This window comes from Mesorhizobium sp. Pch-S (genome assembly GCF_004136315.1).
GTDB lineage: Bacteria > Pseudomonadota > Alphaproteobacteria > Rhizobiales > Rhizobiaceae > Mesorhizobium.
Genome location: NZ_CP029562.1, coordinates 2,826,511 through 2,937,568 on the forward strand (window position 1 = coordinate 2,826,511; position 111,058 = coordinate 2,937,568).

Annotated in this window: 113 protein-coding genes, 2 pseudogenes and 1 riboswitch (1 of these 116 cut by a window edge); of the genes and pseudogenes, 72 read left to right on the forward strand and 43 right to left on the reverse strand. The window is 61.8% G+C overall.

Annotation, left to right across the window (positions count from 1 at the left end):
* The first annotated feature begins 157 nt into the window (after nucleotides 1-157).
* From C1M53_RS13090 to C1M53_RS13125, 8 genes are all read left to right on the forward strand, one after another.
* Complete coding sequence (locus tag C1M53_RS13090; protein ID WP_245488538.1) at nucleotides 158-1,438, forward strand: murein hydrolase activator EnvC; 1,281 nt, start codon at nucleotides 158-160, stop codon at nucleotides 1,436-1,438.
* Between the two features lies 1 nt (nucleotide 1,439).
* Entirely contained in the window at nucleotides 1,440-2,771 is a 1,332-nt protein-coding gene (locus C1M53_RS13095; protein WP_165358134.1) for a S41 family peptidase, read from the forward strand.
* 125 nt (nucleotides 2,772-2,896) lie between these two features.
* Nucleotides 2,897-4,069: a divergent polysaccharide deacetylase family protein gene (locus C1M53_RS13100; RefSeq protein ID WP_129412641.1), complete on the forward strand. Its 1,173-nt coding sequence runs from the start codon at nucleotides 2,897-2,899 to the stop codon at nucleotides 4,067-4,069.
* A gap of 2 nt (nucleotides 4,070-4,071) precedes the next feature.
* Entirely contained in the window at nucleotides 4,072-4,593 is a 522-nt protein-coding gene (locus C1M53_RS13105; RefSeq protein ID WP_129412642.1) for an RNA pyrophosphohydrolase, read from the forward strand.
* Between the two features lie 40 nt (nucleotides 4,594-4,633).
* Entirely contained in the window at nucleotides 4,634-5,803 is a 1,170-nt protein-coding gene (gene alr / locus C1M53_RS13110) for an alanine racemase (RefSeq protein WP_129412643.1), read from the forward strand.
* 282 nt (nucleotides 5,804-6,085) lie between these two features.
* Entirely contained in the window at nucleotides 6,086-6,514 is a 429-nt protein-coding gene (gene rnk, locus C1M53_RS13115; RefSeq protein ID WP_129412644.1) for a nucleoside diphosphate kinase regulator, read from the forward strand.
* The gene (locus C1M53_RS13120) at nucleotides 6,511-7,041 is read left to right on the forward strand and encodes a nucleoside-diphosphate kinase (protein WP_129412645.1); all 531 of its coding nucleotides are present in this window, start codon (nucleotides 6,511-6,513) and stop codon (nucleotides 7,039-7,041) included. The genes rnk and C1M53_RS13120 overlap by 4 nt, the downstream gene beginning before the upstream one ends.
* 195 nt (nucleotides 7,042-7,236) lie before the next feature.
* Nucleotides 7,237-8,490, forward strand: a complete 1,254-nt coding sequence (locus C1M53_RS13125; protein ID WP_129412646.1) for a D-amino acid dehydrogenase — start codon at nucleotides 7,237-7,239, stop codon at nucleotides 8,488-8,490.
* Nucleotides 8,491-8,559: 69 nt separating this feature from the next.
* Here C1M53_RS13125 and C1M53_RS13130 read toward each other — a convergent pair whose 3' ends face one another.
* Genes C1M53_RS13130 through C1M53_RS13140 form a run of 3 tightly spaced genes read right to left on the reverse strand, consistent with a single transcriptional unit; the run spans nucleotide 8,560 to nucleotide 10,499 of the window.
* Nucleotides 8,560-8,952, reverse strand: coding sequence for a VOC family protein (locus tag C1M53_RS13130; RefSeq protein WP_129412647.1), 393 nt, complete (start codon nucleotides 8,950-8,952; stop codon nucleotides 8,560-8,562).
* A gap of 5 nt (nucleotides 8,953-8,957) precedes the next feature.
* Nucleotides 8,958-9,590: a transcriptional regulator gene (locus C1M53_RS13135; protein ID WP_129412648.1), complete on the reverse strand. Its 633-nt coding sequence runs from the start codon at nucleotides 9,588-9,590 to the stop codon at nucleotides 8,958-8,960.
* A gap of 27 nt (nucleotides 9,591-9,617) precedes the next feature.
* Entirely contained in the window at nucleotides 9,618-10,499 is an 882-nt protein-coding gene (locus C1M53_RS13140; RefSeq protein ID WP_129412649.1) for a LysR family transcriptional regulator, read from the reverse strand.
* A 187-nt stretch (nucleotides 10,500-10,686) separates the two neighbouring features.
* Here C1M53_RS13140 and C1M53_RS13145 point away from each other — a divergent pair, with 187 nt between their 5' ends.
* The gene (locus C1M53_RS13145; protein ID WP_129412650.1) at nucleotides 10,687-12,183 is read left to right on the forward strand and encodes a CoA-acylating methylmalonate-semialdehyde dehydrogenase; all 1,497 of its coding nucleotides are present in this window, start codon (nucleotides 10,687-10,689) and stop codon (nucleotides 12,181-12,183) included.
* A gap of 55 nt (nucleotides 12,184-12,238) precedes the next feature.
* On the opposite strand, the gene C1M53_RS13150 is transcribed toward C1M53_RS13145, so the two are convergent.
* On the reverse strand, nucleotides 12,239-12,466 hold the full coding sequence (locus tag C1M53_RS13150) for a helix-turn-helix transcriptional regulator (RefSeq protein ID WP_121449809.1): 228 nt from the start codon (nucleotides 12,464-12,466) through the stop codon (nucleotides 12,239-12,241).
* The gene (locus tag C1M53_RS13155; protein WP_129412651.1) at nucleotides 12,466-13,011 is read right to left on the reverse strand and encodes a hypothetical protein; all 546 of its coding nucleotides are present in this window, start codon (nucleotides 13,009-13,011) and stop codon (nucleotides 12,466-12,468) included. Before C1M53_RS13155 ends, C1M53_RS13150 begins: the two co-directional genes overlap by 1 nt.
* 77 nt (nucleotides 13,012-13,088) lie before the next feature.
* Between C1M53_RS13155 and C1M53_RS13160 the strand changes: the two genes are divergently transcribed.
* Together C1M53_RS13160 and C1M53_RS13165 are read left to right on the forward strand one after the other, a co-directional pair.
* Nucleotides 13,089-13,679 carry a hypothetical protein gene (locus C1M53_RS13160; protein ID WP_129412652.1) on the forward strand — a complete coding sequence of 197 codons (591 nt, stop codon included), beginning with the start codon at nucleotides 13,089-13,091 and terminating at the stop codon, nucleotides 13,677-13,679.
* Nucleotides 13,680-13,867: 188 nt separating this feature from the next.
* Complete coding sequence (locus C1M53_RS13165) at nucleotides 13,868-14,185, forward strand: hypothetical protein (RefSeq protein ID WP_245488539.1); 318 nt, start codon at nucleotides 13,868-13,870, stop codon at nucleotides 14,183-14,185.
* A 12-nt stretch (nucleotides 14,186-14,197) separates the two neighbouring features.
* Here the strand turns inward: C1M53_RS13165 and C1M53_RS13170 are convergent, their stop codons facing one another.
* Nucleotides 14,198-14,857, reverse strand: a complete 660-nt coding sequence (locus C1M53_RS13170) for a GntR family transcriptional regulator (RefSeq protein ID WP_281040934.1) — start codon at nucleotides 14,855-14,857, stop codon at nucleotides 14,198-14,200.
* Between the two features lie 897 nt (nucleotides 14,858-15,754).
* Between C1M53_RS13170 and C1M53_RS13175 the strand changes: the two genes are divergently transcribed.
* The 8 genes and pseudogenes from C1M53_RS13175 (at nucleotide 15,755) to C1M53_RS13210 (ending at nucleotide 26,263) form a co-directional block, all read left to right on the forward strand.
* Nucleotides 15,755-16,657 carry a branched-chain amino acid ABC transporter permease LivH gene (locus tag C1M53_RS13175; RefSeq protein ID WP_129412653.1) on the forward strand — a complete coding sequence of 301 codons (903 nt, stop codon included), beginning with the start codon at nucleotides 15,755-15,757 and terminating at the stop codon, nucleotides 16,655-16,657.
* 4 nt (nucleotides 16,658-16,661) lie between these two features.
* Nucleotides 16,662-18,056, forward strand: a complete 1,395-nt coding sequence (gene livM, locus C1M53_RS13180; RefSeq protein ID WP_129412654.1) for a high-affinity branched-chain amino acid ABC transporter permease LivM — start codon at nucleotides 16,662-16,664, stop codon at nucleotides 18,054-18,056.
* Nucleotides 18,056-19,672, forward strand: a complete 1,617-nt coding sequence (locus C1M53_RS13185) for an ATP-binding cassette domain-containing protein (RefSeq protein ID WP_129412655.1) — start codon at nucleotides 18,056-18,058, stop codon at nucleotides 19,670-19,672. The genes livM and C1M53_RS13185 overlap by 1 nt, the downstream gene beginning before the upstream one ends.
* Nucleotides 19,672-20,400, forward strand: a complete 729-nt coding sequence (locus tag C1M53_RS13190; RefSeq protein ID WP_129412656.1) for an ABC transporter ATP-binding protein — start codon at nucleotides 19,672-19,674, stop codon at nucleotides 20,398-20,400. Before C1M53_RS13185 ends, C1M53_RS13190 begins: the two co-directional genes overlap by 1 nt.
* Nucleotides 20,401-20,414: 14 nt before the next feature.
* On the forward strand, nucleotides 20,415-20,762 hold the full coding sequence (locus tag C1M53_RS13195) for a DUF6867 family protein (RefSeq protein WP_129412657.1): 348 nt from the start codon (nucleotides 20,415-20,417) through the stop codon (nucleotides 20,760-20,762).
* Nucleotides 20,763-20,898: 136 nt separating this feature from the next.
* Entirely contained in the window at nucleotides 20,899-22,020 is a 1,122-nt protein-coding gene (locus C1M53_RS13200) for a branched-chain amino acid ABC transporter substrate-binding protein (protein WP_129412658.1), read from the forward strand.
* Between the two features lie 300 nt (nucleotides 22,021-22,320).
* A pseudogene (gene pyc / locus C1M53_RS13205) lies at nucleotides 22,321-25,778 on the forward strand (pyruvate carboxylase).
* Between the two features lie 224 nt (nucleotides 25,779-26,002).
* Nucleotides 26,003-26,263 (forward strand): DUF2312 domain-containing protein, encoded by a 261-nt coding sequence (locus C1M53_RS13210; RefSeq protein ID WP_129412659.1) that lies wholly within the window; start codon nucleotides 26,003-26,005, stop codon nucleotides 26,261-26,263.
* Between the two features lie 124 nt (nucleotides 26,264-26,387).
* On the opposite strand, the gene C1M53_RS13215 is transcribed toward C1M53_RS13210, so the two are convergent.
* The gene (locus tag C1M53_RS13215) at nucleotides 26,388-27,119 is read right to left on the reverse strand and encodes an SDR family oxidoreductase (protein WP_129412660.1); all 732 of its coding nucleotides are present in this window, start codon (nucleotides 27,117-27,119) and stop codon (nucleotides 26,388-26,390) included.
* Between the two features lie 73 nt (nucleotides 27,120-27,192).
* On the opposite strand from C1M53_RS13215, the gene C1M53_RS13220 reads away from it, so the two are divergent.
* Nucleotides 27,193-27,849, forward strand: a complete 657-nt coding sequence (locus C1M53_RS13220) for a TetR/AcrR family transcriptional regulator (RefSeq protein WP_129412661.1) — start codon at nucleotides 27,193-27,195, stop codon at nucleotides 27,847-27,849.
* Between the two features lie 306 nt (nucleotides 27,850-28,155).
* On the opposite strand, the gene dtd is transcribed toward C1M53_RS13220, so the two are convergent.
* Nucleotides 28,156-28,599 (reverse strand): D-aminoacyl-tRNA deacylase, encoded by a 444-nt coding sequence (gene dtd, locus C1M53_RS13225; RefSeq protein ID WP_129412662.1) that lies wholly within the window; start codon nucleotides 28,597-28,599, stop codon nucleotides 28,156-28,158.
* Nucleotides 28,600-28,794: 195 nt separating this feature from the next.
* A complete protein-coding gene (locus C1M53_RS13230; protein ID WP_245488540.1) occupies nucleotides 28,795-29,757 on the reverse strand; it encodes a cell wall hydrolase in 963 nt (320 codons plus the stop codon).
* A gap of 621 nt (nucleotides 29,758-30,378) precedes the next feature.
* Here C1M53_RS13230 and C1M53_RS13240 point away from each other — a divergent pair.
* The 3 genes from C1M53_RS13240 to C1M53_RS13250 are packed head-to-tail and all read left to right on the forward strand — an operon-like array spanning nucleotide 30,379 to nucleotide 32,336.
* Nucleotides 30,379-30,888, forward strand: a complete 510-nt coding sequence (locus tag C1M53_RS13240) for a DsbA family protein (protein WP_348630052.1) — start codon at nucleotides 30,379-30,381, stop codon at nucleotides 30,886-30,888.
* Between the two features lie 9 nt (nucleotides 30,889-30,897).
* Nucleotides 30,898-31,755, forward strand: coding sequence for a peptidylprolyl isomerase (locus tag C1M53_RS13245; protein WP_129412666.1), 858 nt, complete (start codon nucleotides 30,898-30,900; stop codon nucleotides 31,753-31,755).
* Nucleotides 31,756-31,766: 11 nt separating this feature from the next.
* Nucleotides 31,767-32,336, forward strand: a complete 570-nt coding sequence (locus tag C1M53_RS13250; RefSeq protein WP_129412667.1) for a L,D-transpeptidase — start codon at nucleotides 31,767-31,769, stop codon at nucleotides 32,334-32,336.
* Nucleotides 32,337-32,453: 117 nt separating this feature from the next.
* Here the strand turns inward: C1M53_RS13250 and C1M53_RS13255 are convergent, their stop codons facing one another.
* Nucleotides 32,454-32,870, reverse strand: coding sequence for a helix-turn-helix domain-containing protein (locus tag C1M53_RS13255; protein ID WP_129416160.1), 417 nt, complete (start codon nucleotides 32,868-32,870; stop codon nucleotides 32,454-32,456).
* Between the two features lie 216 nt (nucleotides 32,871-33,086).
* On the opposite strand from C1M53_RS13255, the gene C1M53_RS13260 reads away from it, so the two are divergent.
* From C1M53_RS13260 to C1M53_RS13280, 5 genes are all read left to right on the forward strand, one after another.
* Nucleotides 33,087-34,055 carry a DUF808 domain-containing protein gene (locus tag C1M53_RS13260; protein WP_129412668.1) on the forward strand — a complete coding sequence of 323 codons (969 nt, stop codon included), beginning with the start codon at nucleotides 33,087-33,089 and terminating at the stop codon, nucleotides 34,053-34,055.
* A gap of 237 nt (nucleotides 34,056-34,292) precedes the next feature.
* Entirely contained in the window at nucleotides 34,293-34,613 is a 321-nt protein-coding gene (locus C1M53_RS13265; RefSeq protein ID WP_129412669.1) for a multidrug efflux SMR transporter, read from the forward strand.
* A gap of 48 nt (nucleotides 34,614-34,661) precedes the next feature.
* Nucleotides 34,662-35,036 (forward strand): SMR family transporter, encoded by a 375-nt coding sequence (locus tag C1M53_RS13270; protein ID WP_129412670.1) that lies wholly within the window; start codon nucleotides 34,662-34,664, stop codon nucleotides 35,034-35,036.
* Nucleotides 35,036-35,512, forward strand: coding sequence for a nucleoside deaminase (locus C1M53_RS13275; RefSeq protein ID WP_207213105.1), 477 nt, complete (start codon nucleotides 35,036-35,038; stop codon nucleotides 35,510-35,512). Before C1M53_RS13270 ends, C1M53_RS13275 begins: the two co-directional genes overlap by 1 nt.
* 78 nt (nucleotides 35,513-35,590) lie before the next feature.
* Entirely contained in the window at nucleotides 35,591-36,001 is a 411-nt protein-coding gene (locus C1M53_RS13280) for a MarR family transcriptional regulator (RefSeq protein ID WP_186306943.1), read from the forward strand.
* Nucleotides 36,002-36,003: 2 nt separating this feature from the next.
* Here the strand turns inward: C1M53_RS13280 and C1M53_RS13285 are convergent, their stop codons facing one another.
* Complete coding sequence (locus C1M53_RS13285; protein ID WP_129412671.1) at nucleotides 36,004-36,750, reverse strand: DUF899 family protein; 747 nt, start codon at nucleotides 36,748-36,750, stop codon at nucleotides 36,004-36,006.
* 154 nt (nucleotides 36,751-36,904) lie between these two features.
* Here C1M53_RS13285 and C1M53_RS13290 point away from each other — a divergent pair, with 154 nt between their 5' ends.
* A complete protein-coding gene (locus tag C1M53_RS13290; RefSeq protein WP_129412672.1) occupies nucleotides 36,905-37,348 on the forward strand; it encodes a hypothetical protein in 444 nt (147 codons plus the stop codon).
* Between the two features lie 350 nt (nucleotides 37,349-37,698).
* Nucleotides 37,699-38,313, forward strand: coding sequence for an XRE family transcriptional regulator (locus C1M53_RS13300; protein ID WP_129412674.1), 615 nt, complete (start codon nucleotides 37,699-37,701; stop codon nucleotides 38,311-38,313).
* 54 nt (nucleotides 38,314-38,367) lie between these two features.
* On the opposite strand, the gene C1M53_RS31695 is transcribed toward C1M53_RS13300, so the two are convergent.
* From C1M53_RS31695 to C1M53_RS13330, 6 genes are all read right to left on the reverse strand, one after another.
* A complete protein-coding gene (locus tag C1M53_RS31695; protein ID WP_207213106.1) occupies nucleotides 38,368-38,709 on the reverse strand; it encodes a hypothetical protein in 342 nt (113 codons plus the stop codon).
* A 312-nt stretch (nucleotides 38,710-39,021) separates the two neighbouring features.
* On the reverse strand, nucleotides 39,022-39,819 hold the full coding sequence (locus C1M53_RS13310) for an MBL fold metallo-hydrolase (protein ID WP_129412675.1): 798 nt from the start codon (nucleotides 39,817-39,819) through the stop codon (nucleotides 39,022-39,024).
* A 73-nt stretch (nucleotides 39,820-39,892) separates the two neighbouring features.
* Entirely contained in the window at nucleotides 39,893-40,294 is a 402-nt protein-coding gene (gene msrB, locus C1M53_RS13315; RefSeq protein WP_129412676.1) for a peptide-methionine (R)-S-oxide reductase MsrB, read from the reverse strand.
* A gap of 105 nt (nucleotides 40,295-40,399) precedes the next feature.
* On the reverse strand, nucleotides 40,400-41,170 hold the full coding sequence (locus tag C1M53_RS13320; protein ID WP_129412677.1) for an amino acid ABC transporter ATP-binding protein: 771 nt from the start codon (nucleotides 41,168-41,170) through the stop codon (nucleotides 40,400-40,402).
* Complete coding sequence (locus tag C1M53_RS13325; protein WP_129412678.1) at nucleotides 41,167-41,847, reverse strand: ABC transporter permease subunit; 681 nt, start codon at nucleotides 41,845-41,847, stop codon at nucleotides 41,167-41,169. The genes C1M53_RS13320 and C1M53_RS13325 overlap by 4 nt, the downstream gene beginning before the upstream one ends.
* 134 nt (nucleotides 41,848-41,981) lie before the next feature.
* A complete protein-coding gene (locus C1M53_RS13330; RefSeq protein WP_129412679.1) occupies nucleotides 41,982-42,755 on the reverse strand; it encodes an amino acid ABC transporter substrate-binding protein in 774 nt (257 codons plus the stop codon).
* A 299-nt stretch (nucleotides 42,756-43,054) separates the two neighbouring features.
* Between C1M53_RS13330 and C1M53_RS13335 the strand changes: the two genes are divergently transcribed.
* Nucleotides 43,055-43,912 (forward strand): RNA polymerase factor sigma-32, encoded by an 858-nt coding sequence (locus C1M53_RS13335; RefSeq protein WP_129412680.1) that lies wholly within the window; start codon nucleotides 43,055-43,057, stop codon nucleotides 43,910-43,912.
* Between the two features lie 12 nt (nucleotides 43,913-43,924).
* On the opposite strand, the gene C1M53_RS13340 is transcribed toward C1M53_RS13335, so the two are convergent.
* Complete coding sequence (locus C1M53_RS13340) at nucleotides 43,925-44,326, reverse strand: hypothetical protein (protein ID WP_129412681.1); 402 nt, start codon at nucleotides 44,324-44,326, stop codon at nucleotides 43,925-43,927.
* Nucleotides 44,327-44,433: 107 nt separating this feature from the next.
* On the opposite strand from C1M53_RS13340, the gene C1M53_RS13345 reads away from it, so the two are divergent.
* The gene (locus C1M53_RS13345; RefSeq protein ID WP_129412682.1) at nucleotides 44,434-44,901 is read left to right on the forward strand and encodes a MarR family transcriptional regulator; all 468 of its coding nucleotides are present in this window, start codon (nucleotides 44,434-44,436) and stop codon (nucleotides 44,899-44,901) included.
* A gap of 36 nt (nucleotides 44,902-44,937) precedes the next feature.
* Here C1M53_RS13345 and C1M53_RS13350 read toward each other — a convergent pair whose 3' ends face one another.
* The 4 genes from C1M53_RS13350 to thiB form a co-directional block, all read right to left on the reverse strand.
* Nucleotides 44,938-46,416: a M48 family metalloprotease gene (locus C1M53_RS13350; protein ID WP_129412683.1), complete on the reverse strand. Its 1,479-nt coding sequence runs from the start codon at nucleotides 46,414-46,416 to the stop codon at nucleotides 44,938-44,940.
* Nucleotides 46,417-46,674: 258 nt separating this feature from the next.
* Nucleotides 46,675-47,418 carry a thiamine ABC transporter ATP-binding protein gene (gene thiQ / locus C1M53_RS13355; protein ID WP_129412684.1) on the reverse strand — a complete coding sequence of 248 codons (744 nt, stop codon included), beginning with the start codon at nucleotides 47,416-47,418 and terminating at the stop codon, nucleotides 46,675-46,677.
* On the reverse strand, nucleotides 47,415-49,049 hold the full coding sequence (thiP, locus tag C1M53_RS13360; protein WP_129412685.1) for a thiamine/thiamine pyrophosphate ABC transporter permease: 1,635 nt from the start codon (nucleotides 49,047-49,049) through the stop codon (nucleotides 47,415-47,417). The genes thiQ and thiP overlap by 4 nt, the downstream gene beginning before the upstream one ends.
* An 18-nt stretch (nucleotides 49,050-49,067) precedes the next feature.
* Complete coding sequence (thiB, locus tag C1M53_RS13365; protein WP_129412686.1) at nucleotides 49,068-50,069, reverse strand: thiamine ABC transporter substrate binding subunit; 1,002 nt, start codon at nucleotides 50,067-50,069, stop codon at nucleotides 49,068-49,070.
* 37 nt (nucleotides 50,070-50,106) lie between these two features.
* Nucleotides 50,107-50,220, reverse strand: a riboswitch (TPP riboswitch).
* Between the two features lie 121 nt (nucleotides 50,221-50,341).
* Between thiB and C1M53_RS13370 the strand changes: the two genes are divergently transcribed.
* The 5 genes from C1M53_RS13370 (at nucleotide 50,342) to C1M53_RS13390 (ending at nucleotide 54,241) form a co-directional block, all read left to right on the forward strand.
* Nucleotides 50,342-50,989, forward strand: coding sequence for a thiamine diphosphokinase (locus C1M53_RS13370; protein WP_129412687.1), 648 nt, complete (start codon nucleotides 50,342-50,344; stop codon nucleotides 50,987-50,989).
* A 1-nt stretch (nucleotide 50,990) separates the two neighbouring features.
* Nucleotides 50,991-52,805, forward strand: coding sequence for an ABC-F family ATP-binding cassette domain-containing protein (locus C1M53_RS13375; RefSeq protein ID WP_129412688.1), 1,815 nt, complete (start codon nucleotides 50,991-50,993; stop codon nucleotides 52,803-52,805).
* Between the two features lie 119 nt (nucleotides 52,806-52,924).
* Complete coding sequence (locus C1M53_RS13380) at nucleotides 52,925-53,236, forward strand: hypothetical protein (protein ID WP_129412689.1); 312 nt, start codon at nucleotides 52,925-52,927, stop codon at nucleotides 53,234-53,236.
* A 230-nt stretch (nucleotides 53,237-53,466) separates the two neighbouring features.
* Complete coding sequence (locus C1M53_RS13385; RefSeq protein WP_129412690.1) at nucleotides 53,467-53,895, forward strand: MerR family transcriptional regulator; 429 nt, start codon at nucleotides 53,467-53,469, stop codon at nucleotides 53,893-53,895.
* Nucleotides 53,831-54,241, forward strand: coding sequence for a carboxymuconolactone decarboxylase family protein (locus C1M53_RS13390; RefSeq protein ID WP_129412691.1), 411 nt, complete (start codon nucleotides 53,831-53,833; stop codon nucleotides 54,239-54,241). Before C1M53_RS13385 ends, C1M53_RS13390 begins: the two co-directional genes overlap by 65 nt.
* A gap of 51 nt (nucleotides 54,242-54,292) precedes the next feature.
* Here C1M53_RS13390 and C1M53_RS31700 read toward each other — a convergent pair whose 3' ends face one another.
* Complete coding sequence (locus tag C1M53_RS31700; protein WP_165357997.1) at nucleotides 54,293-54,526, reverse strand: hypothetical protein; 234 nt, start codon at nucleotides 54,524-54,526, stop codon at nucleotides 54,293-54,295.
* Between the two features lie 34 nt (nucleotides 54,527-54,560).
* Here C1M53_RS31700 and C1M53_RS13395 point away from each other — a divergent pair, with 34 nt between their 5' ends.
* The 3 genes from C1M53_RS13395 (at nucleotide 54,561) to C1M53_RS32115 (ending at nucleotide 56,596) form a co-directional block, all read left to right on the forward strand.
* Nucleotides 54,561-55,367, forward strand: a complete 807-nt coding sequence (locus C1M53_RS13395) for a DUF2865 domain-containing protein (protein WP_245488542.1) — start codon at nucleotides 54,561-54,563, stop codon at nucleotides 55,365-55,367.
* Nucleotides 55,368-55,505: 138 nt separating this feature from the next.
* Nucleotides 55,506-56,471: a hypothetical protein gene (locus tag C1M53_RS13400; RefSeq protein ID WP_245488664.1), complete on the forward strand. Its 966-nt coding sequence runs from the start codon at nucleotides 55,506-55,508 to the stop codon at nucleotides 56,469-56,471.
* Complete coding sequence (locus C1M53_RS32115) at nucleotides 56,384-56,596, forward strand: DUF930 domain-containing protein (RefSeq protein ID WP_245488596.1); 213 nt, start codon at nucleotides 56,384-56,386, stop codon at nucleotides 56,594-56,596. The genes C1M53_RS13400 and C1M53_RS32115 overlap by 88 nt, the downstream gene beginning before the upstream one ends.
* Nucleotides 56,597-56,638: 42 nt before the next feature.
* Here C1M53_RS32115 and C1M53_RS13405 read toward each other — a convergent pair whose 3' ends face one another.
* Together C1M53_RS13405 and C1M53_RS13410 are read right to left on the reverse strand one after the other, a co-directional pair.
* Nucleotides 56,639-58,372, reverse strand: coding sequence for a hypothetical protein (locus C1M53_RS13405; RefSeq protein WP_129412693.1), 1,734 nt, complete (start codon nucleotides 58,370-58,372; stop codon nucleotides 56,639-56,641).
* 73 nt (nucleotides 58,373-58,445) lie between these two features.
* A complete protein-coding gene (locus C1M53_RS13410) occupies nucleotides 58,446-59,735 on the reverse strand; it encodes an adenylosuccinate synthase (RefSeq protein WP_129412694.1) in 1,290 nt (429 codons plus the stop codon).
* A 263-nt stretch (nucleotides 59,736-59,998) separates the two neighbouring features.
* On the opposite strand from C1M53_RS13410, the gene C1M53_RS13415 reads away from it, so the two are divergent.
* The 4 genes and pseudogenes from C1M53_RS13415 (at nucleotide 59,999) to C1M53_RS13425 (ending at nucleotide 63,451) form a co-directional block, all read left to right on the forward strand.
* On the forward strand, nucleotides 59,999-60,889 hold the full coding sequence (locus C1M53_RS13415; RefSeq protein WP_129412695.1) for a DMT family transporter: 891 nt from the start codon (nucleotides 59,999-60,001) through the stop codon (nucleotides 60,887-60,889).
* 128 nt (nucleotides 60,890-61,017) lie between these two features.
* Nucleotides 61,018-62,114 (forward strand): annotated as a pseudogene (locus C1M53_RS32505) (solute carrier family 23 protein); the annotation flags it as partial.
* Nucleotides 62,115-62,255: 141 nt separating this feature from the next.
* Nucleotides 62,256-62,717 (forward strand): sodium-independent anion transporter, encoded by a 462-nt coding sequence (locus tag C1M53_RS32510; protein ID WP_348630053.1) that lies wholly within the window; start codon nucleotides 62,256-62,258, stop codon nucleotides 62,715-62,717.
* A gap of 116 nt (nucleotides 62,718-62,833) precedes the next feature.
* A complete protein-coding gene (locus C1M53_RS13425) occupies nucleotides 62,834-63,451 on the forward strand; it encodes a ParB-like protein (protein ID WP_129412696.1) in 618 nt (205 codons plus the stop codon).
* Nucleotides 63,452-63,620: 169 nt separating this feature from the next.
* On the opposite strand, the gene serA is transcribed toward C1M53_RS13425, so the two are convergent.
* From serA to C1M53_RS13480, 11 genes are all read right to left on the reverse strand, one after another.
* Nucleotides 63,621-65,222, reverse strand: coding sequence for a phosphoglycerate dehydrogenase (gene serA, locus C1M53_RS13430; RefSeq protein WP_129412697.1), 1,602 nt, complete (start codon nucleotides 65,220-65,222; stop codon nucleotides 63,621-63,623).
* A gap of 125 nt (nucleotides 65,223-65,347) precedes the next feature.
* Nucleotides 65,348-66,523 carry a phosphoserine transaminase gene (locus tag C1M53_RS13435; RefSeq protein ID WP_129412698.1) on the reverse strand — a complete coding sequence of 392 codons (1,176 nt, stop codon included), beginning with the start codon at nucleotides 66,521-66,523 and terminating at the stop codon, nucleotides 65,348-65,350.
* 198 nt (nucleotides 66,524-66,721) lie between these two features.
* The gene (locus C1M53_RS13440) at nucleotides 66,722-67,606 is read right to left on the reverse strand and encodes an outer membrane beta-barrel protein (RefSeq protein WP_129412699.1); all 885 of its coding nucleotides are present in this window, start codon (nucleotides 67,604-67,606) and stop codon (nucleotides 66,722-66,724) included.
* A gap of 151 nt (nucleotides 67,607-67,757) precedes the next feature.
* On the reverse strand, nucleotides 67,758-68,789 hold the full coding sequence (locus C1M53_RS13445) for a peptidoglycan -binding protein (RefSeq protein ID WP_129412700.1): 1,032 nt from the start codon (nucleotides 68,787-68,789) through the stop codon (nucleotides 67,758-67,760).
* Nucleotides 68,790-69,812, reverse strand: a complete 1,023-nt coding sequence (locus tag C1M53_RS13450; RefSeq protein ID WP_129412701.1) for a MotA/TolQ/ExbB proton channel family protein — start codon at nucleotides 69,810-69,812, stop codon at nucleotides 68,790-68,792.
* Between the two features lie 90 nt (nucleotides 69,813-69,902).
* Nucleotides 69,903-70,595 carry a hemolysin III family protein gene (locus C1M53_RS13455; RefSeq protein WP_129412702.1) on the reverse strand — a complete coding sequence of 231 codons (693 nt, stop codon included), beginning with the start codon at nucleotides 70,593-70,595 and terminating at the stop codon, nucleotides 69,903-69,905.
* 179 nt (nucleotides 70,596-70,774) lie between these two features.
* Nucleotides 70,775-71,575 carry an inositol monophosphatase family protein gene (locus C1M53_RS13460; protein WP_129412703.1) on the reverse strand — a complete coding sequence of 267 codons (801 nt, stop codon included), beginning with the start codon at nucleotides 71,573-71,575 and terminating at the stop codon, nucleotides 70,775-70,777.
* 89 nt (nucleotides 71,576-71,664) lie between these two features.
* Entirely contained in the window at nucleotides 71,665-72,231 is a 567-nt protein-coding gene (gene efp / locus C1M53_RS13465) for an elongation factor P (protein ID WP_129412704.1), read from the reverse strand.
* 117 nt (nucleotides 72,232-72,348) lie between these two features.
* Nucleotides 72,349-73,311: a tetratricopeptide repeat protein gene (locus tag C1M53_RS13470; protein ID WP_245488597.1), complete on the reverse strand. Its 963-nt coding sequence runs from the start codon at nucleotides 73,309-73,311 to the stop codon at nucleotides 72,349-72,351.
* 404 nt (nucleotides 73,312-73,715) lie between these two features.
* Nucleotides 73,716-74,363 (reverse strand): thiamine phosphate synthase, encoded by a 648-nt coding sequence (locus C1M53_RS13475; RefSeq protein ID WP_129412705.1) that lies wholly within the window; start codon nucleotides 74,361-74,363, stop codon nucleotides 73,716-73,718.
* Between the two features lie 99 nt (nucleotides 74,364-74,462).
* Nucleotides 74,463-74,921: a GNAT family N-acetyltransferase gene (locus C1M53_RS13480; RefSeq protein ID WP_129412706.1), complete on the reverse strand. Its 459-nt coding sequence runs from the start codon at nucleotides 74,919-74,921 to the stop codon at nucleotides 74,463-74,465.
* A gap of 129 nt (nucleotides 74,922-75,050) precedes the next feature.
* Between C1M53_RS13480 and C1M53_RS13485 the strand changes: the two genes are divergently transcribed.
* From C1M53_RS13485 to C1M53_RS13495, 3 genes are all read left to right on the forward strand, one after another.
* Entirely contained in the window at nucleotides 75,051-75,776 is a 726-nt protein-coding gene (locus tag C1M53_RS13485) for a class I SAM-dependent methyltransferase (RefSeq protein WP_129412707.1), read from the forward strand.
* An 88-nt stretch (nucleotides 75,777-75,864) separates the two neighbouring features.
* Nucleotides 75,865-76,632: a sulfite exporter TauE/SafE family protein gene (locus tag C1M53_RS13490; RefSeq protein WP_129412708.1), complete on the forward strand. Its 768-nt coding sequence runs from the start codon at nucleotides 75,865-75,867 to the stop codon at nucleotides 76,630-76,632.
* A gap of 58 nt (nucleotides 76,633-76,690) precedes the next feature.
* Nucleotides 76,691-78,331 (forward strand): acyl-CoA synthetase, encoded by a 1,641-nt coding sequence (locus C1M53_RS13495; RefSeq protein WP_129412709.1) that lies wholly within the window; start codon nucleotides 76,691-76,693, stop codon nucleotides 78,329-78,331.
* Between the two features lie 128 nt (nucleotides 78,332-78,459).
* Here C1M53_RS13495 and C1M53_RS13500 read toward each other — a convergent pair whose 3' ends face one another.
* Nucleotides 78,460-78,837, reverse strand: coding sequence for a hypothetical protein (locus C1M53_RS13500; RefSeq protein ID WP_129412710.1), 378 nt, complete (start codon nucleotides 78,835-78,837; stop codon nucleotides 78,460-78,462).
* 545 nt (nucleotides 78,838-79,382) lie between these two features.
* Here C1M53_RS13500 and C1M53_RS13505 point away from each other — a divergent pair.
* The 14 genes from C1M53_RS13505 (at nucleotide 79,383) to C1M53_RS13570 (ending at nucleotide 94,050) form a co-directional block, all read left to right on the forward strand.
* Nucleotides 79,383-79,916: a DUF1465 family protein gene (locus C1M53_RS13505; RefSeq protein WP_129412711.1), complete on the forward strand. Its 534-nt coding sequence runs from the start codon at nucleotides 79,383-79,385 to the stop codon at nucleotides 79,914-79,916.
* A gap of 95 nt (nucleotides 79,917-80,011) precedes the next feature.
* Nucleotides 80,012-80,518: a crossover junction endodeoxyribonuclease RuvC gene (ruvC, locus tag C1M53_RS13510; RefSeq protein ID WP_129412712.1), complete on the forward strand. Its 507-nt coding sequence runs from the start codon at nucleotides 80,012-80,014 to the stop codon at nucleotides 80,516-80,518.
* Between the two features lie 13 nt (nucleotides 80,519-80,531).
* Nucleotides 80,532-81,152, forward strand: coding sequence for a Holliday junction branch migration protein RuvA (gene ruvA, locus C1M53_RS13515; RefSeq protein WP_129412713.1), 621 nt, complete (start codon nucleotides 80,532-80,534; stop codon nucleotides 81,150-81,152).
* 43 nt (nucleotides 81,153-81,195) lie between these two features.
* Nucleotides 81,196-82,236, forward strand: a complete 1,041-nt coding sequence (ruvB, locus tag C1M53_RS13520) for a Holliday junction branch migration DNA helicase RuvB (protein ID WP_129412714.1) — start codon at nucleotides 81,196-81,198, stop codon at nucleotides 82,234-82,236.
* Between the two features lie 3 nt (nucleotides 82,237-82,239).
* The gene (gene ybgC, locus C1M53_RS13525) at nucleotides 82,240-82,701 is read left to right on the forward strand and encodes a tol-pal system-associated acyl-CoA thioesterase (RefSeq protein ID WP_129412715.1); all 462 of its coding nucleotides are present in this window, start codon (nucleotides 82,240-82,242) and stop codon (nucleotides 82,699-82,701) included.
* Nucleotides 82,702-83,047: 346 nt separating this feature from the next.
* Nucleotides 83,048-83,761, forward strand: coding sequence for a protein TolQ (gene tolQ, locus C1M53_RS13530; RefSeq protein WP_129412716.1), 714 nt, complete (start codon nucleotides 83,048-83,050; stop codon nucleotides 83,759-83,761).
* Between the two features lie 12 nt (nucleotides 83,762-83,773).
* On the forward strand, nucleotides 83,774-84,232 hold the full coding sequence (gene tolR, locus C1M53_RS13535) for a protein TolR (RefSeq protein ID WP_054313860.1): 459 nt from the start codon (nucleotides 83,774-83,776) through the stop codon (nucleotides 84,230-84,232).
* Between the two features lie 2 nt (nucleotides 84,233-84,234).
* Nucleotides 84,235-85,386 (forward strand): cell envelope integrity protein TolA, encoded by a 1,152-nt coding sequence (locus C1M53_RS13540; protein ID WP_129412717.1) that lies wholly within the window; start codon nucleotides 84,235-84,237, stop codon nucleotides 85,384-85,386.
* A gap of 73 nt (nucleotides 85,387-85,459) precedes the next feature.
* Nucleotides 85,460-86,740 (forward strand): Tol-Pal system beta propeller repeat protein TolB, encoded by a 1,281-nt coding sequence (gene tolB / locus C1M53_RS13545; protein ID WP_245488598.1) that lies wholly within the window; start codon nucleotides 85,460-85,462, stop codon nucleotides 86,738-86,740.
* Nucleotides 86,741-87,063: 323 nt separating this feature from the next.
* Complete coding sequence (pal, locus tag C1M53_RS13550) at nucleotides 87,064-87,567, forward strand: peptidoglycan-associated lipoprotein Pal (RefSeq protein WP_129412719.1); 504 nt, start codon at nucleotides 87,064-87,066, stop codon at nucleotides 87,565-87,567.
* Nucleotides 87,568-87,786: 219 nt separating this feature from the next.
* Nucleotides 87,787-88,884 carry a tol-pal system protein YbgF gene (gene ybgF, locus C1M53_RS13555; protein ID WP_129412720.1) on the forward strand — a complete coding sequence of 366 codons (1,098 nt, stop codon included), beginning with the start codon at nucleotides 87,787-87,789 and terminating at the stop codon, nucleotides 88,882-88,884.
* A gap of 160 nt (nucleotides 88,885-89,044) precedes the next feature.
* Nucleotides 89,045-90,250, forward strand: coding sequence for a tRNA lysidine(34) synthetase TilS (gene tilS, locus C1M53_RS13560; protein WP_348630045.1), 1,206 nt, complete (start codon nucleotides 89,045-89,047; stop codon nucleotides 90,248-90,250).
* 102 nt (nucleotides 90,251-90,352) lie between these two features.
* The gene (gene ftsH / locus C1M53_RS13565; protein ID WP_129412721.1) at nucleotides 90,353-92,287 is read left to right on the forward strand and encodes an ATP-dependent zinc metalloprotease FtsH; all 1,935 of its coding nucleotides are present in this window, start codon (nucleotides 90,353-90,355) and stop codon (nucleotides 92,285-92,287) included.
* Between the two features lie 191 nt (nucleotides 92,288-92,478).
* The gene (locus C1M53_RS13570; RefSeq protein ID WP_129412722.1) at nucleotides 92,479-94,050 is read left to right on the forward strand and encodes a sodium:proton antiporter; all 1,572 of its coding nucleotides are present in this window, start codon (nucleotides 92,479-92,481) and stop codon (nucleotides 94,048-94,050) included.
* On the opposite strand, the gene C1M53_RS13575 is transcribed toward C1M53_RS13570, so the two are convergent.
* On the reverse strand, nucleotides 94,051-94,689 hold the full coding sequence (locus C1M53_RS13575; protein WP_165358136.1) for a TetR/AcrR family transcriptional regulator: 639 nt from the start codon (nucleotides 94,687-94,689) through the stop codon (nucleotides 94,051-94,053). It abuts the gene before it with no gap.
* An 85-nt stretch (nucleotides 94,690-94,774) separates the two neighbouring features.
* Between C1M53_RS13575 and C1M53_RS13580 the strand changes: the two genes are divergently transcribed.
* Together C1M53_RS13580 and C1M53_RS13585 are read left to right on the forward strand one after the other, a co-directional pair.
* Nucleotides 94,775-96,013, forward strand: coding sequence for a parallel beta-helix domain-containing protein (locus tag C1M53_RS13580; RefSeq protein WP_129412724.1), 1,239 nt, complete (start codon nucleotides 94,775-94,777; stop codon nucleotides 96,011-96,013).
* Nucleotides 96,014-96,054: 41 nt separating this feature from the next.
* Nucleotides 96,055-97,071 (forward strand): SO2930 family diheme c-type cytochrome, encoded by a 1,017-nt coding sequence (locus C1M53_RS13585; protein ID WP_129412725.1) that lies wholly within the window; start codon nucleotides 96,055-96,057, stop codon nucleotides 97,069-97,071.
* 73 nt (nucleotides 97,072-97,144) lie between these two features.
* On the opposite strand, the gene C1M53_RS13590 is transcribed toward C1M53_RS13585, so the two are convergent.
* The gene (locus C1M53_RS13590) at nucleotides 97,145-97,735 is read right to left on the reverse strand and encodes an antifreeze protein (RefSeq protein ID WP_245488543.1); all 591 of its coding nucleotides are present in this window, start codon (nucleotides 97,733-97,735) and stop codon (nucleotides 97,145-97,147) included.
* Nucleotides 97,736-97,895: 160 nt separating this feature from the next.
* A complete protein-coding gene (locus C1M53_RS13595) occupies nucleotides 97,896-98,750 on the reverse strand; it encodes a hypothetical protein (RefSeq protein WP_129412726.1) in 855 nt (284 codons plus the stop codon).
* Nucleotides 98,751-99,000: 250 nt separating this feature from the next.
* Between C1M53_RS13595 and glmM the strand changes: the two genes are divergently transcribed.
* The gene (gene glmM, locus C1M53_RS13600) at nucleotides 99,001-100,353 is read left to right on the forward strand and encodes a phosphoglucosamine mutase (protein WP_129412727.1); all 1,353 of its coding nucleotides are present in this window, start codon (nucleotides 99,001-99,003) and stop codon (nucleotides 100,351-100,353) included.
* Nucleotides 100,354-100,577: 224 nt separating this feature from the next.
* Nucleotides 100,578-101,411 carry an outer membrane protein gene (locus C1M53_RS13605; protein WP_129412728.1) on the forward strand — a complete coding sequence of 278 codons (834 nt, stop codon included), beginning with the start codon at nucleotides 100,578-100,580 and terminating at the stop codon, nucleotides 101,409-101,411.
* A gap of 171 nt (nucleotides 101,412-101,582) precedes the next feature.
* Here C1M53_RS13605 and C1M53_RS13610 read toward each other — a convergent pair whose 3' ends face one another.
* A complete protein-coding gene (locus tag C1M53_RS13610) occupies nucleotides 101,583-101,936 on the reverse strand; it encodes a DUF1304 domain-containing protein (protein WP_129412729.1) in 354 nt (117 codons plus the stop codon).
* A 134-nt stretch (nucleotides 101,937-102,070) separates the two neighbouring features.
* Here C1M53_RS13610 and C1M53_RS13615 point away from each other — a divergent pair, with 134 nt between their 5' ends.
* The 4 genes from C1M53_RS13615 to C1M53_RS13630 all read left to right on the forward strand — a co-directional run bounded on the left by C1M53_RS13615 (nucleotide 102,071) and on the right by C1M53_RS13630 (nucleotide 106,495).
* The gene (locus C1M53_RS13615) at nucleotides 102,071-103,558 is read left to right on the forward strand and encodes a carboxypeptidase M32 (protein WP_129412730.1); all 1,488 of its coding nucleotides are present in this window, start codon (nucleotides 102,071-102,073) and stop codon (nucleotides 103,556-103,558) included.
* A gap of 133 nt (nucleotides 103,559-103,691) precedes the next feature.
* Nucleotides 103,692-104,363 (forward strand): GntR family transcriptional regulator, encoded by a 672-nt coding sequence (locus tag C1M53_RS13620; protein WP_129412731.1) that lies wholly within the window; start codon nucleotides 103,692-103,694, stop codon nucleotides 104,361-104,363.
* Nucleotides 104,364-104,441: 78 nt separating this feature from the next.
* Nucleotides 104,442-105,125, forward strand: a complete 684-nt coding sequence (locus C1M53_RS13625; RefSeq protein WP_129412732.1) for a nitroreductase family protein — start codon at nucleotides 104,442-104,444, stop codon at nucleotides 105,123-105,125.
* Between the two features lie 221 nt (nucleotides 105,126-105,346).
* Complete coding sequence (locus C1M53_RS13630; RefSeq protein ID WP_129416166.1) at nucleotides 105,347-106,495, forward strand: amidohydrolase; 1,149 nt, start codon at nucleotides 105,347-105,349, stop codon at nucleotides 106,493-106,495.
* 3 nt (nucleotides 106,496-106,498) lie between these two features.
* On the opposite strand, the gene C1M53_RS13635 is transcribed toward C1M53_RS13630, so the two are convergent.
* Nucleotides 106,499-108,298, reverse strand: a complete 1,800-nt coding sequence (locus tag C1M53_RS13635) for an ABC transporter transmembrane domain-containing protein (protein ID WP_129412733.1) — start codon at nucleotides 108,296-108,298, stop codon at nucleotides 106,499-106,501.
* A 174-nt stretch (nucleotides 108,299-108,472) separates the two neighbouring features.
* Between C1M53_RS13635 and rpmE the strand changes: the two genes are divergently transcribed.
* Nucleotides 108,473-108,694: a 50S ribosomal protein L31 gene (gene rpmE / locus C1M53_RS13640; protein WP_024922908.1), complete on the forward strand. Its 222-nt coding sequence runs from the start codon at nucleotides 108,473-108,475 to the stop codon at nucleotides 108,692-108,694.
* 120 nt (nucleotides 108,695-108,814) lie between these two features.
* Nucleotides 108,815-110,131, forward strand: coding sequence for an MFS transporter (locus C1M53_RS13645; RefSeq protein ID WP_129412734.1), 1,317 nt, complete (start codon nucleotides 108,815-108,817; stop codon nucleotides 110,129-110,131).
* Here the strand turns inward: C1M53_RS13645 and C1M53_RS13650 are convergent.
* A complete protein-coding gene (locus C1M53_RS13650) occupies nucleotides 110,117-110,749 on the reverse strand; it encodes a TetR/AcrR family transcriptional regulator (protein WP_129412735.1) in 633 nt (210 codons plus the stop codon). The genes C1M53_RS13645 and C1M53_RS13650 overlap by 15 nt on opposite strands.
* Nucleotides 110,750-110,871: 122 nt before the next feature.
* On the opposite strand from C1M53_RS13650, the gene C1M53_RS13655 reads away from it, so the two are divergent.
* Nucleotides 110,872-111,058, forward strand: partial view of an NAD(P)H-binding protein gene (locus C1M53_RS13655; RefSeq protein ID WP_165358137.1) — the 5' portion only. 653 nt of this gene lie beyond the right edge of the window; only the first 187 of its 840 coding nucleotides appear in the window; the start codon lies at nucleotides 110,872-110,874; its stop codon lies off the right edge, out of view.

Below are 111,058 nucleotides of genomic sequence, written 5' to 3' on the forward strand. Positions count from 1 at the left end.
ACGCCATTGCTTGCCGCCGACCGATTTTCGCCCCAATGCGGTTCAAGAAGCCGTGCAGGGTAGAGAGAGCGAACATTTATGGTTGATGGTTCGTTAACGAAGCCGGAAATACAGTCGGGCTTCCATGTTTGAGCGTGCGAAATCGAAACCCTGCTTCATGCGCGGCTGCCTGGTTGCTGCCGCGCTTGTCGTGTCGTTTTCGGCGCGGGCGGAAAACACGCTGGATACCACGACCGGTGCGGAAGAAAGCCGCGTCGAATATGAGCGGGTTTCCAAGGAGATCACACTTTCCGCCGAACGCCTGAGCAAACTGGCGGCCGATATCGCGACGGTGAAGAAGGATTCGGCCTCGATCACGGCGGCGCTGATCCAGTCGGCCAAGACCGAGCAGAAGCTCGGCCAGGATATCGAAGACATCAGCGGCAAACTCGGCGGCCTGAAGGAGCAGGAAAAGAAGCTGCGCGAATCGCTCGCCGCCCGTCGTGACGTGCTGGCGGAGGTGCTTGGCGCGCTGCAGCGCATGGGGCTCAACCCGCCTCCGGCCATTCTGGTCAAGCCGGAAGATGCGCTGTCTTCGGTACGCAGTGCCATTCTTCTCGGCGCGGTGGTGCCCGAACTGCGGCACCGTGCCGACATCGTCATGACCGAGTTGAAGGAGTTGTCGCGGGTGACGGTCTCGATCGAAGCGGAGCGCACGCGGCTGGCTGGAGCGGTAACCGACCAACTGGCCGAGAAACAGAGGCTCAATCTGCTGCTTCAGGCCAAGGGAAGGTTGCAGACCGAAACCGAGACTGCTCTGGCCGACGAGCAGAAAAAGGCTCACGATCTCGCGGCAAAGGCCTCAAGCCTGAAAGATCTGATCGCTTCCCTGGACGCGGAAGCGGAAAAGACGCGCAAGGCGGACGAAAAAGCCAGGCAGAATGCGGCCTCCCAGGCCGACGCGGATGCCAGGGATGCGGCCGCCGCTGTCCCGGAAGCCAATCGCCTCGCATCGTCCGTGCCGTTCTCGGCCATGCAGGGGCAGGTCTCGTTGCCCGTGACCGGCAAGGTGCGCCGTCGTTTCGGCGGCGAGGACGGCAGCGGCGGCACCATGCAGGGTGACATGGTTGCGACACAATCGGGCGCCATCGTCACGGCGCCGGCGGATGGAAGTGTCCTCTATGCAGGACCGTTTCGTTCCTATGGACAACTCTTGATCCTGAATGCTGGCGACGGTTATCATGTCGTTCTGGCGGGAATGAGCAAATTGAACGTAGCGGCTGGCCAGGCCGTGCTCGCGGGCGAGCCGATCGGAACCATGGGCGAGGCCCGCGTAGCGAGCACATCGGCAACGCAGAATGGAAATACGACGCTGGAGCTCTACATCGAGTTCCGCAAGGATGGAAAACCCGTCGATCCTAACCCATGGTGGGCGGAGCGATTTTCTGGAAGGACGTAAGATGATGCGGAAACTGTCGCTCTTGGTTGCCGGCGCGCTGATGGGCGCGTCTGCCATGAGCCTGGTTTATGGGGTTCCAAGCTCGGCGGCGAACGCGGCAGGCTCCGACACCTATAAGCAACTCGCCATTTTCGGCGATATCTTCGAGCGCGTGCGCGCGCAGTATGTGACGCCGCCGGACGACAAGTCGCTGGTGGAAAATGCCATCAATGGCATGCTGTCGTCGCTCGACCCGCATTCGTCCTACATGAACTCCGAGCAGGCGCAGGACATGCGCGTGCAGACCAAGGGCGAGTTCGGCGGCCTCGGCATCGAGGTCACGATGGAGAACGATCTCGTCAAGGTCATCACCCCGATCGACGATACGCCGGCAGCCAAGGCCGGTGTCCTGGCCGGCGACTACATCGCCAAGATCGATGGCGACGAAGTGCGCGGCTTGACGCTGAATGACGCCGTCGACAAGATGCGCGGCGCCGTCAACACGCCCATCAAGCTGACCATCCTGCGCCAGGGTGCCGACAAGCCGATCGAGCTGACGGTGGTTCGCGACATCATCAAGGTCAAGGCGGTGAAATTCCGGGTCGAGAACGACATCGGCTACATGAAGATCACGTCTTTCACCGAGAAGACCTATGACGATATGCAGAACGCTATCGCCGAGATCAAGAAACAGATCCCGAAGGACAAGCTGAAGGGTTATGTGCTTGACCTGCGGCTCAATCCAGGTGGTCTGCTTGACCAGGCAGTGTCGGTTTCCGACGCCTTCCTGAAGCGCGGCGAGATCGTTTCGACACGTGGCCGTGATCCGAAGGACGTGACCCGTTTCGACGCCAAGTCCAAGACGACCGACGAGATCGACGGCAAGCCGCTGGTGGTGCTCGTCAACGGCGGCTCCGCAAGCGCCTCGGAAATCGTTGCCGGCGCGCTGCAGGACCTGAAGCGTGCGACGGTCGTGGGCACCCAGTCCTTCGGCAAGGGGTCGGTGCAGACCATCATCCCGCTCGGCGAGAACGGCGCGCTCCGCCTGACCACGGCGCTGTACTACACGCCGTCCGGCAAATCGATCCAGGGCAAGGGCATCACGCCCGACATCAAGGTCGATCAGCCGGTACCAGCGGAACTGCAGGGTCGCGACCTGACCCGTGGCGAGTCCGATCTCAAGGGTCACATCAAGGGCGTCGAGGAAAGCTCGCAGGGCTCCGGCTCCGCTGCCTATGTGCCGCCGGATCCGAAGAACGACCTGCAGCTGATCTTCGCCGAACAGCTGCTGCGTGGCGAAAAGACCGATGCGGCCTTCCCGCCGAACCCCGACAAGGCGGTGATGAACCAGTAAGACTGGCGCTTCGCGGCGGTTCTTTCAAAGGATACTGGCCGCTCGAACCAAGCAATGCGATGCTGCCGGGACCGCAAGGTTCCGGCAGTTTGATTCGGGGACTTGCCTACGCAGGGGTTGGCGGCTTGGCTGATTTCACCAAGGAGATCGAACGCCCGCTCGGACAATCTGTCCGGGCGCCGACGCCGCGTCCTGCGCGACGGTTGGGTCGCGGACAGGTGCTGGCTACCCTGGGCGTTCTGGTGGCGGTCGGCGCTTCCGCCGTGATTGCCTTTGGAGAAAAACCGTTCCGCAAGCCGGTGGTCGTCGCAACGCCGGCGCCGCAGGAAACGAAGCCAGCCGAGACAGTGGCTCAGGCGCCGGCGGCCCCACCGAAAACCGCAACGCAGCCGAAGAAGAACGACGGGCCACAGATCATCCGCGTCCAGCCTACCGATACCGGTGGGCAGGCCGGTATCGTCATCCAGGACGCTTCCGCTGTGGGCCAGAACCTGTCTGTCGCGCACCTGCCTGACAAGGCGCTGATCGAAGATGGCGAAGGCGGCCCCCTGCCGATCCGCTCGGCGGACGGGCAGCGGCCGTTCGATGTCTACGCCCGGCCCTGGTCCGGTGCTCGCGGCGCCCGCGTTGCCATCGTCATCGGCGGGCTCGCCGTGTCACAGACCGGGACCCAGTCGGCGATTGCCAAGCTGCCGGGCGAGGTGACACTCGCCTTTGCCTCGCAAGGCAACAGCATCGGCCGCTGGATGCAGGAGGCTCGCCGGCGTGGCCATGAGATCGTCATGCAATTGCCACTGGAACCATTCGATTATCCCAATGTGAATCCTGGGCGCAGCACACTGACCGTCGATGCCAGTGAAGAAGAAAACCTGAAGAACCTGCGCTGGGTGTTGTCGCGCACCACGAACTATACAGCGGTGATGAACTATATGGGCGCACGTTTCTCGGGGGACGCCGAGGCCTTCGCGCCGGTCATGGCGGAACTCGCCAGGCGAGGCATCGGATATCTGGACGACGGTTCCTCGGCCCGCAGCGTCGCGCCGGACCTTGCCAGGAAGGACGGTGTACCGCTGGCGATTGCCGACACCGCGATCGACGGCGTGCAGGAGCGTGGCGCCATCCTGAAGAAGCTCGATGAGCTGGAAGCGACGGCGCGCGCCAAGGGTTATGCCGTCGGTACCGGTTCGGCCTTCAACGTCACCGTAGATGCCGTCGTGTCATGGGTGAACGAGGCCAAGAAACGCGGCATCGAGATCGTGCCGATCTCGGCGGTGGCGATCGATCCGGAACGGAAGTGAGCATGACAAAGAACAAGCTGGTCGACCCTGAAACCTTGCCCTATCGCCCCTGCGTCGGCGTCATGGTGCTGAACAGCGAAGGGCTGGTATGGGTGGGGCATCGCATCGCAGAACCGGATAGCGAGTTTTCCGGCACGACGCAGCTCTGGCAGATGCCGCAGGGTGGCATCGACAAGGGCGAAGAGCCGCTGGTCGCGGCCCGGCGAGAGATCTACGAGGAGACCGGGATGAAAAGTCTCGATCTTCTGGCCGAGGCTCCCGACTGGATCAACTATGACCTGCCGCGCGATCTGGTCGGCATCGCCTTCAAGGGACGCTATCGTGGCCAGACGCAGAAATGGTTCGCATTCCGCTTCCACGGCGACGAAAGCGAAATCAAAATCAACCCGCCTCCCGGCGGCCATGACGCGGAGTTCGACGACTGGGGATGGAAGCCGATGAGTGACCTGCCCGATCTCATCGTGCCGTTCAAGCGCAAGGTCTACGAAGAGGTCGTTGCTGCCTTCCGACATCTGGTGGCATAACCGTTGCAGAAGCCAATCGTATTGCCGCACGGGGTCGAAGATGGTCGATGCCGTCAGGATTTCCGGAGCTAGACGACCCGAATTGACTGAAAAGACGATCCATACGCCCGCGCAGCCCGATGAGGCTGCGGCCGGTGCCATCCTCACCATCGATCTTGGTGCCATTCGCGAAAATTACCGACGGCTGAAGGCGCGCCTCGCTGGCGTCGCCTGTGCCGGCGTCGTCAAGGCCGACGGTTACGGGCTTGGGGCCGTGCAGGTGGCGAATGCCTTGCGCAAGGAGGGATGCGACACCTTCTTCGTTGCCCATCTGTGGGAAGGCGTTGTGCTGCGCGATGCCCTGGGGACTGTACCGACCATTTTCGTTCTGCACGGGTTTCTGCCGGGATCGGAAGCGCAGGGAGAGGCGGCAGGGCTGATTCCGGTCGTCAACAGCACCGGGCAGCTTGCAGCATGGAGCGATCTTGGCCGCCGGCTTGGCAGGAGGTTGCCGGCGGCGATCCAGGTCGACAGCGGCATGTCGCGCATTGGCCTGGCTCCGGTCGAAGTCGAAGTGCTGGCAGCCGACCCGTCAGCTTTCGACGGCATCGAACTCAGGCTGGTGATGAGCCATCTGGCCTGCGCTGATGAACCGGATCACGGCGCCAACGAATCCGAACGGCTGGAGTTCGAACGGTTGCGACGGATGTTGCCGCAGGCGCCGCTTTCCTTCGCCAATTCCTCCGGCATCTTTCTCGGCAAGCCCTACCATCACGACCTGGCCCGACCGGGTGCGGCACTTTACGGCATCAACCCGACACCGGGTCACAAGAACCCGATGCAGCCGGTGATCAAGCTGGAAGCCAAGGTGCTCCAGACCCGGCAGATCGATGCAGGGGCAGGGGTTGGCTACGGCCACACCTTTCATGCCACGGGGCCACTCCGGACAGCAACGATCACCCTGGGTTATGCCGACGGCTGGCATCGCCGTACCTCGGCGGCCGCCTTTTTCGAAGGCGCCGAATTGCCGTTCATCGGTCGGGTGTCGATGGATTCGATCATTCTCGACATTTCCGCGCTGCCCGAAGGACGGCTGAAGGAAGGCGATTTGGTCGAGCTTATTGGCCCGTCGCACCCGCTCGACACCGTGGCCGATGTCGCGGGCACGATCGGCTATGAGGTGCTGACCAGCCTTGGCCATCGCTTCCACCGGCGCTACGTCGGCGGCTGAACGATCCCGTCATGCTTGACAAGCCGTGCCGGGTCGGCAAGGCTCGTGACATGAGCAATCTTGCCCATATCCAGACCTGCTTCAGGATCTGCCCCATCGCGGGAGCGTAGCCCCGGCGCGGACGCCTTCGTGCGTCCGTCCGTACCGGGGCTTTTTTCAAAAAACAGAACTGAATTTCGAGCCGAAGGCGGCGTGAACGCGCGTCGGTTCGATTGAAGGGCCGCCACGCGTGTGGCCGGCCACGCATCGTTCCGATGCATCATCAACCCGAAGGATTCCACCATGCAAAGATCAATCAAGGTTCGTCCGCCCGACACCATCCTGGTGACCGCCAATGACCATGGCCGCTTGACCGGCCTGGCGCGGGCATCACTCGACCGGCTGCCCGATACCGCCGAAGAACTGCTTTCCGAGATGGATCGCGCCACCGTGGCCGCTCCCGGAACCCTGCCGGACACCGTCGTGCGGATGGGATCCACGATCGTTGCCCGCAATGGCGGTGGCGCCGAGCAGCGGATGACGCTGGTGTATCCAGCCGAAGCCGACATTGCCACCCAACGCATTTCCATACTTACGCCGCTGGGAACCGCCCTGATCGGCGCCGCGGTTGGCGACCGCGTTCGCTGGATCACGCGCGACGGTCGCGAAATGACACTCGACATTATTGCCGTCGAGCCGCCGCATGCGGATCGCGTCGAGGCTCGGGCATGAACAGGACCTGCCGCCTCACCACCAAGGATTTCGCCATTCTCGAAACGATGCTGGAGCGTCGGCGCGCCTTGGATGATCCGCTTGCACAGCTGCTCGAAAAGAAGCTCGCCAATGCCAGCGTGGTTTTGCTCGATTCCATCGACGCCGATGTCGTGACCATGAACAGTCGCGTCACATTTCGTATCGGTGCCAATCCGGCGGAGACACGCACCGTGATCCAGAACGAGGTGCGCGGCGTCGTTGGTGCCAGCCTGCCGGTGACGACCCCATGGGGGCTTTCGCTGCTGGGTATGGGCGAGGGCGAAGCCGGTTTCGTCGAACGGTCGGGTGGCGAGATCGAGCCGATCCGGGTGGTCAAGGTGTTGTTCCAGCCGGAAGCGGCACGCCGCGCGACTATCGCCCGACAGGCACGGCCGGCGCTCCGACTGGTCTACAGTGCCAATAGCATTGTGCCACCACTTGGCGCGGTGGAGAAAATCCGGCAGACAGGGGCCGATGACGACCCGGGTGGCCCAACGGCCGCGTGACCAGGGTGGAGCGCCATTCGTCCGTCCGGATGCCAGGGCGTTTCGAGTTTGAGGTTGCGTATCGCGCCTGCCGAAGATCATTCTGATTTCGGGCGCCGATGCGCTGGAGCCGGATGCCGCCAAGGCATTCCGCTCCATTTGGTTGTTTTGTCGTGATCCGGCAACTTGCGGGATCATGTTCTAGGAGCGGGGCGTATGAGAATTCTGGTGCTTGGAAGCGGCGTGATCGGGGTAACCGCCGCCTACTATCTGGCGGAGGCCGGCCATGAGGTGACGGTGGTGGACCGCCAGGGTGGTCCGGCCCTGGAAACCAGTTTCGGCAATGCCGGCGAGGTTTCGCCCGGTTACTCCTCGCCTTGGGCTGGCCCCGGCGTTCCGGTCAAGGCGATCAAGTGGCTGCTGATGCATTTCGGGCCGCTGGTGATCCGTCCCAAGGTCGATCCCGCCATGGTGTCGTGGGTGCTGAAGATGCTGCGCAACTGCACCGAGGCGCGTTATGCCGTGAACAAGGCGCGCATGGTACCGATCGCCGAATACAGCCGCGATTGCCTGAAGGCGCTGCGTGGCGAAATCGGCATCGCGTATGACGATCGCGCCAGGGGTACCCTGCAACTGTTCCGCAACCAGAAGCAGCTTGACGGCACTGCCGGCGACATCGAGGTGCTGAAGCAGTTCGGTGTGCCCTACGAGGTGCTTGATCCAGCCGGCTGCATCGGCGCGGAACCGGCTTTGGCCAATGTGAAAGGCAAGTTCGTTGGTGGCCTGCGCCTGCCGGGCGACGAAACAGGCGACTGCAAGATTTTCACGGAACGGCTTGCCGAACATGCGGCAAAGCGCGGCGTGAGCTTCCGCTTCAACACAGTGATCAAGGGCATTGCCACCGAAGGCGGCCGCATCGCCGGTGTGGACACCAGTGAAGGGCTGCTGACGGCGGACGCCTATGTCTGCGCGCTCGGCAGCTATTCCCCGATCATGTTGAAGCCGCTCGGCCTTTCGATTCCGGTCTACCCGATCAAGGGATATTCGATCACGGTGCCGATCTCCGATGCCGCCGGCGCGCCGGAATCGACCGTCATGGACGAGACCTACAAGGTGGCGATCACGCGACTGGGCGATCGTATCCGCGTCGGTGGTACGGCCGAGATTTCGGGCTACGATCTTGCCCTGCGTCCCGCACGGCGCGCGACGCTCGAACATTCGGTCACCGATCTGTTTCCGCGCGGTGGCGATGTGTCGAAGGCCAGTTTCTGGTGCGGGCTCAGGCCGATGACGCCGGACGGCCCGCCGATCATCGGCAAGACGCGCTATGACAACCTCTTCCTCTCCACCGGCCATGGCACGCTGGGCTGGACCATGGCCTGCGGATCGGGGCGGGTGCTGGCCGACATCGTGTCGGGCAGGAAGCCGGACATCGACGTCAGCGAACTCGGCATGTCCCGCTACGCCTGATCCTGTTTTTCCAACACGCCGAAATCCTGAAGTTTCGGCGTGTTGAATGCCTGCGTCGTCTGTCGGAGGCTAAGTCCTCAGCGAACGCGGCTGCTCCTCCGACTGATACATCGAGATCTGATGGCCGTCTGGGTCGGCGATCTCGGCCGACCACCCCCCGGGGGCATGGCTGACCGGCGTGACGATGGTAGCGCCTTTTTCGGCGAGCCCTGCCACCACGTCGTCGATGCCACCCTCGGCGATCTCGAAGACGATGATGGGCGAATTGCCCGGTCGCGATTCCTGCTGGAAGAAAATCAGTTCGATGTTGTTGGCGGTCTTCGCCATCAGCCAGTCATGGCCATCGCCGGCATCGCCCATGTTCTCGATTTCGAGACCGAGAACGTCGCGATAGAAGGTTTCGGTGCGGCCGATGTCGGTGACGAAATAGCAGATGGTGCCAAGCTTTCTGTTGCGGAACACGGTGTCTACTCCTGGTTCGAGGGTTTGCGTTGGCTCTGTTGCCGCGCCATGCCGATTTGTGAGGGGATGCTCACCAAAAAAAGATGACCGTCGGGATCATGGCTGGCGAGCAGTACGCCGTCGCGTCGCGACGGCCCAAGCAAGGCGCGCCGGATGCTGCCAAAATGCAGCAGGCCGTCGAGGCCGGGAATTTCCTCGAGCCGGTCTCCACCGATGTCGCGCCATCGTCGCCTGATTTCGGCGATGCGTTGCCGCAAGGCCGGATCTGACAGGCGCAGCAGCCAGGCTATCTCTCGGCGCGTGTGGCCGGTCAGCGCCAACAGCGCTGTGGTCCTGAGTGCCGCAGGCAGCGTGGCCACAAAAGTATTGGGCATATCCCCGCGCGTGGCAGACGCCTCCGGCTCAGCTTGCCAGCGGGTCTCGCGCTGGCGTCGCCGGATGGCGGAGCGGGCCTCGAATGCGGCCCGCTTGCGGATGGCGCCCTGCAACCATCGGCGGTTGTCCGGGCAGGAAAGGTCGGAGCGGCCGGCCTCGATGGCCGAAAGCAGAACCGCCTGCAAAAGGTCTTCCGCTTCGTCGGCACGTCTCGACACGCGTTGAGCTTGGCGTAGCAGTTCGACATAGGGTCGCGACAGCAAGGTTTCCTCCCGAGCAGCTCGGTCGGTTCAAAGAAACAGGGCGCGATCCTTTTCGACAAGCCCGGCTATGAAGGATGCCACCACCTGGATGCGCCTGAGCTGGCGCACGCTCTCATGGTAGACCAGCCAATAGGCACGGCGGATCGGCGGAGCTGCTTCCACCGGCACCAGTTCCGGCATCGAGCGGGCGACAAAGGTGTGCAGGATGCCGACCCCTGCGCCGGAGCGCACGGCCTCGGCCTGGCCCATGGCCGAGGATATGGCGAATGTGGAATGCCAGTCGTGGCTGAATTCGGCGGCATAGTCGAGCGACTGGCTGACGATCAGGTCGGGCACGTAGCCGATCAGCGTATGGTCCTTCAACTCCTCTCGACTTCGGGGCAAACCATGCTTGTCGGCATAGGCGCGCGAGGCATAGAGGCCAAGCGTGTAGTCGACGAGCTTGCCGGCGACGAGCCTGCCTTCCGTCGGTCGTTCGACGGTGATGGCGATATCCGCCTCGCGTCGCGACAATGAGAAAGAACGGGGCACCGGCACCAGCTGCACGGTGAGTTCCCGGTGCATGGCAGTCAGCGCGCCGAGCCGTGGTGCGAGATAGGCAACGCCGAAGCCGTCAGGCGCGCCGATGCGCACGGTGCCCGAGATGTCGTCGCCTTCGCCGGCGACCGTCGAGCGGGCGGCGATCATTTCGGCTTCCATGCGCTCGGCAATATCGAGGAACCGTTCGCCGGCCGGCGTCAGTTCGGAGCCTGTGGTCAGCCGCCGGAACAGTTTGGTGCGCAGCGCCTCTTCCAGGGTGGCAATGCGCCGGGAGACCGTGGCGTGGTTTAGTTCCAGGCGCCTGGCCGCACCCAGTATCTGGCCGGTGCGGGCGACGGCAAGGAAGATGCGCACGTCATCCCAGTTCATGATATCTCCATGGTGGTCGCGATATCCCGATGGCGAGGAAGGGAAAAGTCGATCGCATCTTTGCGTCGTTTGATGCTTGTGTCCAGATCGATATACGATTTTTGCACAACGGCTGCGATTTCCCTCGCGTTGCGTTCCGGTCTTTAAAGACCGACAATGGTTTCAATCAAAATCCAGGGAGAGAACCATGATCGACTACGGTCATTTCATCGGTGGCAAGCGTGTCGCCGGCACCAGCGGGCGCAAGCAGGATGTGATGCAGCCGATGGACGGCTCGGTGCGTGGCACCGTGGCGCTGGCTTCGAAGTCGGAACTGCGCGCCGCCGTCGAGAACGCCAAGGAAGCTCAGGTGAAATGGGCCGCGGTCAACCCGCAACGCCGCGTGCGCGTGCTGATGAAGTTCCTGGAACTTGCCAATCGCGAGTATGACTCGCTCGCCGATATCCTTGCCCGTGAGCACGGCAAGACCATCGCCGACGCCAAGGGCGATATCCAGCGTGGCCTGGAAGTGGTCGAGGTCTGCATCGGTGCGCCGCACATGATGAAGGGCGAATTCACCGACGGTGCTGGCCCGGGCATCGACGTCTATTCGATGCGCCAGCCGCTCGGTGTCGTTGCCGGCATCACCCCGTTCAACTTCCCTGCCATGATCCCGCTGTGGAAGATCGCCCCGGCGATTGCCTGCGGCAACGCCTTCATCCTGAAGCCGTCCGAGCGCGATCCCGGCGTGCCGCTGCGGATTGCCGAGCTTTTCATCGAAGCTGGCTTGCCGGAAGGCGTCCTCAATGTCGTCAACGGCGACAAGGAAGTGGTCGATGCCATCCTCGACGATCCGGACATCAAGGCCATCGGCTTTGTCGGCTCGACGCCGATCGCGCAATACATCTATTCGCGCGGTTGTGCGGCCGGCAAGCGCGTGCAGTGCTTCGGCGGCGCCAAGAATCACATGATCATCATGCCCGACGCCGATATGGACCAGACTGTCGACGCCCTGATCGGTGCCGGTTACGGCTCGGCCGGCGAGCGCTGCATGGCGATCTCCGTCGCGGTTCCGGTCGGCAACGATACCGCCAACCGGCTGATGGAAAAGCTGATCCCGCGTGTCGAGAGCCTGAAGGTCGGCCCCTCGACCGATTCCGCCGCCGATTTCGGCCCGGTCGTGACTAGGCAAGCGCTGGAGCGCATCAAGGGTTACGTCGATCTCGGCGTGAAGGAAGGCGCGAAGCTGGTTGTCGATGGCCGCGGTTTCAAGATGCAGGGCTATGAGAATGGCTACTACATGGGCGGTTGCCTGTTCGATGACGTGACGCCCGACATGACGATCTACAAGGAAGAGATCTTCGGCCCAGTGCTGTCGGTGGTGCGTGCGCCGCGCTACGAGGACGCGATCAAGCTCGCCAACGACCACGAGATGGGCAATGGCGTTGCTATCTTCACCCGCGACGGCGATGCGGCGCGCGATTTCGCCAGCCGTGTGCAGGTCGGCATGGTCGGCGTGAACGTGCCGATCCCGGTTCCGATCGCCTACTACACGTTCGGTGGCTGGAAGGCGTCGTCCTTCGGCGATCTCAACCAGCACGGTCCGGACGCGTTCCGCTTCTACACCAAGACCAAGACGGTCACCTCGCGCTGGCCGTCGGGCGTCAAGGATGGTGCAGAATTCGTCATCCCGACGATGAACTAGGCTAGTCTTTGATCTGTTTTGAAGTTGAAACGGGCGCCCTGGCGCCCGTTTTCTTTTATCCCTCGTCTTCTTCCTCGGCTCCCGGCTGGTATTCGAGCAGGTCTCCTGGCTGGCAGTCGAGCTCGGCGCATATTCGCGACAATGTCGAGAAGCGCACGCCTTTCACCTTGCCGGATTTGAGCAGCGAAAGGTTCTGCTCGGTGATGCCGACCTTGCCGGCAAGCTCCTTGGACCGCACCTTACGGCGCGCCAGCATGACATCGAGATTGACGATGATCGGCATCAGATGAACCGCTTGTTTTCGTCTTCGATCCGGGCGGCGACGGTCATCAGATGACCGAACATCACCAGCACGCCGGAGACCAGCAACGTAAGTAATTCAGGCGTGCCGAAACCGATCGAGAGGAAGCGTTGGCCGGACGGCATGTCGATGGACAGGATCAACGAGACGAGAGGCCGTGAAAGCAGCATGACCAGCGCGTTGACAAAGAAGGCGATGCCAGAGCGGCGCAGCCAGCGTGCGGCACCAGCCCCGATCGTCTCATGTCGCGCAATCTCGCGAAAAGCCATGCGCAGGCTCAACAGCCCGGCAATCATGGGCGCGGTCTGGGCCAGGAACACCACCACAAGCAGGAATGCCGCGATGGTGGAGCTCTGACCAGGAGTGGGGAAGCCGTACTGTTGTGCGGCGAAGGACCCGGCCGTGTCCGGTTGGGCAAGCGCCCAGGCCAGCCCGATTCCAACCACCATGAGGATCACCACGACAATCGCGGTGATCAGCAATTCCAACCGTCGGCTCAGCCGGCGGGCACGCTCACGTTCTGCCATGACGCGATCCTTAATTTCTTGGTTGCATTTATTATCGTAAAACAATAATTATTGGTTGTCAAATTTGGATCGATCTCATGTTCAAGCAAATCTCGCATGGCTGCATATTGGTTGCGGCCCTGGCCGTTGCCGGCTGTGCCTCCGTAGCGCCTTCGGCACTTTTCAAACTTGCCGCCCTTGATCCATTGTCAGCTGATCCGGAGGTTCTCGCCATCGCGGCGGTAATGCCTGCAGCGCTTAAGCTGCGTACCGGTGATGTCGTGCTGGATTTTTCGCTGCAGGTGTCCGCGCCCGCTGGATCCGTTCACGAAGTGGTGCCGCTCGAAATCGTCGATGGCGGCAAAACACCAGGCGTCGTGGCCAGTCCGAGTTTCGAACACATCCAGCAGGCCAGGGTGGCAGCGAAGGACGTGGATCGGCTGGCCGCCGGACTGGCAAAAGCCCGTGCCTATCGGGAGACAGGCCGGCGCGACGGAAAAGGCAGCATTTCCGTAACCATAAAAGGTGGTTGCCGTGCCGGAGCCACCCGTGACGGGTCATTGACCGCGGCGATTTACATGCGCGTCAAGCCGGGCGAAAAGTTCTTTCCGCTCACAACGGCGATCAATTTGCGCGAACTTCTCGGCAACGATGCCATCGCAAGGCTTCCGGCGTGTCAGAACTCGTGAGGTCGACGCTTGTTTTGCTCAGGGCAGCCACCACATCTTCTTCAGGGCCCCGCAATAAGCCGGGGCTGAACGCGAAACCGGAAGGAGCGACGCGATGAGGTCGCCGCATCCAGCCCTGAGCGTGCCGGTATACTGAGGCTGCCCATGTGCCTCCCTTTGCCGACGCGTATGGGCGAAGGAGGTGCCAGATGGCACGCTATCCTGCTTTTCGACGGGTGACGCTGGCGGCGGTTGCCGTGGTGATGGCGTTTCTGCCGCGGCAAGCGGAGGCGCAAATCGGTTGCGGCATGCGCGATGTCATCGTTGCCAGACTTGATCAGCTCTTCCATGAGCATCGGATCGGCTACGGCCTCGTTGGCCAGGTCGCCGTTGTCGAGCTCTATGTTTCCACGGCCGGTACCTGGACGGTGCTGATGACCGATGTGAGCGGTCGGACCTGTATCGTGGGCGCAGGTGAGGGGTGGGAAAATACACCGATGGCCGATGTGAGGGAGCGCGACAGTTGAGGGCGTTTCGTGTCACCGCATCGCGGCGGCCTGGGCATGCAGGCACAGCAGCGCCATCAACCTGTCGGCTTCTGCCGCGGCCGAATCCTGATCTCGTTCCAGGATGGCGCGGATCAGTGTGACGTGATTGCCGGCCACTTCGGCGAGGCCGGTGCCGCTTTGGAAACGGAACCAGAAACGGCGGCTGTGTATCTGCAGGGGCACAATGAGCCGGGCGGCGAATTGATTGTCTGCGGCGAGCGCTATCGAGTCATCGAGTGATTTTTCCGCTTCGAGGTATCCGACGACATCGCTGCTGACGACCGCGCTGTGAATGGCGAGCGCAGTTGCTTGCAGGCGGGCTACGATTTCCGGTGTGGCGAAACGGGCGGCCGAGCGTGCGAGAATGATTTCGGTGCCTCGGCGTGCATCGAGCACCTTCAGCCAGTCGCCTGCATGGAGTGGGGCGATTTCGAGACCGGCGCGGGAACGGATCGCAACAAGCCCCTCCCAGGCGAGGCGCTGGATCGCCTCTCGGACAGGGGTGCGACCGAGCGACGTTTTTTCGATCAGGGCTCTTTCAGTGGTCACACTGCCGGGAGCGAGTTCGAGCGTGACGATCATTTTTTCGAGCACACGATAGGCTTTGGCGCTCGCCGATTCAGCGGTTTCGCCGCGTTCCGTTACAGGCACGTTTGTGTTCAAGATGCGTCGTCCGAATAAGATATACTCTTGATATATCAAGCCGGCAAAGCCAGCTGACACAAGGCATTCATAAGAGATATATCAGTGATATATCAAGACAAAGTGCCTGCGCGACAGGCTCGGATTTCGGACTGTCCTCAGCAAAATTCATGGCGGACAAGGTGCGTGATCCTGTTTGACCGTAGAGCGCCCGAGGGCACTCTGGTGCTTGGCTTGCTTTCTCACCTGGCGCGCAAATCGAACCGGCGAAGACTGTCGATAAAAGCCGTTCCTGCCCGCAGAGGAAGGCGGGTGTCCGCCTTAGCCGGGACGGCGGGGCGCGGGCACAGGCAACTCGGTGCCATGGTGTGGTTCGCCCAAGGGTGTGCTGAAGACCGACGATGGTTTCGTCCGCGAATCAAGCGCCGGAGCATTGCTCAGGGGCGCAGATGGCGAAGGCGGTATTGGCCGGCGGGTCCGCTTCCAGTGGAAGTCGGGCGCTCATCAGGGGGTCGAATATGACTTTCGTCGATGACCGCGATGCGCTCGCGTGCCGCTTCATCGCCAACTAAGGTTTCCCAAATGGATTTGTCGGCGAACAAGGAGGAAAAGTGAGGGCTCTAAAACACGCAAGGATTCGTCTTCTCAACCGATTTTGAAGACCGAAACTTCGAAAATCGGTGCAAACTAATTCGGAATCGGCAAAGACATTGCTTTGTGCCAATGATACGGTCCGCCGTAGTCCACGAACCGGGCAACGATAATAAGGCAGTCGCGAGGCGCGCTGGAACACGCGCCAGACGATAGAAAAATGCCGTTGCAATCTGGGTTTGAGACCTTACGACTAGGGGAAATTACGAGAGAGGCGCGCCAGGGCAGGCGACGTCTCAGGGGAGCCTCGGGAATATGCAGTATTTCGTTCAGCAGCTTGTGAACGGGCTGACGCTCGGGTCCATTTATGGGCTCATCGCGATCGGCTACACGATGGTCTACGGCATCATCGGCATGATCAACTTCGCCCATGGCGATATCTTCATGGTCGGGGCGTTCACCGCGCTGATCGTGTTCCTGATCCTTGGCGCCATGTTCGCCTCGGTGCCGGTGGTCATCGCGCTCCTGATCATGATGATCGTCGCGATGCTGCTGACCAGTCTCTACAACTGGACGATCGAGAAGGTCGCCTATCGCCCGTTGCGCGGTTCCTTCCGCCTTGCCCCGCTGATCACTGCCATTGGCATGTCGATCGCCCTCTCCAATTTCGTGCAGGTCACGCAGGGGCCGCGCAACAAGCCGATCCCGCCGATGGTCAGCCAGGTCTATAACGTCGGCGGCATCTCCATTTCGCTGAAGCAGATCATCATCGTGGTGGTCACGGCGGTGCTGCTGGCGCTGTTCTGGTATCTCGTCAACAAGACCGCACTTGGCCGCGCCCAGCGCGCCTGCGAGCAGGACCGCAAGATGGCGGCGCTGCTCGGCATCGATGTCGATCGCACCATCTCCATCACCTTCATCATGGGTGCTGCGCTTGCCGCCGTCGCCGGCACGCTGTTCCTGATGTATTACGGCGTCGTCTCCTTCTCCGATGGTTTCGTGCCTGGCGTGAAAGCCTTCACGGCGGCCGTGCTCGGTGGCATCGGCTCGTTGCCGGGTGCAGTGCTCGGTGGTCTGCTGATCGGCTTCATCGAGAGCATGTGGTCGGCCTATTTCTCCATCGACTACAAGGACGTCGCCGCCTTCTCGATCCTGGCGATCGTGCTGATCTTCCTGCCTTCCGGCATCCTCGGCCGGCCAGAAGTCGAAAAGGTCTGACCCCATGGCCGTTACCGTTTCCAACAACACGGGCGATACAGTCGCCAATCCGATGGCTCGTGCTTTCCGCGAGGCAATCTATGCCGGCCTCGTCGCATTTGGGCTTTTCGTTCTGCTCATTGGCCTGAGGACCGACCAGAACATCCGCAACGAACTGGTGCTCATCCAGCGCTGGGGGCTGCTTGCTATCGTGGTGGGCATTACCGCGCTCGGCCGGTTCCTCTACGTGGCCTTCGCCATACCGGCGATGGAGCGCGCCAAGGCGGAGAAAGCGGCTGCGCCCGCCGCTGCCGCCGAGCCAGGGTTCGTTCGCCGCAATTTCAACTCACTCGGCATTGCCGCTCTGGTGCTCTATCCCATCCTGGTGGTGTCGCTGGTCGGGTTCCAGAGCTCCCTGAAATGGGTCGACAATTTCGGCATCCAGATCCTGATCTACGTGATGCTGGCATGGGGCCTGAACATCGTCGTCGGCCTCGCCGGCCTGCTCGACCTCGGTTATGTCGCCTTTTATGCGGTTGGCGCCTATGCCTACGCGCTGCTCGGCACGCATTACGGGCTGTCGTTCTGGATCCTGCTGCCCGCCGCCGGCATCATGGCTGCCTTCTGGGGCATCCTGCTTGGCTTCCCGGTCCTGCGTCTGCGCGGTGACTATCTTGCCATCGTTACGCTGGCCTTCGGCGAAATCATCCGCCTCGTGCTGATCAATTGGCGCGAGGTCACGAATGGTGCTGCCGGTATTTCCGGCATCCCCAAGGTTTCGTTCTTCGGCCTGATGTCGTTCAACGTGTCGGACCCGAACTACATCGCCAAGGTGCTGGGCATTGCCCAGTCGGGCGCCTACTACAAGATCTTCCTGTACTATCTCATCCTGGCCATGGCGCTGGTCACGGCCTTCGTCACCATCCGGCTGCGCCGCATGCCGGTGGGGCGTGCGTGGGAAGCCTTGCGCGAGGATGAGATCGCCTGCCGCTCGCTCGGCATCAACACCACCACCACCAAGCTCACGGCTTTTGCCACCGGCGCAATGTTCGGCGGGTTCGCTGGCTCCTTCTTCGCCGCCCGGCAAGGCTTCGTATCGCCGGAATCCTTCGTCTTCATCGAATCGGCTATCATCCTGGCGATCGTGGTGCTGGGTGGCATGGGTTCGCTCGGCGGCATCGCGGTCGCTGCGGTCGTGATGATCGGCGGCACCGAGATCCTGCGTGAACTGGATTTCCTCAAAGTGGTGTTCGGGCCGGACTTCACACCTGAACTCTACCGCATGCTCCTGTTCGGCATGGCCATGGTCATCGTCATGTTGTGGAAGCCACGCGGCTTCGTCGGCAGTCGCGAACCGACCGCGTTCCTCAAGGAACGAAAAGCGGTTTCAAGTTCCTTCACCAAGGAAGGACACGGCTGATGGATGCGAGCTCCGCCATGAACAAGACGCTTCTTCAGGTCGAGCACCTGTCGATGAAATTCGGCGGCCTGGTCGCCATCGGCGATCTGTCCTTCGAGGCCCGGCGCGGCGAGATCACCGCGCTGATCGGTCCGAACGGCGCCGGCAAGACGACGGTGTTCAATTGCATCACCGGTTTCTACAAGCCGACCGAGGGCATGATACGCTTCACCGGTCACGGTGGTTCGGAATTCCTGCTCGAACGCATGCCGGACTTCCAGATCACCGCCAAGGCAAAGGTCGCCCGCACCTTCCAGAACATCCGCCTGTTTTCGGGCATGACGGTTCTGGAAAACCTGCTGGTCGCCCAGCACAACAAGCTGATGAAGGCGTCGGGCTATACGATCGTCGGCCTGCTCGGCCTCGGCAATTACCGCCGCGTGTCGGGTGAATCGGTCGAACTGGCCAAGCACTGGCTTGAAAAGGCCGACCTCATGGATCGCGCCGACGATCCCGCCGGCGACCTGCCCTATGGCGCACAGCGCCGCCTCGAGATCGCCCGTGCCATGTGCACCGGTCCGGAACTGCTCTGCCTCGACGAACCCGCAGCCGGTCTCAATCCGAAGGAATCGCTGGCGCTCAACGATCTGCTTCTGGACATCAAGAACAGCACCGGCACGTCGATCCTGCTCATCGAGCACGACATGTCGGTGGTGATGCAGATTTCCGATCACATCGTGGTGCTGGAGTATGGCCGCAAGATCTCCGATGGCGATCCGGCTTTTGTGCGCTCCGATCCCAAGGTCATCGCCGCCTATCTCGGCGTCGACGACGAAGAGGTCGAGACCGTGCTCACCGACGTCGGCGATGAGAACATCATCGAACAGCTCGAGGCGCACCCCGATACCGCGCATGGGCCAGGCACATCCGCTTCGATGATGGCCGGTCCGATCAGCGAGACGATCGACCATGTCGAAGGCGAGCGGGTGACCGTTTCCAAGGGGGCATCGAAGGCCGCGCTGGTGGAGGCACGGGCCAATGTCGCCTCGGAAGCTGCTGCGGCGAGTGCCAAGGCATCCAGAGGCAAGCCGGCGAAAAGTGCCGGTTCAGCGAAATCCGCAGGCAAGGTCGGCGGGAAGACCGCTGCCAGGCCAGAGGCCGCGAAGTCGATGGCTGTCGCAGCCACACCTGCAGCCAAGACCACGAAACCTGCAGCGTCGGCAAAAGCGACTGCAGCAGCACCTGCAGCCAAGTCAGCAAAAGCGCCGGCGGCCAAGCCGGCTGCTGCGGCGAAACCGGCAGCCGGTATATCCAACCGTCTCTCGGCACCGCGCGGCGGCAAGGCCGACAACCTGACCCGCATCAAGGGCGTCGGCTCGGTCAACGAAAAGAAGCTGAACGACCACGGCATATATCATTTCGACCAGATCGCTGCCTGGAAGAAGGCCGACGTCGTCGCGGCGGAAGCCTATCTCGCCTTTGACGGGCGCATTGCCCGCGAAGACTGGATCGGCCAGGCAAAACTGCTCGCCAAGGGCAGCGAAACGGAGTTCTCGCGTCGCGTCGATGCGGGCGATGTGCCAACCAGCCATGCGTCGGCAAAGTCCGCAGCGGCCAAGCGCGGAGGACGTAAGTGATGGCCGGTGCACCGCTGCTCGATATCAAGGGCGTCCACACCTACTACGGCAACATCCGCGCGCTGAACGGCGTCAATGTCAGCGTCAACGAGGGCGAGATCGTCGCTTTGATCGGTGCCAACGGTGCCGGCAAGTCGACGCTGATGATGACCGTCTTCGGCGCACCGCGGGCGCGGACCGGAACGATCACCTTCGCCGGCACCGACATCACGCAGATGCCGACGCATGAGATCGCCAGGCTGCGCATCGCGCAGTCGCCGGAAGGCCGACGCATCTTCCCGCGCATGACGGTGATGGAAAACCTGCAGATGGGCGCCAGCCTCGACAACCTCAAATATTACAGCGAGGACGTCGAGAAGGTCTTCACCCTGTTCCCCCGCCTCAAGGAGCGTATCAGCCAGCGCGGCGGCACCCTGTCGGGTGGCGAGCAGCAGATGCTGTCGATCGGGCGCGCGTTGATGGCGCGGCCGAAACTGCTTTTGCTGGATGAACCATCGCTCGGTCTTGCGCCGCTGATCGTCAAGCAGATCTTCGACGCTATTCGCGAGCTCAACCGCACGCAGGGATTGACGGTATTCCTGGTCGAGCAGAACGCCTTCGGCGCGCTGAAGCTCGCCACGCGTGGCTATGTCATGGTGAACGGCAATGTCACCATGAGCGGCAGCGGCAAGGACCTGCTCGCCAATCCGGAAGTCCGCGCCGCCTATCTCGAAGGCGGACATCACTAAGGGGGGTCTTCATCATGCAAGGCATCATCTATGAAGAAGCCTCCGTCTGGCAGTTCTTCTTCGTCACCTGCCTGTTGGGCGGATGGGCAGCCTGGATGACAGGCAGGGCCTGTGCGCAGACATGGCGGACGCGGCCGATGCTGTTCGTCTACATTCTGGGCCTGGGGCTTGGCGTGCGGTTCATCCATCACGCTCTTTTCGAGGGCACGATGTTCACGCTGCAGTTCTATGTCGTCGACACGATCGTGCTGATGGTGCTGGCTTTTCTCGGCTACCAGTATACCCGCACCAACCAAATGGTGTCGCAGTATAGCTGGCTATACGAAAAGGTTTCGCCGCTCAGCTGGAAGGCGAAAGGCTGATGTTTTTGACTCACGCGCTTCGAACAAGAATCGGCGTGACAAGGCCTTAAAATGAGGCAAAGTACGTTTTCTGCGATTGGGGTGGGCATCGCGTGAAAACTCTATCCTCGCCCGCCCGGTAAATGGGAGCGTTTCAATGAAAAAATCACTTTTGTCCGCCGTGGCCCTGACCGCGCTGCTCGCGTTCAGCGGCAGCGCGTGGGCTGACCTTCAGATTGCCGTTGGTGCCCCGATCACTGGCCCCAATGCTGCCTTCGGTGCGCAGCTGCAGAAGGGTGCAGAAATGGCCATCGCCGAGATCAATGCGGCCGGTGGTATCAATGGCGAGCAGGTCAAGCTTTCGGTCGGCGACGACGTCTCCGATCCGAAGCAGGGTATTTCGGTTGCCAACAAGTTCGTCGCCGACGGTGTCAAGTTCGTGGTCGGCCACTTCAACTCGGGCGTGTCGATCCCGGCCTCGGAAGTGTATGCCGAGAACGGTATCGTCGAAGTGACGCCTGCTGCCACCAACCCGGTCTTCACCGAACGCGGCCTGTGGAACGTGTTCCGCACCTGCGGCCGTGACGACCAGCAGGGCGGCATCGCCGGCGCCTACATCGCCAAGAACTTCAAGGATGGCAAGATCGCGGTCATCCACGACAAGACCCCTTATGGCCAGGGCCTCGCTGACGAAACCAAGAAGGCGATGAATGCCGCGGGCGTCAAGGAAGTCATGTATGAAGGCGTCAACGTCGGCGACAAGGACTTCTCCGCTCTGATCGCCAAGATGAAGGAAGCCGGCGTCACCCTGATCTACTGGGGCGGCCTGCACACCGAGGCCGGCCTGATCATCCGCCAGTCGACCGACCAGGGCCTGAAGGCACCTCTGATGTCGGGTGACGGCATCGTCTCGAACGAGCTGGCTTCGATCGCGGGCGATGCAGTGGCAGGCACGCTGAACACCTTCGGCGCCGATCCTCGCCTCAACCCGGCCAACAACGACCTGGTTGCGAAGTTCCGCGCCCAGGGCTTCGAGCCGGAAGCCTACACGCTGTACTCCTATGCCTCAGTGCAGGTGATCGCTCAGGCAGCAGCTGCTGCCAAGTCGAACGATCCCAAGGAAGTCGCCAAGGCTCTGCATGAGAAGGGTCCGTTCAAGACCGTTCTCGGCGAACTCTCCTATGACGAAAAGGGCGACCCCAAGCTTCCGGGCTACGTGATGTACATCTGGAAGAAGGGCGACGACGGCAAGTACACCTACGTGCCGAAGGTCGACTGATCTCCGGTTCAGTTGCTCATGAAAATGCCCGGCGCCAGGCGCCGGGCATTTTCTTTTCCGGTTTTGACTTGTTCAGAAAACCACCCGGTCCGGGTCCTTTTGCGGGTACGATTATCTCGCGTTCCTTGACCTGGATGACGTAGCGGAATTTTCGACCGCTTTCCTGTTTTTCAGCACCTCTGCTGCCTGATCCGTATTCATTTTGGAAGAGTGCTTATTTTAGTTGCACTGCAGCATTTTCCCGCTAATCATGCGCCCGCCTTTCTTCCCTAGAGCGTTTCCGATTTTGGAGCATCCCACTTGGCAATCACGAAGATTCTTGTCGCCAACCGTTCCGAGATCGCCATCCGCGTGTTTCGCGCGGCGAACGAGCTGGGGCTCAAAACGGTGGCGATCTGGGCGGAAGAAGACAAATACTCGCTGCATCGCTTCAAGGCCGATGAAAGCTACCAGGTCGGTCGCGGCCCCTGGCTCGCCAAGGACATGGGTCCGATCGAAAGTTACCTTTCGATCGATGAGGTGATCCGGGTCGCCAAGCTCTCCGGGGCCGATGCCATCCACCCCGGCTACGGCCTTTTGTCCGAAAGTCCGGAATTCGCCGAAGCCTGCGTGGAAAACGGCATCACCTTCATCGGCCCGAAGCCGGAAACGATGCGTCGTCTCGGCAACAAGGTGGCGGCGCGCAACCTCGCCATCGAGGTCGGCGTGCCCGTTGTACCGGCTACCGATCCGCTGCCGGAGGATGCCGAGGAAATCAAGAAGCAGGCCAAGGCGATCGGCTATCCGGTGATGCTGAAAGCCTCCTGGGGAGGCGGCGGGCGCGGCATGCGCGCAATCCGCAGCGAAGCCGACCTCATCCGTGAGGTGACGGAGGGCAAGCGCGAAGCCAAGGCAGCTTTCGGCAAGGATGAAGTCTATCTCGAAAAGCTGATCGAGCGGGCTCGCCATGTCGAGGTGCAGATCCTCGGCGACACGCATCGCAACGCTGTCCATCTGTTCGAGCGCGACTGCTCGATCCAACGGCGCAACCAGAAGGTCGTGGAGCGCGCGCCGGCACCCTATCTCAGCAATGAGCTGCGGCAGGAGCTTTGCGGTTATGCGCTGAAGATCGCCAACGAGACCAGCTACATCGGTGCCGGCACGGTCGAATTCCTGCAGGATGCCGATAGCGGCAAGTTCTACTTCATCGAGGTCAATCCGCGTATCCAGGTGGAGCATACCGTCACCGAACAGGTGACCGGCATCGATATCGTCAAGGCGCAGATCCACATCCTCGACGGCTTCGCCATCGGCACGCCGGAATCGGGCGTGCCGGCGCAGAAGGATATCCGGCTGAACGGCCATGCCCTGCAGTGCCGCATCACGACCGAGGACCCAGAGCAGAACTTCATTCCCGACTATGGCCGCATCACCGCCTATCGCGGCGCCACCGGCTTCGGCATCCGGCTCGACGGCGGCACGGCCTATTCCGGCGCGGTCATCACCCGCTACTACGATCCGCTGTCGAGAAGGTCACGGCCTGGGCGCCGACCTCGGATGAGGCGATCTCGCGCATGAACCGCGCCTTGCGCGAGTTCCGCATTCGCGGTGTGGCGACCAATCTGACGTTTCTCGAAGCGATCATCAATCACCCGAGCTTCGCCGACAACTCCTACACGACGAAGTTCATCGATTCGACGCCGGAACTGTTCGCGCAGGTCAAGCGCCAGGACCGCGCCACCAAGCTGCTCAACTACCTGGCCGACGTGACCGTCAACGGCCATCCCGAGACGCGTGGCCGACCGAAGCCCAACCCGGATGCGGCTGCGCCGGTGATCCCGTGGTTCACCGCTCCGATCCCCGACGGCAGCAAGCAGAAGCTCGACCAGCTTGGCCCCGAAGGCTTCGCCAGATGGATGCGGGCGCAAAGCCAGGTTCTGGTCACCGATACGACCATGCGCGACGGCCATCAGTCATTGCTGGCGACACGCATGCGCACGCACGACATTGCCCGCATCGCGGGAACCTATGCGCGTGCCCTGCCGCAGCTCCTGTCGCTCGAATGCTGGGGCGGCGCCACCTTCGACGTGGCCATGCGCTTCCTGACCGAGGATCCGTGGGAGCGCTTGTCGCTGGTGCGCGAGAGGGCGCCGAACATCCTGCTGCAGATGCTGCTGCGCGGTGCCAACGGCGTCGGCTACACCAACTACCCCGACAATGTGGTGCAGCATTTCGTCAAGCAGGCCGCGGAAGGTGGCATTGACCTGTTCCGTGTCTTCGACTGCCTGAACTGGGTCGAGAACATGCGCGTCGCCATGGACGCGGTCGGTGCCGAGGGCAAGCTGATCGAAGCGGCGATGTGCTATACCGGCGACATCCTCGATCCGAACAGGGCCAAATACAGCCTGAACTACTATGTCGGCCTGGCCAAGGACCTGGAAGCGGCGGGCGCTCATATCATTGCCGTCAAGGACATGGCCGGCCTGCTGAAGCCGGCGGCCGCCCGTGTGTTGTTCAAGGCGCTGCGCGAAGCGACCGATCTGCCGATCCATTTCCATACGCACGACACCTCCGGCCTGTCGGCCGCAACCGTGCTGGCGGCAGTGGAGAGCGGCGTCGACGCCATCGACGCCGCCATGGACGCCTTCTCCGGCAACACCTCGCAGCCTTGCCTGGGTTCCGTCGTCGAGGCACTGAAGGGTACCGACCGCGACCCAGGTCTCGACCCGAAGTGGATTCGCAAGATCTCGTTCTATTGGGAAGCGGTGCGCAACCAGTATGCCGCCTTCGAGAGCGACCTCAAGGGACCGGCCTCGGAGGTCTATCTGCACGAGATGCCCGGCGGGCAATTCACCAACCTCAAGGAACAGGCGCGCTCGCTTGGGCTGGAAACGCGCTGGCACGAGGTGGCGCAGGCCTATCATGACGTCAACCTGATGTTCGGCGATATCGTCAAGGTGACACCGTCTTCGAAGGTCGTCGGCGACATGGCGCTGATGATGGTCAGCCAGGACCTCACGGTGGCCGATGTCGAGAACCCGGCCAAGGATATCGCTTTCCCGGATTCCGTCGTTTCGATGCTGCGCGGCGATCTCGGCCAGTCGCCTGGGGGCTGGCCCGAGGCCCTGCAGAAGAAGGCGCTGAAAGGCGACAAGCCGATCACCGTGCGCCCTGGCTCACTGCTCAAGCCGGCCGACCTGAAGAAGAGCCGCAAGGAGATCGAGGAAAAGCTCGGTCGCAAGCTGCCCGAGAACGAGTTCGCTTCCTGGCTGATGTATCCGAAGGTGTTCTCCGATTTCGCTGCCGCCCAGGAAACCTATGGTCCGGTCAGCGTGTTGCCGACGCCAACCTACTTCTACGGCATGAAGCCGGAGGACGAGGTTTTCGTCGACATCGAGAAGGGCAAGACGCTGGTCATCCGCTGCCTCGCGGTCGGCGACACCGACGAAAAAGGCATGGTCACCGTCTTCTTCGAGCTCAACGGGCAGCCGCGCCGCGTCAAGGTGCCGGACCGGGCGCATGGCGCTTCGAACGGCAAGGCGAGGCCGAAGGCCGAAGCCGGCAACGATTCGCATCTCGGCGCGCCGATGCCCGGCGTCGTATCGGGCGTGTCGATTTCTGCCGGCCAGAGCGTCAAGGCGGGCGACGTGCTGCTCTCCATCGAAGCGATGAAAATGGAAACGGCACTGCATGCAGAGCGTGATGGCGTCGTTGCCGAGGTGCTGGTGAAAGCAGGCGACCAGATCGACGCCAAGGATCTTCTGGTGGTGTTCGGCTGACGCGTCAGCCCGATGCATGACGCCCAAAAATGCGGAGCGGTTTTGGGCGAACGGCATGCATGACAACAAAAGAGATAAAGCGCGTCGCCTGATCCGCCTCGACGCGCTTTGCCATTGCTGACAATCAGGCCTTGACCTGTCAGGCCCGGTCGGGCATCGAACCGGCCGGAAAACCGGCTGCCGCTTGCCCGAGTCGTGGCCGCTGAAGAAGAATGGAGACCATTATGGCCGACGAAATCACCGAGACCAGCCAGACTGTAGCCGCCGGCCAGTTGCGGGCTCTCATCGAGCGCATCGAGCGTCTCGAGGAAGAAAAGAAGACGATCGCCGACGACATCAAGGATGTCTATGCGGAAGCCAAGGGCACCGGCTTCGACACCAAGGCAATCCGCGCGATCGTGCGCCTGCGCAAGCAGGACCAGGCCGAACGGCAGGAAGAGGAATCGATCCTCGACCTCTACAAGGCCGCGCTCGGCATGGTCTGATCCGTCCATCGCATCTATTTTGACAATCAGAAGAGCCGCAACAAGCGGCTCTTCTGATTGAAGCCGACGGGCAGCCAGCGGACAAGAATTGCCAGGCCGTATCGGTGGCCGCCTACGATGGCTGTCACCAGGGCGTGCTTCCATCCGGCTCGACGAAGCGGCCGGAAACGGCCTCGTCACCAAGCAGCGCATACTCGACTGGAAGCTTTGCCCCTTCCTCCGGTGTCATGAAGCCCGTATGTCCGGTCAGGTCGGTCTTCACATATCCGGGAGCCACCGAGTTCACGACAATCGCCGTATCCTTGAGTTCTGCCGCCAACTGCACCGTCAGCATGTTGAGCGCCGCCTTCGAGGCGTTGTAGCCAATCAGCCGCGCCGAGTAGTACGGCGACGATGCATCGCTGTTTATCGCAAGCGATCCAAGCGCCGAAGCCAGGTTGACGATCCGTCCCGCACGTGACCTGCGCAGTAAGGGTAGCATTGCCTGGGTGACGGCCAGAGTGCCGATAAAGTTCGTTTCGACCAGTCGGCGTGCGGATGTAGTCGAAGCTGTGCTCGGTGGGCCGTCCGCGGCATCGACGATACCGGCGTTGTTCACCAGAATATCCAGTCGGCCGTACTTCTCATTGATATGGTCGGCGGCAGCCGTGATGGTCGTCTCGTCGGTCAGATCGAGCTCAATACTTTCGACGGAATGCCCCGTTGAAGACAAATCGGCGGCGGTTCTTTTACCACGCTCCAGATCGCGGGCTCCGATCAATACGAAAACGCCGGCTTCGATCAACTGACGGGCAATTTCCCGCCCGATACCTTTGTTCGCACCGGTAACCAGCGCTATCCGTTGATTGTTCACCATAAGGTCTTCCTTGTTGACCTGATCAAGATTGATGCCAAATATATGAAGGATCCTTCACGTTGAGGATTCGCTTTTGGCTACAACCCCACCTCGTCACCTAAGCCCGCGGAAAAGGCCACGCCAGACGCGTGCAGCCGTCACTCTGGACGCAATTTTCGAGGCGACCATTCAGGTTTTGCTGAGGGAGGGACTACATCGGCTGACAACGACCCGGGTAGCCGAGCGAGCGGGGGTTTCCGTTGGCACGATGTATCAATATTTTCCTCACAAGCAGGCACTGCTCTATGGGTTGAATGAGCGTTATCTGGATATCGTGGCTGCGGCGGTGGAAAAGACCTGCCAAGAGAAGCACGGTACCGCCACAACCCATATGGTCGAAGCGCTCATCACGACCTATTGGCGGGCAAAAACCAAGCGATCCGACGTCACACGTGCCCTGTATCGATCGGCGGTTGAGCTCGACAACGAAGCTCTGATCGAGGCATTTGCGCTTCGTGTGGAGACTGCGACCAGCACGATGCTCGGCAGCGCTCCCGATGCTGTCTATGCCGACATTGCCCTGGTTAACACGACCCTTCTGTCGGTGATTTTCGGGACCGTCAGAAATGTTTTCGAGCGGAACTTATCCGCAAACCAACAGACGGATATTCGCCAGGAACTCCTCTCGATGTGCCTTGCCTATCTGGCGATGGCAGCGCATCGCGCAACGGGAAATCCGCGGTCGGTTTAGGCGCATAGGTTGGCTCGCCTTTTCGAGCCAGGCAAACCCACCGACCGTCGGGTGTCCGCGATCCGGTCCTCTTGACGGCTTTTAATGCTCTTTCGACTCGTACCTCTTCACCTGAAGACCAAGACGATCGTCGCAGAGCCGGCCATCGCACATCGCAGGATACCGAAGCAGGCAACCACCACGTCACGTTCGGAGAGGGACAATTTGACCTGCCGCCGACGACCACGTTTTGTGCATTCAGAGCGTAGAACGCGCACACTGCTTGGACATGTCGCGCGACTGGACCGAGTGCACGGCCCTCGACGGCTAGCGCGTTTGCGTGTCGAGCCAGATCGTGACCGGTCCATCGTTTACCAGCGCAACTTTCATATCGGCACCGAAGACACCGTTCTGAACGGCAACGCCGAGCGACCGGATTCGGTTCGAGAAGTCCTCGTACAGATGCTGCGCTTCTTCCGGTGGCGCTGCGGTACTAAAGCCGGGGCGATTTCCCTTCGTCTCGGCTGCCAGCGTGAACTGGCTGACGACAAGGGCAGCTCCGCCGACTTCGATCAGCGATCGGTTCATCCGGCCCGCGTCGTCTCTGAAAATACGCAGGTTGGCGATCTTGCGTGCGAGCCAGTCGCTTTCCTTTTCGGTGTCGTCTCGCATTGCGCAGACCAAGATGAGGAGGCCGTTGTCGATCTGGCCGGCGACACCTGTTTGGGTCGTGACGGATGCCGATGAGACACGTTGGATGAGCGCTCGCATGAAAGACCCTTGCAACGACGGACGAGACCGCCCGGGAAAAATAGCCCACGTTGCCCGCAGTTTTTTCTCGTTCGGTCGAATTCAATCAATGGAGTGCGCCAAACATCGAATGCGGTCAACCGCAACGGTTGCAGCCTATGGTGACTGGCTGAAGCGATACCAAAATTGTACGGACTGGGTCTGGTGGTGTCGATCTCAGCTCCAGCCGCCACCGAAAGTCCTATAAAAGATATGGGAACCGATCTGGGTCATGCGCTCCATCGAGCGTGACCAGGAAGGGGAAACATAGGTCGCGTTGTAGTGGGTCGACGACGCTACGTCCGACAGGAAAATCTTGCCGGCGGTTACCGCCATCGCGATCTGTTCTGCCAATTGAAACGCGCGACGATCGGTCACCACGTCAGCGATGCCGTCGCAGGCAAACGAAAACTGACACCGGTTGGGCAAGTCTTGATTCTGATAGACAACATCGCAGACCGTATCGGGATACGCGGGGTTCCTGACGCGATTGAGGATTACCTGGGCGACTGCTGCCTGACCTTTGAGTTCTTCTCCACGGGCTTCAAAATAGATGGCTATCGCGAGGCACTTCTGTTCGGGCGCCGAGAAGACCTCCGCTGGGAGAGCTGTTTTTATCCATGGGTGATCGCCTCCCGCGGCTGGGGGGACGAAGCGCCCGGAGGTATCGCCTGACTCCAGCAGGCGGTCGAAAGGATTGCGCGCATCGTGAAATGCGTCATTGGGGGTATAAGCACTGGCAAGGATGTCCGCGCCATCGTTGTTCACGAGGTCGGCGAGAGTGGCTGGAACCCCAACAAGCCTGTCGTATTGCGATCTATGACGCTCGGCGCGCTTGCTGGATGCCGTGACGCGGCCACGCTTTTCCTGAGCCTTCGGCACCGACGGCAATCTCGCCTTTTTCGGTTCGACCGCCGAGCGCGAGAATTGATCCAGGGGCCCGATTGAACCCAGCCGCAATCCCCAGAGGTGTGAGCACTTGTCTTGCGTACCCGATATCGGATTCTCAGCGGCAAGAATATGTGGCGAACTGGCCGGCACAGCAAATCCAAGCGTTGCAAAACATGCAAGGCCAACCGTCGGTATACGCAGGCTTCGAGCGAAGAAGCGGCGCAAGCGCGGGCCGGGCGATCGCGACAAACCAAAGTCTCCAAGATTGTCAGGGAGAATGGTTCGTTAACCCTAATGCCGTCCTAACGACAATTCACTTGAGCGTGATGGGCGAGTTGGAGACGGGGCTTGCGGCTGCCGACAATTCGGTTCGAAGGTGCATGAAGCTGCCGATGAACACTGCGCCGACAAAAACGAGCAGCGCCGCGAGGAAAAGTCTGTTCCGCGTGGATCGGCTCCTTGCGATGTCCAGGCTTTCCGTCCGGCTGACGTGATCGAGCGACACAGGCGTTTTCTCCGTTCGAAGACTGCTTCAAAGCGAAATCTGCACCAAATGCACTGCGGTTGATTGCCACTCTTCGATTTCGCCAAAGGGCGGCGCCATCCTGGCACGGCCATTGGCATCGCCAGGCCGTGTTCAAGCAAATTTGACCGTAACCAGGGTCGAAGTCGCTTTTTTGCGTCCCGTTCGAGCTTGACCCTCTAGTGGCTAGAGGTTTTAGCCATGGCAAAACGCATGTGGAGAGCACTTTGAACAGAAGAGATCTGATGTTGGCGACAGGGCTGGTCAGCCTTGGAATGTTGTCATGGTCTGCCGCGGTCGCACAGACACCTGCAGAACAATTGATGCAGCCTGGGCCACTTCCGGAGATGAGCTTCGGACCGGCCGACGCGCGCGTGACAATCGTTGAATATGCTTCGATGACCTGCCCGCATTGCCGCAACTTTCACATGAACGTTTGGCCTGCGCTCAAGGCAAAATACGTCGATACCGGCAAGGTACGGTTCATAATGCGCGAGTTTCCCTTCGATCCGCGCGCCGCCGGAGCTTTCATGCTGGCCCGCTGTGCCGGCGGCGACAAATGGTACGCCACAGTCGACCTGCTCTACCGATCGCAAGAGACCTGGGCTCGCAGCAAGGACCCATCCTCGGCGTTCAAGTCGATCCTGGGAATGACCGGCATGGATGGGCCGAAGGTCGAAGCCTGCCTTTCCGATCAAGCTCTGCTCGACAAGGTCAATGCCGTTGCCGAGCGCGGGAAGCAGCTGGGGGTCGAAGCTACCCCAACGTTCTTCGTCAATGGCGAACTCTACAAGGATGCCTATTCAATCGAAGCCCTGGGCAGCAAGATCGACAGCTTGCTGGCTGGCAAGAACTGAGGGACAGCCATGCTTGCCAGGAAACATCGCGCTCACGCGCTCGGCGCTTTCGCATCGATCTTCGTGCTGACGGCGTCGTTGGCGGTTGCGCAACAGAACGATGCGGTTGCGCGCGTCAATGGCGTGGATATCACCGCACGGGACTATTCCGTTGCCGAAGAGATGTACGGCCAGCAGCTTGGCAAAATGCCGGAGGACGCGAAGCGATCCACGATCGTTGATGCGTTGATCGAGTCGCGGCTGATGTCCGAAGCTGCTCGCAAGTCAGGCATACAGAACGATGAGGAATACAAGCGCCAGATTGCCTTCTTCGAAGCGCAAACCCTTCGTTCGATCTTCATGCAACGCGAGCTTTCAAAGCGTGTCGACGAAAAGGCCGTTCGCAAAGCCTATGATGAGCAAGTAGCCAAGATGCCCGTGGTCGAGGAAACGCGCCTGCGCCATATGTTGCTGCCGACAGCCGAGGCCGCAGATGTCGTCATCGCCGATCTGAAGGCAGGCAAAGATTTCTCGGCGATCGCCAGGGAGAAATCGGCCGATCCCGCCTCCAAAGAGAAGGGCGGTGACCTGGGTTTTCTAACGCCCGGGCAAACCCTTGCAGAGATTGAAAGCGCGACGGCCGAACTGAAGCCGGGGCAGTTCAGCGAGACACCGGTGAAAAGCGCATTCGGCTTTCACGTCGTCAAAGTCGATGAGCGTCGGCCACGCGCGGCACCACGGTTCGAGTTGCTCGCGGGTGAGATCAGACAGGCGCTCGAAGCTGAAGAGGCCGCCCGCATCGTGAGCGATCTGCGATCCGGGGCCAAGGTTGAAAAGCTTGTTCCCGATGTCCAGGCGCCCGAGGGCGAAGACGGTCATCCGCACTGATGGTGTCCCGGATGTTCAACAGGCGACTTTTTCTTTTCGGCGTCGTGGCACTGGCCTCGACGGATGCCCTGGCCGACCCGGCTCCGGCAAAAAAGAGCAAGGCATTCAAGCTCGACAAACGATACCTGCCCCAGCTGGTGGATTTCCAGTTGGAGCAGGATATCGGCACCGTCGTTGTCGATCCCAAGAGCCGTTTCCTCTATCTCGTGGAAACTGTTGGGGTGGCTCGCCGCTACGGCATCGGCGTCGGCAAGGCTGGGCTTGCGTTCAAGGGCCACGCGATGGTTGGCCGGAAGGCCGAGTGGCCGAGCTGGAAGCCCACAGCCAACATGATCAAGCGTGATCCGGAGAAGTATCTGCGTTATGCGGATGGGCTGCCAGGCGGGAAAAGCAATCCGCTCGGAGCGCGCGCGCTCTATCTCTATCGGGATGGCCGCGACACGCTATATCGTATCCACGGTACGACTGAACCTTGGACGATCGGGAAAGCCGTATCGAACGGCTGCATCCGGATGGTCAACGATCATGTGATCGACCTCTACAACCGTGTCCCCGTCGGCGCATCCGTCGTCGTGGTTTGATGGATGTGATAACGCAGCAAGGCAACCGACCATTTGGCATACAAATGGGAAGCCCGGCGCTGCATTCAGCATCGGATGCTGTCTATGCCGGATCAGAGACTGCGCAATGGCATTCAATCAGTGCTGTTCGTGCTCACACATCTCGTGGTTGGCGAGCGATCGGATCACGTAGCAATCGCCGATGGTTGAGCCGCCGCAACGGGTAGCGATGCGCTCGAGTTCCGTTTCCAGTTTGCGGAGCTTGGCGATCCTGCCGCGCACGGAGACCAGTTGCTCCGAAGCAATCTTGTCGGCGCGCGCGCAAGGTATGTCCGGGTGCGCGCTAAGTTCGAGCAGTTCCTTGATGGCATCGATGGAAATGCCCAGTTCACGCGCATGCTTGATGAAGGTGAGCCTGTCCCGCTCGTCGGTCCCGTATCGGCGCTGATTGCCTTTCGAACGTTCAACGGCCGACACCAAGCCCATTTGCTCGTAGTAGCGGATCGTCGGAACTTTTACCCCGGTATGCCGGGAGAGATCGCCGATCGTCAGCATCATCAGTCCTTCATGTTTGGACAGAAGCGGTCAATTCCTCTAGTCACTAGAGAAATTATGGCAATGGCCACGAAAACTCAAGCTGGTGTCAACAGGCCCAGAAGGCCGATCCACTTCGAGGCATCTTTTCAGAATCCCGCGTCGTCGCTAAGGCTTCTTGACCATGATCATCCAGCTTAAGCCAAATGTGCCTGCCAACTGCAAGCAAGGTCTCCGATGAGTTCTGGACTGCTAGCCCTTCTTGACGATGTGGCCGCGATCGCAAAAGTCGCAGCGGCTTCGCTCGATGACGTTGCCGCGCAGGCGACGAAGGCAGGAGCAAAAGCTGCCGGCGTGGTCATCGACGATGCGGCAGTAACGCCGCGCTATGTCGTCGGCTTCACGGCGCAACGCGAGCTGCCGATCATCGCAAAGATCACGATCGGCTCGTTGCGCAACAAGCTCATCTTCCTGCTTCCGGCAGCTTTGCTGCTGGGGTGGTTGGCGCCGTGGGCGATCACGCCGCTGCTGATGATCGGCGGCATCTATCTTTGCTTCGAGGGTGCGGAGAAGGTGCTGGAAGTCTTCTTTCCGCATGCCGAGGCGGACAGCAGCACCAAGATGGACACTGCGGTCGATGCCGCCAAATTCGAAAACGAAAAGGTGCAGAGCGCGATCAGGACGGACTTCATCCTGTCGGCGGAAATCATGGCCATCACGCTGGCTGCGATACCATCCACCAGTGTCCTGACGCAGGCGGCCATCCTTGCCATGGTCGGCATCGGCATCACCCTCGGGGTCTATGGTGTCGTCGCCATCATCGTGAAAGCCGACGATTTCGGATTGGCCCTGGCCAGAACCAAGGGACGTTTTCTCGGGCTGGGCACCGCCTTGCGTGCCTTCGGAAGAGGGGTGGTGACAGGGATGCCCTACTTCCTGAAAGCGCTCGCCGCGGTGGGGACGGCCGCCATGATCTGGGTCGGTGGCGGCATCCTCGTGCATGGCCTCGAGACATTCGGCTACGGGACCCTCGCACACCTCATCGAGGATGCGGCAGAAAAGGCTGCACATGCCGTTCCCGTGGCCGGTGAACTGGTCGCTTTCCTGGTTTCGGCAGCAGCAGCCGGGCTGATTGGCCTGGCTGTTGGTTTGGCGACGATCCCGGTTGTCCAGAAGGTTGTCGGCAAGCCTCACGCTACCTCATGAGCGAAAAACGGGCTCTCTAGCAATCCGGAACAATCCGCGCTTTCATTTATTTGCTTGCGCATACAAATAAATTGAATCTCGATCTGCTTGTTATATGCATGCGCATGCAAATATATAAAACCGAAGCGGGAGAGCTCGACAGTTCTCTTGATGAGATGGCGCCGAAGACAATCCCCGTCACGCAAGCCGCCATTGGAAATGCCGTCACAGGCAACCGGCCATGAAAGGAAATACACAATGAACTGGCTCTATCTCGGGATTGCCGTCGTCTTCGAGATCGCGGTTGCGATCAGCGCAGGAAACGCAAAGGGCTTCACCAGGCTCTGGTGGACGATCGCCACCCTCGTCAGCGGTGCGATCGGCACCTTTTTCCTCAGCCTTGCCCTGCTCACCTTCGACGTCGGGGTCGGCTACGCTATCTGGACCTCGGTGTCCGGTGTCGGGATCGTCATCCTCGGCGCGCTCTTCTTCGGGCAGCAACTCAACTGGCAAAAGGTTTTCGGCATCGCTCTCGTCATCGGGGGCGTTGTCGGCCTGCGCCTCAGCGGTGCGGCCTGAAAGCCCGCCGTTTCTTTCGCTTCACACAAATCAGACAAGGAAACGGAGATGACACTCTCGCACGAAAAGCATCAGGGTTCCGGCCGGGCTTGGATCATGCTGCTGCTCGCCGGCGCTTTTGAAATCGGCTACGCCCTCAGCGTCGGCGGCAGCCAGGCGTTCACCGTACCGAGCTGGTCGATCGCCGCGTTGATCTTCTTCCTGCTCACACTTTACTTCCTCAGCGCCGCCTTGCGGACCATCGACGTCGGGATCGGCTATGCGGCGTGGGCGGGCATCGGATCCGTCGGCGCGGCTGCCTTCGGCAGTATCCTGCTCGATCAGCCGCTGACGCTGGTCCAGGCCTTCTGGCTTGGCGTCATCATTGCCGGTGTCGTCTGGCTGAAGCTCGCCGACAGCGCAAAGCTTCGAGGACAAGGCTGATGACTGCTGTTCCTGCCCGCTGCACGCAGCTCATGGAGGAGACCGTCGCCAGTGCCCTGGATCATGTCCACAACGGCGGCATCCCGTTCAGTGCTTTCATCGTCAATCAGGACGGCATCATCCTCGGACGCGGCGTCAATCGCGTCCGGGAACATCACGATCCGACTGCTCACGCCGAAGTCGAGGCCATTCGTGACGCCTGCCGCTCGCACGGGACAACCCGCCTGACAGGAATGACGCTTCTGGCCTCGGGAGAACCCTGCGCGATGTGTTACATGAGTGCGCTGCATGCGGGCTTCGCGCAGGTGTTCTATGCCGTCGATCGCGACGAGGCAGCCACGCATGGTTTTGACTATCGCGGCACGTATGGCCTTTTCGCTCGCGACCCGCGGGATTGGCGGCTGCCCGTCGTCAGGAAGCTCGTTGTCTCAACGGGCTTGTGGCCGTTCCTGGCATTCCGCTCGCGCGCAACGTAAGGGGCGTCGCTCTTGAGCAGGCTATTGCATGGACATACATGTAATGGCGGTGAGCAGTCGAAAGGGACTCCGCAGATCATGCCCGGCAAAAGCGATTCATGGCTCAGGCTGATTCATGCCGTGACGGGCGTCGAGGCCGAGCTCGGCGAGGTCCTGCAAGGGCAACACGGCCTCGGCCTTTCAGAATACCGCGCATTGCAGATCCTGTCGCGATCGGCGAATTCCGAGCTGAGGATGCAGGATCTGGCCACGCATCTGCGGCTCAACCAGAGTTCGGTATCGCGCATGGTCGAGCGGCTGGAGCGCGGTGGACTTGCCCTTCGCGACCTTTGCCCCGACGACAAGCGCGGGGTCTATGCGGTTCTTACGGACACGGGGCGCGCGCGTCTCGCCAGTGCGCAGCCCGACTATGAGGCGGCGCTGGACAGCGCCCTCCGGGACCATGGCGGCGAGGAACTGCTGTCGATGAAGTTCGTCGACGCCACCTGAAGTCAGCCAACGGTGCCGAGATCGTCGGAATGGCCCGCCTCCAGTCGAGGCCATTGCGTGATTGGCCGGCCACCCATGCGCATACGGTGCTTGCCTTCCCCCCACCCCCGTGGCCAGCCGCCTGGCGAGTCCTCCCACAATTCCTGCCGGCCATAGACAGTCAGGTCGAGCAGGCGATAGCTGTTGTCCATCGCTTCGACACCGCGCCTTGTCGTCCAATAGGTTTCGAAGACATCGTCTTCCTGCCGCAGGTAGCAGATGAGGTACATCATCCCCACCGGGCGTGGGGAGAGCAGGGCTGCGGCCGAGTCCTGGACCGAATACCAGGGCATTTCCCATCCCATGAAGTTGCGATAGCGGGCGCTCTCTTCGTATGGGCCCTGGCAGAACGTCGCGTAGGTGACGTCGCGGGAATGGATATGGGACAATTCACGGACCTGCGTGGTGAAGAGCGTACAGCCCTCGCATTGTTCCGGTGCCGGGCGGCCTGGATACCACATGAAGTAGTAGGCGATCAGCTGGCGGCGGCCTTCGAACGCCTCCAGCAACGTTACCGGGCCATTTTCACCAACGAGCCGTGCTGATCCATCGACCTTCACCATCGGCAGTCGGCGGCGTGCAGCCGAAATTGCGTCGCTTTCTCTTGTGTGTGCTTTCTCCCAGGCCCGTAGTGTGTCCACCTGGCGCTGGTAACTGCTCCGGGTGGCTATGCTGGGTGTTGCGGGGGTCTCGCGCATCGGGTGCTTCATCGTCGTCTTCTTTCGCCTCGTTTCTCGGAATCGAGCGGTGAGATAGGCAGAATAGGGGCGGACGCCGGATGGCGAGAGTTACAATGGTGGCGGGATAGAGCGGCTCCCTGGCAAGTGTCTGGAGGCGCGTGCTTGGAACGACGGGGTTGGCTGGATGAGTGAATTCGATTTCGGAGCACGCAATGCCAGGGAATTCCGGCATCGGGCCTTCTGGGCACAGTTCGAGGACAGGCACCCTGCCGAACGCTCCCGACGGGTCAGGCATGGACCGTGGTTCTGGCAGCGCGGTCTGCCCGAACTCAACCTCGTCATCACCATGTATGTGGCGCCCGAGCAGCATATCGTGGGTGTCTTCTTCGGCAGCAACGAGCGGCTGGGCGCCGTTGATACAAAAGGCCGGCTGCAACCATTCAGGGCCGCGATCGAGAGCCGGCTGAAGCTGAAGCCGGAACAGAGTGGGCAGGGTTTTGGCGTCAATGCGATCTGGCGGGTCAACTGCTTCGCCGATGACAACTGGCCGGCCATTGCCGACTGGCTGGTTACAGAGGCTGGCCGTTTCGAGCGGGTGGTGACAGAGCTGCTTGCGTCCGAAACCTGAGGCTCACAGGGCGGCCGTCCGGCGGCATCATTTTCGGTTGCTGGTAGATTCGACTTTCGGCCGCGTGGTCGACGCAGAATGTTTTTCCACTTCCCTCAAGAAGATGGAGGCGACTTTCTGTGCAGGCAAATGGCGGAGTGTAGACTGGTTTCGTAACGAATGGTGGTGGCAGATGCCGGCTCAGACAGCGGAAATCATCGATTTGCAGGCCCGTCGCAGAGCTCGGGAAAGCCGTGGCACTCAGGCCGATCCATCGTTCTTCGCAACGACAGGTGTCCCGGCGGTGGCCTGGGTGCCGGTCTGGTTTGTTCCCGTGCTTTTTGTCGGAACCCCATCGCTGGCAGGCTGAAATGAGCGAGCTGGCGGTGGCCGATCAGGGTGAGGCCATTCCTCCCGCCTTCGACCTGCCGCTGGTGCTCGGGCAGAATCTGAGACGGTTGCGAACCCGCCAGGGTTACTCGCTCGAGCGATTGGCGAAACTTTCCGGCGTCAGCCGTGCCATGCTCAGCCAGATCGAAACCGGCAAGAGTGCGCCGACGATCAGCCTTCTGTGGAAAATCTCGACGGCGCTCGATGTTCCATTCGCCACACTTTTGAGCGGTCAGAACACCCATGGCACCGTCGTGCTGAAACGCGTGGATGCCAAGATACTGGCATCGCGCGACGGCAAGTTCACCACACGCGCGCTGTTTCCGTTCGATGGAGAGCGCAAGGTCGAATTCTATGAACTGAGACTTGCCGGCCGTCATGTCGAACATGCCGCCGCGCATGCGCCCGGAACGGTCGAGAATGTCGTCATCGCACAGGGCGCGTTGGAGGTGCGGGCAGGACGGGACGCGCCGCGACAGCTCTTCGAGGGCGACGCCATCCTGTTCGAGGCGGATGTGCCGCACAGCTATCGCAATCTGACGGACGAAGAGAGCGTCGCCTATCTGGTCATGACCTATGTCGAGACGGTGGGCTAAAAAAGAAAAGGGCCGGCGAGCCGACCCTTGATATGCCTGTGTACCGGGCCCGGATCACGCCATCTGGCACATCATGCCCATGCCGCCGCACATCATCATCATGGGCATTCCGTTGCCCATCATGGTCATCATGCGCTTGCAGCATTCCATGAACATGTCCTTGGACATGTCATCCATCGGCATCATCTCGCAGACCATGCCGTCGGCGGTCATCTTGCAGGTCATCCTGACCATCATCATCGGCATCATCATGCCACCCATCGGCATCATATTGCCCATCATAGGCATCATGCCGTTCATGGGCATGCCGCCCATCATCGGGTTCATCATCGGCATACCACTCATCGGCATCATGCCGTTCATCATCATGGGATTCATCTGCATCGCGGTGTTCATTTCGAGCTCCATCATCCGGCGGGACATCTGCCAGCGAGATGTCTATGCGGGTGCTCTAGGCCGGGCTTTTCGCCGCTGCAACGAAGCGTTGCGGGGCGCTGTCGCTTTCCTCCGCTGACGCTGACGGCTCGTTCAAGACATTGGAAAATCGCGATGAAAATCGGACGATTGTTGCGTCATGCCTCGCTGATTGAGTATCCGTTACCGTCTCCTCGCGAATGCTGGATAGAACTTTTCCGGGATTGGTGCTTTCCTTGGAAAGACAGATGAGTGGCGGCCGAGTGCCGCCACGCGATGATCGGCCGGCCACGATCACGCGATGGCAGCAAGGTAGCGGTCCACGGAAACGCGCATCGCTTCCCTGGCGTCGCCGATCACATTGCTTCCCCACCAGGCGCCGTAGATGTCGTCATAGTCGAAGGGCTCGAGTGCCGTGGCGATGCGCCTGACGGTGCGTGCGTTGAGCGGGATCTGGTTCGGATAACTGTGCATGAAGGAGAGATGCCGGCGCGTCGGTACCACCTGCAGGATGTCGCCGGAGAGGATGGCGCTGCCACCATCGCGCTGCCAGTGCAGCACCTGCCCGCCGGCGAAATGACCACCACAGCGGACAAGCGTCAGCGATGGATTGAGGGTCAGTGTTTCGCCTTCCCAGAACACAACGGACGGATGCGGTCGCATCACCCATTGGCGGTCGTCGGCGTGGATATGGATCGGTATGCCGCCGAAGGCTTCGCTCCATTCGACCATCGCCGAATAGTAGTGGCAGTGCGAGATGGCGATCGCCTGCAGGCCACCGCGGCGCTTGATCTCGGCTACGACTTCATCGCTGACCAGGCTGATGCAGTCCCACAGAACGTTGCCGTCGGGTGTTTCGGCCAGCAAGGCGCGCTGGCCGATGGCAAAGCGCGGTTCGATACCGAAGGCGAGCACGCCGACTTCATCCTTCATCGCTACTTTGTGGGTTCTGGCGACATCGTCAAAGGTCGTCCAGGCCTGACCCTCCCAGCGCACATACTGGCGCTCGTCCTCGCAGATCGGACAGTGCTCCGGCGGCAATTCGGTTTCAGCGAATTGCACGCCGCACTGCAGGCACATGAAATGCGTCATTTGTCTCCTCCGGCTCCTCGCTCCCCAGAAAGGACATAGGTCAGCCGGAGGTGATCCGAAAGATGATGTTTGGTCAGGCCGGCTCGAAGGTCAACGCCACGCCGTTGATGCAATAGCGCAGGCCGGTCGGCGGCGGGCCGTCCTCGAAGACATGGCCGAGATGGCTGCCGCAGGTGGCGCAATGCACCTCGGTGCGCACCATGCCGTAGCTGCGGTCGACCGTAGTCTCGACCGAGCCGTCGACCGGGTCGTTGAAGCTTGGCCAGCCGGTGCCGCTTTCGAATTTCAGCTTGGATTCGAACAGCGGACTGTCGCATCCGACACATTTGAAGGTGCCGGCGCGCTTTTCATAGAGAAGTGCGCAACTGCCCGGCCGTTCCGTGCCGTGGTGCCGCATCACCTGGTATTGCTCCGGCGTCAGCAGTGCGCGCCATTCGGCGTCGGTGCGGGTGACGGGGTAGATCTGGGTGTCCATGAATGTCTCCTTGCCTTTGCGGCTTGTTGTTCGTTGCAGAGGATGTTCGCTCAAACATAGGCATTCGTTACACGCCTGCCCAGCCACTCCCGCCGGCGATGTTGGTCAGGTCGCGCCGTTCGCTTCTTCCTGTTCATGCCTCAGCGTGGCGATGAAACGCCTGGTGCGCTGATGCTGGGGATTGCCGAACACCGTTTCGACGGGTCCCTTCTCGACAACGACGCCAGCCTCCAGGAAAACCACCTCACGCGCCACCTTCGAGGCAAGCCTCAGGTCATGTGTCGCCATGACCATGGTGGTGCCTTCAGCGGCAAGCTGGCCAAGCACGTCGACCACTTCCTGGGCAAGCTCGGGGTCGAGCGCCGAGGTCGGTTCATCGCACAGAAGCACGCGTGGCGACGGCGCCAGTGCGCGCGCAATGGCGACACGCTGCTGCTGGCCGCCGGACAGGGTCGCCGGCCAGGCATCCGCCTTGTGTGCCATGCCGACCTTCTCGAGCAGCGAAAGTGCGCGCTCGCGTGCCTTGTCCTCGGGCCATTTCAGCACCGTTACCAGGCCTTCCATGACGTTCTCGATTGCGGTGCGGTGCGGAAACAGCTGGAAGTTCTGGAACACCATGCCGGTCTGGCGTCGCAGTCTCAGCACATCGCCGGACGAGACCTTGCCGCCCGGGTGGAAAGTCAGAGCCACCTCGCCGATTCGCACGGTGCCGATGGTCGGGATCTCCAGCAGATTGATACAGCGCAGCAATGTCGACTTGCCGCCGCCCGAAGGGCCGACAAGCGCGGTGACGCTGCCTTCCTTCATGGCGACATTGATGTCCTTCAGGACGACGTTGTCGCCGAAACGCTTTTCCAGGTTGGAGAGTTCGATCACGAGCGCGCCTCCAGGAAACCACCATAGCGGCCGAGCCGGGCCTCAAGCCGTACCTGCAAGGCCGACAGGATCGAGCTCATCGCCAGGTAGATCAGCGCCGCTTCGACATAAAGGATCAAGGGCTCGTAGGTCACGGCGACGATACGCTGCGCCGACTGGAACAGTTCCGGCAAGGTGATCGCGGCTGCCAGCGAGGTGTCTTTGACCAGCGAGATGAAGGTGTTGGAGAGCGGCGGCACCGCGACACGGCCAGCCTGCGGCAGGATGGTGCGGCGCATCGTCTGGCTCCAGGTCATGCCGATGGAATAGGCCGCTTCCCACTGGCCTTTGGGCACCGAGCCGATGACGGCACGGATGATCTCGGACGAATAGGCACCGATGTTGAGGGTGAAGCCGATCAGCGCCGCTGGGAAGGCATCAAGCACGATGCCGATGCTGGGCAAGCCGTAGAAGATCAGAAACAGCTGAACCAACAGCGGCGTGCCGCGAATGATCCACACATAGAAGCGAACGATCGCTGCCAGCGGCCACGGCCCGAACAGACGCAGCAATGCAGCGCCAAGCCCCACCGCGAGCCCAAAGGCAAAGGAAAGAAGGGTGAGCGGAATGGTGAAAATCAATCCGGCCCATAACAGGGGGCCGAGCGAATCCAGCATCAATTGCAGCCAAGGTGGCACGAACTGTTCTCCCTCCGGGCCTGTTGCAGAATTTCATCATAGATAGTCGCAGAAAACACAAAAGCGGCGCGCCGCCAACGGCACGCCGCCTTGTTTGAGTGAGCCGGGTAAAATTCCCGGCCCGTAAACGGACCTTATTTGGAAACGTCCTCGCCGAAATAGGTCTCGGAGATCTTCTTGTAGGTGCCGTCGGCCTTGATCTCGGCCAGCGCTTTGTTGATCGCGGCAACGAGTTCCGGATCGCCCTTGCGCACGATGACGCCGGAGTAGTCGGCGTTGGCTTCCTGCGCCACGATCTTCACCTTGGCGTCAGGCTTGTGCTTCTTGAAATCGAAGAAGGAGAGGCTGTCGTTGATGGTGCCGTCGACGCGGCCATTGAGCACCAGCTGGATCGACTGGTCGAACCCGTCGGTGCCGACCAGTTCCGCGCCATTCTTTTCAGCGATCTTGCCGAAGTTGGAGGTCAGCGACTGAGCCGACTTCTTGCCCTTGAGGTCGGCAAAATCCTTGATCTCGGTGTTGTCGTCGCGGACGATCAACACGGCCTTGGAGGCGATGTAAGGATCCGAGAAGTCGTATTTCGCCTTGCGCGCCTCGGTGATGCCGACCTGATTGATGACAGCATCATAACGCTTGGCATCGATACCGGCGATCAGGCCGTCCCACTTGCCCTCGAGGAACTCGGCCTTGACGCCGAGCCGCTTGGCGATCTCGCGGCCGATCTCGACATCGAAGCCGACCAGCGCACCGGACGTGTCGTGATAGGTGAAGGGAGCATAGGTGCCTTCGGTGCCGATCTTGAAGACGCCTGCCTGCTTGATCTGATCGAAGTCAGCCCCGGCATGACCAGCGGTGACGGCCAGGACCTGGAGGGTTCCGGCCAGGAGCAGTGATTTCAGCCATTTCATCTTTTTGTGATCCCGTGATGTCGGCGGACGTCAATTGTCCGCCTCTGAAGAGGTGCTGGAATGTGACAGAAGCTTGTCTTGCGAATAAGGAATGAAATTTCGAAATGATTGTATTTTAGGAATTTCATTCTCTTTTTGGCTTGCGGCCAACAAGCGGATGAATCGCGCCGCTCTGCTTCCATGAGGTTCTGTGAGGGCGGCCGGGGAACCATTGCCCGCATGGCACGTTTGGGGGAGGCCTTGGGATGCAGACCTCCGGGTCGGTCCGATCGGGCTCAATGGCAGACGGGAAAGTCACGATGCTTCAGGACAGTGCAGGGCGTATCATGGTCCGTGCGGCGATGGCCGCTCCCTACCTGGAACGTGATCAGGAACATGATCTGGCAATCCGCTGGAAGGATGGTCATGATCAGCATGCGCTGAACCAGATCGTCGTTGCGCATATGCGGCTGGTCATCGCGATGGCCGCGAAGTTCCGTTATTTCGGCCTGCCGGTCTCCGATCTGATCCAGGAAGGGCATATCGGTCTTCTCGAAGCCGCTTCCCGTTTCGATCCGGAACGTGAGGTCCGCTTCTCGACCTATGCAAGCTGGTGGGTGCGGGCCTCCATGCAGGACTATATCCTGCGCAACTGGTCGATCGTGCGTGGTGGCACCAGCTCCGCGCAGAAGGCATTGTTCTTCAATCTGAGACGCCTGCGCGCCCGTCTCGGTACCGGAACCGAGGCCCTGTCCAATCAGGCTCTCTATCGCGAAGTTTCCACCGCACTTGGTGTTTCGGAAACCGATGTCGCCATCATGGATGCACGACTGTCGGCGCCGGACAGCTCGCTCAATGCGCCGCTGACCGACGATGGCACCGGGGCGGAACGTGTGGATTTCCTGGTTTCGGATGGGCCGCTGCCTGACGAGATCGTTGGCGACACCATAGACGTCGAGCGCCGCTCTGGTTGGCTGAAGCAGGCGCTGGCGGCTTTGAACGAGCGCGAATTGCGGATCATCGAGCAGCGCCGGCTCGGCGACGAGAGCGCTACCCTGGAGGAGCTCGGCGAGACGCTGGGTATCTCCAAGGAGCGCGTCCGGCAGATCGAGGTACGGGCGTTGGAGAAGCTGAAGCTGGCGCTGGTGAAGCAGAATCCAGAATTCCTCGCAGCCTGATCTCTACCAACCTCACATCACGCGCGCGATCGCCATGGTTATGACGGTAATCGCGAGCAGTGCGGCCGCCAGGCGCTCGCCGCGCACCGCCTGGGCGAGGGTGTTGGCGGCGTTGCCCGATGCGCCAATGCGGCGTGCCCGCCCAACCAGCACGCTCTGAACGCCGGCGGCAACAAGTGCCGCCGTTGCACCCACGGCCAGCACCTGCTCCTGCGTGCCGAAATAGCCGCCGTGAAAGAGGTACCAAAGGACGGCGCCCGACAGGACAGCCATCGTTGCTGCACCCATCTGCGGTGCGAACAACGTCGCAGCCAACCGGCCATCGCCCATGCGTGCGAGCACGAAGGTCGATCCAGCCCAGAACACGCCCGACATGACATGCAGCGCCAATGCGATCATGAAAATGTACTGCAAGGTGAGACCTCCATCAAAAATCACGCAACAGGCGCGCAATTGTTAGATATCTAACTGTTAGATGTCAATCTATTAGACGACGACGCTTTCTGTGCTAGGGTCCGGCCATGTTCGAACTCTCCGCCAAGCCGATCGGTCTCGACCTTGCCCACACCGCCAAAGTCGTCCGCCGCGCGCTGGACGACGCGATGATTGCCAACGGTGGATCGCTGCCGGTGTGGTCCGTGCTGATTTCGGTCAAGTCGCGGCAATTCGGACACCAGCGCCAACTCGCGGAATCGGTCGGTATCCAGGGAGCGACGCTGACACATCACCTCAATGCCATGGAGGCGGACGGTCTGCTGACCCGGCGCCGCGATCCTGCCAATCGGCGCAAGCATCTGGTCGAATTGACGCCAAGCGGCGAGGCTCTGTTCCTGCGATTGCGCGAAACGGCAATCGCCTTCGATCGGCAATTGCGGACCGGCATCAGCCAGGACGAGCTCGATCACGCCCGGTCCGTTTTCACGCGCTTGCGCGCGAATGTCGGTGGAGAAGGCGTGCAAACGAAAGACGAGGCTGAGGCCGAGCTATAGGCGCGGATATCCGCGTCCGAAACCGACGCCGTGATGTTATCTGTCGGTAACGATCTTGACCTTGTCGCCGGTCGAAACCGTCGCGCCCGGGCCCATCGCGTTGAGCACGCGGAACAGATCGAGCTTGCGGTCGACACCGACCATCTGCGCCGACAGGGTGCCGATCGTCTCGCCCGGGCGCACGGTGACGACGCGAATGCGCAGCGGCTTCAAGGCGGCCTTCTCGGCAGGGCTCAGGACGCGGAATGTGCTGCTCACCGAACGTGCGACAGGCTCGAGGGATGTTCCAGCCGCAGGAGCGGCCGTCAGCAGTCGATAGACCTGGCCGTTGGCGCGGATGACGACGATATCGAACTGCCAGCCATCGGCACGTGCTTTGGCCACGGCAGCTTCATTGCCGTTGATCGTTTCCTGACGGACGCTGGCTTCTTCCAGGCCGGCTACCCAGCCGCTGCGGATGTAGTCAGGCAGCGTGACGTCTTTGTCGATCGTCACGCCGTCGAAACGCACTGCCATGTCGCCGGGACCGGTGGCAGTGACGGCCGCTGCTGAATTGTCGATGACGAAGCCGTCCGGCACGGCGAACGACACGCCGAGCTTGGGATGCAGGAAGGTATTTCCGCGCACATAGCCTTCCTCGGGCGTATCGCCGTAGAGAAGACCGTCTATGCCGGCAAGATAGGAATCACGGTCACGGGTTCCGAAGCCCGGCTGGCCGAACATCCGTGCGTGGCGCTGCGCCAGGTCGATACGCTGCGGCGTGTTCGGATGGGTGGCGAGGAAGTCGAGGCTGGCGTCGGTCGCACCGCTGACCGAGCGGAAGCCGGCATAGGAGGCCATCGACTGCAGGAAGCGGCCTGCCGCATAGGGGTCGTAGCCGGCTTCACCGACCGACTTGATGCCGATGGCATCTGCCTCCAGTTCCTGGTTGCGCGAGAACTGGGCAAGCCTCAGCTTGCCACGGATGAGGGCCGCCTTGGCATTGGGATTGTCGCCGAGCACATCGGAGACGACCTTGGTGGCGAGGCCTTCCTCGGCTTCCAGCTGCTGGCGCTGCAGTCCGTGGTTGGCGGTGACGTGGCCCATCTCATGCGCAATCACGGCGGCGATTTCGGATGAGTCGTTGGCGAGCGCCAGCAAGCCGCGGGTGATGTAGAGGTATCCACCCGGCAGCGCGAAGGCGTTGACGTTGGGTGAATTCAGGATGGTGATGCGATAGGTCTGCGTCGGATTTGCCGACACCACGGTGAGCCGGCCGACGATCTTGGCGACCATACGCTCGAGCTTCGGATCGGAATATTCGCCGCCATAGGTGGCGAGGATGCGCGGGTGCTGCGCCTTGGCAAGATCGGCAAGGCGACTGTTGGCCTGCGCATTGTCGACCGTGACGGGTCTGTTCGAAGGCTGGAAGCCGGATTCCTCAACGGCATTCGGCATCACCGACTGGCAGGAAGCAAGCGCAAAAACCACCCCAGCCAGCGCGAGCATGCGCGCCGGGGTCTTCTTGCAGCTCATGTCCAGGCCGGTCGACAGGTCGGCTTCCTTTTTCGTCTCGACGGGGCAATCTACGATTGTGCCAGACAATCTGCGGTGGACCTAGCCACACGCGAGGCAGATTGGCAAGCAAGGACGATGATGCCCCCAAACCCGTTTGACCGCAAATTATGTCGGCTTCCGGGCAAGACAAATGCCTGAGTCGCATAATCCGTTCCAGATTTCCCTGGTGCAGGACCAGTTAAAATATGGCGGTGGCCACTCTTTTCCGCAGCCCGGCTAACCTTCGTCGATTGCGCCGGCGTATCGCCGGAAGGCTGCCGGACCATTCGTGGAAAAGAAATCGCCCGCTCCGCCACTTGCGGCAACTGTACCGTTCTCCAGGAAAACGACATGAGCAGCGATGCGGCGTGCGTCTTGTGGCTGGTGGGTGACGAAGAGCGTGGTCATTTTTCGCTCGGCCTGGACCGCCGCCACGAGATCCAGCATATCCTCCCGCAGGGCAGGTCCAAGCGATGCAAAGGGTTCATCCAGCAGCAGGACAGGTCGATCGCGGACCAGGGCACGCGCCAGCGCAACGCGTTGACGCTCGCCGCCGGAAAGCTCGCGCGGCAGGCGTTTGTCCTTGCCGGCCAGGCCCGTGCGCGCGAGCGCGTCGGCGATGCTGGCGCGATGCGTGGCAGTGAGGGCGAGCGAAGGTGAGATACCGAGGCCAACATTGCGGAACACATCGAGATGGGCGAACAGGTTGTTCTCCTGAAAGACCATCGAAACCGGCCGCTCGGATGGTGAAGCGCCGCTGAAATCCCTGCCGCCGATCAGAACGCGCCCGGAGCGAGGTGTTTCGAACCCGGCTACCAGGTTGAGCAATGTCGATTTGCCCGAGCCGCTCGGCCCCATCACGGCGGTGATTCTGCCAGCAGGAAATTCAACGTCGAAAGCGAGGCCGACCTCGCCATAGCTGAAGGTCGTCCTGTCCAGATGCAGCGATACACCCTGCCGAACCGGCATATCGGCGGTCATGGGGAACGTTCCTTTCCGAGCCGGTCGGCAAACAGGATCAGCGCGAAACAAACCAGACCCAGCAGCAAAGCCAGTCCCGCGGCGTCGGCGGTACGATAGCTGCCCATGCGGGCGAGCAGAAGATAGGGCAGCGTCTGCAGGGAATCCGAACCGAACAGCGCGATCACGCCGAGATCGCCGAGCGACAAAGCCATGGCAAAGGCAAAGGCAGTGGCAAGCGGTCGTTGCAGCACGGGCCAATCGATCAGCCTCAAGCGGGCCCAGCCCGTGATGCCAAGCTGTGCGCAAAGCCGCTCATGCCGTTCGCTGGCCGCATCATAGGCTGGGCGAATGGCACGCAGGGCGAAGGGCATTGCCATGATGGCGTTCACCGCAACGACCATCACCGGAGCAATCGCGAAAGCGTTGCCGACATGACGCAGCAGCAGGAACCAGCCGGCGCCGATGACGATCGGTGGCACGACCAGCACGAAGCCGGCCCCGGTATCGGTGGCATATTCCAGCAGCGACCGACCACCGGTTCTGCCGCGCCGAGCGGCCAAGCCATGTCGCGCCATAGCCAGGGACAGGGAAAGGGCTGTCGCAAGCAGCGCCGACAGGAATGCGAGCGTCGCGCTCGTGGCGGTGGCCCGACGCACGGCCTGTTCGCCGATGAGGCGGACAAGGTCTGATTGCAGCCCGGCGGCTATGGTCGCCATCATCGGGCCTGCGACGAACGACAAGGCAAGCATGATGAGCAAGGTGTTCAGAGCCGTCTCGCTGCGACCGATCGAAAGGTAGCGGCGCGGGGCCACGGAAAGACCGGTCTCGGCGGTCGTGTTGGCGCCGAGGCGAGAGAGCAGGGCGACAACGGCGAAAGTCAGCAGGACCTGCAGCAGCGTCAGCGCCACCGCGCGCGCTGGATCGAAATCGAAGCGCAACGCCTGATAGATGGCGACTTCCAGCGTGGTTGCGCGCGGCCCGCCGCCAAGGATCAGCACAATGGTGAACGAGGTGATACACAACATGAAAACCAGACCGGCGACACCGGGAAGCGCCTGTCTCAGCGCCGGCCATTCGATGAAGCGGAAGGCAGGGCGCGCGCCCATGCCGAGTTGGCTGGCCAGCCGCCATTGATCCGCCGGAACGGTCTGCAACGCTTCGAGGAATAGGCGCACGCAGAGTGGCAGATTGAAGAAGACATGGGCGACAAGGATGCCGGAGAGGCCGTAGATGCCTGGCCAATCCTCGCCTGTGACCCTCGTCAGGAAAGGCGCGAAATAGCCGGCGCGGCCATAAAGGGCGAGAACCCCGAGCGCGGCGACGATGGCGGGCAGCGCCAGAGGCACAGCGAACAGTTGCAGAATGAAGTTGCGGCCGAAAAAGCCAGGGTGACGCGCCAGTGCCCGCGCCACGAACAGTGCCGGTACGACCGACAGACAGGTCGACAGCACGGCCTGCCACAAGGTGAAGCGGACGATGCGAAAGAGATAGGAATCGAAAGCGGCTGCCGCCCCTGAAAAATCGCCGGCACTTTCGATGGCAAGGCCAAGGAAAGCGCCGCCGATCAGGATGGCGACAAAGACAAGCGCAGCCACTCCCGCACCGACACGTCTGTCGCGCAATGCAGTGGAGTGCGCAGCCTGAGACAATGGATTCGCCCGTCGTTCCTACTTGCTCATCACGTTGAGCCACTCATCCACCCAGGCTTTACGGTTTTTCGCAATCTCCTCGGGGCTGAAAGCCAGGGTCTTGGTCGGCTTCACCAGTTTGTCGAACGCCGGATCGAGCGGCTTGTCCATCTTGCCGGCCGGGAACATCCAGTTGGTTTCCGGGACGACATCCTGGAATTTCGGGCTGGTCATGAAGGCCATGAACTTCCCGGACAGCGGATTCTTGGCGCCGGTGGTGGTGATGCCAGAGACCTCGACCTGAAGGTAGTGGCCCTCGGAGAAGGACGCTGCCTGGTAGCGATCGGTCTTTTCAGCGATCATATGGTAGGCGGGCGAGGTGGTGTAGGACAGCACCATCGGCGCTTCACCCTTGGTGAACAGGCCGTAGGCCTCACTCCAGCCCGGCGTCACGGTGAGCACGCGGTCCTTCAATTTCGCCCAGGCTTCCGGCGCCTTGTCGCCGTACACCGAGCGCACCCACAACAGCAATCCAAGGCCGGGCGTGGAGGTGCGTGGATCCTGGATGGCGATCTTCTGGGTGGGATCGCCTTCGACAAGATCCTTGAGGCTGGCCGGCGGTGTCTTCAGCTTCTCCGTGTCGTAGACGACGGCAAAATAGCCGTAGTCATAAGGAATGAAGGTGTCGTCGTTCCAGCCGCCCGGCACGTCGAGTGCCGCCGTCGTGCCATGCGGGACGAACAGACCGCTTGCCTTGGCATCCGCGGTCAGGTTGGTGTCGAGCCCAAGCACGATATCGGCCTTCGTGGCAGCGCCCTCCAGCTTGACCCGGTTGAGCAGGGCGACGCCGTCCGCAACCGAGACGAAATCGACCTCGCAGTCGCAGTCCGCCTCGAACGCCTTCTTGACCTGCGGGCCTGGACCCCACTCGGCGGTGAAGCTCTCATAGGTGTAGATGGTCAGTTTTTCTTTCGCCGTTGCCGGCAAGGTGGCGGCAGCCAAAGCGAGAGCGGAAATCAGGGCAGACAGAGTTTTGCGCATCGGCGCCTCCTTCACTTCGTGACAAGGGAACCGGCGCTTTGGCTAAGCGTCTAATCCCTCCGCCGGTACAAACCGGATCAGGTTCAGCGGGTTGGCTTTTCGCCTCTCAGCCAGGTCGCGAAGCCGCGATCGGGCACCCCGTTAGAGCGGCTCGAGACATAGAGCGGGCTACGATGGCGCGCAAGCGTTAGTTTGCCGGGACAGATCGGGGCCGGGTGCAGGTTCTCGCGCGCACTTCCGTTTCGGCATGGGGGCTGGTAAGGGCGACGCCCATGAGCACTTTCACCCTTCTGCTTGGCGGCGAGGTCATCCAGACGCCGCGGCTCGAAGCCCAGGTCGCCGGTACCCGCGTGATCGCGGCCGACTCCGGTATCCGGCATGCGGACTTGCTGGGGCTTACGCCTGAGCTGTGGGTCGGAGATTTCGATTCCGCGCCGGCCGATCTGCCGCCGCATCTGGCACAGGTTCCGCAGGAGCGGTTCCCGGCCGAGAAGGATTCCACCGACGGCGAACTCGCTGTTTCGATTGCACTCGACCTGGGCGCCAGGAAACTGAACCTTGTCGGCGCCTTCGGTGGTGCCAGGGCCGATCATGCCTTCCTGCATCTGGCATTGGCGCTCAGCCTGGCCGAACAGGGAACCGACGTGCTCCTGACCAGCGGTGCGCAGGAGGGTATTCCGCTTCTGCCCGGCAAGACAGCGACCTTCGACTATGCCGAAGGAACGCTGTTTTCCGTGCTCGGCTTCTCGAAACTCACCGGGCTTACGATCAAGGGCGCCAAATGGCCGCTGAATGCGGTGGAAATGCCTTTCGGTTCGTCGCTCACCATTTCCAATGCCGTGCAAGGCAAGCTCGAAATCGCACTCGGCAGCGGCCGTGCGCTCCTGCTTGCCCATCCTTACCCACTTCCCGAAAGCTGACATGGCGCCACCCCTTCTCAATCTGACTGGTATCAAGCTGACCTTCGGCGGCACGCCCCTGCTGGATGGTGCCGAACTCGTGGCAGCTCCCGGGGACAAGATCGCGCTGGTCGGCCGCAATGGTTCCGGCAAGTCGACATTGCTCAAGATCGCTGCCGGCATGATCGAGCCGCAGGATGGCGAGGTGTTCCGCCAGCCGACGGCAACCGTGCGGTACCTGCCGCAGGTTCCCGACATGGACGGTTTTGCCAGCGTGCGCGCCTATGTCGAAGCAGGACTGGGACCGGCCGACGATCCATATCGCGCGACCTACCTGATGGAACATCTGGGGCTCACCGGCGAGGAGCGTCCTGCCGATCTTTCCGGCGGCGAAGCGCGCCGGGCCGCATTGGCCCGCGTCATGGCGCCGGAACCCGACATCCTGCTGCTCGACGAGCCGACCAACCATCTCGACCTCGCCGTCATCGAATGGCTGGAAGAGGAACTGGCGCGCACTTCCTCAGCCTTGATCGTCATTTCCCACGACCGTCGTTTCCTGCAGCGCATCTCGCGTGCCACGGTCTGGCTCGACCGCGGCCAGACGCGCAGGCTGGACAAGGGCTTCGGCCATTTCGAGGAATGGCGCGACCAGGTTCTGGAAGAGGAAGAGCGCGACCAGCACAAGCTTGGCCGGCAGATCGTGCGCGAGGAACATTGGCTTCGCTACGGTGTGACGGCGCGGCGCAAGCGCAACATGCGCCGGCTGGGCGAATTGCAGTCGATGCGCCAGCGCTTCCGCAGCCATCGCGGCGCGGAAGGCACCGCGACGCTGGTGGCCAGCGACGCAGCGGAATCGGGCAAGCTGGTAATCGAGGCCAAGAACATCGAGAAGAGCTTCGGCGATCTCACCGTGGTGAAGGATTTTTCGACCCGTATCCAGCGCGGCGATCGTGTCGGTCTGGTCGGTGCCAACGGCGCCGGCAAGACGACCTTGCTGAAGATGCTGACCGGGGAGATGAAGCCTGATGCCGGCACGGTGCGCCTGGGGGTGAACCTCGAGATCGCCGCGCTCGACCAGAAGCGCGAGGCCGCCGATCCGGCCGAGACGTTGTCGCATTACCTTACGGATGGGCGTGGCGAAAACCTCGTCATCAATGGCGAGCAGCGCCATGTCGTTTCCTATATGAAGGACTTCCTGTTCAAGCCGGAGCAGGCACGCACCCCGGTGCGCGAACTTTCCGGTGGCGAACGGGCACGGCTGCTGCTGGCTCGTGTCCTGGCGCGGCCGGCCAATCTCCTCGTGCTGGACGAACCAACCAACGATCTCGACATGGAAACGCTGGAACTGCTGCAGGAACTGGTGGCGGGTTTTGCCGGCACGGTCATCCTGGTCAGCCACGATCGCGATTTTCTCGATCGCACCGTCACCAGCGTGATCGCGCCTGACGGCGGCGGCCGTTGGGTGGAGTATGCCGGCGGCTATTCCGACATGCTGGCGCAGCGCGGCGGCACCAAGCTCGAGGATCGCAAGGCACGCAACGGCCAGTCCGGGGAGACGAAGGCAGAGAAGCAACGTGCGGAGGCACCGAAAGAAGCAGCCAGGAAGCTCTCCTTCAAGCAGAAATTCGCCTTGGAGACTCTACCGAAGAAGATCGAGGCGGTGACGGCATCGATCGCCAGGCTGGAAAACAACATCGCCGATCCAGCCTTCTACGAGCGCGATGCGGTTGGCTTCCAGAAGACGATCGCAGCGCTCGACAAGGAACGGGCGACACTTGCCGCACTCGAGGAAGAGTGGCTGGAACTGGAAATGCTGCGCGAAGAACTGGAAGGCTGAAACGCTGCTCCGGTCGCTGGCCGGTTATTCTCATGATCGGCAAATCTGGCATTGATCTTGGCGGGGCGGATCGTGCTACCGTCGGCAAGCGTTGATTGGCCGACGGAGGAGGAATTTCCATGGCAGAACCGACCGGATGGCGTCACATGTCGAGCGCGCCGAAGGACGGCAGCCGTGTCCTGGTTACGGTGAGGTCATCCGAACAGGGACCCGCGGAAGTCGACGTCGCCTACTGGGCGAGGGCCGACCAGTTCGGCATGGAAGGATGGCGGGCCAACGATTCCTATCCCGGCCATATGATCGAATATGCCGATCCCGAACTGAAATGCTGGATGCCATTGCCGAGCGCCAACGCGAACACAAGTGCGCTGGCAGACATGCCGAGGCCCTGGGAAGGCAGCGAAGAGGAACTGTACGGTTCGGGTATCTAGGCGGTGAACCCATAGACGCGGCATGACCAGCTTTGGGTGGCAAGCGGTCGGATCGCTTCAGGGTTGGCGTTTATGCTGGGCATTGCGACCGATTTTCGCTTGAAAATCAACGACGCCAACGTTGTCGCCAAACCTGGCATTCCGCGATACGACAACTTGAAAAACGCCCTTGACTTAGAGTGCACTCCAACCCGTAGCTTCCTCTGCGTCGTGACGAAAGACGGGCCTGGATGAAGATTGGCGAACTGGCGAAGCGTTCGGGACTTTCTGCCCACACCATCCGTTACTATGAGCGGATCGGGCTGCTTCCCCATGCCGACAGGGATCAATCGGGTCAACGTGACTACGACGCATCGATCCTGACCTGGATAGAATTTCTCGATCGTCTCAAAACGACCGGGATGCCTATTCGGGAAATGCTGCGTTACGCAGCCTTGCGGGAGCGCGGCGTCGACACGGAAGCAGAGCGCGGCGCATTGCTCGAACAGCACCGTGAGCGTGTCCGTGCGCATGTGGCCAAACTGCAAGCCTGCCTTCTCGTCCTCGACACCAAGATTGCCGGATATGCCGGCATGAAACAGAGGATGAAGGACTATGACGCATCAATCCCCGAACGTCAGCGAAAGCCGGCTGGAACGCGGCAAGCGGGCGCTCGCTGAAATCGACGGTGAAGCCGGCCACAAGGTCATTGCCGCTCTGGCCGACATTGCTCCCGACTTCGCGAACTACGTGTTCGAGTTTTCGTTCGGCGACATCTACAGCCGCCCCGGCCTCGACCTGCGCTCCCGCGAAATAGCGACAATCGCGGCACTGACTGCGATGGGAACCGCGACCCCACAGCTGAAAGTCCATATCGAGGCGGGATTGAATGTCGGGCTGACCAGGGATGAAATCATCGAAACCATGATCCAGATGGCGGTTTATGCCGGCTTTCCCGCGGCGCTCAACGGGCTGTTTGCAGCGAAGGAGGTCTTCGCTGCTCGCCAGAAAGAGGAGGCGGCGTGATGAACCGTCTCCATTCCTTGATTTGGCGCCCTCCCACGTCATCGATCATGCTTAATGGATGGTATCTGGATCGCTTCCAGCGCGTAACCACATTTGCTCGATGTAATTATGAAGTACTTTCATAAAGCTGTGACGTTGGTATAGCCTGATACCGGGCTGAGAAATCCAGTACGTATCAAGGCGTTGCAGTATGCGTATTCTTGAAGCTGGTTTGAGCTGTTTCAGGCGCGAGGAACCTTTTTTCCTCTTTTGTTGCCGCTTCATTTCGGCATCGCTGATCGGCATCTTTGCTTTCGCAACCCTGGCGACATCTCCTGCATTGGCCGACGAATGCTCGTCGCTGGCGCGCCAGATTCGCAGCGGCGGCAGTGGAGGCTCCAATCTGCAGCAGGCGCAGCTGCGGCGGCAGCTTGTCGCCATCCAGGCGCTCGAGCGGCGGCGGCAGTGCTCGGGCAAGAGTTCCGGCGGTTTTTTCGACCCTTGTGGTGACCTTGCGCGCATGCGCGCCGATGTGTTGCGGCAGATGGCGGCCGCGAGCGGAGGACGCGACGCATCCGTTCTGCAGGCGCGCTACATCGCGCTTGGCTGCGCGCCGGAGCGACGCGAACGGCAGGCAGCGCGCGATACCGCTTCGGGACCGATGGCGATCGGCAGTGCTGCGATGCTCTATTGCGTGCGGCCCTCGGACGGCTATTTCTTCCCGGCACCGAAATCGCAATTCGCCAGGGATACAGATCTGAAGGACACGACGGATCAGTGCCGCTTCATCTGCGATGATCCAGGCATGGAGGTATTCGCCCTGACCGATCCCAGCCTGGAAACCGATGAGATGATCTCGGTCGCCGAACGCAAACCCTACAAGGATCTCCCGACGGCATTTCGTTATCGCGACGCCGATGCCTTCAAGAGTTGCGACCTGAGACGTTACTACAGCCGGGTCAACGAGATGCGCGCCCGCACGGTAACGCCGGGCAACATGCAAAACGCTGTCATTCCACTGCCGACGGGGAGGCCTGCTGCCGACCCGATGAACGGTGTCATTCCCGCACCGCTGGCACTGGTGGAGGAACCTGTGCCCGCCCGGGCCGTGCGCGTCGTCGGACCGTCCTTCCTGCCGGATCCCTGAAGACACCTGGCGGCTTATGCTGGCAGTCAGCGCAATACAGCCGCTGCATGGCAGTCCCTGTCGTGTGACAATCGAATTGATGGCGGCGATTGACGCCAATGCTTGATGTCGCCGTTATTTCGTCCCACATCGCTGAACATGAGCAGTGAGGCACGAGAGCATGATAGCGGTCTGCTGTGGGGCTTGACCCCATCGCTGATCCTGCATGCGCTGATCATCGCGCTTCTGCTCTACGGTTCGTCGCGGCTTCCCCAACAGCACCCGGACGATGGAGCGGTCAGTGTCGTCATGGTGCCGCCGCCCGAACAGGTGAAGCCACAACCGGTTCCGCCGCCAAAAGAGACCAAGGTCGAAAAACCGCCGGAACCGAAGATCGAAAAACCGGCCGAGCAAAACGTCGAAAAGCCGTCCCCGCCGCCGTCCTCCATCGAAGAGCTGAAGCCTGTTTTCCAGTACGGAGCCAAGGATTCGGGTCCGAGGCGATCCCTGGACGGGAGCAGCGCGCAGGAGAGCTCGGCGTCGCCGACGAAGACGGAGGATCCGGAGCAGCCTGGTGTCGCAAAAGACAGCGAGGCCAAATCCGCTGCCGAGCCGGATCGTCCGAAACAGGAAGACCCGGCAAGCAATCGTGAAGCCGAACAGGATAAAGCGGGGGATGCGAACTCAGCGAAATCTGATCAGCAGGAGCCCCAGGGTGTCGATACACAGGACGCCGTGACCGACGGTTCAAGCGAGGTCGAGCTTCCTCTCGCCGCAGCGGCGCCGCAGCCCAGGCCCGCAAGGGGGCCGAAGCCGGCAAGCGCCGGCACCAGAAGGTCAAGTTCCGCGGATGTGGCGGTCGCCGCGTCGCAAGGATATTCCAGCCTTCCGGGCGTCAGGCGGCTCTATTCACAAGGCGCGACCGGCGATCCGTTCCCGGGGCCTCGATGGACGGCGTGCCGCGTGATCAACGAGCGGGCAAACTTTGCGCAAGCGCTTTGCAGCAACGGCTTCTCGATGAAGGTTACTTCGCCGGATTGCTTCCATACCGCCTGCTCAAGTCGGGCAATGTCCTGGACGTTCCGGACGCCACCTTTCGCACGCGAACGGCCTGGTACAGGGTGAGTTTCAGATGCGAGGTCGACGCCAACGCGACGCGGGTGTTGTCTTTTGTTTCCCGGACCGGAGCTCTTGTTCCGCAGGCTGAATGGGCAGCCCTCGATCGGTCCGCCCGCAAACAGGATTTGTAAAGTGCCAGGGGAATCTGATGGAGACCGCTATGGTTGCAGCGATCACCCGGACGTTTTCGCCTGCCAGGCCTTGAGCGCCTCGTCGAAGACCTTGTCGCCGGGCAAGCCCTTTTCCATGGTGATCAGCGCGCGCCGTCCCGATTTGTAGACGACCGGGATGTCGATCCATTCCTGGTTGCGCAGCAGGGTCAGGTTGGCATCCTGGTCGGCCTTGGTATCGTTCAGCGCGACCAAGAAATAGCCGTCGGCGATCTTGGCCGGAACGCCGATCAGCGGGCTGCCTGCCTCCTGCTCGGACGTCTTCATGGCAATGCGCAGCACGTTGTCGATGCCGCCGCCTTCGAAGCCCTGCGGGGTGAGGAAGATCATCTCGATGATGTGGCTGGCCGGCAGGGTCTGGTCGGCATTGCGGCGGATGGTCATGCGCAGCTGCACGTCCTTGGCCGGCACCGTCACTTCAGCGCGGATCGCCGGTTCGGGAGGCGCGTCGCCGCCCGGCGATTCCTGGACGACGGACCAGACGATGTTGCCAGGCTGGGCCGATCCTTCGGCCGAGCTGGTGCGTTCTTCGTAATAGATCGCCTTCTGGCCGACGGGGATTGCTGCCGGCTGATTGCCTGCTTCCGGCGCCGTGGGAGTCGTTGCGGGAGTTGCCGGCGTTTCCGTGCCGGATGCCGGCGGTTGTCCCTGCGCTGGTTGTGTCTCGGCCGGCGGTGTTGCGGGTGGCGGCGTCGTCAGGGCGACGATGGACGTGCCTTCGCCAACGCTGGTTGTGCCGCCGGCACGACCAGGATCCGTCTCCTTGCCGTCAGGCAGCAGGCGCTGGGTGAGTTTCTGCGACTCGCCATTCTCGGCAGCCGGAGCAGGGGACGGATTGGTGGCTGTGTTCGGCTGAGCCGGTGCCGGTTCGGCGGGTTTAGCCGGTGTCGCCGGCTGCGCAGGCGTGTTGTCGGCGGTCTGCGTCGTGCCGAGGCCGAACATGTCCTTGAAGGCATCCCTGTTCAGCCAGACGCCGTATCCGCCACCGCCCAGAACCGCGAGCGCCACGACTGCGGCGATGACGCGGCTGAACCCACGCTTCTGCTCCGGCTCCTCGATGTCGTCGAAGGTTTCGTCAGCGACATCGTCAATAGACTGATCCCTGAAAACGGAATCCTGGGTCGCCCGTTCGGCTTCACGCCGTGTGTTGGCTTCGAAGGCCTGAGCCAACGGACGCTCCGGAGCCGGCGTGGTCGGCTTGCCGAGGTCGAAAACGGGTTTGGTTTCAGCCTTCGGTTTTGGCCAGACAGGTTCCAGGGCAGGCTTAGAGCCTGCAAGATCCGGCTCCGGTCTGGCAGCCGGAATCGGCTGCGGTTTCGGGTCGGGCTGGCGCGCCTCGGGCAGCGGCCGCTGCCAGGAGGGTGACGCCGGCCGTTCCTCCGCACGGGCGGGCGCCACTGGCGGCGGAGCAGGCGTCGTGGTTTCGGTTTTCGTGGCTGGTCGCGCGTGGCTCTGCTGGGTCCGGTTGCGATCGATCGAGGAGAAGATGTTCTCGAGTTCTGCAAGGGGATCGAGCGGTTGCGCGGTCTTTGTGTAGTCTTTCTCGACCGCGTCGATGGCATCCTCGAGCGCCTTGCGCTGACGATCGGCGACCGCGGCCGGCGGCGGCGGGTTGATCGCTGCGAGTTTGCTCTCGATGGTAGCGCGGGCCTTGTCATAGACCTTGGCGCGTACGTCCGGCGTCGTCTCGCCGAGCCCGTCGAGCGTCTTTTTCAGAACCGCAACGAAATCTGCCATGCTTCAATCGAACCTGTCGTTCGTTTCCAGGACAGGCCCTCGCAAATCAGTGGGCCTGTCAGGTCTTTGACAATTAATCTTCAAACGGATCGGTCACAAGTATGGTGTCGTCCCGCTCGGGGCTGGTGGAGAGGAGTGCTACCGGCGCACCGATCAATTCCTCGATGTAGCGCACGTATTTCACTGCCTGTGCCGGCAATTCGGCCCAACTTCTCGCCCCTGCAGTCGTTTGCGACCATCCCTCCAATGTTTCGTAGATCGGCTTAACCGCAGCTTGTGCCCGCATTGAGGCAGGCAAATAGTCTATCCGCTGGCCGTCGAGCTCATAACCGACGCAGATCTTGATCTCCTTCAGCCCATCCAGAACATCGAGCTTGGTCAGAGCGATGCCGGTGATGCCCGACGTCTTGACCGTCTGGCGCACCAGCACGGCGTCGAACCAGCCACAGCGGCGCGGGCGACCGGTGTTGACCCCGACCTCGCGGCCGACCGTGGCCAGGTGCCGCCCGACCTCGTCGTCCAGTTCGCAGGGGAAAGGCCCTTCGCCGACGCGCGTGGTGTAGGCCTTGGTGATGCCGAGCACATAACCGATCGCGGTCGGGCCGAGGCCGGAACCGGCTGCGGCCTGGCCTGCCACCGTGTTGGAGGACGTGACGAAAGGATAAGTGCCGTGGTCGTTGTCGAGCAGCGCACCCTGCGCGCCTTCGAACAGGATGCGGGCGCCGGTCCGGCGCTTTTCGTCCAGCACGCGCCAGACCTGGTCCATGAACGGCAGGATTTCGGCGGCAACGGAAGTGAGTTCGTCATGGATTGTCTGGGGATCGATCTCGTTCAATCCCATGCCGCGCCGCAGCGCGTTGTGATGGGTGAGCAGACGCTCGATCTTGAGCATCAGCGTTTCCGGCTCGGCGAGGTCGATGAGGCGGATCGACCGGCGTCCCACCTTGTCTTCATAGGCGGGTCCGATGCCGCGGCGGGTGGTGCCGATCTTGAGGCCCGAATTCGCGTCTTCGCGGATTGCGTCGAGTTCGCGATGCAACGACAGAATCAATGGGGCGTTGTCGGCGATGCGCAGGATTTCCGGGGTGATCGTCACGCCCTGGTCGCGCAGCTTCTGCAATTCCGTGATGAAGTGGTGCGGGTCGACCACCACGCCGTTGCCGATGACCGAGAGTTTGCCCTGCACAAGGCCCGATGGCAGCAGCGCCAGTTTGTAGCTGACGCCATCGATGACCAGTGTGTGGCCGGCGTTGTGGCCACCATGGAAGCGCACGACCACATCGGCGCGGTCGGCCAGCCAGTCCACGATCTTGCCTTTGCCTTCGTCGCCCCATTGCGAGCCGACGACCACCACATTGGCCATGTCACTATCCCTTGCTCAACACCAAAAGCGGGCCTCGAAGCCCGCCACGACAGGCCCATATAGCCTCAAGCCCCTCGTTGCGCGACCCTTTCTTTGCCGGAAAAGCCATCCTTTTGTTCTGGCACATGATTTCGATCCGAAAGGCCGCAACGTTTCGGGATCATGCGCCCGGCACAAGATTTTGGCTTTTGGCATCATTTACTTGAGCGCGGTAGCGCCATAGTCGGGGTTTCATCGCCTCGATCCGATCCGGCGGAGACTGCATGCATCGCAAAGCCTATGTTCTGCTTCTTGTCACCACGCTGCTGTGGGGCGGCAACGCCGTGGCTGGAAAACTCGCGGTAGGCCATGTCTCGCCGATGACGCTGGTTTTCTTCCGCTGGGTGATGGCCGTCATCATCCTGCTGCCGATCGGCGGCCGCGCCTTCATCGAGGACTGGCCGATCATCCGGCGCCACCTGATCCTGCTTCTCGTTCTCGGTGCGTGCGGCTTTTCGCTCTTCAATGTGATTTTCTATGCGGCGCTGAACTACACCACCGCCATCAATGTTTCGATCGAGCAGGCCAGCATGCCGATCCTGATCATCGTCGCGAATTTCCTGTTCTTCCGCCTCAGGATAGGCTGGCTGCAGGCACTTGGCGTCTTGCTCACCATTGTCGGTGTCGTTCTTACCGCCAGCCATGGTGATCCGTCCCAACTCCTGAAACTCAACCTGAACTTCGGCGATGCGATCATGCTCGTCGCCGTCGTGCTCTACAGCGGCTATTCGGTCGGCCTGCGGCTGAAACCTGCCCTGCAGTGGCAGAGCCTGATGTTGGCCTTGTCGATCGCCGCACTCGTGGTCTCGGTGCCGTTCTTCGTCTGGGAAGTCGCCAGCGGCACGGCGATCTTCCCCGATCCGGCAGGATGGGCAATCACACTCTACACGGCGCTCGGCGCCTCGGTGATCTCGCAGCTTACCTATATTCGCGGCATCGAGCTGATCGGTGCCAACCGAGCCGGGCTTTTCATCAACCTGGTACCGATTTTCGGTACCTTGCTGTCAATCCTGATCCTGGGTGAGGATTTCCACGTCTATCACGCCATCGCCCTGGCATTGGTTTTCGGCGGTATCTGGCTGGCCGAGCATGGCAGCCGTCGCTCGGCTGCCTGAACGGCGTCGGCAGCTTCGGGGCCATCGGCTGCTTGTCCTTTGCACGATATGGCCTAGGGTGATCCGTGAAGACCCGGCAAGGGAAGCTGGACATGCTGGAGGGGACGGGAGATCGAGTCGGGGCACTAATGGCGAAACCGGCCCTTTTTCTTCGTGGCCTGCAAGGCTGGAGCAGTCGTGACTTGGGCGGCGACCTGTTCGCGGGCCTGACGCTCGCGGCAATTGCCATTCCCGAGCAGATTGCAACGGCTCGCCTGGGCGATTTCTCACCGGAAACTGGTTTTTTTGCCTTCATCGCGGCCGTGCTTGCCTTTGCGCTGTTTGGTGCCAGCCGGCATCTGTCGGTGGGCGCCGATTCCACCATCACGCCGATCCTCGCCGGCGGACTTGCGCTGATCGCGACGTCTGGTTCGCCTCACTATGTGGCGATGGCCGCGCTGCTTGCGCTGATGGTGGGTGCGATCGTGCTGGTCGGTGGATTGCTCAGGCTGGGTTGGATCGCGGATCTCCTGTCCGTGCCGGTGATGGCCGGTTTTCTTGCCGGCATCGCCATACACATCCTGGTATCGCAATTGCCCGAGCTGCTCGGCCTGCCCTCGGGAAGCGGCAATGTTTTTCAGCGTCTCGCGGCAGTCAGGGCAGACCTCGGCCAGGTCAATCTCTGGAGCCTGGCGCTCGGTGTCGCGGTGTTCGCGATTGTCATGGCATGTGAGCGGCTCAGCGCGCGCATCCCAGGCGCGCTGATCGCGCTGGCACTGGCCACGCTGGCTGTGACCACCTTCGACATGACGGGTCGTGGCGTCGCGGTATTGGGTAGCTTGCCGGCCGGTCTGCCGGGGCTTGGCCTGCCGCAGGTAACCTTCGACGACATGCGTACGCTGGTTCCGCTGGCGCTGCTGGTGGCGATCATCGTCATGGTGCAGACGGCTGCCACGACGCGGTCTTTCGCCGGCGATTCCGGCAGGCCTGCCGATGTGAACCGCGATTTCGTCGGTGTCGGCGCGGCAAGCCTGCTGTCCGGACTGGCGGGCGCTTTCCCGTGAATGCCAGTCCGCCCCGCACGGCCATCGTCAGCGAGACCGGCGGGCGCTCGCAGCTCTCCTGTCTGATCGCAGCGGCAGTCGTGCTCTTGCTGGTGCTGTTCGGGAAAGGCCTGCTGGCAAACGTACCGCAGGCGGCGCTTGCCGGCATCCTGTTTTTCGTTGCGATGCGTATCCTGCGCTGGCAGACGTTGTTCGGCACGTTTCGCCAGGCGCCGCTGGAATTCGTGCTGATCATCATCACAGCGATTGCCATCATCGCCCTTCCGATCGAGGTCGGGGTGGCGATCGGCATCGGACTTTCCTTGCTGCACGGCCTTTGGGGCATGACCCAGGCGACCGCGATCGAGTTCGAGAAAGTTCCCGGCACGTCGATCTGGTGGCCGCCGGGAGCCGAGCCAACAGGCGAGCGTGTTCCCGGCGTGCTGGTGGTCGCCTTCCAGGCTCCGCTTTCCTTCGTCAACGCCGAGAGGTTCGCTGAGGATTTCCGGGCCATGATCGACGCCCGTGCCCCGAAACATGTCGTCTTTGAAGCCAGCAGCGTCATCGACATCGACTTCACGGCAGCGCAGGCCCTTCGTACGGTGATCGAGCACTGCCGGAAAACCGGCATCTCCTTCCGCATCGCCCGGTTGGAAACGGTGCGGGCACAAAGGGCGCTGGAGCGGTTCGGCATCGTCGGGATGCTGGGGCAGAGTGCCATTTTCCGCAGCGTCGACAATGCCATCGCAGACATCGCCGCTGGCGAGCAGGCCGGGCGTAGGCAGACGCCGTCGCCGTCAACCTAGAGCGTTTCCGTTTTTCGCGGAAACGCGGAAACGCTCTAACTTTTTTGGTCTTTCGCAATTCCGGACGCAAAACCGTTGCACACTTTTCCTGGAATTGCCTTTCGGAAGGATGAGCCATGCCGCGGAACATCGTCCCAGTCCTGCATCCGGTTTCCGTCGCCGATTTGCGTCCGACGCAAATGACCGTCGGCCTGCGTGAGGTCGCGCTCAAACGCAAAGAGCTGCGCGCGTTGCCGGCTGGCAAGAAGGATGATTTTCTCGGGGTGCATTTCATCCCGGCGGTGATCGGACCAAAGCAGCGTCCCTTCGTCGTCGACCATCACCATCTGGCCCGCGCCCTGCACGAAGAGGGCATCGGAAAGGTGCTGATCAGCGTGCTCGCGGACCTGTCACGGCTCAGCAAGGACGAGTTCCTGGTGTTCCTGGACAACCGTGCCTGGATGCATCCTTTCGATGCGTCGGGGCACCGGCATGGTTACGAAGACTTGCCGAAATCAGTCGACAGGCTGGTCGATGATCCGTTTCGCAGTCTGGCCGGCGCGGTGCGACGAGCCGGCGGTTATGCCAAGGACACGACGCCGTTCGCGGAATTCCTTTGGGCGGATTTTTTCCGGCGGCGTGTTGATGCCGGCCAACTCGCCGACAATTTCGAAAGGGCGGCCAGGAAGGCCACTGCGCTGGCGCGGGATAAATCCGCAAGCCATCTGCCAGGCTGGAGCGGCCCCGACGACTGAGCATTCCGGCGTGACATAGAGCATTTTGCAGCCAGGTGGGATCATTTGGCGTTACAAAATGCAGCGAAAGCAAAACTTAGAGCGTTTCCGTGAAAAACGGAAACGCTCCAGGAATGCCGAAGGTCGCGGCGTTTGCCCCGCGCCCTTCGAAGTCGGTCAATGAAGGCGGTCAGGCAGGACCGACGTCGAACTGCAGCCGCTTGGCCGAATCGATCGTCTCGTGCTCGCGCAACTTGGCCAGAACTTCTTCGGGGAACGGAGCGTCGAGGTAGAGCAACGCGATCGCATCGCCACCCGGCCGATTGCGGCCGAGCTGGAAGTTGGCGATGTTGACGCCGTTCTCGCCGCAGACCGTGCCGAGCAGGCCGATGATGCCGGGCGCATCGGCGTTGGTGGTGTAGAGCATGTGCTGGCCCACCTCCGCGTCGAGGTTGATGCCCTTGATCTGGATGAAGCGCGGCTTGCCGTCGGAAAAGCAGGTGCCGGCGATCGAGCGTGTCATGTGTTCCGTCTTGACCGTCAATTTGATGTAGCCGTCGAAGACGCCTGACTTGTCGCGCTTGACCTCGGCGACGATGATGCCGCGCTCCTTCACCATGATCGGTGCAGACACCATGTTCACATCGGCCACCTGAGGCCGAATCAGACCGGCAAGGGCCGCACTGATCAACGCCTTGGTGTTCATCTGTGCCGTCGAGCCGTCAAACAGGATCTCGACCTCCTTGATCGGGTCTTCGGTGACCTGACCAACGAAGGCGCCGAGCACTTCGGCCAGCTTGACGAAGGGCTTCAGCCGGGGAGCTTCCTCCGCAGTGATCGAAGGCATGTTGATGGCGTTGGTGACGGCACCCTTGACCAGGTAATCCGCCATCTGTTCGGCCACCTGGAGCGCGACGTTCTCCTGCGCTTCCGACGTGGAGGCTCCAAGATGCGGCGTGCAGACGACATTCTCCATGTTGAAGAGCTCGTTCTGCTCCGCCGGCTCGACTTCGAAGACGTCGATGCCGGCACCCGCTACCTTGCCGCTCTTCAGGCCCGCGATCAGGTCCTTCTCGACCACAAGGCCGCCGCGTGCGCAGTTGATGATGCGCACGCCATCCTTCATCCTGGCGATGGCTTCGGCGTTGATGATGTTGCGCGTCTTGTCGGTCAGCGGCGTGTGCAGGGTGATGAAATCGGCACGGGCAAGCAACTCGTCCAGATCCACCTTCTCGACGCCCAGCTCCTCCGCACGCTGTTCGGACAGGAACGGATCGAAAGCAACGACATGCATCTTCAGGCCGACGGCGCGGGTGGCGACGATCGAGCCGATGTTGCCGCAGCCGATCAGCCCGAGCGTCTTGCTGGTGATTTCGACACCCATGAACCGGTTCTTTTCCCATTTGCCGGCGTGGGTCGAGGTATTGGCTTCCGGGATCTGGCGGGCGACCGCGAACATCAGCGCAATGGCATGTTCCGCCGTTGTGATCGAATTGCCGAAGGGGGTGTTCATGACGATGATACCGCGCCGCGATGCGGCGGGAATATCAACGTTGTCGACGCCGATGCCGGCGCGCCCGACGACTTTCAGGTTGGTCGCCGCGGCAATCAGCTTCTCGGTTACCTTGGTCGCGGAACGGATGGCGAGACCGTCATACTGGCCAATGACTTCGAGCAGCTTTTCCTTGTCCTTGCCGAGATCGGGCAGATAGTCGACCTCGACGCCGCGATCCTTGAAGATCTGCACGGCGGTGGTGGAGAGTTTATCGGAAACGAGTACGCGGGGCGCCATTGCTGCCTCCTTGAAGAGTGATTGAATCGTCAGGGAAAGGGCGGCCTCTTTGCTGGAGCATGATGTTTCCCGAAAACCGGTTCCCACTTTTCGGGATCATGCTCTGCGGCCGCCGCTAGTCTGTGTCAGGCAGCAGCCTTGAACGCCGCTTTCTGGTTGGCAAAGGCCCAGTCGAGCCACGCGGTCAGCGCAACCAGATCTGCCGTCTCGACCGTGGCGCCGGCCCAGATGCGAAGTCCGGGAGGAGCATCGCGGTAGTGACCGATGTCGAAGGCAACACCTTGCTTGTCGAGCGCCGAGACGATGCCCTTGGCAAAGGCCGCCTGGCCCTCGGCGTCGAGCGCGATGACATCCGGATCGACGATGGAGAGACAGATCGAGGTGTTCGAACGCGTCCCCGGGACCACGGCCAGATTGTCCAGCCAGGCCGATTTCTGCACAAAAGCGTCGAGTGTCGCGAAATTGGCATCGGCGCGGGCAATCAGCGCATCGAGGCCACCCAGATGCTTCGCCCAGTTCAAGGCATCGAGATAGTCTTCAACGCACAGCATCGAGGGGGTGTTGATCGTCTCGCCCTTGAAGATGCCTTCGATCAGCTTGCCGCCTGAGGTCAGGCGGAAGATCTTGGGCAACGGCCAGGCCGGCTTGTAGGTTTCAAGCCGCTCGACGGCGCGCGGCGACAGGATCAGCATGCCATGTGCGCCTTCGCCACCGAGCGCCTTCTGCCAGGAGAAGGTGACGACGTCGAGCTTGGCGAAATCGAGCCGCTGGGCGAAGGCCGCCGACGTGGCGTCGCAGATGGTCAGCCCCTTGCGGTCGGCGGGAATGAAATCGCCGTTGGGCACGCGCACGCCGGACGTCGTACCATTCCAGGTGAAGACGACGTCGCGGTCGAAATCGATCTTGGTCAGGTCGGGCAGTTCGCCGTAAGGCGCTTCGAGCTTGCGCACGTCTTCGAGCTTCAGCTGCTTGACCACATCGGTGATCCAGCCGGCGCCGAAGCTTTCCCAGGCGACCATGTCGACGCCGCGCTCGCCGAGCAGCGACCAGAGCGCCATTTCGACGGCACCGGTGTCGGAGGCCGGCACGATGCCGATGCGATAGTCGGCGGGGACCTGCAGAATTTCACGGGTGAGGTCGATGGCGTCGGCCAGCTTGACCTTGCCGATCTTGGCGCGGTGCGAGCGACCCAAGGCAGCATTCTTGAGCGCCTCGACCGACCAGCCGGGACGTTTCGCGCAGGGACCTGAGGAGAAATTGGGGTTGGCCGGACGCACGTCCGGCGTGGGGAGAGCAGTCATCGTGGTCTATCCTTCCAGATAGTAAGCCCCTCGGTGGGGAGGGGTGGCCCACGGACGGCGATAGGACTTCAGCCTGCCGACGTCAAGAGCAAAGTTTTTGTCGTTTGCGGGATATTCGCTTCGGGGCAACGGCAAAGCCACAAAAACAAACGGCAGGCCCGCAGCCTGCCGTTTGTTTTTCAGAAGAGTGGAGGTGTCCTACCAGAGATCGTAGCGAACACCGACCTTGAACTGGTGATAGTCGATGCCCTTGTTCAGGACCACGGCGTTGTTGTCGAATGAAACGTAGCGCGCGCTCGGTGCCGATTTGTATTCGTAGCCGAAGTCGAGTTCGACGTTCTTCGAGACCTGATAGGCAAAGCCGGCATTGAGCGAATAGATCAGGCCAAGCTGCTTCTCCGCGTCGGCAGAACCCTCATAGGTCGAAGCGTCGTCGCACCTGAAAGCTGTGGTTGTTGTTACGTTGCCGCCCTGAATCACTGTGGGAGACGGTTCGGTGCAATGGCGATCGCCCGTCGAGCTGCGATACCTGGAGTAGATCAGGCCAAGGCCCCCGCCGATGTAAGGTGTCACTCCGGCAAACGTGCCGAGATCGACGAAGAGGTTGGCGGTGCCATCGAAGGCACTGTTGGTGCCGGCATTCTGCCCCTGGCAATTTTGCGATACGCGCCGGCTGTCGACAAAAACCGAATCTTCCACGCCGGGATTGCGAATAACCGTCGTCGTCGTCTGAGTTCCCTCGCAGCTCGACAGGAAGTCAGTCGAGAATTCGCTTTTCGGCAGGAGGCCGAGGTTGAGCTCGGCGCGCAGGTAATCGGTGAGGTGATAGCCTATGCCGACCGAACCGGAGACCGGATTGGTGCTTGACGAGAAAGCCGCGCTGTTCTCGAAATACTTGTAGGGTTTGTTGAAGTTGTACCCGACGTCGCCGCGCAGATACCATCCCGAACCAACTTCCACCGGTTGATATTCCGGCGCCTGATCAACATAGATCGGCGGATCGTAGTCGGCAGCAAGCGCCGATATTGGCGGCAGAAGCACTGCAGAAGCCAGAGCCAGCGCTATGTGCAATTTGAATTGCATGGATTCAAGCTCCCAAACCCGCGCCGATCACCACGCGATCACGGCCCCGTCTGAGAGCATTCTTAACTATAGTGGTTAAGTCACCGTTAAGGATAACGAACCGTTACCCATTTGATCTTGCTCAGCTTGGCGAACGCTTGAACGTCCTGCCTCAGCGTTCGGTCAGCTTCAGCTCGATACGGCGATTCTTGGATCGTGCATCGTCGGTCTCGGCAGCATCCAGCGGCTGATATTCGCCGAAGCCCGCTGCGACCAGCCGATTTGCCGGAACACCATTGGCGATCAGGAATTTGACCACGGAGGTCGCGCGTGCGGACGACAGTTCCCAATTGTCCTTGAAACGTCCGGTACCCGAAAGCTGCCGATTGTCGGTATGTCCATCGACACGAAGCACCCAGTTGATCTCGGGCGGAATTTCCTTCTGCAGCTCGATGATCGCATCGGCCAGCTTCTTCATCTCGACCTTGCCGGCATCGTTGATTTCTTCGGAGCCGACCGGGAAAAGCACTTCGGACTGGAAAACGAAACGATCGCCAACGATGCGGATGTTTTCGCGGTCGGAAAGAATCTCACGCAGGCGGCCGAAGAAATCCGAACGGTAGCGGTTCAACTCCTGCACGCGCTGGGCGAGCGCGACGTTGAGGCGACGACCGAGATCGGCGATCTTTGTGTTGGATTCGCGGTCTCGTGTTTCGGACGCGTTCAGCGCATCCTCAAGGGCGGCTATCTGCTTGCGCAATGCCGAAATCTGCTGGTTGAGCAGCTCGACCTGGCTCAATGCACGCTGGCTGACCTGGCGTTCGGTGTCCAGTTCTCCCTCCAGCTTGGTCGCACGCTGGCTGGCGGCATTGCCTGCACCTGAGCCGGCGTCCAGCAATTGTTGCAGGCGGCTTTTTTCTGCCTCGACTGCGGAGAGTGAAGCCTGCAGATTGGCCAGCGAATCCTGGGCGTCCTGACTGTTGCTCTTTTCCAGAGCCAGAAGCTGCGTCAGTTCGTTGATCTGTGCGTTGAGCCGGTTGAGCACCACATCCTTGCCCGAAATCTCGCGGCTGAGCAGGAACTGCGCCAGTACGAAGACGGAAAGCAGGAACATGATGGCGAGCAGAAGCGTTGAAAGCGCGTCGACAAAGCCCGGCCAATAGTCGATGTGGCGATAGCTGCGTCGCCCTCTAGCGAGCGCCATTTAGTTGGGCTCCCGGCTTTTCAGGGCCGCAGCGATCTTTTCCAATGTGGCGCGCATCGCCTTCTGCTCGTCGGATTGCGCTTCCACCCAGTCGCGCATGATCTGCTGTTCCGAGCGCATGTTCTTGACCAGACCGGAAATGCCATCGGCCAGATTGGCCATGGCGGTCGCGACCCGCGGGCTGGAACTGTCGCTCTCGCTCATATGACGCAGGCGCTCCGAAAGGGCACGCAATTCGTCAGAGGAGTCCGAACGCGTTGCTTCGCTGGTGCCGACGTCTGAAGAAAGGTCGGTGACCGTCGACAGCCAGTTCTCAAGCTCGGTGTAGAAGCGGTTCTGCGCACGGCCGGCCTGCAGGTCGAGGAAACCAAGCACAAGTGAACCGGAAAGGCCGAACAGCGAGGACGAAAAAGCCGTGCCCATGCCGGACAAGGGAGCTGACAGGCCCTGCTTCAACGCATCGAGCACGGCTGCTGCGTCGCCCGAGCCGGGATCGAGCGACTGGATCGTCTCGCTGATCGAACCGATCGTATGCAGCAGGCCCCAGAAGGTGCCGAGCAGGCCGAGAAAAACCAGCAATCCGACCAGATAGCGCGAGGTGTCGCGGCTTTCGTCGAGACGGGTGCCGATCGAGTCGAGCATCGTCCGCATGGCGCTGGTCGAAAAAGCGAGCGAGGACGAGCGACCGATCATCGCTTTCATAGGGGCAAGCAGCACCGGCTCGGTGGTTTCGGAACCAGCCCGGAACGAATTCACCCAGCGCACTTCGCGAAACAGCCTGCCAACCTGGACGAATGCCAGCAGGATGCCGACGACAAGCACGCCGACGATCAAGCCGTTGAGGCCGGGATTGGTAACGAAAGCCGTCTGGATCTGACGGGAAAGGACAATGGCGATGAAGGCGACGATGGCCAGAAATATCACCATAGTCAGCACGAAAACCTGCGGGCTGGAAAGCTTGTGCGGATCGTAGCTCAGCACATCCGAACCCCGGCCAGCAGTCATGGATTTGAGAAAGGTCATTCCTGCCCCGTTTGCGATGTCGTCGCCGAATAGGATTGCCGTGACTCTAAACGGAAATGTGACGAAATTGGAAGGCGCCGAAATGCTGTGTCACAGCCGGTTGATGACCAGGCTGTCCAGCATGGCCGCAAAATGCAGGCCCGCGCCGGTGACCACGAAGCCGTGCCACAGCGCGTTATGGAAGCGCAAACCCTTCCAGACAAAGAAGACGACGCCCAACGAATAGACGATGCCACCGGCGAGCAGCAGGCCGATGGCCGTTGGTGGCAGCGTTCCGACAAGCGGCTCCACCAGAACGATGCCGCTCCAGCCGATGGCCAGGTAAAAGACAATGGCAAGGCGGTCGAAGCGACCGGGCAGGAAGACCTTGATGGCGATACCGGCAACGGCTGCCGTCCAGATCAGGCCCAGCATCCAGCCGGCGAGCGCGGCATCGCCGAGCTGGGCCAGGAACGGCGTGTAGGTTGCTGCGATCAGCAGGTAGATCGCCGCGTGGTCGAAGCGGCGCAGCAGCCACTTCACGCGCGATGTCACCGGCCAGAGGTTGTAGGCCATCGATACGGAAAGAACCGTGAGCAGCGCGACGACATAAAACACCGCAGCTACATATTCGCCAGGTCCGGCGTGAAAGGCAGCCAGGGTCAGCATGGCCGAACCCGCGGCAATCGCCAACATGATGCCCACCGCATGGACAATGCCGTCCGCGATCATCTCGGCGCGCGAATAGTGCCATCGCCCGACAAAGGGGATGTCGATAGCCGTCTCGGGCCGGCCTTCGCTCATGGGTTCACCTGCATTCGTCTTATCTGGGCAGTCGCAGGCGAGTATTTCAAGCTTCTGTAACGGTTTCGTGGCTGCGGCATAGTTCACACATCGGCCCAAAATCGTGCTCGATTTTGGGCCGATGTGTGCATTCAAGGTGTCAGAGCATTCTGCGCGTCCGAACGGATGCGCACTGCGCGTCAGCGTGCGGCGATCGGCTTCTTCAGCGTCGCGAGCAGCGCGCGGTGGATCGCCTCATTGCCAGCGACGAGGCTGCCGCTTTCCAGCATGCCCTGGCCGCCATCCGGATCAGAGACATAGCCACCTGCTTCGCGCACCATCAGGATGCCGGCAGCAATGTCCCAGGCCGAGAGCTTGTCTTCCCAATAGCCGTCCATGCGGCCTGCGGCGACATAGGCAAGATCGAGTGCTGCCGAGCCGAGGCGACGAATACCGGAGACTTCGGCCATCACATTGCGCAGCTCGATCAGGAAATTGCCATGATGCCCGCGGCCGAGATGTGGTACGCCGCAGCCGATCACCGTGTCGGACAGCTTGTTGCGCGCAGCGACTCGCAGCCGGCGATCGTTCATGAAGGCTCCGCCGCCACGCTCCGCCGTGTAGAGCTCATCCATGGCGGGGTTGTAGATGACACCGGCAACGATCTGGCCCTGGCGTTCCAGCGCGATCGAGACCGAGAAGATCGGAATGCCGTGCAGGAAATTGGTGGTGCCGTCCAGCGGGTCGACGATCCAGCGGTGCTGATCGTCGTCCCCGCCGACCATGCCGCGCTCTTCCATCAGGAAGGCGTAGCCTGGCCGCGCCTTGGAAAGTTCGGTAAAGATGATGTCCTCGGCCTTGCGGTCGGCCTGGCTGACATAGTCGCCCGGCCCCTTCATCGAGACCTGCAGGTTCTGCACTTCGCCGAAGTCGCGCGACAGCGAGCGGCCCGCCTTCATCGCGGCCTGGACCATGACATTGAGAAGGGCGGAACGCGCCATGCTGGGTAGTCCTTGGTGTACAGGGGCCAACTGGTGCTGGCCTGGCCTCAAAAATGCAGGCAGGCCGGTCGAGCTGCCGGCCCTGGATATCAGTCCGCGCGGCGAATGTAGGTGATTTCGTTGGTGTCGACGATGATGCGTTCGCCCGACGAGATGAATGGCGGGACCAGAACGCGGATGCCGTTCTCGAGCACCGCCGGCTTGTAGGACGAAGCCGCCGTCTGGCCCTTCACGACAGGGTCAGCCTCGGTGATGGTCAGCGTGACCTGATCCGGCAGTGCGATGCCGATCGGCTTTTCTTCGTAGAGTTCCACGGTGACGGTCATGCCGTCCTGCAGGAAGGCAGCGCGGTCACCGACGAAATCTTTCTGCAACTCAAGCTGCTCATAGCTTTCGGTGTCCATGAACACCAGCATCTCTCCCTGCTCGTAGAGGAAGGAGAAGTCCTTCTGTTCCAGGCGCACCTTTTCGACCGTCTCGGCAGCGCGGAACCTTTCGTTGAGCTTGGTGCCGTTGATGAGGTTCTTGAGTTCGACCTGGTTGTAGGCACCGCCCTTGCCGGGTTTCACCGCATTGGTCTTCACCGCAACCCAGAGGCCGCCGTCATGCTCGATGACGTTACCGGGACGGATTTCGTTGCCGTTGATCTTGGCCATGGTTGATTTGATCCGGAAAAAGAGGTGCGCCGAAAGGGCGATTTCGGCGCCTCCAAGACCATAATTTGCCGAAAGAGGCAAGAGAGGCGGCAAAATGCCTGTCCGTTTGCAAGGTCGTCAGGGTAGCCGGTTGGCCTTTTGCAACGCCTGCTTGGTCTGTTCTTCATCCAGGCCCTGCATGAAGTCGTCCATCTGGGGGTCGGCGAGGCCGGCCCGGCGCGCGACAATGAACCATGCCGCGGCAGTGACCAGATCGCCATCGACGCCGATGCCGCCCTCGTAGAGTTTTGCCAGCCTGTTCTGGGCTGCGACATTGCCGCCTTCGGCCGCGCGCTTTGTCCAGTTGAAGCCGGATTTCAGGTCCCGCTTGCCGCCACGTCCGTCGATCAGCCATTGGCCGAGGTCGAGCTGGGCGGTGTCGTAATTCTGCTGTGCGGCCAGAACCAGAAGCTTTCTTGCCTCTGTGTCGTCCTTGGTCTTGCCGCCGGCACCGTTGGCGTAGATCTGCGCCATTGCGTACTGGGCATCCGCCAGGCCGGTCTCGGCCGCTTTTTGATAATAGAGAACGGCGCGGGTAAGACCCGCTTCGCCCGGATCCTGCTCCAAAAGCAGCTGTGCGAGATTGAACTGCGCCAGCGGATTGCCAGCCTCGGCCGCTGCCTGCAGCAGAACCTGGGCCTTCTTTTCGTCTTTCTTGACCTGGCGTCCGTCGATCAGGATCAGCGCATATTGGAACTGCGCCTCCGGCACGCCTTGTTCAGCTGCGCGCTGGTACCATTTGGCAGCTTCTGCGGCGTTGGCCGGCATGCCCAGCCCGCGCGCCAGGATTTCCGCCACCAGGGTCTGGGCCGGAGCATCACCCTGTTTGGCACGTTCCAAGGCCAGATTGTAGGCCGTCTTGTAGAGACCGCGCTGATACGCGCCATAGGCAGCATCCGGCGCCTTGCCGCCGAAGCGGGCCGGGTCGATCTTCGTTGCCGGTTCTGCCGTTGTCGCCGGTTGCGGCAACGGATTGGCGATCGGGCGGTCGCCCTTCTTCGCCGTCGTTGATGAATCAGGCAGGGGTATCGGCTGCGGCAGCTGTGGTGGTTCCGCCGAAGGGATTGGTTCGGCTGGCGCCGTCTGAGAGGTTCCGGGTGTTTCTGCCGCTGGCTGAACTGGCGAATCCGTCGACGGCTGCGGCGATGCCTGTTGCGACGTGCCGGTCGCCGGCGCCGTCGGGGCAAGTGCAGGGGCTTGTGCCGCCGAGTCTTTTGGCGATGGCGCGGCTACCGGCGGTACAGGAGACGGAGTGCCTGGTGCAACCGTTGGAGGGACCTCTGCGTCGCTCTTGCCGGATCCCGGCTTTGGGGCCCCGGCGGAAAGATTCCCAGGGTTTGCCGTTTCCTGCGCCGGTTTCGGCGCTTCGGCTGTCTCGGCTTGCGCCTGTGAGAGGGCGAAACCGACAGCGAACATACCGGCAAGGGCAAAGCGCAGGCGCATCGTCAGTCCTCGAAGCGAGGCGCCGTTTCATCGAGCAAGGCGTTTGCCTTGGCGATCACGGTGGCGGGCTCCGCACCTTCGGCGAAAACGGCCGCGGAAAGGGCCACGAATTCCGCTCCGGTTGCGGCCACGGCCTCCACCGAGGCGACATCGGAGCCTGCCATGACGATGCAGGGAATTTCGATCATCTCGGCCCACCATTGGCCGAGTGAGAGGTTGCGCGGGTGCGGCTCCGGTTTGTTGTCGAAGCCGAAACGGCCAAAGAAGATGTAGTCCGGGCGTTCCTCGCCGAGTCCCAACGCATCATCGCGTGTCTTGGCACCGCCGACGCCCACCATCATGCGATCCTGCAGGCGGTCGATGGCGTCGGCAAGTTCTGCCTTGCCGGCTTCGATATGGATGCCATCGGCCTTGACGCGCCCGGCAATGCGGCTGTCGCCGGCAATCACCACGGCGATGCCGGCGGCTTGCGCAGCCGGCACGATTTTTTCCGCGTAGGCCTGGAAACTGTCTTCATCCCGATCGTCCTGAGGCAGGATCAGCGATGCAATGTCACCGCCGGCGAAGGCCGCGACAACGCGCTCTGCAGGTGTGCCAGCCGGCGGAATGAGCACGATGCGGCAGCGGTCGGGTGGTGTGGTTTCGGTCATGGCGATATCTGGTTCCGGGTTCGCCTATGCGGGGCGAAGATGGTTGGATTGCGGCATAGACGAATGATGTGGTCTTGAACAGGCGCGGGCGTGCAGTCGTCAGAGGTCGATCTTGTAGCCCAAATGGGTTTGCTTGAAGCCAAGGCGTTCGTAGAAACGATGGGCATCGTGACGGCTGCGGTCGGTGGTGAGCTGTACGAGCGCGCAGCCGCGCTTGCGGCATTGATCGATAGCCCATTCGATCATCCTCTGGCCTAGACCTCCGCTTTGGCGGTCCCGTGCCACGCGCACGGCTTCGATCTGGCCTCGCAGCGCGCCTTTACGGGAAAGCCCGGGGATAAAGGTCAGTTGCAGCGTACCAACCACGCGACCAGCTTCGGTCATGACCGCCAGCAACTGGTTGGGATCGGCGTCGATCGCTGCGAACGCGGTCAGATAAGCTTCGGCGAGGCGCGCGCGGGTGTCTTCGCGGTTGCTGCCCAGCAAGTCGTCGGCCAGCATCCCGACGATCGCGGCGACGTCACTTCGCTCAGCGCGACGGAAGGCAATATCGACCATGCAAGGTTTCTCCGTGTTCCGCCTCCGCAATAGGCGGCTGGCTGCGTACGGGCAAGTCTGTGTCCAGCGAGCTCAACGCGTTGGCACGACGGAGAGATCTCCTTATGATGACGGCGAAAGGCAATCACCATGGCGCAGAACATCTATGACCGGCCGGAGTTTTTCGCCGGCTACAGCAGTCTCGCTCGCTCAACGGAAGGACTGGCTGGTGCTCCGGAGTGGCCGGCACTGCAGGCAATGCTACCGGATATCGAAAACCGTCGTGTCGTCGATCTCGGCTGCGGCTTCGGCTGGTTCTGCCGCTGGGCTCACGAGCAGGGTGCGGCGAGCGTGCTCGGACTCGATGTTTCGGAAAAGATGCTCGAACGCGCTGCTGCCACCTCGGATGCCTCGATCGAATACCGGCGCGCCGACCTAGAGGAACTGGGACTTCCGGCTGCTGCCTACGACATCGCCTATTCGTCTTTGGCGCTGCACTATGTCGAGGATGTCGGCCGGCTTTTCGCCACGGTCTTCCGGGCGCTGGCGCCGGGCGGCATGTTTGTGTTTTCAACCGAACATCCCGTGCTGATGGCACCGACCAACCCGGGCTGGTCGATCGATGCCGAAGGCAAGAAGACGTGGCCTGTCGACCGCTATTTCATCGAAGGGCGGCGGACAACCGACTGGCTGGCAAAGGGTGTCGTCAAATATCATCGAACGATCGGCACCACATTGAATGCGTTGATGGCAGCGGGCTTTGTGCTGACGCATGTCGAGGAATTCTGCCCGTCTGCCGAGCAGATCGCCATCCGCCCTGAGCTGGCGGAAGAGCTCGAGCGCCCGATGTTCCTGCTGGTGTCCGCTCGTCGCTGACGTGTGATGGTTTCTGAAAATCGATTCCGATTTTCAAGCCGATACGCTAGGTAAAAGACACCATACCATCAGGCATATCCTCCCCGGCATGTCAGCTCTGCTCACCGATCCCTGGTTTTACGCCGTCGCCGTGCCTGCGGTCATCCTGGTCGGGCTCACCAAGGGTGGGGTCGGCGGCTTCGGCCTGATCGGTGTGCCACTGATGGCGCTGGCAATATCGCCGGTGCAGGCGGCCGCTATCCTGCTACCGATCCTGGTGGTCATGGATATCGTTTCGCTGTGGACCTGGCGTGGCCAGCACGACAAGGCAACGCTGGTGGACATGCTGCCGGGTGCACTCGTCGGCATCGGCATCGGCTGGGCGACGGCGGCATTCGTGACGGCGGATATGGTGCGCTTCATCGTTGGCGCCGTCACCATCGCCTTTGTCGGGCGTTGGCTCTATGTCACCTACAGGCATGGTAGCTCCCATGTGTCGAAGCCGAACAAGCCGCAGGCCGCCTTCTGGGGAACGATCGCCGGATTCACCAGTTTTGTCGCCCATGTCGGCGGACCTCCGTTCCAGGTCTACACGATGCCGCTGCGGATGGATCCGAAAGTGCTGACGGCGACCGGCGTGGTGTTCTTCGCCATCGTCAATGCCATCAAGCTCGTCCCCTATTTCGCGCTCGGTCAGTTCGACGCCGCCAATCTCGCAGCATCGGCGGTCCTGATGCCATTTGCGCCGCTGTCGACCCTGGCGGGTGCCTGGCTGGTACGGCGCATGCGGCCGGAAGTGTTTTATCCGTTCACCTACGCGACGATCGCGTTGGTGGCGATCAAGCTGTTGTGGGACGGTATCGTCAGCCTTGTGTAGAGGATGACGATGCTCTCCGGCTGTGCTTAGAAATGCAGGTATCGTTTCGGAGGGCGGGATGACGAACCCCTATGCGCTGGATCTCGACAAGAATCCGGCCAATCACCAACCGTTGACGCCGCTGTCGTTCCTGGAGCGGGCTGCCAAGACCTATCCCGACCATGTCGCCATCATTCATGGCAGCCAGCGCATCACGTACCGGGATTTCTGGCGCCGCTCGCTGCAATTGGCATCCGCATTGGCCAAAGAGGGTATCGGCAAGGGCGATACCGTGACCGTGATGCTCTCCAACACCCCGCCGATGCTGGAAGTGCATTTCGGCGTTCCGATGGTGAAAGCGGTGCTGCATTCGCTCAACACGCGCCTCGATGCAGCCGTCATCGCGTTTCAACTCGACCATGCCGAGACGAAGGTGCTGATCGTGGACCGCGAGTTTTCCGGTGTGATGAAGGAGGCGCTGGCGCTGGCCAGGGCAAAGCCGCTGGTCATCGACTACGACGATCCGGACTATGCGACGGATGCGCCTTATCCGAAGGGTGAGCGCATCGGTTCGCGCGACTACGACGAATTCGTCGCGGGTGGTGGGCCGGATTTTGCCTGGGCGATGCCCGACGACGAGTGGGACGCGATCTCGCTGAACTATACGTCGGGTACCACCGGAAATCCCAAGGGCGTCGTCTATCACCATCGCGGCGCTGCCTTGATGGCCTACACCAACACCATTCACGCCGGCATGGGCAAGCACGCCGTCTATCTGTGGACGCTGCCGATGTTCCACTGCAATGGCTGGTGCTTCCCCTGGACGCTGGCCGTGCAGGCAGGAACGCATGTCTGCCTGCGCTGGGTGCGGGCGAAAGGCATGTATGACGCCATCGCCGACCATGGTGTCACGCATCTTTGCGGCGCACCCGTCGTGATGGCGACACTGATCAACGCCAGCGACGACGACAAGCGCGCTTTCTCGCAGACCGTCACCTTCAATACCGCGGCGGCTCCACCGCCCGAAGCGGTGCTGTCGGGAATGGCTGATGCCGGCTTCTCGGTGACCCATCTCTACGGTCTGACCGAAACCTACGGACCTGCCGTCGTCAACGAATGGCATGGCGAATGGGACGCGCTGGACAAGGGCACGCGCACCGCCAGGAAGGCGCGTCAGGGCGTGCGTTATGCGGCGCTGGAAGGCCTGACGGTGATGGATCCAGCCACGATGGAAAAGACGCCGGCGGACGGTGAGACCATCGGCGAGGTGATGTTTCGCGGCAACATCGTCATGAAGGGTTACCTGAAGAACCGCAAGGCGACGGACGAGGCGTTCGCCGGCGGCTGGTTCCATTCCGGCGATCTCGGCGTCATGCATCCCGACGGCTACATCCAGCTCAAGGATCGCTCCAAGGACATCATCATTTCCGGCGGCGAGAACATCTCTTCGATCGAAGTCGAGGATGCGCTCTACAAGCACCCGGCCGTCGCGTCCTGCGGCGTGGTCGCCCGTGCTGACGACAAATGGGGTGAAGTGCCGGTGGCCTATGTCGAATTGAAGCCGGGCAAGGCAGCGACGGAGGCTGAAATCATCGAGCATTGCCGCGGGCTCCTTGCCCGCTTCAAGGTGCCAAAGGCCATCATCTTCCATGAGATACCCAAGACCTCGACGGGTAAAATCCAGAAGTTCCGATTGCGGGAGATGGCAAAGGCCGGCTAGCGCATCGGCCCGAAAATCGGGATCGATTTTTTCGGAAAGCACGATGCGCAGCTAAAAAGTGCTAGAGCGCCCTTTGCGCGTCCAAATGGGCGCGCGGTGGCTCTCTAATGCCGGCCGAGGTATTCGGATCATGCCTTGCGCAGCACCGGCAGGGCAATGACCGCGAACAGCAGCATGGCCGCAAAGAACAGGATCGAGCAGATGCCGACCACGGGTTCAATGGCGGTGTTTCCAGCCAGCAGGATGTAGAGCGTCACCAGCAAGCCGATGCCGCTCAGCGCCGTCAGCCAGAAATGGATCGTTGCCAGCCTTGTTTCCCGAGCTGCCGGAAACAGGTGGTAGAAGATGGCAAAGACCGCGGATGTCAGCCAGCCCGCGACCAGTGCATGTGCATGGACCGGCATTTCAGTGTGATCCTGGCTGATCGCCATGTGCAGGCCCAACGCCATGCCGCACAGCGCATAGACGATAGCGAGCGCAAAGAAGTTCCGAGACACGCCTTGCATGGATGGTTCCCCCAGGTTGATCGTCTTGTCGTTGCAGACGAGAGCGCAAACGTTTGCGGCAACGGCTTTCGTCCTGATCTTCGCGAGCTGGCACCGTTACCGATTTCCCGGGAAAGATACTGCAAGAAGAAGGAAATTGAGAGTGAGGCTTTTCACTCTGTCGGGATCGCCGGTGGTGGCCGCTGCTGTGCTGATACGGCACACCTGCAGCCGGGTTCCTAAAAAAAATCGGGCACTGTTAAGAGTTCATTAAGCTTTACGAGCGTTTACTATGTGCATCCAGTGATCTGGATTCTTACCGAGTGGTTGGAGCCACTTTGTTTGACGCCTCCCTGTTAAACTCCTGAGAGCCGCCTTATCGCGGCTCTTTTTTTGTCCTGCCGCCAGGGCGTCTCGACTGCCGAAGAGCCGCCGTTAACCGTTTGTTAAACATGTGCTTGCCTTGCGAGAAGTCCCGGCGCATTTTCTTAGCCACTGACATATAGGCTTGGAAACCGGCGGCATGATGCCGATTCGGCCGGAAGAATGCGAATACGGAACAGGAAATGAGCGAGCCTTCCAAGGAAAGCGCGAACACGATCAAGTTGGCCGAGCGAAGGGTTTTTTCGCAGTCGTTCAAGCCGCTCTATGACGAAGGCATGGGGCTCGTGGAGCGCACGGCTGAGTATCTGGACGGCAAGGGTCGTCTCGAAGCCAAGAAGCTGTCGCGGCTGGCTGCAACGCTCTATGCCGCTGAATCGATGCGCTTGACGACACGGCTCATGCAGATCGCGTCCTGGCTGCTCCTGCAGCGGGCTGCGAATTCCGGCGAAATGACACGCGACCAGGTTGCTTCGGAGAAATCCAAGGTGCGGCTGGACACCGCCTCGGCGCATAGCGAGGCCGCCGGCTGGAGCGAATTGCCGGACGACTTCCTCGATCTCGTCAACAGATCGCTGCGCCTGCAGTCGCTGGTACGGCGCATGGATGAGGAAATCTACGGCAACGGCAGCACGGTTCATGCACAGCCAGCCAACCGCCGTTCCAACCCGGTATCCGACCAGATCACGCTGCTCAAGACGGCCTTTGCCGGCGGCTGAGCCGGAGTTTCGGTACGCAGCTCTCGATCCACGGGCTGTTTCTGGTTTGTTCACATTTCTCTGGCATCGCTCTGCGCGAAAGGTAGACTTCGCGCATGGCGGAAACGATTCGCATCATCGGTATCGATCCTGGGTTGCGGCGCACCGGTTGGGGTGTCGTTGAAAGCCTGGGCAATTCACTGCGTTTTGTCGCAGCGGGTACCGTACGCTCCGACGACAAGGCGGCGCTGGCGGCGCGCTTGTGCCAGCTGCACGACGGGCTGGCCGAGGTGCTGCATCAACTGATGCCGCAGGAAGCCGCCGTCGAGCAGACTTTCGTCAACAAGGATGCGTCGGCGACGCTGAAGCTCGGTCAGGCGCGCGGCATCGCCATGCTGGTGCCGGCCCGCGCGGGATTGCTGGTGGCCGAATATGCGCCCAATGCGGTCAAGAAAACGGTGATCGGCGTAGGCCATGGCGACAAGAAGCAGATCCACATGATGGTGAAAGTGCTGTTGCCGAAAGCAGCCTTCGACACCGACGATGCTGCCGACGCCCTGGCGATCGCCATCTGCCATGCGCATCATCGGCAGAGCATGGCCTATCGTTTGGCTGTGGCATGACGGGGCAATCGGGATGATAGGCAAGCTGAAGGGCACTGTCGACGAAATCGAAGAGGATCATTGCCTCGTCGATGTGCACGGCGTCGGCTATGTCGCCTATTGCTCCGCGCGAACGCTCTCGGCCTTGCCGGGGCCGGGGGAAGCGGTGGTGCTGCACATCGAAACCTATGTGCGCGAGGACATGATCCGCCTCTATGGTTTCCAGACCGCGCTTGAGCGGGAATGGTTTCGCCTGCTGATGAACAATGTCCAGGGCGTCGGTGCCAAGGTTGCGCTGGCGATCCTGTCGACCCTGTCGCCGTCCGACCTCGCCAATGCAATAGCCCTGCGCGACATCGCCATGGTGTCTCGGGCGCCCGGTGTCGGCAAGAAGGTCGCCGAACGCATCGTCACCGAGCTGAAGACCAAGGCGCCGGCCTTTGCAGGCGAGGCTTCAGGCACCATCGGCCTGAAGCAGGAGCTGGGTGAGGGCGTGGCAGCAGCACCCGTCGCCGATGCGGTATCGGCGCTCACCAATCTTGGCTACTCGCGTGACATCGCTGCCAACGCCGTGGCTGCTGCCTTGAAGGCTGCCGGCGACGGAGCCGATTCGGCCAAGCTGATCAGGCTGGGGCTGAAGGAACTGGCGCGGTGACGCGCAGCTTGTCCGGACTCCTTTGCCGTGCGAGGAGAGGGGCATGAATACCGCCCCCCGTCTCATCTCGTCCGAAAAGCGTGGCGAGGATGCCGACCAGACGCTGCGCCCGCAGACGCTGGACGACTTCGTCGGCCAGGCGGCTGCGCGTGCGAACCTCAAGGTCTTCATCGAGGCGGCCAAGGGGCGTGGCGATGCACTCGACCATGTCCTGTTCGTCGGTCCGCCAGGTCTGGGCAAGACCACGCTGGCGCAGATCATGGCGCGCGAGATGGGCGTCAATTTCCGCTCGACATCGGGCCCGGTGATCGCCAAGGCCGGCGACCTCGCGGCATTGCTGACCAATCTGGAAGACCGCGACGTTCTTTTCATCGACGAGATCCATCGGCTCAGTCCGGCAGTGGAGGAAATCCTCTATCCGGCGATGGAGGATTTCCAGCTCGACCTGATCATCGGCGAGGGACCGGCGGCTCGCTCGGTCAAGATCGATCTCGCCCGTTTCACGCTGGTCGCCGCCACGACGCGGCTCGGTCTCATCACCAATCCGCTGCGCGATCGTTTCGGCATCCCGGTGCGGCTGAATTTCTACACGGTCGAGGAACTGGAGCTGATCGTGCGGCGCGGCGCGCGCATCCTCAGCATGCCGATCGCCGATGATGGCGCCGTCGAGATCGCACGTCGTGCCCGTGGCACGCCGCGTATTGCCGGGCGCCTGCTGCGCCGCGTCCGCGATTTCGCGTCGGTCGCCGGCGCCGAGACCGTATCGCGCAAGGTCGCCGACGAAGCGCTGTCGCGGCTCGAAGTCGATGCGCTCGGCCTCGACCAGCTCGACCGGCGCTATCTTTCCATGATCGCCATGAATTTCGGCGGCGGACCGGTCGGTATCGAAACGATCGCAGCGGGTCTCTCGGAGCCGCGGGATGCGATCGAGGATATCATCGAGCCTTATCTGATCCAGCAGGGCTTCATCCAGCGCACCCCGCGTGGGCGCATGCTGACGGCCAATGCCTGGAGGCATCTCGGCCTGGAGGTGCCGCGCGATCTCGCCCAGCAGCAGATCAATCTCTTCCAGGAAGGGGATTGATCGATGTCCGGTGCGGACGATCTGCTCGGCGGCATTTCCGGCGCGCTGACCGAATTCGGTCATCGGCTGATGGCGCGGGTGTATTATGCCGACACCGATTTCTCCGGCGTCGTCTACCATGCCCGCTATCTCGAGTTCCTGGAGCGCGGCCGCTCGGATTTCCTGCGGCTCGCCGGCGTCCATCACACCGAACTTGCCGAGGGCAAGCATGGTGAAAAGATCGTCTGGGTAGTCCGCCGCATGGAGATAGACTTCCGCTCGCCGGCCCGCATAGACGACATCCTGACGGTGGATACGCGTGCTGACGACATCTCCGGCGCACGCATTTTCATGGCGCAGCAGCTCAAACGCGATGCGGAAGTGCTGGTCGATGCCAGGGTGGAGGCCGCGATCATCGGCGAAAATGGCCGGCCGCGTCGTTTCCCCAAGGAATGGGTGGCCGCCTTCATGCCGAAGGGTCGCTAAGCGTAGTTCCGGGAAACGTGTGTAGCGGTTTTCCGTCCGGAATTGCGTAAAGGCGGAAGCGCTCCAGGCGACCTCTTCACTCCATTGTGACCCGATGTTTGCCCGGCAGGGATGCTGCGCCGCACAACGATCGCGATTCCTAACCTCTCCTTAACCATAACGGTTCATGAAGACATTGGTGAAGTTTGGAGGCGTCCGTGCCTTCGTTTTACCAATATTTGTCGTGAAAAGGCCGCGAAAGGCGCCTTTTGGGCATTTCCGGAAGCTTCGCGCGAACGGACCACAAGGGGTAGAGCGCCAGGGGGCTAGCGGCGAGCCGGGCCCGGGAATTCTTAAGGAACGAACCATGGAAAACATCGCACTCGCCGATCCGGGCGCGCAACTGTCGATTTGGGGCTTGTTCATGCAGGCCGGCTGGGTGGTCAAGCTGGTCATGCTGGGCCTTATCGGTGCTTCGGTCTGGACCTGGGCCATCGTCGTCGACAAGCTGATTTCCTATGCGCGCCTGCGCGTCGCGCTCAACCGCTTCGAGCAGGTGTTCTGGTCGGGACAGTCGCTGGAAGAGCTTTACCGCAATCTAGCCGAACGCAAGACCGTGGGCATGGGCGCCATCTTCGTGGCCGCCATGCGCGAATGGAAGAAGAGCTTCGAGAAAGGCGCCAAGTCGCCGCTCGCGCTGCAGACCCGCATCGACAAGGCGATGGATCTGGCGCTGACGCGCGAGATGGAGCGCCTGGAGGGTCGCCTCGGCTTCCTCGCCACCATCGGCTCGGCAGCACCCTTCATCGGCCTGTTCGGCACGGTCGTCGGCATCATGACCTCGTTCCAGGCCATCGCCGGTTCGAAGTCGACCAACCTCGCCGTCGTGGCGCCCGGTATCGCGGAGGCGCTGCTGGCAACGGCAATCGGCCTGCTCGCGGCTATCCCCGCTGTCATCGCCTACAACAAGCTGTCGTCGGACGCTGGCAAGATCGCGGTGCGCATGGAGGGCTTCGCCGACGAGTTCTCCGCCATACTGTCGCGCCAAATCGATGAGAAAGTGGCCCAGAAGGCCGCCTGAGGAATTACGACGATGGGAATGTCAGTCAGCTCGGGCGGTTCGGGACGCGGTGGACGCGGTCACAGGCGGCGTGGCCGCCATCACGGCCTGATGTCGGAAATCAACGTCACGCCGTTCGTCGACGTCATGCTGGTGCTGCTCATCATCTTCATGGTGGCGGCGCCGCTGCTCACGGTCGGCGTGCCGATCGACCTGCCGGAAACGCAGGCCAAGCCGATGAATGCGGAAACCCAGCCGATCACCGTTTCGGTGAACCAGGCCGGTGAGATCCATCTGCAGGAAACCGTGATCCCGCTCGAAGAGGTCGTGCCGAAGCTCGAGGCCATCGCCAAGACCGGTTATGAGGAGCGCATCTTCATCCGTGGTGACAAGGCCGCCGACTACGGCACGGTCATGAAGGTCATGGCTCGCATCTCGGCCGCCGGCTACAAGAACCTCGGCCTGGTCACGCTGCAGGAACAGGACAAATAACCTTGAAGGCCGGCCTCACCACATCGGTGATCCTGCATGCTGCCGTGATCGGGTTCGGCCTGTTCACGCTCAGGGCTCCGCCTGCTTTCCAGCCCATGAACGTCGAGTCGTTTCCCGTGGACATCGTCCCGGTGGAAGATGTTGCGCAGTCGGTGCAGGGCGACAAGAAGTCGACCGCGCGTGACAAGCCGGCGCCAAAACCGACCGAGCGCCCCGATATCGTTGCCAATGCACAGAAGATTGGCGAGAACAGCGTCGATACCGATCAGCCGGTGACACCGACCGCGAAACCAAAGCCGGTCGAGAACACGGAATCGGCACCCAAGGCGCCGACGCCGACGGAAAAGCCCAAGCCCGAAGACTCGCCCAAGCCCAAGGAAGAGCCGAAGCCGACGCCGGCAACGGAAGTCGCGCCGGCTGAACAGCCAAAACAGGACGTGAAGCCCGATCCCGTCAAGCAGCCCGAGCCGAAGCCGCAGCCGGCGAAGGAACCCGAGCCGGCGCCGAAGCCAGCCGAGCAGAAGCCCGCCGAGGCGAAGCCAGAGCCGGCGAAGCCGGACGCGGTGGCCGAGGCGATCGCTTCGGAGCCGACGGAGTCCGCTGCACTACCCAACTCAGCACCGGTGCCCGAAGCAAAGCCGCGTCCCGAGCAGGCCCAGGCTGAAACCGCCAAGGCGCCGGACCGCAAGAATTCGGACAAGCCGGTCAAGGAGGCATCCTCGCGTCAGAAGTCCGAGGACGATGCCTTCAACGACAAGGTCTCTGCTCTCCTGAACAAGGACAAACCTTCCGGTGGTGGTGCAAAGCGATCCAGCCAGCAGTCGTCGCTCGGCGGCGACAGGACCAACGGCCAGAAGCTGAGCAACAGCGAAATGGGCGCTCTGCGTGAGCAGCTTAGCGGCTGCTGGACCATTCCGGCCGGTGCGCAGGATGCCGGAACGCTGGTCGCGGTCATCCGATTCAACGTGGATCAGTCAGGCAAGCTGGACGGCCGCCCGACGGTCCAGACCTCCAGCGGCAACCGTTCGTACGACGAAAGCGCGGTGCGAGCGATCCAGAAGTGCGATCAGGCGGGGCTGATACTTCCAGCAGGCAAGCAGGACATCTGGTCCGAAATTCAAGTCACTTTCAACCCGAGCGACATGGGCATGTGATGTCTATCACTCGGATATGAAACAGGAATTCGTGATGAAGCATCTTTTCAAGACACTCTTTCTGATCGGCGCCATGGCCACCGGCATGAGCGGCCTTGCGATGTTGCCGGCGCATGCCCTGGTGGAGATCGACGTCAACAAGGGCAATGTCGAGCCCTTGCCGATCGCCATCACCGACTTCGAGTCGTCCGGTGATCTCGGCAAGGAAATATCCGGCATCGTCGCAGCGGACCTCAAACGTTCCGGCCTGTTCGCGCCGATCGACAAGGGTGCCTTCATCGAGAAGATATCGAATCCCGACCAGACGCCTCGCTTCGAGGACTGGAAGGTCATCAACGCCCAGGCGCTGGTGACCGGCCGTGTCAACAAGGAAGCGGACGGTCGTATCCGTGCCGAGTATCGTCTGTGGGATACGTTCGCAGGCCAGCAACTGGCGGGTGAGCAGTTCTTCGCGAACGCAGCCAACCAGCGCCGTGTCGCCCACATCATCGCCGACGCGATCTATGAGCGCCTGACCGGCGAAAAGGGCTATTTCGACACGCGCGTCGTCTACATCGACGAGACGGGCGCCAAGAATGCGCGCAAGAAACGCCTCGCCATCATGGACCAGGACGGTGCCAATGCACGCTTCCTGTCCAATGGCGCAGCGATCGTGCTGACGCCGCGCTTCTCGCCGAACCGGCAGGAAATCACCTACATGTCCTACGAAAGCGGTGTGCCGAAAGTCTACCTGCTGCAGCTGGAGACCGGTCAGCGCGAACTCGTCGGCAATTTCCCCGGCATGACGTTTGCGCCGCGCTTCTCGCCGGATGGCCAGAAGGTGATCATGAGCCTGCTGCGCGACGACGGCAATTCCAACATCTATGCGCTGGACCTGAGGAGCCGTTCGACCACACGCCTCACCGACTCGTCGGCGATCGACACCTCGCCGTCCTATTCGCCGGATGGTTCGCAGGTTGTCTTCACTTCGGATCGCGGCGGCGGCAGTGGCCGCTCCCAGATCTATGTCATGGGCGCCGACGGCTCCAATCCACACCGTATCTCCTTCGGCGACGGCGTCTATTCCACGCCGGTATGGTCGCCGCGCGGTGACCTGATCGCGTTCACCAAGCAAGGTGGCGGTCAGTTCCAGATCGGCGTGATGAAGACGGATGGTTCGGGTGAGCGCATCCTGTCGACAGGTTTCCAGCAGGAAGGCCCGACCTGGGCGCCGAACGGACGTGTGCTGATGTTCTTCCGCGAGAGCGGCGGCGGCCCGAAGCTCTATTCGATCGACCTGACCGGCCGCAACGAGCAGCCGATCCCGACTTCCGGCTTCGGCTCCGACCCGGCCTGGTCGCCGCTTCTGGAATGACGGATTGATCCTGAAACTCTACAGAAAGGGGCCTCGTGGCCCCTTTTTCGTGCCTTGGTCGCGTTTTGGCCGCATTTCGGGCTAGAGCCTCGACCGAATGGTCTGGGGATCAGAGTGGGCAGCGCAAGCCGGCTACGCTTTCCGGGCGGTACAGTGCAGCGTCAAGCGTGTCGCGGGATCTTGGTCTACCTGACTGCAAGCCGCGGCGATGGTCGCGGACGGCGGCCGCAACAGAATTTTAACCGTGTTTCTTGAGCGCCGGTTAACCCAAACGTGGTTACTGGCAGATCAACGAAATCACTCGAATGCGAAGGAGAGGCGGCATGCGCCGTATCGCAAAGCTTACCACGAACCCGGTCATGATCGCGCTGGTCGCCTCGTTGGCGATTGCAGGCTGCGCCTCGAAGAAGACCCCGAACAGCGCGGCCGATCTCGGCCTGGGCGGCGGTGCTGCCACCCCTGGCTCGGCTCAGGACTTCACCGTCAACGTCGGCGACCGCATCTTCTTCGACACCGATTCTTCCTCGATCCGCGCTGACGCGCAGCAGACGCTCGGCCGCCAGGCCCAGTGGCTGAACAAGTATGGCCAGTACGCCATCGTCGTCGAAGGCCATGCCGACGAGCGTGGCACCCGCGAATACAACCTGGCGCTCGGCGCCCGCCGCGCTGCCGCGACCCGCGACTTCCTGATCGGCAAGGGTGTGGCGGGAAATCGCCTGAAGACGATCTCCTACGGCAAGGAACGCCCCGTCGCCGTCTGCGACGACATCTCGTGCTGGTCGCAGAACCGCCGCGCGGTCACCACCCTGTCTGGCGCTGGCTCCTGATTGCTGCCGGCCGCGGTCGGAGACATCACAGGAATTGCGGGAGGCGGCCACATGGCCGCCTTTTTTCTTGGCCGAACGCATCCTTGTTTCTGGTTGAAACAAAATTTGGCCGAAGTCTCGCGCCCTGCTAAAAGCGGATGCGTTCGGGTCGGCAAATCGTTCCCAGGCGATGGCCGCTTCCGGGCGATGATCTGTTTTGACCCTGATGGCGAGAGACCAATGCATTTTAGAACAATCCTGAGCGGGACGCTTGCAGTCCTGCTCGCAGCGAGTGTGATCGCACCCGCCAGTGCTGCCGGACCTGTGCGGACCACTGAAGACGGCTTTTCCTTCAGCTTGCCGAGCTTCGGACTTCCGGGCGTATTTGGCGGCAAGGAAAAGAAGAGTGAGCCGGTGCAGCTTGCCCAATCGGGCTCAGTCGGCCTGGAGGACCAGATCCGCCAGATGAATGGCAAGATCGAAGAACTGAACTTCCAGATCCTGCAGCTGCAGGAACAGTTGCGCAAGACTCAGGAAGACAACGAGTTCCGCTTCCAGCAGATCGAGCAGGGTGGCGGTGCTGCTCCGCAGAAGAAGTCCGACGCCGCCACCAGCGGCAGCAGCGTGGCCCAGGCACCCGCCTCGGCCGCGCCTTCCGCGCCGGCTACCGCCGGCGCCAAGCCTTCCGTGCCGGGACAATCCGCCAGCCAGACGGTGCCGCCCGGCGGACAAAGCGAAACCGGCGACCAGGTTGGCGATCTCATCATCGATTCCGGCAATGGCGAGCCAGGGACGCTGGTCACGGGCAAGCCGGCAACCTCCTTCGGTACCATCACGGTCGACAAGAACGGCAATGTCATCAGCGCCGTGCCGCCGGCGGATGTTCCGAATTCAGGCTCGGCCTCGCAGGCACCAGCCGAGGGCGGTGGCGTGGTGGCTTCGCTGCCGTCGACCAACAGCCCGGATGAACTCTACCGCAATTCCTATCAGTTCGTGCTTTCGGGCGACTACAACACCGCGGAACAAGGCTTCCGCCAGCATATCCAGCGCTATCCATCCGACGCCAAGGCGGCCGACGCCCATTATTGGCTGGGCGAATCCCTGCTCGGACAACAGAAATACCGCGATGCGGCCGAAGTCTTCCTGGCCGCCAGCAAGGATTACTCCAAATCCAAGAAGGCCCCCGACATGCTGCTGAAGCTCGGCATCTCGCTGATCGGCCTCAAGCAGCGCGACGTCGCCTGCGCGACTTTCGCCGAGGTGGGCAAGCGCTACCCCGACGCCTCCAGCGCCCTCAAGGAACGCGTCAAGCAGGAGCGGGCGCTCGCCTCGTGCTGATGCAACAAGCGGGCTCAACGCCTGCGGCTATGCTTATCTCGCGGATCGATTTCGGCCAAGGCGCCATAGCCGCCATTTCCGGCGGCAGTGACTCGACCGCTCTGCTTGTTCTCCTGAAGAACCATTTCGACCGTTTTCTGCCTTCGGCGCGGCTCATGCCGTGACCGTCGATCACGCCCTGCGTTCTTCATCCGCTGCCGAGGCACAAATCGTTGCCGGCCTGTGCGAGGAACTGGGCATCGTCCACCGCACCGTTGTCTGGGAAGGCACCAAACCTTCGAGCGGCATTCCCGCCGCCGCACGCGAAGCGCGCTACAGGCTGCTTGCCGGTGTCGCCCGCGACGAAGGGGTCGGCATCGTCGTGACCGGCCATACCGCCGACGACCAGGCCGAGACCGTCGTCATGCGGCAGGCGCGCGACGAAGGGCCGGGGCTGGCCGGCATGGCGCCCGCGACACTCTATGACGGCGATGTCTGGATCCTGCGCCCGCTACTGGCCGAACGCCGTTCAGCCCTGCGCACGCTGCTGACAGTGAGCGGTCGCGGGTGGATCGACGACCCAACCAATCTCGACCCCGCATTCGAGCGGCCGCGTGCGCGCGCCATGCTCGCGGCCGACGAAAACCGCGTCGAGGATCTTCTGGCCACGGCGCGCCGGGTCGCACCCGAGCGCGAGGATCTCGGTCGCCGTGCCGCCGCTCTGATCGATCGCTACGGCAGGCGATTGGCCCCGGGGCTCATCCGTCTTGCTCCCGAATTCGTGGCCGAAACCGACCCACAGGCGGTACTCCGGGCTCTGCGCGTCCTGCTTGCCGTTGCGGGAGGGACGCCCTTCCTCCCAGACAAGGATCGCGTTGCGGGGCTCTTGCGGATGTCAGCGGCCGGTACAGGTCGCGCTACATTGTCGCGGACGGTGATGGATGTGCGCCGCGCAGGCATTTTTCTCCACCGCGAAGCCCGTGGCCTTCCAGCCGCCTCAACGTTGTCGGATGGAGCCGTCTGGGATGGGCGGTATCGCATCACTTTCGACGACGACGTCGAGGGTTGCGTGATCGCTCCGTTTGGGCGCAAGGGGGCTCTGGAAAGCCCGGCCTCGGTGGGAGAGGAGGCTCCGGCAAGCCTGTTTCGTGCCGCCCGTGCAGCGGAGCCGGCGGTCTGGCAAGGCGACATCTGCCTTGGTTCCCCGGGCGAACCCGGACAATTGCCGGGGGTGGAGGTCGTTCCTGTCGTCGCACCTTTCGCACAGTTCCTGTCCGGCTTCGACCTGGAGGTCGCACGCGCCGTTTCGGCGCTCATCGGCGCTCCCTCCCTCCCTGTGTCACCACTGAGAGCGTCTGACGGATCCAAAGCGAGCGCTAATGCTTAACCGAGCCATGTTCTTATGCTTGGCAAGGGGGAGCGCTCTCCCTATGTTAGGCCTAACTCTTCAAGGATCCGCGCCCTAAACCGGGCGCCAACGGGACAATCGATGAATCCGAACTATCGTAATCTCGCGCTCTGGGCGATTATAGCGGTGCTGCTGATCGCTCTCTTCAATCTGTTCCAGACGCCGCAGACCCGTGGGGCTTCCACGGACGTTCCTTATTCGCAGTTCCTGCAGGATGTCGCCTCGGGACGCGTCAAGGCGGTGACGATCGCAGGTGAGCGCATCTCCGGTACCTATGCCGACAATGCGGCTGGCTTCCAGACCTACTCGCCCGGCGATCCCACGCTGGTCTCGCGGCTCGAGGAAAAGAATGTCGTCATCAACGCCCGTCCTGAAACCGACGGCTCCAACACGCTGTTCGGCTACCTGATCTCGTGGCTGCCGATGATCCTGATCCTCGGCGTGTGGATTTTCTTCATGCGCCAGATGCAGTCCGGCTCCGGTCGCGCGATGGGCTTTGGCAAATCCAAGGCCAAGCTGCTCACCGAGGCGCATGGCCGCGTCACCTTCCAGGATGTCGCCGGCGTCGACGAAGCCAAGCAGGATCTGGAAGAAATCGTCGAATTCCTGCGCGACCCGCAGAAGTTCCAGCGGCTGGGTGGCAAGATTCCGCGCGGCGTGCTGCTGGTCGGCCCTCCCGGCACCGGCAAGACTCTGCTGGCCCGTTCGGTTGCCGGCGAAGCCAACGTGCCGTTTTTCACCATCTCCGGTTCGGACTTCGTCGAGATGTTCGTCGGCGTCGGCGCCAGCCGCGTCCGTGACATGTTCGAGCAGGCCAAGAAGAACGCTCCCTGCATCATCTTCATCGACGAAATCGATGCGGTCGGCCGTCATCGCGGCGCCGGCCTCGGCGGCGGCAATGACGAGCGCGAGCAGACGCTGAACCAGTTGCTGGTCGAGATGGATGGCTTCGAAGCCAACGAGTCGATCATCCTGATCGCTGCCACCAACCGTCCCGACGTGCTGGATCCTGCGCTGCTGCGTCCGGGCCGCTTCGACCGCCAGGTCGTTGTGCCGAACCCCGACATCGTCGGCCGCGAGAAGATTCTGAAAGTGCATGTCCGCAACGTGCCGCTGGCGCCGAATGTCGACCTGAAGACCGTCGCGCGCGGCACGCCGGGCTTCTCGGGTGCCGACCTGATGAACCTCGTCAACGAGTCGGCGCTGATGGCGGCGCGGCGCAACAAGCGCCTCGTCACCATGCAGGAGTTCGAGGACGCCAAGGACAAGATCATGATGGGCGCGGAGCGCCGTTCCTCGGCCATGACGCAGGCCGAGAAGGAGCTGACCGCCTATCACGAGTCCGGCCATGCCATCCTGGCGCTCAACGTGCCGGCGGCCGACCCCCTGCACAAGGCGACCATCATTCCGCGCGGCCGTGCGCTGGGCATGGTCATGCAGCTCCCCGAGGGCGACCGCTACTCGATGAGCTACAAATACATGATCTCGCGTCTTGCCATCATGATGGGCGGCCGCGTGGCAGAGGAGTTCAAGTTCGGCAAGGAGAACATCACCTCCGGCGCCTCGTCGGATATCGAGCAGGCGACGAAGCTGGCGCGCGCCATGGTCACGCGCTGGGGCTTCTCCGACAAGCTCGGGCACGTCGCCTATGGCGAGAATCAGGAAGAGGTGTTCCTCGGTCACTCGGTGGCGCGTACGCAGAACGTGTCGGAAGAGACCGCGCAGATCATCGACGCCGAGGTGCGCCGCCTGATCGACGAAGCCTATTCGACTGCCAAGACGATCCTGACCAAGAAGAAGAAGGACTGGATCGCGCTGGCCGAAGGCCTGCTCGAATACGAGACGCTTTCCGGTGACGAGATCAAGCAGTTGATCGCGGGCCAGAAGCCGTCGCGTGACCTTGGCGACGATACGCCGACCGCGCGCGGATCGGCTGTGCCGAAGGCCGGTACGGGCGGCCGCCGCAAGAAGGGGCCGGAGCCTGAAGGCGGCATGGAGCCACAGCCTTCGAACTAAGGCTTGCCTGGATTGATTGAAAGCGCCGCGACTTCGTCGCGGCGTTTTCTTTTGAGGACCGTGCTTGTCGATGCTTGCGAATGGGGCTGAAGACGAGCTTCGCAATCGCCGCTATTGTCGCCGGAAGCGTTCGTGCTCACGAGCGCCAAGCCCCGAAGTCCCACACTGTAAGGACACGGACCGGTACGGCCATGCAGACATTCGAATGGATCATCGCGCTTCTGCTTGGCGCCGCGCTGCTTTCGGCGCTGGCGAGACGGCTGGCCGTGCCGTATCCGACTTTTCTTGCCGTCGGCGGCGTGCTGATCCCGTTTCTGCCAGGCAGTCCGCAATGGACGCTTGATCCACATCTGGCACTCGCTCTGTTCGTGGCGCCGGTGCTGGTCGATTCCGCCTACGACACTTCCCTGCGCGATCTTCGCGACAACTGGCTGCCGGTGACCGGCCTCGTGCTGATGGCTGTCGGCTTGACCACGCTCGCCGTGGCCCTGGTGGCGCGATGGCTGGTGCCGGGCATGCCGTGGCCAGTCGCCGTCGCGCTCGGCGCCATCGTAGCGCCGCCGGACGCGGCAGCGGCGACCGCCGTCATGCGGCAGGTCAAGCTGCCGCACCGTCTCCTGAAGATCCTCGAAGGCGAAAGCCTGCTCAACGACGCCAGCGCGCTGCTGCTCTACAAGCTGGCCGTCATGGCGGTGCTGGGGGGCGGGCTTTCGCTGTCGAGCGGTGTGCCGGTTTTCCTGCTGACGGTTTTCGGAAGCGTGGCGGCCGGATATGCGCTGGCGCGGGTGCTCACGCCGGCCCTGCGCTTCGAAGATTTCCCGACTTCGATCATCGCCCAGTTCACCGTCACCTTTGGCGTCTGGATTGCTGCCGAAGCGATCGGCCTGTCCGGCATCCTGACCATCGTCGTCTATGCGATGACGATCGCCAACACGCGTGGGCCAAGCATGCCGGCCAGATTGCGGGTACCGGTCTACGCCGTCTGGGAAGCGGTCGTCTTCATCCTCAACGCCATGGCCTTTGTGCTGATCGGCATGCAGCTCGGCCCGATCTGGGAGCGGCTGACGCCGGATATGCGCGGCAACTACGTGCTGTTTGCGGCGACCATCCTTGCCGTCGTCATTCTCACGCGCTTCGCCTGGGTGATGAGCTACAACAAGTTGATCCGCTGGCGCATCGAGCGCTATGGCTTCAATCCGCCGCGGCCCATGTCGAGGCCGACACGCGCGAGCGGCATCGTGATCTCCTGGGCCGGCATGCGTGGCATCGTCACCCTTGCCGCGGCCTTTTCGATACCCGAGACGATGCGTGACGGATCACCTTTCCCTTATCGCGATCTCATCCTGTTTGCTGCATTCGCTGTCGTCTTCGGCACGCTGGTGTTGCAGGGGCTGACCTTGCGGCCGTTGATCCTGTGGCTGGGCCTTTCCGACGACGATCCCGTTGGACGGGAGGTGCGGCACGGACGCGTTGAAGCCTACAAGGCGGCCGTTGCAGCCATTGGAGAGGAAGACAGTCTCGCCGCCAGGCTGTTGCGCAAGGAATACGGTGCCATTGTCGAGCTATGCGAGGTCGGGAGCGAGCCTTATCAGGCGGCAGGTCTGCCAGGTGGTGCCCTGCGGCTTCAAGCCATCACCGCTGCCCGCGCCCGCGCAATCGAACTGAGGCGGACCTTCGTCATCGGCGACGACGCATTCCATGTGCTGGAAGAAGAACTCGACTGGGCCGAGCTCAGCGCGGTCGGGCGAAGCGCTCCCGCCTGATCAGGCAGCCTGCCGGCCAATTCGCTCCACCATCAGCGCGACATGAGCTTCGATCTCCTCGCGCAGGCTGGCACGGGCATTGCCATCGCTGGTGACGAGGTAGAGGTCGACCATGGTGCTGACCATCACGCTCAGAAAGCGGAGCCGTACTGGCTCGAGGCTTTCCGGGCCCGTTGCATAGCGTGCGAGGAAAGGCACAAGCAGGTCGCCTGTGATGCCGGTATGGGCATCGGTTTGCTGGTCGGTCTCGATCGGCCGGATGGACCGCATTGCCGCGAGCAGGCCGGTATGGGCAGGAATGGAGTCGGCCTCTTCCAGATAGCGTGAGAGCAGGGCGCGGGCGGCGTCGACTGCCTTCAGATCCGAAGGCAGTGCGTCGAGCGTTGCCAGGCACTGTGTGACGATGCGTGCAACAGTTGCTTCGTAGGCGGCAAGCAGCAAGGCCTCCCGGTCGATAAAATACCGGTAGATCGTGCCGACCGCGACGCCGGTTTCGGCGGCGATGCGGGTTGTCGTTACCGCGTCATGTCCATCCGAGGCGACGACGCTTTCCACGGCTTCGAGCAAGGCGGTGCGCGTTTTCAGCGCGCGGCGCTGGCGTGGTTCGACAGGTTTCGAGCGGGCGGTCGGACGATCCATAAGTGAAACATTTTCATCTTTGTTGACAGTTGTCCAGCGCGGGCGCATTGTCCGGACAAAACGACGCTGCGCAAGGGAGAGGGCGATGCGTTCAACCAAGGTGCAGGCAGCACTGTTTCTTGGGTATGTGGCCTTCCTGGCTGCACCCGCTTCCGCAGCGGAGATTGCTGTTGCTGCCGGAGATGGCGCGGCGGAGAAACTCGTCGAGGCGCTGATTTCCGCGCAACCGGGCGACACCGTCACGATCGGCCCGGGGCGCATCGAGTTGACGGAAGGTCTGTCGCTCGACGCCGATGACGTGACCGTCAAAGGCGCAGGCCCCGATCAGACGATCCTTTCGCTGAAAGGCCAGACCGGTTCGGGCGAAGGGCTGCTCGTCACCTCCGATCGCGTTGTGCTGGAAGACTTTGCAGTCGAAGACGCCAAGGGTGACGGTGTCAAATCCAAAGGTTCAAAACAGATCACCTTCCGCAATCTGCGCGTTGAATGGACGAACGGACCGAACGAGAAAAACGGCTCCTACGGCGTCTATCCCGTCTCCTCCAAGCATGTGCTGATCGACAGGGTTACCGTGCGCGGTGCCTCCGACGCCGGCATCTATGTCGGCCAGAGCGAGGACATCATCGTGCGCAACTCAAGAGCCGAATACAATGTCGCGGGCATAGAGATCGAAAACTCCATGCGCGCCGACGTCTACAAGAATGTCGCGACCCACAACACCGGTGGCATTCTGATTTTCGATCTGCCAAACCTGCCGGTGCAAGGTGGCCACGACATCCGTGTCTTCGACAATGATGTCGTGGACAACGACACGGCAAATTTCGCCCCCAAGGGGAATACCGTGGCGATGGTGCCGAAAGGCACCGGCATCATGGTGATGGCGAACCGCAACGTGCATGTGTTCGGCAATCGCCTGTCGGGCAACGGCACCACGCATGTGCTGATCGGCGCCTATCCTAAGGACTACGACGACAAGAACTACATGTTCGTACCGCGGGGTGTCTTCGTGCACGGCAACACCTATGGCGAAGGCGGCAACGCACCCGACGGCGAAGTGGGCAAGATGATCACCGACATCTCAGGCACACCCGTACCGGACATTGTCTGGGATGGCGTGACAAGGATTCCCGAATATCTCAGCTGGGTTTCCGCCGAGAACCAGGTTTACGTCGACGAGGCGGAAGGCACGAGCTTCGTCAATCTGAAAATGCTGTCGCAGCTTCTGCTGCCCTGGGGTTGGTGGCCCGATACCGATATTACAGCCTACAAGGGCAGCTTGCCTGAACCGGCGCCCGTCAAACTGCCACAGGACGGCGGGGCGTGAGATTTGCCAGGCTTGCAAGGCCCCTGGTTTTGGCAGCGGGAATGATTGCCTCGCTGACCGTTTCCGCTCGAGCCGTTTCCGACACGGCAATTCTCGGTGCAACGCCGCCGAAGCAATTGTCCGAGTTCGGTTTCTTCGAAGATCTGCAAAAACAGACGCCGGCGTCCGGTGTCGTGCCGTTTCGCCTGGCGACGCCGCTGTTTTCGGATGGCGCCGAGAAGTTCCGCTTCGTCTATGTACCCAATGGCCAGGCCGTGAAGTACGATCCCACGGAAGCCTTCGATTTTCCGGTGGGAGCTGCGCTGGTCAAGACTTTCGCCTTTCCTGCAGACTATAGAAAACCGGGCGAGAAACTGCGGCTGATCGAGACCCGGGTTCTGTTGCATCATGCGGATGGCTGGTTGGCCTGGGCTTATCTGTGGAACGACCAGCAGACCGACGCCACGCTGAAGATTGCCGGCGCGAAAATTGCGATCGCGACGATCGGAATCGATGGAGCGCCGCTGTCGTTCGACTATTCGGTGCCCAACAAGAACCAATGCAAGGCATGCCATGCCTTCAACGGCAAGATCACGCCGCTCGGTCCGAAGGCTCGCAACCTGAACATCGACTACGCTTATGCGAACGGAGCCGAGAACCAGCTTGCCCATTGGCGTGCGGCTGGCCTGCTTGCCGGAGTGCCTGAAACTGCGGAAATACCGGCCGCCACCGATTGGCGCGATGATGCTGCGCCCCTTGAGAAACGGGCCCGCACATGGCTGGACGTCAATTGTGCGCACTGCCATCGTGCTGAAGGACCAGCCAGCAATACGGGCCTCTTCCTGACATTTGGCGAGAATGTACCGGTGCGGTACGGTGTGCTGAAGCGGCCGGCTGCGGCAGGGCGAGGTTCCGGCGATCGCGAATTCGATATCGTGCCCGGCGAGCCCGATCGTTCGATCGTGACTTACCGCGTCGAAAGCACGGCACCCGGCGTGATGATGCCTGAGCTCGGCCGGCATATAGCCGATCCGGATGCGGTCAAGCTACTCGCCGACTGGATCGCCTCGTTGCGTTAGCTGCAACGGATGCGTGGGCAAAGAAAAAGGGTCGCTAACCTCGTGGTTCGCGACCCTTTGATGTCCAATCAGGCTAGGCTGGCTGAGTGGCTTTCAGCCGCTTGCTGCAGATGCTGTAGTAGCCGCCGCCTTTCTGGATCCAGCGCAGCCCGTTAAGCGTGCCTGCCTCCTTGTTGGCGTGATACTGCTTCAGGCAGGAATGCATGCGCGCCTTCGACGGCGTTTCGTCCTTGAAATCGGCAGCGATCTCAGTCGGGAAGGTAACGCCGGCCGGTGCTTCCGCCGGATTCGCCAAGGCCGAAGCGGCGGATGCCTCTTTCTTGTCCAGCGTGTGACCGCATTCCGCGGTCCGATATTCGTCCCAGCCGCGACCGTTCAGTTCATCGTTGCGCTTGGCTTCCTGGTAGCGGGCGCCGCACTCCTTGAAGGAAACGAAGGCAACCTTCTCCGCGGTGACGGCAGTTGCAGCGTCACCGGCATCAGCCGTGTCGGAACCGCATTCCGCCTTGCGGAAAGCGGTCCAGGTCATTCCATTGAGTGTGTCGGCATCCTTTGCGGCCTGATATTTGGCGCTGCACTCTTTCATCGTCAGCGCGCTGGCCGGCATGACGCCGAGTGGAAACAAGATAGTCGCGGCAGTGGCCGCCAGATAAAGAACTCGCATGCAACCTCCCGATGCGTGAGCTAGTAAACGCTGTTTGTATACTATTTGTTCTTCTTACGTTCCACAAGAATCTCACTGTCGGGACAAAAAAAGAATCGCGTGAGCGAAACTCACGCGATTCCTTGTACTTGACGCTGATTTGGCGCTGAAGCGCCGTCGGTCAGCTCTTCAGGCGGGCGTTGCAGAGGCTGTAGTAACCGCCGCCCTTCTGGATCCACTTGAGGCCACCGAGGGCATTGTTGTCCTTGGCGGTGTAGTACTGGTCGAGGCAGGTGTGCATACGTGCCTTGCCCGGCGACTCGGACGAATACTTCTTCGCAACGGCGCTCGGGAACTTGACGCCGCTCGGCGCCTTGGCCGTCGGGGTTTCCGGGTCGCTGGTGTAGGTGGCTTCGTCGGCAGCAGGCACGGAGTCGTCGTCATTGGCGCCTGCGCTGCAATTGGCCTTGCGGAAGTCGTTCCACTTCTGGCCGCCCAGCGTACCGCCGCTCTTGGCTGCCTGGTACTTGGTCGAGCACTCGGCCATGGTCAGGCCCTTGCCGCCAGCGGCAGCGTCAGCCGCCTTGGTCGAAGCCTTGGCGGGCTTGGCCGGGGCAGCGGTTGTGTCGACTGCTGCACTCGCGCCCGGGCCACACTGAGCCTTGCGGAAGTCGTTCCATTTCAAGCCGTTCAGCGTGCCGGCGGCCTTGGCAGCCTGGTACTTGGCCGAACATTCCTTGGCGGTAAGACCTTTGGCGTCGTCGCTCGCGGCGGCGGCTTTCTTCGCCGGCTTGCTGGTGTCCTCGGCAGCGGCCTTTGCCTTCTTGGCCGGCTTGGCTTCCTCGGCTGCGCTGGCGTCGGTGCCGCACTGTGCCTTGCGGAATTGGTTCCAGGTCTGGCCGCCAAGCGTGCCTGCGTCCTTGGCCGCGTTATACTTGGTGCTGCACTCGGCCATCGTGAGTGCGCTGGCCGGCTGGGCCAGGAACAGGGTCACGACGGCAAGGCCCGTCAATGTAGCAAGTCGATCGATGAGCATAGCGTTCTCTCCGTTGTGCCACTCACAATCAATCCCATGCGAGCAATAGCGCGCAAGCCATACCTGCGCTAGTGCAGCAGCCGCATCTCCTCCCGCACTTATCGGCGAGCATTGTGACCATTGCGTCGCATTTTTGGCGGGGCAACAAATTTCTAAGATTCATGACATACTATAACACAAAGTGATGGCTTGGCACCGGGCAGTTGTGGCATTAGCAGCCTTCGGGCAAACAGCCAGGGACGTGTAGTAGATGTCGGGACGTTATTTCGGAACGGATGGTATTCGCGGTCGCGCGAACAAGTTCCCAATGACGGCGGAAATCGCCATGAAGGTCGGCATGGCTGCCGGTCTTTCCTTCCAGCGTGGCAGCCATCGTCACCGCGCCGTGCTCGGCAAGGACACCCGGCTTTCCGGCTACATGATCGAAAACGCGCTGGTGGCCGGCCTGTGTGCCGCCGGCATGGACGTGTTCCTGCTCGGACCGATCCCGACGCCGGGCGTCGCCATGCTGGTGCGCTCGCTGCGTGCTGATATCGGCGTGATGATCTCGGCCTCGCATAATCCTTACCACGACAATGGCATCAAGCTGTTCGGCCCGGATGGCTACAAGCTTTCAGACGAGATCGAGGAGCGGATCGAAAGCATGCTCGACGAGGATGTCGAGATGGCCCTGGCCGATTCCGACAGCCTCGGTCGCGCCAAGCGCGTCGATGGCGTTCACGACCGCTACATCGAATTCGCCAAGCGCACCCTGCCACGCGCCATGTCACTGTCGGGTCTGCGCATCGTCGTCGATTGCGCCAACGGCGCTGGCTACAAGGTCGCGCCCGCCGCGCTCTGGGAACTCGGTGCCGACGTTGTCGCCATCAATGTCGAGCCGAACGGCTTCAACATCAACAAGGAATGCGGCTCCACCCATCCGGCCGAGCTGCAGAAGAAGGTCCACGAGGTTCGGGCCGACATCGGCATCGCGCTGGACGGCGATGCCGATCGCGTTGTCATCGTCGACGAGAATGGCATGGTCGTCGATGGCGATCAGATCATGGCGCTGATCGCCGAATCCTGGCACCAGAACGGCCGTCTGGCCGGCGGCGGCGTGGTTTCCACCATCATGTCCAATCTCGGCCTGGAGCGCTTCCTGACCGGTATGAAGCTGCAGCTTCACCGCACCAAGGTCGGCGACCGCTATGTCGTTGAACATATGCGCGCGAATGGCCTCAATGTCGGCGGCGAACAGTCTGGCCATATCGTGCTGTCCGATTTCTCGACCACCGGCGACGGCCTGGTCTCGGCGCTGCAGGTACTTGCCTGCGTCAAGCGCCAGAACCGTCCGGTCAGCGAACTGCTCAAGAAATTCGAGCCGGTGCCGCAGGTGCTGAAGAATGTGCGTTTCTCCGGCGGCAAGCCGCTGGAAGAGGCCCCGGTCAAGGCCGCGATCGAAGAGGCACAGAACCGCCTCGGCAAGAAGGGTCGTCTGGTCATTCGCCCTTCGGGTACCGAACCGCTCATCCGCGTCATGGCCGAGGGCGACGACCCCAAGCTGGTCGAGGACGTCGTCAACGACATTATCGGTGTGATTTCCGAGGCGCGCAGCGCCGCCTGAATTCGTTTCGTTTTCCTTCGCGACAAGGCTGAATCCCACGACCCGCTTCGGCGGGTCGTGTGCGTTCTGGCGAAGTCTTCGCCATCGCGTTTCGACAGAAATCTAGACGAGTATAGTTAACTGATACGGTTAAACGCCTTTTAACCTTTGCAATTCATTATCCACACCCGAGGTCAATCATGTTCGGGCGCGATCCGTGCTCCGACGTCTCAAGGGTGACAAGGATGTACAATTTCGGAAGGAAGGCAGCCGTGGCCGGCTTGCTGCTGTCCGGCCTCGCCGCGCCGGCGCTGGCGGCGGATCTGGCCGAGCCGCCGGTGGTGGAAGCCCCACCCGTCGCGGCGCCGGTCTATGAAGAAGCCGAATATGGCGGCTGGTACATCCGTGGTGATCTCGGCTACCGCAAATCCAATATGAGCAGCCCGGAATATGTCCTTCCTGGTGGCTTTGTCGGGACCTTCGACACGCACAAGCTGAAGGGCGGCTTCTCGATCGGTGGCGGCGTTGGCTACCAGGTCACCAAATACTTCCGCACCGACGTTACCCTGGACTACTGGTCGAAGACCAAGTTCAACGGCGGCACGTCGGGTTTTTGCGGCACGGGCCTGCCCTGTACGTCGACCGACACCAGCTCCTATTCGGCGCTGCTCCTTTTGGCTAACGCCTATGTCGACATCGGCACCTGGCACGGCATCACACCTTATGTCGGCGCCGGTATCGGTGGTGCGAACCTTAAATGGAACACCCTGGTCAACAAGGACCCGGATGGCGAGTTCGAGCACGAAGGCAAGAAAGGCTGGCGTTTCGCATACGCAGTCATGGCCGGTGCTTCCTACTGCCTGACCGATACCACCAAGCTCGATGTCGGCTATCGTTACAGCCACATCAACGGTGGCGGCATGTTCGGTTACAAGGTCGGCGGCGGCCCCGGCTTCGACAAGGGCATCAATACGCACGAAGTGCGTGCTGGCCTGCGCTATCAGTTCGGTGGCCGCTCAGATTGCGCGCCGCCCCCGCCCGTCTATGTGCCGGAGCCGGAACCGGTCTACACGAAGTAATCCCTGCCTCGAAAATTTCAGAACCCGCCCGGCAATGCCGGGCGGTTTTTCGTTCAGAGCATTTCCGCTTGGAAGAGAAGCGGAAATGCTCTGGTTATTTGTTTCATGCAATTCCGGACGCAAAATCGCTGCGCGCTTTTGCTGGAATTGCCTAGGGGGAACGTCGGCAGATCACCAGCCCAGCCACAGCGCGATCAGCGCCAGCGCAGCCGGGATAGCCTGGATGTAGAGGATCTTGCGGTTTGCCGTAGCCGCGCCATAGAGCCCGGCAACCAGGACGCAGAGCAAGAAGAAGGTCTTTACCTGGAAGCCGGCTTCGCCGAGATACAGTCCCCAGATCAGCCCTGCCGCAAGGAAGCCGTTGTAAAGGCCCTGGTTGGCTGCAAGCACTTTCGAGGCCGCAGCGAATTCGGGGGTCAGGCCGAAAGCCTTGTGGCCGCGCGGCGTGTTCCACAACACCATTTCCAGATAGACGATGTAGACGTGGATCAGCGCGACCAGGCCGACCAAAATGCTCGCGATCATTGTCTCCCCCTTGCCGTCAAGGTCGGGATGTTCCCGCATGCGCGTCTTTCGCGCAAGCCATTCGGATGGGGTTGCCATGGCTCGCGGCTTGATGTCTGTTCGCGCCGACCCCATTCATGATCCCCGGTGAAGCAATGTCGTTCAAGAAACTGGATGAACTCGGCCACAAGCTCGAGGCCCTGGAGCATGCACAGGCCATTCTGGGTGCCGACGAGGCAACCCATATGGCTGTCGGCGGCGGCGAGAAACGGGCCGAGGCAATGGCCACCCTGGCTGGCATGTATCATCGCCAGGCCACCGCGCCGGAGGTTGCAGACTGGATTGCCGGCGCAAGGGCCGAAGCACTGGATGCAGACCAGCAGGCAGCGCTGCGGGAATTCGAGCGCCAGTACATCAATCTGACGTGCCTGCCGGCAGAGTTCGTCGAACGGCAGACAGCGGCGCGGTTGCGTTCGGAGCAGCTGTGGCGGGAACTGCGCGCCAGGAACGATTGGGCGGGCTTTCGCCCCGCGCTCGAGAACATCGTTGCACTGGTGCGCGAAGAGGCCGGCTTGCGGGCCGCCGTTCTCAAGCTGTCCCCTTACGATGCACTGATGGAGCAGTATGACCCGGGCAATCGCGCCGCGGACATCACTCCGGTTTTCGCCGAACTCAAGACCTTCCTGAAGGACTTCGTACCGGAAGCGCTCGCCGTTCAGAGCGAAAACCTGGCGAAACGACCACTCAAGCCGCTGTCGGGAGTCTATCCGATCGACAAGCAGCGCGAACTGGGCCTGGCGATGATGGTGGCCGTCGGTTTCGACCTCAACCACGGCTCGCTTTCGGTGTCGCATCACCCGTTCTGCGGTGGTGTGCCGACCGACGTACGCATCACCACGCGTTACAAGACCTCGGATTTCCTGTCGGCGCTGATGGGGGTGCTGCACGAAACCGGCCATGCACTCTACGAGCAGAACCTGCCCAAGGCGTGGTCGCACTGGCCGCTCGGCAAGGCACGCGGCATGGCGGTGCATGAAAGCCAGAGCCTGTTCGTGGAAAAGCAGCTCGGCCGCAATCCGGCGTTCTGGCGCTGGGCACTGCCGGTGGTCGAAAAGCATCTCGGCGAGGCCTGGACGCTGGAGGATCTCCTGCCGCATGTGCACCGTGTCGAGCGCGGACTGATCCGCGTCGATGCGGATGAAGTCACGTATCCGCTGCATGTCATCCTGCGTTTCGAACTGGAGCAGGATCTGGTTTCGGGCAACCTCGAGGTTGCTGACCTGCCCGAGGCCTGGGATGCCAGGATGCGCGATTATCTGGGGCTTTCGACCATCGACAATGCCGCCGACGGCCCGATGCAGGACGTGCATTGGCCTTCCGCGGCCTTTGGATATTTCCCCTCCTATACGCTTGGTGCCATGATGGCTGCCCAGCAGTGGGCAGCCTTGACCAGGGAGCATCCTGCAGCGGATGAGGACATCGCCCGTGGTGACTTCGATGTCGTCAATGGCTGGCGGCGGGAACACATCTGGTCGCAGGGTTCACGCTATTCGACGCCCGAGCTTCTTGAGCGTGCCACCGGCGAAAAGCTGAACGCGGCGCATTTCATCACGCATCTGAAGCGGCGCTACGGCAAGTCGTGACAGGCTCAGGGCCGACAGGCGTGATGCAGGGCTGCCGAGAACGTTTCCGGCGAAAGCAAAATCGCCTGCAATGCTCTGGCTCTTTGTTTTGCCGTATGATCTTTGTCCGAAAAGTCGGCAACTTTTCGGGATCATGCTCCAGGTGACCGATCGCGATCCTCTTTCGACCGCCCAGCAGGTCGCGTCAGCCATTACGCAGGCGGTGCGCGGTGGTCATCTCGTGCCGGGCCAACGTCTTACCGAGACCGAGCTCGCCTCCCGGCATGGCGTGTCGCGGTCGTCGGTCCGCGAGGCCTTCCAGCGGCTGACGGTGGACGGGCTTCTGGCCTTCGAGCCGCATCGAGGTGTGACGGTGCGCCGGCTGTCACGCAAGGAGGTCGATGACCTGTTTGCCGTTCGAAGTTCCCTGGAGGCGCTGGCTGTCGGTCTTGCCCTGCCGGCGCTGCAAGCGGAATCTGCCAGACTGCGGACGCTTCAGGCCGAGATGGATGATGCCGTTGCGGCAAACGACATGGCCAGGTTCTCCGAAGCCAACACGCGTTTTCATGCGCTGTTTCCGGCGGCTGCCAACAACGCCGTCCTGGCCGAGACGCTGACCAGGTTGTCCAATTCGCTCTACTGGCTGCAGTTCCGCATGCTGGTCGACCGCGAGGATGTCTTTGCCAGCAACGCAGAACATCGACGGATCGTCGAAGCCGTCCTGGCCGATGACAGGCAAATTGCGGAAACCGCGATGCGGGGGCATGTCATTGCCTCTGGCGCGCTCATCCAGAGGCTGTCCGACGATCATTTCGCGCCGGCCTGACCGGCTTCAAAAAGGTGGACTTGCGTATTTCAGGATTGTCGGACAATATTGTCGGACGATCATGAGGGGCGTTGTGCGATGAAGCCTACCACGAGCTACCAGCCAATCCCGCTGCCGGACTTCCAGGAGCTCCCGCTCGAAACCATGCGGGCGAATGCGGAAGCCTTCTACGCGGAAATGCGCGCTCGCCACACGGTGCGCGAATTCTCAACCAGGCCGGTACCGCGTGACATCATCGAAACCTGCATTCTGACGGCAGGCACCGCGCCCAATGGCGCCAATCACCAGCCCTGGCATTTTGCGGTGATCGGTGATGCCACGATCAAGAAGCGCATCCGCGAGGCAGCCGAGATCGAAGAGCGCGCCTTCTACGAGGGCAGGGCCGGCGAGGAGTGGCTGGCCGCTCTGGCTCCGCTCGGCACCGATGCCGACAAGCCATTCCTGGAGGAGGCCCCCTGGCTCATCTGTATTTTCGGCGAGCGTCGCAGCCGCTCCGCCGACGGTGTGCTGCGCAAGAACTACTATGTCCCGGAATCGGTTTCGATCGCGACCGGTCTTCTGATCGCCGCCATCCACCGCGCCGGCCTCGTTGCACTGACGCATACGCCGAACCCGATGAGCTTCCTGAACGAGATCTGTGGCCGCGACCCGCACGACAAGCCCTACATCCTGATGGTTGTCGGCTATCCGAAAGAGGGCGCCACCATCCCGCAACATGCGGTCGAGAAGAAGCCGTTGACGGAAATCGCGACCTTTCTCTGATCTGGAGCAATCCCAGGAAAAGTGCGCGCCGGCCTTCCGCCCGGAATTTTGCATAAAAGCAATGAGCGAGGGCGTTTCTGTGAAGACGGAAACGCTTTTGGCTGGCTGGAAGGCCTTTTTTCGGCAACTGCATCTTTCGAACGGATGCCTCAGGCGGCATGTTGTCTGGCACAATTCCGGTGCGAGAACGCCGCAGGATGAAGCCGGATGAGGAGGCCGCCTTGTCGCTGACCAACCAGGACCTGATCGAGCTCACGGCCTTCCGCCGCAGGCTGCACCAGCATCCCGAGGTTTCGAATGAAGAAGAGGCAACGGCCAAAGAGGTGGTTGCCTTTCTCGCGGATACCGGGCCGGACAATGTCCTGACGGGATTGGGCGGCCACGGTGTTGCCATGACCTATGACAGTGGCAAGCCGGGGCCGACGGTTCTCTTCCGCTCTGAACTCGACGCGTTACCGATCGAGGAATTGTCCGGCGTGGAGCATTCGTCGCTGGTGCCGGGCAAGTCGCATATGTGCGGCCATGACGGACACACCACGATCCTGGCTGCCCTCGGACGCCAGTTCGGACGCAGCCGCCCGCAGAAGGGCCGCGTGGTTCTGATGTTCCAGCCGGCGGAGGAGACCGGCGATGGCGCCGTCGGTGTTGTGGCCGATCCGCGCTTCGGCGAGATCGCTCCGGATTTTTCCTTTTCGCTGCACAATCTGCCCGGCATTCCGCTTGGCGAGGTTCGGCTGAAACCCGGCGTCGTCAACTGCGCTTCGCGCGGCATGCGCATCGTGCTGGAGGGCAAGACGGCACATTCCTCGATGCCCGAAACCGGCACGTCGCCGATGCTCACGATAAGCCAGCTGATGCCGGCACTGGCAAGGCTTGGTGGCGGTGCCTTCAGTGACGACGATTTCGGCATGGTGACCGTCACCCATGCCACGATGGGCGAAGCCGTGTTCGGGGTGGCGCCCGGGCGCGCGGAAGTGTGGGCAACGCTGCGCACGCGGCTGGACGAGCGGATGGCGGGTTTATGCGCAGCAGCCGAAGCGCTGGTGGAGCAGGTTGCCGGTGAAGCCGGCCTGACCTTTAAAATCGACTATCACGAGATCTTCGTTGCCAGCATGAATGCGCCGGTGGCAGTCGAACACCTGCACGCCGCGCTCGCTCAGGAAGGTGTCGCCTACAGCGAAGACAGCCTGCCGATGCGTGCTTCAGAAGACTTCGGCATCTTCGGGCGCAGCGCTCCGTCAGCGATGTTCTTCCTGGGGGCTGGGGAACGGCATCCGGCGTTGCACAACCCTGACTATGATTTCCCGGATGACCTCATCCCGATCGGGTCGAGGATTTTCATGCGCACCGCGCGTAACCTGCTCGGGTAGCAGCTACTCCGCTGCGCCCATGAAAGCGCTGGCGCCGGTTTCGAACTGCAGCTTGGCAAGCCTGGCGTAGATGCCGCCCTTAGCCACAAGGCTCTTGTGGGTGCCTTCCTCGACGATACGTCCGCCGTCCATGACGAGGATGCGGTCGGCCTTCAGCACGGTCGCCAGCCGATGCGCGATGACGAGCGTGGTGCGGCCGTGCATCAGATGTTCGAGCGCTTCCTGCACGAGCGTTTCGCTTTCGGCATCGAGCGCGGAGGTTGCCTCGTCGAGCAGCAGGATCGGCGCGTCGCGCAGAATGGCGCGGGCGATGGCAATGCGCTGGCGCTGCCCTCCGGACAAGGTGACGCCACGTTCGCCGACTGGCGTATCATAGCCGTTCTGCAGCCTGAGGATGAATTCCTCGGCGAGGGCTGCCTTGGCCGCCGCCTCGATCTCGGCATTGCCGGCGCCCGGCCTGCCGAAGGCGATGTTGTCGCGCACGCTGGCGGCGAAGATCGTGACGTCCTGCGGCACGATGGCGATGCGCTGGCGGAGCGCGAGCGGATCCGTCTGTGCCAGGTCGATGCCGTCGAGCTTCACCGTGCCTGTCTCGGGGTCGTAGAAACGCAGGATCAGCGAAAAAACCGTACTCTTGCCGGCGCCCGACGGGCCAACGATGGCGACGGTTTCGCCCGGCTTCACCGAAAAACTCAGGTCGTGCACGGCGGCGCGATCGGGTCTTGCCGGGTAGGAGAAGGAGACCTCACTGAATTCGATGGCTCCCTTTGCCTTGGCGGGTAGCGTGCGCGGCTGCGCCGGCGCCTCGATGCCGGGTTTCTCGGCCAGGATTTCTGTGAGCCGTTCAGCCGCGCCCGCCGCTTGCGACAGCTCGCCCCACACTTCCGAGAGCGCGCCGAGGGCGCCGGCTGCAAAGACCGAATAGAGCAGGAACTGACCAAGCGTGCCGGGCGACAGGGTTCCGTCGAGCACGTCGCGCGAGCCGAACCACAGAACGGCGACGACGGAAGAAAACACCATGAATATGGCGAAGAAGGTGAGCAGCGCGCGGGCTAGGACCGAGGCGCGGGCAGCGGCAAAGGCCGCCTCGACCGCAGCCGAAAAACGGCCGGTGACCAATCCTTCGTTGGTGAAGGCCTGCAGCGTGCGCACGGCACCGATCTGCTCGCTGGCATAGGCGGTGGCGTTGGCCAGCGTGTCCTGTGCCTGCCGGGAACGACGGCGCACCGAACGGCCAAAGGCGACCAGCGGCAGCACGATGACGGGAATCGCCGCGATGACGAGGCCGGAGAGCTTCGGGCTGGTCACCACCATCATCGCCAGCGCACCAAGGCCGAGGATGACATTGCGCAGCGCCACCGAAGCGGTCGCGCCCACCGCCGATTTCACCTGCGTGGTGTCAGCGGCGAGACGCGAGACGATTTCGCCCGATTGCGATGTGTCGAAAAAGGCCGGCGACAAAGTGGTGACATGCGAAAATACGTCGCGACGAATGTCGGCGACGACACGTTCGCCAAGGGTGATGACGAAATAGTAGCGGCCGGCTGAGGCGAGCGCGAGCACGGCGGCCATGACCATCAGCATGCCGAAATAGCTGGCGATGAAGGCAGAATCGGAACTGGAGAAGCCGTTGTCGATCATGCGCCGCACGGCAAGCGGCAGCGCCAGCGTGGTGACGGCTGCCAGCACCAGTGAAATAGCGGCGCCGACCACCAGGCCGCGATAGCGGGCGATATAGGGAAAGACCCGCCGAAGCGGCTGGAGCGAGCGTCTGCGCTCGTCTGCGCTGGTAGGGTCAGCCATCGTCCCGGTTCCTGTCCGAATTGGCTCCGGCGCGGCCTTGTGATTCAATTTCGCCTGTTGTATAGGCACGCCGACCGTTTTTGAAGCCGTGGCTCCTCAATAGCTGCGGCTTCGAGTTTTAAAAAGGGGCGCATCGCCGCAGGGCTGCCGTCCCAGCTAGCCAGGACAAGAGCGATGAAGGCTGACATCCATCCCGACTACCACACCATCAAGGTCGTCATGACCAATGGCACCGAATACCAGACCCGTTCGACCTGGGGCAAGGAAGGTGACACGATGAACCTCGACATCGATCCCTCCACGCATCCGGCATGGACCGGCGGCCAGCAGACGCTGCTCGACCGCGGTGGCCGCCTGTCGAAGTTCAAGAACAAGTTCGCCAATCTCGGCATCTAAGCCGGAACCGCGATACGGATCCAAAAACCCGCCCCCAGGGCGGGTTTTTTGTTGTGGGTCTGCGCGGGTTGCATCGGAGCGTGAACTGGCCGATCCTGCCATCGGGGGCAGGGAGGTCATGTGTCGGATACCGCTCTGCATTTCGATGATGCGCGCCGCCGGATCAAAGCCATCTTCATCGGTTCGATCGGCAATCTGGTCGAATGGTACGATTTCTACGCCTATACGGCGTTTGCGCTCTATTTCGCCCCGGCCTTCTTTCCATCGCATGACCCTGTCGTCCAGCAACTGAACGCTGCAACGCTGTTTGCCGCCGGCTTCATCGTGCGGCCAGTCGGCGGCTGGCTTTTTGGTCATATCGCCGACCGCCATGGGCGTCGGCTGTCGCTCACCATTTCGGTGCTGATGATGTGTTTCGGTTCGCTGATCATCGCGTTCACGCCGACCTATGCGACGATCGGCTTTGCCGCGCCGGTGCTTCTGGCACTGGCCCGTGTCATCGAGGGTCTCAGTCTTGGCGGCGAGTATGGTGCGAGCGCCACCTATCTCAGCGAGGTCGCCGATCCGAACCACCGCGGGTTCTACTCCAGCTTCCAGTATGTGACACTGATCGGCGGGCAGCTGTGCGCGATCCTGGTCCTGCTGCTCCTGCAGAATGTGTTCCTGACGCATGAGCAACTGGTCGAGTGGGGCTGGCGGATTCCCTTCATCATCGGTGCCCTGCTCGCCATCTTCTCCGCGGTGATGCGCCGGCAACTCCATGAGACCGAGGCCTTCGTGGCGACGACGGCCACGCAGAAGCGCGAGGGCTCGCTGCGCGGGCTGAGGAAGTTTCCGCGCGAAGTGGCAATCGTGGTTGGACTGACTGCCGGGGGTACGGCCGCCTTCTACACGTTCACGACCTACATGCAGACCTTCGTCAAGCAGACAGTCGGCCTGTCGGATCTCACAACCACCTATGTGATTGCCGGCTCGCTGATCTTCGCCGCCATCCTGCAGCCGATCTATGGACTGATCTCAGATCGCATCGGCCGCAAGCCACTGCTGATCTTCTTCGGCGTCGCCGGCACCATCCTGACGGTGCCGATCCTGACGATGCTGTCATCGACGACGTCGCCCTTCCTCGCCTTCCTGCTGATCTGCGTCGCGTGGATTTTTACGGCTGGCTACACCTCGATCAACGCGGTGGTGAAAGCCGAGCTGTTCCCGACGGCGGTGCGCGCCACCGGTGTCGGCGTGCCCTATGCGTTGACGGTCTCGATCTTCGGCGGCACGGCACCGGCGATCGCGCTGTGGTTCAAGCAGCAGGGCCACGAACAGTGGTTCTACTATTATCTGGCCGGCGTCATCTTCGTTTCGCTGCTGGTCTATTCGACCATGCGCGACACCAAACATACGTCCGCAATGGATGAGCGCGCCGCTTCAGCTGCGCGCTAGCTCGCTCAGCGCCATGCGCTTGTAGGCCGCTACCAGGCGGTCGCCCTCGGCGCGGTCGACCGACACGGCCAGCCGCATGGTCGCTTCGCCGAGCTGCCAGATCAGAAAGGCGGAGGTTTCGAGCGCGGCGGCATCTTCGTTGGGGCGAAGGCGCTTGAGGACTGCAAGCAGCATGCCGGCATTGGCACGGCTGTGGGCAAGTTCGAGTTCGCGCAGTGCCTTGTCGGCCTGGGTGCCCGACCAGATATCGCGCATGACGGGCTCGGCCAGGAAAATCCCGTAATAGATATCGACCAGCTCCGAGAAGGCTTTTTCCAGACCCTTTCTGTCCCTCACTTCTGCCAGGGCTTCAGAGATGCACGTCTCGCTCTCCTTCTGGTAGCGATCGGCAAGGGCCCGGATGATGGCGCTCTTGTCGGGAAAGAACTGGTAGAGCGAGCCGATCGACACGCCGGCCTTCTCGGCCACTTCGCCCATGCGCAGGGCGTCGCTGCCCTTTTCCGCGATCAGCGCCGAGGCGACGGCGAGCATTCGTTCCACCCGTTCTCGGCTGCGTTTCTGGATCGGCTCGCGGCGGGGGCCGGGTATGTCCTGAACGATGGCCGAGACGCTTTCCATGATCTTTCCTCGAATGCCGACGGAGTAGCCGCCTGAAAATTCCTGCTTGACTCACACAATATGAGGATTTATCACATTTTGCAAACGCGAGGATTGCTCACGTTTGTGACATGGAGAGAAAGATGACCAGCATGACATCAAAGCCTGTCCTGATCCTCGGCGGCACCGGCAAGACCGGCCGCAGGCTGGCCGAGCGGCTTGAGGCAAAGAACATCCCGGTCCGCATCGGCTCACGCTCGGGGCACCCGGTATTCGACTGGACCGACAAGGCAAGCTGGGCAGGCGCCCTTGAAGGCGTTGGCGCCGTCT

Bases quoted from the DNA above. Each gene is read 5' to 3' on its own strand.
- C1M53_RS13090 (WP_245488538.1), top strand. From the start codon at position 158: ATGCGCGGCTGCCTGGTTGCTGCCGCGCTTGTCGTGTCGTTTTCGGCG.
- ruvB (WP_129412714.1), top strand. From the start codon at position 81,196: ATGAATACCGCCCCCCGTCTCATCTCGTCCGAAAAGCGTGGCGAGGAT.
- C1M53_RS13480 (WP_129412706.1), bottom strand. From the start codon at position 74,921: ATGGTCGATATTGCCTTCCGTCGCGCTGAGCGAAGTGACGTCGCCGCG.
- C1M53_RS13140 (WP_129412649.1), bottom strand. From the start codon at position 10,499: ATGAACTGGGATGACGTGCGCATCTTCCTTGCCGTCGCCCGCACCGGC.
- C1M53_RS13620 (WP_129412731.1), top strand. From the start codon at position 103,692: ATGCTCCAGGTGACCGATCGCGATCCTCTTTCGACCGCCCAGCAGGTC.
- C1M53_RS13455 (WP_129412702.1), bottom strand. From the start codon at position 70,595: ATGAGCGAAGGCCGGCCCGAGACGGCTATCGACATCCCCTTTGTCGGG.
- C1M53_RS13625 (WP_129412732.1), top strand. From the start codon at position 104,442: ATGAAGCCTACCACGAGCTACCAGCCAATCCCGCTGCCGGACTTCCAG.
- C1M53_RS13275 (WP_207213105.1), top strand. From the start codon at position 35,036: ATGACTGCTGTTCCTGCCCGCTGCACGCAGCTCATGGAGGAGACCGTC.
- C1M53_RS13475 (WP_129412705.1), bottom strand. From the start codon at position 74,363: ATGACCGAAACCACACCACCCGACCGCTGCCGCATCGTGCTCATTCCG.
- C1M53_RS13250 (WP_129412667.1), top strand. From the start codon at position 31,767: ATGTTCAACAGGCGACTTTTTCTTTTCGGCGTCGTGGCACTGGCCTCG.
- C1M53_RS13330 (WP_129412679.1), bottom strand. From the start codon at position 42,755: ATGAAATGGCTGAAATCACTGCTCCTGGCCGGAACCCTCCAGGTCCTG.
- ftsH (WP_129412721.1), top strand. From the start codon at position 90,353: ATGAATCCGAACTATCGTAATCTCGCGCTCTGGGCGATTATAGCGGTG.
- C1M53_RS13585 (WP_129412725.1), top strand. From the start codon at position 96,055: ATGATTGCCTCGCTGACCGTTTCCGCTCGAGCCGTTTCCGACACGGCA.
- C1M53_RS13150 (WP_121449809.1), bottom strand. From the start codon at position 12,466: ATGCCGATCATCGTCAATCTCGATGTCATGCTGGCGCGCCGTAAGGTG.
- C1M53_RS13445 (WP_129412700.1), bottom strand. From the start codon at position 68,789: ATGGCGCTCGCTAGAGGGCGACGCAGCTATCGCCACATCGACTATTGG.
- C1M53_RS13285 (WP_129412671.1), bottom strand. From the start codon at position 36,750: ATGAAGCACCCGATGCGCGAGACCCCCGCAACACCCAGCATAGCCACC.
- C1M53_RS13460 (WP_129412703.1), bottom strand. From the start codon at position 71,575: ATGGCGCGTTCCGCCCTTCTCAATGTCATGGTCCAGGCCGCGATGAAG.
- C1M53_RS13290 (WP_129412672.1), top strand. From the start codon at position 36,905: ATGAGTGAATTCGATTTCGGAGCACGCAATGCCAGGGAATTCCGGCAT.
- thiQ (WP_129412684.1), bottom strand. From the start codon at position 47,418: ATGACCGCCGATATGCCGGTTCGGCAGGGTGTATCGCTGCATCTGGAC.
- C1M53_RS13615 (WP_129412730.1), top strand. From the start codon at position 102,071: ATGTCGTTCAAGAAACTGGATGAACTCGGCCACAAGCTCGAGGCCCTG.
- C1M53_RS13125 (WP_129412646.1), top strand. From the start codon at position 7,237: ATGAGAATTCTGGTGCTTGGAAGCGGCGTGATCGGGGTAACCGCCGCC.
- C1M53_RS13610 (WP_129412729.1), bottom strand. From the start codon at position 101,936: ATGATCGCGAGCATTTTGGTCGGCCTGGTCGCGCTGATCCACGTCTAC.
- ybgC (WP_129412715.1), top strand. From the start codon at position 82,240: ATGTCCGGTGCGGACGATCTGCTCGGCGGCATTTCCGGCGCGCTGACC.
- C1M53_RS13215 (WP_129412660.1), bottom strand. From the start codon at position 27,119: ATGGTGAACAATCAACGGATAGCGCTGGTTACCGGTGCGAACAAAGGT.
- C1M53_RS13105 (WP_129412642.1), top strand. From the start codon at position 4,072: ATGACAAAGAACAAGCTGGTCGACCCTGAAACCTTGCCCTATCGCCCC.
- C1M53_RS13500 (WP_129412710.1), bottom strand. From the start codon at position 78,837: ATGCAAGGCGTGTCTCGGAACTTCTTTGCGCTCGCTATCGTCTATGCG.
- serA (WP_129412697.1), bottom strand. From the start codon at position 65,222: ATGGCGCCCCGCGTACTCGTTTCCGATAAACTCTCCACCACCGCCGTG.
- C1M53_RS13450 (WP_129412701.1), bottom strand. From the start codon at position 69,812: ATGACCTTTCTCAAATCCATGACTGCTGGCCGGGGTTCGGATGTGCTG.
- C1M53_RS13490 (WP_129412708.1), top strand. From the start codon at position 75,865: ATGTCAGCTCTGCTCACCGATCCCTGGTTTTACGCCGTCGCCGTGCCT.
- C1M53_RS13440 (WP_129412699.1), bottom strand. From the start codon at position 67,606: ATGCAATTCAAATTGCACATAGCGCTGGCTCTGGCTTCTGCAGTGCTT.
- tolR (WP_054313860.1), top strand. From the start codon at position 83,774: ATGGGAATGTCAGTCAGCTCGGGCGGTTCGGGACGCGGTGGACGCGGT.
- C1M53_RS13260 (WP_129412668.1), top strand. From the start codon at position 33,087: ATGAGTTCTGGACTGCTAGCCCTTCTTGACGATGTGGCCGCGATCGCA.
- C1M53_RS13195 (WP_129412657.1), top strand. From the start codon at position 20,415: ATGCAAGGCATCATCTATGAAGAAGCCTCCGTCTGGCAGTTCTTCTTC.
- C1M53_RS13595 (WP_129412726.1), bottom strand. From the start codon at position 98,750: ATGCTCATCGATCGACTTGCTACATTGACGGGCCTTGCCGTCGTGACC.
- alr (WP_129412643.1), top strand. From the start codon at position 4,634: ATGGTCGATGCCGTCAGGATTTCCGGAGCTAGACGACCCGAATTGACT.
- C1M53_RS13505 (WP_129412711.1), top strand. From the start codon at position 79,383: ATGAGCGAGCCTTCCAAGGAAAGCGCGAACACGATCAAGTTGGCCGAG.
- C1M53_RS13410 (WP_129412694.1), bottom strand. From the start codon at position 59,735: ATGGCCAATGTGGTGGTCGTCGGCTCGCAATGGGGCGACGAAGGCAAA.
- C1M53_RS13120 (WP_129412645.1), top strand. From the start codon at position 6,511: ATGAACAGGACCTGCCGCCTCACCACCAAGGATTTCGCCATTCTCGAA.
- ruvA (WP_129412713.1), top strand. From the start codon at position 80,532: ATGATAGGCAAGCTGAAGGGCACTGTCGACGAAATCGAAGAGGATCAT.
- C1M53_RS13310 (WP_129412675.1), bottom strand. From the start codon at position 39,819: ATGACGCATTTCATGTGCCTGCAGTGCGGCGTGCAATTCGCTGAAACC.
- C1M53_RS13145 (WP_129412650.1), top strand. From the start codon at position 10,687: ATGATCGACTACGGTCATTTCATCGGTGGCAAGCGTGTCGCCGGCACC.
- C1M53_RS13240 (WP_348630052.1), top strand. From the start codon at position 30,379: ATGAGCTTCGGACCGGCCGACGCGCGCGTGACAATCGTTGAATATGCT.
- C1M53_RS13200 (WP_129412658.1), top strand. From the start codon at position 20,899: ATGAAAAAATCACTTTTGTCCGCCGTGGCCCTGACCGCGCTGCTCGCG.
- C1M53_RS13385 (WP_129412690.1), top strand. From the start codon at position 53,467: ATGAAGATTGGCGAACTGGCGAAGCGTTCGGGACTTTCTGCCCACACC.
- C1M53_RS13405 (WP_129412693.1), bottom strand. From the start codon at position 58,372: ATGGCAGATTTCGTTGCGGTTCTGAAAAAGACGCTCGACGGGCTCGGC.
- C1M53_RS13400 (WP_245488664.1), top strand. From the start codon at position 55,506: ATGAGCAGTGAGGCACGAGAGCATGATAGCGGTCTGCTGTGGGGCTTG.
- C1M53_RS13190 (WP_129412656.1), top strand. From the start codon at position 19,672: ATGGCCGGTGCACCGCTGCTCGATATCAAGGGCGTCCACACCTACTAC.
- efp (WP_129412704.1), bottom strand. From the start codon at position 72,231: ATGGCCAAGATCAACGGCAACGAAATCCGTCCCGGTAACGTCATCGAG.
- C1M53_RS13185 (WP_129412655.1), top strand. From the start codon at position 18,056: ATGGATGCGAGCTCCGCCATGAACAAGACGCTTCTTCAGGTCGAGCAC.
- ruvC (WP_129412712.1), top strand. From the start codon at position 80,012: ATGGCGGAAACGATTCGCATCATCGGTATCGATCCTGGGTTGCGGCGC.
- C1M53_RS13425 (WP_129412696.1), top strand. From the start codon at position 62,834: ATGCCGCGGAACATCGTCCCAGTCCTGCATCCGGTTTCCGTCGCCGAT.
- glmM (WP_129412727.1), top strand. From the start codon at position 99,001: ATGTCGGGACGTTATTTCGGAACGGATGGTATTCGCGGTCGCGCGAAC.
- msrB (WP_129412676.1), bottom strand. From the start codon at position 40,294: ATGGACACCCAGATCTACCCCGTCACCCGCACCGACGCCGAATGGCGC.
- C1M53_RS13350 (WP_129412683.1), bottom strand. From the start codon at position 46,416: ATGAGCTGCAAGAAGACCCCGGCGCGCATGCTCGCGCTGGCTGGGGTG.
- tolQ (WP_129412716.1), top strand. From the start codon at position 83,048: ATGGAAAACATCGCACTCGCCGATCCGGGCGCGCAACTGTCGATTTGG.
- pal (WP_129412719.1), top strand. From the start codon at position 87,064: ATGCGCCGTATCGCAAAGCTTACCACGAACCCGGTCATGATCGCGCTG.
- tolB (WP_245488598.1), top strand. From the start codon at position 85,460: ATGGCCACCGGCATGAGCGGCCTTGCGATGTTGCCGGCGCATGCCCTG.
- C1M53_RS13380 (WP_129412689.1), top strand. From the start codon at position 52,925: ATGGCAGAACCGACCGGATGGCGTCACATGTCGAGCGCGCCGAAGGAC.
- C1M53_RS32510 (WP_348630053.1), top strand. From the start codon at position 62,256: ATGACCCAGGCGACCGCGATCGAGTTCGAGAAAGTTCCCGGCACGTCG.
- C1M53_RS13210 (WP_129412659.1), top strand. From the start codon at position 26,003: ATGGCCGACGAAATCACCGAGACCAGCCAGACTGTAGCCGCCGGCCAG.
- C1M53_RS13155 (WP_129412651.1), bottom strand. From the start codon at position 13,011: ATGGCAGAACGTGAGCGTGCCCGCCGGCTGAGCCGACGGTTGGAATTG.
- C1M53_RS13370 (WP_129412687.1), top strand. From the start codon at position 50,342: ATGAGCACTTTCACCCTTCTGCTTGGCGGCGAGGTCATCCAGACGCCG.
- C1M53_RS31695 (WP_207213106.1), bottom strand. From the start codon at position 38,709: ATGAACACCGCGATGCAGATGAATCCCATGATGATGAACGGCATGATG.
- C1M53_RS13095 (WP_165358134.1), top strand. From the start codon at position 1,440: ATGATGCGGAAACTGTCGCTCTTGGTTGCCGGCGCGCTGATGGGCGCG.
- C1M53_RS13265 (WP_129412669.1), top strand. From the start codon at position 34,293: ATGAACTGGCTCTATCTCGGGATTGCCGTCGTCTTCGAGATCGCGGTT.
- C1M53_RS13300 (WP_129412674.1), top strand. From the start codon at position 37,699: ATGAGCGAGCTGGCGGTGGCCGATCAGGGTGAGGCCATTCCTCCCGCC.
- C1M53_RS13245 (WP_129412666.1), top strand. From the start codon at position 30,898: ATGCTTGCCAGGAAACATCGCGCTCACGCGCTCGGCGCTTTCGCATCG.
- C1M53_RS13485 (WP_129412707.1), top strand. From the start codon at position 75,051: ATGGCGCAGAACATCTATGACCGGCCGGAGTTTTTCGCCGGCTACAGC.
- C1M53_RS13175 (WP_129412653.1), top strand. From the start codon at position 15,755: ATGCAGTATTTCGTTCAGCAGCTTGTGAACGGGCTGACGCTCGGGTCC.
- C1M53_RS13270 (WP_129412670.1), top strand. From the start codon at position 34,662: ATGACACTCTCGCACGAAAAGCATCAGGGTTCCGGCCGGGCTTGGATC.
- C1M53_RS13160 (WP_129412652.1), top strand. From the start codon at position 13,089: ATGTTCAAGCAAATCTCGCATGGCTGCATATTGGTTGCGGCCCTGGCC.
- livM (WP_129412654.1), top strand. From the start codon at position 16,662: ATGGCCGTTACCGTTTCCAACAACACGGGCGATACAGTCGCCAATCCG.
- C1M53_RS13435 (WP_129412698.1), bottom strand. From the start codon at position 66,523: ATGACTGCTCTCCCCACGCCGGACGTGCGTCCGGCCAACCCCAATTTC.
- C1M53_RS13575 (WP_165358136.1), bottom strand. From the start codon at position 94,689: ATGGATCGTCCGACCGCCCGCTCGAAACCTGTCGAACCACGCCAGCGC.
- C1M53_RS13570 (WP_129412722.1), top strand. From the start codon at position 92,479: ATGCAGACATTCGAATGGATCATCGCGCTTCTGCTTGGCGCCGCGCTG.
- dtd (WP_129412662.1), bottom strand. From the start codon at position 28,599: ATGCGAGCGCTCATCCAACGTGTCTCATCGGCATCCGTCACGACCCAA.
- C1M53_RS13495 (WP_129412709.1), top strand. From the start codon at position 76,691: ATGACGAACCCCTATGCGCTGGATCTCGACAAGAATCCGGCCAATCAC.
- C1M53_RS13280 (WP_186306943.1), top strand. From the start codon at position 35,591: ATGCCCGGCAAAAGCGATTCATGGCTCAGGCTGATTCATGCCGTGACG.
- C1M53_RS13580 (WP_129412724.1), top strand. From the start codon at position 94,775: ATGCGTTCAACCAAGGTGCAGGCAGCACTGTTTCTTGGGTATGTGGCC.
- C1M53_RS13165 (WP_245488539.1), top strand. From the start codon at position 13,868: ATGGCACGCTATCCTGCTTTTCGACGGGTGACGCTGGCGGCGGTTGCC.
- C1M53_RS13635 (WP_129412733.1), bottom strand. From the start codon at position 108,298: ATGGCTGACCCTACCAGCGCAGACGAGCGCAGACGCTCGCTCCAGCCG.
- ybgF (WP_129412720.1), top strand. From the start codon at position 87,787: ATGCATTTTAGAACAATCCTGAGCGGGACGCTTGCAGTCCTGCTCGCA.
- C1M53_RS13605 (WP_129412728.1), top strand. From the start codon at position 100,578: ATGTACAATTTCGGAAGGAAGGCAGCCGTGGCCGGCTTGCTGCTGTCC.
- C1M53_RS13390 (WP_129412691.1), top strand. From the start codon at position 53,831: ATGACGCATCAATCCCCGAACGTCAGCGAAAGCCGGCTGGAACGCGGC.
- C1M53_RS13590 (WP_245488543.1), bottom strand. From the start codon at position 97,735: ATGCGAGTTCTTTATCTGGCGGCCACTGCCGCGACTATCTTGTTTCCA.
- C1M53_RS31700 (WP_165357997.1), bottom strand. From the start codon at position 54,526: ATGCCGATCAGCGATGCCGAAATGAAGCGGCAACAAAAGAGGAAAAAA.
- thiB (WP_129412686.1), bottom strand. From the start codon at position 50,069: ATGCGCAAAACTCTGTCTGCCCTGATTTCCGCTCTCGCTTTGGCTGCC.
- C1M53_RS13375 (WP_129412688.1), top strand. From the start codon at position 50,991: ATGGCGCCACCCCTTCTCAATCTGACTGGTATCAAGCTGACCTTCGGC.
- rnk (WP_129412644.1), top strand. From the start codon at position 6,086: ATGCAAAGATCAATCAAGGTTCGTCCGCCCGACACCATCCTGGTGACC.
- C1M53_RS13650 (WP_129412735.1), bottom strand. From the start codon at position 110,749: ATGGAAAGCGTCTCGGCCATCGTTCAGGACATACCCGGCCCCCGCCGC.
- C1M53_RS13335 (WP_129412680.1), top strand. From the start codon at position 43,055: ATGCTTCAGGACAGTGCAGGGCGTATCATGGTCCGTGCGGCGATGGCC.
- rpmE (WP_024922908.1), top strand. From the start codon at position 108,473: ATGAAGGCTGACATCCATCCCGACTACCACACCATCAAGGTCGTCATG.
- C1M53_RS13415 (WP_129412695.1), top strand. From the start codon at position 59,999: ATGCATCGCAAAGCCTATGTTCTGCTTCTTGTCACCACGCTGCTGTGG.
- C1M53_RS13255 (WP_129416160.1), bottom strand. From the start codon at position 32,870: ATGCTGACGATCGGCGATCTCTCCCGGCATACCGGGGTAAAAGTTCCG.
- C1M53_RS13345 (WP_129412682.1), top strand. From the start codon at position 44,434: ATGTTCGAACTCTCCGCCAAGCCGATCGGTCTCGACCTTGCCCACACC.